Annotated in this window: 77 protein-coding genes, 4 tRNA genes, 1 pseudogene and 1 other annotated feature (1 of these 83 only partly in view); of the genes and pseudogenes, 41 read left to right on the top strand and 41 right to left on the bottom strand. The window is 63.4% G+C overall.

The annotated features are described in order from the left end of the window. Window positions 1-538 (top strand): annotated as a pseudogene (locus tag MM194_RS04910) (IS3 family transposase); the annotation flags it as partial. Between the two features lie 14 nt (window positions 539-552). Here the strand turns inward: MM194_RS04910 and MM194_RS04905 are convergent. Together MM194_RS04905 and crp are read right to left on the bottom strand one after the other, a co-directional pair. Next, entirely contained in the window at window positions 553-1353 is an 801-nt protein-coding gene (locus tag MM194_RS04905) for a putative RNA methyltransferase (RefSeq protein ID WP_033130606.1), read from the bottom strand. A gap of 144 nt (window positions 1354-1497) precedes the next feature. After that, window positions 1498-2136, bottom strand: a complete 639-nt coding sequence (crp, locus tag MM194_RS04900; protein ID WP_025328082.1) for a cAMP-activated global transcriptional regulator CRP — start codon at window positions 2134-2136, stop codon at window positions 1498-1500. A 311-nt stretch (window positions 2137-2447) separates the two neighbouring features. Between crp and MM194_RS04895 the strand changes: the two genes are divergently transcribed. Both MM194_RS04895 and MM194_RS04890 read left to right on the top strand, forming a co-directional pair. Then, complete coding sequence (locus tag MM194_RS04895; protein WP_033130607.1) at window positions 2448-2852, top strand: OsmC family protein; 405 nt, start codon at window positions 2448-2450, stop codon at window positions 2850-2852. Between the two features lie 49 nt (window positions 2853-2901). Beyond that, complete coding sequence (locus tag MM194_RS04890; RefSeq protein WP_033130608.1) at window positions 2902-3201, top strand: hypothetical protein; 300 nt, start codon at window positions 2902-2904, stop codon at window positions 3199-3201. A gap of 67 nt (window positions 3202-3268) precedes the next feature. On the opposite strand, the gene MM194_RS04885 is transcribed toward MM194_RS04890, so the two are convergent. The 3 genes from MM194_RS04885 to MM194_RS04875 all read right to left on the bottom strand — a co-directional run bounded on the left by MM194_RS04885 (window position 3269) and on the right by MM194_RS04875 (window position 5195). Then, window positions 3269-3802, bottom strand: a complete 534-nt coding sequence (locus MM194_RS04885; protein WP_241342875.1) for a DUF4136 domain-containing protein — start codon at window positions 3800-3802, stop codon at window positions 3269-3271. 15 nt (window positions 3803-3817) lie between these two features. Next, the gene (locus MM194_RS04880) at window positions 3818-4687 is read right to left on the bottom strand and encodes a phosphoribulokinase (protein WP_241342873.1); all 870 of its coding nucleotides are present in this window, start codon (window positions 4685-4687) and stop codon (window positions 3818-3820) included. A 265-nt stretch (window positions 4688-4952) separates the two neighbouring features. Continuing rightward, entirely contained in the window at window positions 4953-5195 is a 243-nt protein-coding gene (locus MM194_RS04875) for a YheU family protein (RefSeq protein ID WP_033130611.1), read from the bottom strand. Between the two features lie 89 nt (window positions 5196-5284). Between MM194_RS04875 and MM194_RS04870 the strand changes: the two genes are divergently transcribed. Beyond that, window positions 5285-6292 carry a membrane-associated sensor domain-containing protein gene (locus tag MM194_RS04870; protein WP_241342872.1) on the top strand — a complete coding sequence of 336 codons (1008 nt, stop codon included), beginning with the start codon at window positions 5285-5287 and terminating at the stop codon, window positions 6290-6292. On the opposite strand, the gene MM194_RS04865 is transcribed toward MM194_RS04870, so the two are convergent. From MM194_RS04865 to MM194_RS04855, 3 genes are all read right to left on the bottom strand, one after another. Next, window positions 6274-7257 carry a hydrolase gene (locus tag MM194_RS04865; RefSeq protein WP_241342871.1) on the bottom strand — a complete coding sequence of 328 codons (984 nt, stop codon included), beginning with the start codon at window positions 7255-7257 and terminating at the stop codon, window positions 6274-6276. The genes MM194_RS04870 and MM194_RS04865 overlap by 19 nt on opposite strands. Window positions 7258-7317: 60 nt before the next feature. Beyond that, complete coding sequence (locus tag MM194_RS04860) at window positions 7318-8217, bottom strand: chemotaxis protein CheV (RefSeq protein WP_241342869.1); 900 nt, start codon at window positions 8215-8217, stop codon at window positions 7318-7320. A 143-nt stretch (window positions 8218-8360) separates the two neighbouring features. Further along, on the bottom strand, window positions 8361-9029 hold the full coding sequence (locus MM194_RS04855; RefSeq protein ID WP_241342867.1) for a hypothetical protein: 669 nt from the start codon (window positions 9027-9029) through the stop codon (window positions 8361-8363). 39 nt (window positions 9030-9068) lie between these two features. Between MM194_RS04855 and MM194_RS04850 the strand changes: the two genes are divergently transcribed. Together MM194_RS04850 and MM194_RS04845 are read left to right on the top strand one after the other, a co-directional pair. Continuing rightward, the gene (locus MM194_RS04850) at window positions 9069-9275 is read left to right on the top strand and encodes a YheV family putative zinc ribbon protein (RefSeq protein WP_033130616.1); all 207 of its coding nucleotides are present in this window, start codon (window positions 9069-9071) and stop codon (window positions 9273-9275) included. Window positions 9276-9419: 144 nt separating this feature from the next. Further along, window positions 9420-10058 (top strand): peptidylprolyl isomerase, encoded by a 639-nt coding sequence (locus MM194_RS04845; RefSeq protein WP_033130617.1) that lies wholly within the window; start codon window positions 9420-9422, stop codon window positions 10056-10058. A 70-nt stretch (window positions 10059-10128) separates the two neighbouring features. On the opposite strand, the gene MM194_RS04840 is transcribed toward MM194_RS04845, so the two are convergent. Together MM194_RS04840 and MM194_RS04835 are read right to left on the bottom strand one after the other, a co-directional pair. Then, a complete protein-coding gene (locus tag MM194_RS04840) occupies window positions 10129-10344 on the bottom strand; it encodes a SlyX family protein (protein ID WP_025328072.1) in 216 nt (71 codons plus the stop codon). Window positions 10345-10359: 15 nt separating this feature from the next. After that, a complete protein-coding gene (locus MM194_RS04835; protein WP_241342865.1) occupies window positions 10360-11328 on the bottom strand; it encodes a hypothetical protein in 969 nt (322 codons plus the stop codon). A gap of 119 nt (window positions 11329-11447) precedes the next feature. Here MM194_RS04835 and fkpA point away from each other — a divergent pair, with 119 nt between their 5' ends. Beyond that, window positions 11448-12254, top strand: coding sequence for an FKBP-type peptidyl-prolyl cis-trans isomerase (fkpA, locus tag MM194_RS04830; protein ID WP_241342863.1), 807 nt, complete (start codon window positions 11448-11450; stop codon window positions 12252-12254). A 152-nt stretch (window positions 12255-12406) separates the two neighbouring features. Further along, window positions 12407-13813: a sigma-54 dependent transcriptional regulator gene (locus tag MM194_RS04825; protein ID WP_033130620.1), complete on the top strand. Its 1407-nt coding sequence runs from the start codon at window positions 12407-12409 to the stop codon at window positions 13811-13813. A gap of 76 nt (window positions 13814-13889) precedes the next feature. On the opposite strand, the gene MM194_RS04820 is transcribed toward MM194_RS04825, so the two are convergent. Together MM194_RS04820 and MM194_RS04815 are read right to left on the bottom strand one after the other, a co-directional pair. Further along, complete coding sequence (locus tag MM194_RS04820) at window positions 13890-14225, bottom strand: hypothetical protein (RefSeq protein ID WP_033130621.1); 336 nt, start codon at window positions 14223-14225, stop codon at window positions 13890-13892. A gap of 219 nt (window positions 14226-14444) precedes the next feature. After that, window positions 14445-14783 (bottom strand): DUF2956 domain-containing protein, encoded by a 339-nt coding sequence (locus tag MM194_RS04815; protein WP_241342862.1) that lies wholly within the window; start codon window positions 14781-14783, stop codon window positions 14445-14447. Between the two features lie 260 nt (window positions 14784-15043). Here MM194_RS04815 and ushA point away from each other — a divergent pair, with 260 nt between their 5' ends. Further along, window positions 15044-16714 (top strand): bifunctional UDP-sugar hydrolase/5'-nucleotidase UshA, encoded by a 1671-nt coding sequence (gene ushA / locus MM194_RS04810; protein WP_241342860.1) that lies wholly within the window; start codon window positions 15044-15046, stop codon window positions 16712-16714. 216 nt (window positions 16715-16930) lie between these two features. On the opposite strand, the gene MM194_RS04805 is transcribed toward ushA, so the two are convergent. Continuing rightward, window positions 16931-17785, bottom strand: coding sequence for a Tim44-like domain-containing protein (locus MM194_RS04805; RefSeq protein WP_241342859.1), 855 nt, complete (start codon window positions 17783-17785; stop codon window positions 16931-16933). A gap of 424 nt (window positions 17786-18209) precedes the next feature. Between MM194_RS04805 and dnaB the strand changes: the two genes are divergently transcribed. Next, window positions 18210-19604, top strand: a complete 1395-nt coding sequence (dnaB, locus tag MM194_RS04800) for a replicative DNA helicase (RefSeq protein ID WP_033130625.1) — start codon at window positions 18210-18212, stop codon at window positions 19602-19604. Between the two features lie 147 nt (window positions 19605-19751). Then, window positions 19752-20825: an alanine racemase gene (gene alr / locus MM194_RS04795; protein ID WP_241342857.1), complete on the top strand. Its 1074-nt coding sequence runs from the start codon at window positions 19752-19754 to the stop codon at window positions 20823-20825. Window positions 20826-20979: 154 nt separating this feature from the next. Here alr and putA read toward each other — a convergent pair whose 3' ends face one another. Next, window positions 20980-24918 carry a trifunctional transcriptional regulator/proline dehydrogenase/L-glutamate gamma-semialdehyde dehydrogenase gene (putA, locus tag MM194_RS04790; RefSeq protein WP_241342856.1) on the bottom strand — a complete coding sequence of 1313 codons (3939 nt, stop codon included), beginning with the start codon at window positions 24916-24918 and terminating at the stop codon, window positions 20980-20982. Window positions 24919-25282: 364 nt separating this feature from the next. Here putA and MM194_RS04785 point away from each other — a divergent pair, with 364 nt between their 5' ends. Further along, window positions 25283-25720 carry a VOC family protein gene (locus tag MM194_RS04785; RefSeq protein WP_241342854.1) on the top strand — a complete coding sequence of 146 codons (438 nt, stop codon included), beginning with the start codon at window positions 25283-25285 and terminating at the stop codon, window positions 25718-25720. Window positions 25721-25785: 65 nt separating this feature from the next. On the opposite strand, the gene fumC is transcribed toward MM194_RS04785, so the two are convergent. Then, window positions 25786-27177, bottom strand: a complete 1392-nt coding sequence (gene fumC / locus MM194_RS04780; RefSeq protein ID WP_241342853.1) for a class II fumarate hydratase — start codon at window positions 27175-27177, stop codon at window positions 25786-25788. A 119-nt stretch (window positions 27178-27296) separates the two neighbouring features. Between fumC and MM194_RS04775 the strand changes: the two genes are divergently transcribed. Genes MM194_RS04775 through MM194_RS04765 form a run of 3 tightly spaced genes read left to right on the top strand, consistent with a single transcriptional unit; the run spans window position 27297 to window position 30403 of the window. After that, window positions 27297-27725: a MarR family transcriptional regulator gene (locus MM194_RS04775; RefSeq protein ID WP_241342851.1), complete on the top strand. Its 429-nt coding sequence runs from the start codon at window positions 27297-27299 to the stop codon at window positions 27723-27725. A gap of 37 nt (window positions 27726-27762) precedes the next feature. Beyond that, the gene (locus MM194_RS04770) at window positions 27763-28854 is read left to right on the top strand and encodes an HlyD family secretion protein (protein ID WP_241342849.1); all 1092 of its coding nucleotides are present in this window, start codon (window positions 27763-27765) and stop codon (window positions 28852-28854) included. Between the two features lie 7 nt (window positions 28855-28861). After that, the gene (locus MM194_RS04765; protein ID WP_241342848.1) at window positions 28862-30403 is read left to right on the top strand and encodes a DHA2 family efflux MFS transporter permease subunit; all 1542 of its coding nucleotides are present in this window, start codon (window positions 28862-28864) and stop codon (window positions 30401-30403) included. Window positions 30404-30499: 96 nt separating this feature from the next. Here the strand turns inward: MM194_RS04765 and pepE are convergent, their stop codons facing one another. The 3 genes from pepE to MM194_RS04750 all read right to left on the bottom strand — a co-directional run bounded on the left by pepE (window position 30500) and on the right by MM194_RS04750 (window position 34013). After that, window positions 30500-31228: a dipeptidase PepE gene (gene pepE / locus MM194_RS04760; protein WP_241342846.1), complete on the bottom strand. Its 729-nt coding sequence runs from the start codon at window positions 31226-31228 to the stop codon at window positions 30500-30502. A gap of 300 nt (window positions 31229-31528) precedes the next feature. Next, window positions 31529-32137 carry a response regulator gene (locus MM194_RS04755; protein ID WP_241342845.1) on the bottom strand — a complete coding sequence of 203 codons (609 nt, stop codon included), beginning with the start codon at window positions 32135-32137 and terminating at the stop codon, window positions 31529-31531. 1 nt (window position 32138) lies between these two features. Beyond that, a complete protein-coding gene (locus MM194_RS04750) occupies window positions 32139-34013 on the bottom strand; it encodes a PhnD/SsuA/transferrin family substrate-binding protein (protein WP_347006494.1) in 1875 nt (624 codons plus the stop codon). Window positions 34014-34242: 229 nt separating this feature from the next. Between MM194_RS04750 and dsrO the strand changes: the two genes are divergently transcribed. The 3 genes from dsrO to MM194_RS04735 are packed head-to-tail and all read left to right on the top strand — an operon-like array spanning window position 34243 to window position 39252. Next, window positions 34243-35028, top strand: a complete 786-nt coding sequence (gene dsrO / locus MM194_RS04745) for a sulfate reduction electron transfer complex DsrMKJOP subunit DsrO (RefSeq protein ID WP_241342844.1) — start codon at window positions 34243-34245, stop codon at window positions 35026-35028. Continuing rightward, a complete protein-coding gene (nrfD, locus tag MM194_RS04740; protein ID WP_241342842.1) occupies window positions 35018-36145 on the top strand; it encodes an NrfD/PsrC family molybdoenzyme membrane anchor subunit in 1128 nt (375 codons plus the stop codon). The genes dsrO and nrfD overlap by 11 nt, the downstream gene beginning before the upstream one ends. Then, window positions 36145-39252 carry a tetrathionate reductase subunit A gene (locus MM194_RS04735; RefSeq protein ID WP_241342840.1) on the top strand — a complete coding sequence of 1036 codons (3108 nt, stop codon included), beginning with the start codon at window positions 36145-36147 and terminating at the stop codon, window positions 39250-39252. The genes nrfD and MM194_RS04735 overlap by 1 nt, the downstream gene beginning before the upstream one ends. A 61-nt stretch (window positions 39253-39313) precedes the next feature. On the opposite strand, the gene MM194_RS04730 is transcribed toward MM194_RS04735, so the two are convergent. Further along, window positions 39314-40687 carry an endonuclease/exonuclease/phosphatase family protein gene (locus tag MM194_RS04730; protein ID WP_241342836.1) on the bottom strand — a complete coding sequence of 458 codons (1374 nt, stop codon included), beginning with the start codon at window positions 40685-40687 and terminating at the stop codon, window positions 39314-39316. Between the two features lie 265 nt (window positions 40688-40952). Between MM194_RS04730 and MM194_RS04725 the strand changes: the two genes are divergently transcribed. Further along, window positions 40953-41828: a patatin family protein gene (locus MM194_RS04725; RefSeq protein WP_241342835.1), complete on the top strand. Its 876-nt coding sequence runs from the start codon at window positions 40953-40955 to the stop codon at window positions 41826-41828. Between the two features lie 3 nt (window positions 41829-41831). Here the strand turns inward: MM194_RS04725 and MM194_RS04720 are convergent, their stop codons facing one another. From MM194_RS04720 to MM194_RS04700, 5 genes are all read right to left on the bottom strand, one after another. Beyond that, entirely contained in the window at window positions 41832-42119 is a 288-nt protein-coding gene (locus MM194_RS04720) for a hypothetical protein (RefSeq protein WP_241342832.1), read from the bottom strand. 135 nt (window positions 42120-42254) lie between these two features. Further along, a tRNA-Tyr gene (locus tag MM194_RS04715) sits at window positions 42255-42339 on the bottom strand. A gap of 49 nt (window positions 42340-42388) precedes the next feature. Next, a tRNA-Tyr gene (locus tag MM194_RS04710) sits at window positions 42389-42473 on the bottom strand. Window positions 42474-42505: 32 nt separating this feature from the next. Next, window positions 42506-42590: transfer RNA gene (locus MM194_RS04705), tRNA-Tyr, on the bottom strand. A 296-nt stretch (window positions 42591-42886) separates the two neighbouring features. Next, window positions 42887-43972, bottom strand: coding sequence for a ketoacyl-ACP synthase III (locus MM194_RS04700; RefSeq protein ID WP_033130640.1), 1086 nt, complete (start codon window positions 43970-43972; stop codon window positions 42887-42889). Between the two features lie 205 nt (window positions 43973-44177). Between MM194_RS04700 and MM194_RS04695 the strand changes: the two genes are divergently transcribed. The 6 genes from MM194_RS04695 (at window position 44178) to MM194_RS04670 (ending at window position 51042) form a co-directional block, all read left to right on the top strand. Further along, entirely contained in the window at window positions 44178-45140 is a 963-nt protein-coding gene (locus MM194_RS04695) for a LysR family transcriptional regulator (RefSeq protein WP_033130665.1), read from the top strand. Window positions 45141-45288: 148 nt separating this feature from the next. Continuing rightward, on the top strand, window positions 45289-45897 hold the full coding sequence (locus MM194_RS04690; RefSeq protein ID WP_241342831.1) for a LysE family translocator: 609 nt from the start codon (window positions 45289-45291) through the stop codon (window positions 45895-45897). Window positions 45898-46251: 354 nt separating this feature from the next. Continuing rightward, complete coding sequence (locus tag MM194_RS04685) at window positions 46252-48096, top strand: U32 family peptidase (RefSeq protein WP_241342828.1); 1845 nt, start codon at window positions 46252-46254, stop codon at window positions 48094-48096. 1526 nt (window positions 48097-49622) lie between these two features. Continuing rightward, complete coding sequence (locus tag MM194_RS04680; protein ID WP_033130170.1) at window positions 49623-49952, top strand: DHCW motif cupin fold protein; 330 nt, start codon at window positions 49623-49625, stop codon at window positions 49950-49952. Between the two features lie 36 nt (window positions 49953-49988). Then, a complete protein-coding gene (locus MM194_RS04675) occupies window positions 49989-50237 on the top strand; it encodes a DUF1272 domain-containing protein (RefSeq protein ID WP_081966076.1) in 249 nt (82 codons plus the stop codon). Between the two features lie 139 nt (window positions 50238-50376). Then, complete coding sequence (locus tag MM194_RS04670; RefSeq protein WP_241342826.1) at window positions 50377-51042, top strand: class I SAM-dependent methyltransferase; 666 nt, start codon at window positions 50377-50379, stop codon at window positions 51040-51042. 100 nt (window positions 51043-51142) lie between these two features. Here MM194_RS04670 and MM194_RS04665 read toward each other — a convergent pair whose 3' ends face one another. Then, window positions 51143-51562, bottom strand: coding sequence for a cupin domain-containing protein (locus tag MM194_RS04665; protein ID WP_241342825.1), 420 nt, complete (start codon window positions 51560-51562; stop codon window positions 51143-51145). Between the two features lie 273 nt (window positions 51563-51835). Here MM194_RS04665 and MM194_RS04660 point away from each other — a divergent pair, with 273 nt between their 5' ends. After that, on the top strand, window positions 51836-52699 hold the full coding sequence (locus MM194_RS04660) for a methyltransferase domain-containing protein (protein WP_241342824.1): 864 nt from the start codon (window positions 51836-51838) through the stop codon (window positions 52697-52699). 66 nt (window positions 52700-52765) lie between these two features. On the opposite strand, the gene MM194_RS04655 is transcribed toward MM194_RS04660, so the two are convergent. From MM194_RS04655 to MM194_RS04630, 6 genes are all read right to left on the bottom strand, one after another. Further along, a complete protein-coding gene (locus MM194_RS04655) occupies window positions 52766-53242 on the bottom strand; it encodes a methylated-DNA--[protein]-cysteine S-methyltransferase (protein ID WP_033130175.1) in 477 nt (158 codons plus the stop codon). Next, window positions 53239-54759, bottom strand: a complete 1521-nt coding sequence (locus tag MM194_RS04650) for a DNA-3-methyladenine glycosylase 2 (protein WP_241342881.1) — start codon at window positions 54757-54759, stop codon at window positions 53239-53241. Before MM194_RS04650 ends, MM194_RS04655 begins: the two co-directional genes overlap by 4 nt. Window positions 54760-54930: 171 nt before the next feature. Beyond that, window positions 54931-56409 carry a carboxypeptidase M32 gene (locus MM194_RS04645; RefSeq protein ID WP_241342823.1) on the bottom strand — a complete coding sequence of 493 codons (1479 nt, stop codon included), beginning with the start codon at window positions 56407-56409 and terminating at the stop codon, window positions 54931-54933. Between the two features lie 104 nt (window positions 56410-56513). Then, entirely contained in the window at window positions 56514-57095 is a 582-nt protein-coding gene (smrA, locus tag MM194_RS04640; protein ID WP_241342822.1) for a DNA endonuclease SmrA, read from the bottom strand. A gap of 93 nt (window positions 57096-57188) precedes the next feature. Continuing rightward, the gene (locus MM194_RS04635; RefSeq protein ID WP_081966080.1) at window positions 57189-57338 is read right to left on the bottom strand and encodes a DUF3149 domain-containing protein; all 150 of its coding nucleotides are present in this window, start codon (window positions 57336-57338) and stop codon (window positions 57189-57191) included. 180 nt (window positions 57339-57518) lie between these two features. After that, window positions 57519-58406 (bottom strand): TraB/GumN family protein, encoded by an 888-nt coding sequence (locus MM194_RS04630; protein ID WP_241342820.1) that lies wholly within the window; start codon window positions 58404-58406, stop codon window positions 57519-57521. Between the two features lie 70 nt (window positions 58407-58476). Between MM194_RS04630 and MM194_RS04625 the strand changes: the two genes are divergently transcribed. After that, entirely contained in the window at window positions 58477-58809 is a 333-nt protein-coding gene (locus tag MM194_RS04625; protein WP_033130180.1) for a DUF1904 family protein, read from the top strand. Between the two features lie 76 nt (window positions 58810-58885). Here the strand turns inward: MM194_RS04625 and MM194_RS04620 are convergent, their stop codons facing one another. The 6 genes from MM194_RS04620 to MM194_RS04595 all read right to left on the bottom strand — a co-directional run bounded on the left by MM194_RS04620 (window position 58886) and on the right by MM194_RS04595 (window position 66223). Beyond that, window positions 58886-59716, bottom strand: a complete 831-nt coding sequence (locus MM194_RS04620; protein ID WP_241342818.1) for an SDR family oxidoreductase — start codon at window positions 59714-59716, stop codon at window positions 58886-58888. A 115-nt stretch (window positions 59717-59831) separates the two neighbouring features. Then, window positions 59832-61235, bottom strand: coding sequence for an OprD family outer membrane porin (locus MM194_RS04615; protein WP_033130182.1), 1404 nt, complete (start codon window positions 61233-61235; stop codon window positions 59832-59834). Between the two features lie 699 nt (window positions 61236-61934). Continuing rightward, window positions 61935-63869 carry a methyl-accepting chemotaxis protein gene (locus tag MM194_RS04610; protein WP_033130183.1) on the bottom strand — a complete coding sequence of 645 codons (1935 nt, stop codon included), beginning with the start codon at window positions 63867-63869 and terminating at the stop codon, window positions 61935-61937. Between the two features lie 60 nt (window positions 63870-63929). Next, entirely contained in the window at window positions 63930-64820 is an 891-nt protein-coding gene (locus MM194_RS04605) for a DMT family transporter (RefSeq protein WP_033130184.1), read from the bottom strand. Between the two features lie 156 nt (window positions 64821-64976). Beyond that, window positions 64977-65117, bottom strand: a complete 141-nt coding sequence (locus tag MM194_RS04600) for an entericidin A/B family lipoprotein (protein ID WP_081966086.1) — start codon at window positions 65115-65117, stop codon at window positions 64977-64979. Window positions 65118-65161: 44 nt separating this feature from the next. Next, window positions 65162-66223 carry a PQQ-dependent sugar dehydrogenase gene (locus MM194_RS04595; protein ID WP_241342817.1) on the bottom strand — a complete coding sequence of 354 codons (1062 nt, stop codon included), beginning with the start codon at window positions 66221-66223 and terminating at the stop codon, window positions 65162-65164. Window positions 66224-66554: 331 nt separating this feature from the next. On the opposite strand from MM194_RS04595, the gene MM194_RS04590 reads away from it, so the two are divergent. Beyond that, complete coding sequence (locus MM194_RS04590) at window positions 66555-68195, top strand: SulP family inorganic anion transporter (RefSeq protein ID WP_081966082.1); 1641 nt, start codon at window positions 66555-66557, stop codon at window positions 68193-68195. A gap of 26 nt (window positions 68196-68221) precedes the next feature. Here the strand turns inward: MM194_RS04590 and ppk2 are convergent, their stop codons facing one another. The 3 genes from ppk2 to MM194_RS04575 all read right to left on the bottom strand — a co-directional run bounded on the left by ppk2 (window position 68222) and on the right by MM194_RS04575 (window position 70586). Continuing rightward, entirely contained in the window at window positions 68222-69046 is an 825-nt protein-coding gene (gene ppk2, locus MM194_RS04585; protein WP_241342815.1) for a polyphosphate kinase 2, read from the bottom strand. Window positions 69047-69304: 258 nt separating this feature from the next. Continuing rightward, a tRNA-Arg gene (locus MM194_RS04580) sits at window positions 69305-69381 on the bottom strand. A 50-nt stretch (window positions 69382-69431) separates the two neighbouring features. Then, window positions 69432-70586 carry a flagellar assembly protein FlgT gene (locus tag MM194_RS04575; protein ID WP_241342813.1) on the bottom strand — a complete coding sequence of 385 codons (1155 nt, stop codon included), beginning with the start codon at window positions 70584-70586 and terminating at the stop codon, window positions 69432-69434. A gap of 351 nt (window positions 70587-70937) precedes the next feature. Between MM194_RS04575 and MM194_RS04570 the strand changes: the two genes are divergently transcribed. Together MM194_RS04570 and MM194_RS04565 are read left to right on the top strand one after the other, a co-directional pair. Then, the gene (locus MM194_RS04570) at window positions 70938-71558 is read left to right on the top strand and encodes a FlgO family outer membrane protein (protein ID WP_033130194.1); all 621 of its coding nucleotides are present in this window, start codon (window positions 70938-70940) and stop codon (window positions 71556-71558) included. 13 nt (window positions 71559-71571) lie between these two features. Beyond that, on the top strand, window positions 71572-71997 hold the full coding sequence (locus MM194_RS04565) for an LPP20 family lipoprotein (RefSeq protein ID WP_241342812.1): 426 nt from the start codon (window positions 71572-71574) through the stop codon (window positions 71995-71997). A gap of 355 nt (window positions 71998-72352) precedes the next feature. On the opposite strand, the gene pheA is transcribed toward MM194_RS04565, so the two are convergent. Continuing rightward, window positions 72353-73525: a prephenate dehydratase gene (gene pheA, locus MM194_RS04560; protein WP_033130196.1), complete on the bottom strand. Its 1173-nt coding sequence runs from the start codon at window positions 73523-73525 to the stop codon at window positions 72353-72355. A 38-nt stretch (window positions 73526-73563) separates the two neighbouring features. Further along, window positions 73564-73686 (bottom strand) — a sequence feature (Phe leader region). A gap of 149 nt (window positions 73687-73835) precedes the next feature. On the opposite strand from pheA, the gene MM194_RS04555 reads away from it, so the two are divergent. The 11 genes from MM194_RS04555 to MM194_RS04505 form a co-directional block, all read left to right on the top strand. Further along, window positions 73836-74435 carry an HAD family phosphatase gene (locus tag MM194_RS04555; protein WP_241342811.1) on the top strand — a complete coding sequence of 200 codons (600 nt, stop codon included), beginning with the start codon at window positions 73836-73838 and terminating at the stop codon, window positions 74433-74435. A 117-nt stretch (window positions 74436-74552) separates the two neighbouring features. Then, complete coding sequence (locus MM194_RS04550; RefSeq protein ID WP_241342809.1) at window positions 74553-75416, top strand: hypothetical protein; 864 nt, start codon at window positions 74553-74555, stop codon at window positions 75414-75416. Between the two features lie 101 nt (window positions 75417-75517). Next, window positions 75518-76066, top strand: coding sequence for a DUF3157 family protein (locus tag MM194_RS04545; RefSeq protein ID WP_241342808.1), 549 nt, complete (start codon window positions 75518-75520; stop codon window positions 76064-76066). A gap of 206 nt (window positions 76067-76272) precedes the next feature. Continuing rightward, on the top strand, window positions 76273-76902 hold the full coding sequence (locus MM194_RS04540) for an autotransporter (RefSeq protein WP_033130200.1): 630 nt from the start codon (window positions 76273-76275) through the stop codon (window positions 76900-76902). A 168-nt stretch (window positions 76903-77070) separates the two neighbouring features. Next, a complete protein-coding gene (locus MM194_RS04535; RefSeq protein WP_241342806.1) occupies window positions 77071-78015 on the top strand; it encodes a DUF523 and DUF1722 domain-containing protein in 945 nt (314 codons plus the stop codon). An 89-nt stretch (window positions 78016-78104) separates the two neighbouring features. Continuing rightward, window positions 78105-78959: a MerR family transcriptional regulator gene (locus MM194_RS04530; RefSeq protein ID WP_033130202.1), complete on the top strand. Its 855-nt coding sequence runs from the start codon at window positions 78105-78107 to the stop codon at window positions 78957-78959. After that, window positions 78956-80392, top strand: a complete 1437-nt coding sequence (gene phrB, locus MM194_RS04525) for a deoxyribodipyrimidine photo-lyase (protein ID WP_241342805.1) — start codon at window positions 78956-78958, stop codon at window positions 80390-80392. The genes MM194_RS04530 and phrB overlap by 4 nt, the downstream gene beginning before the upstream one ends. 1 nt (window position 80393) lies before the next feature. Next, the gene (locus MM194_RS04520) at window positions 80394-80822 is read left to right on the top strand and encodes a nuclear transport factor 2 family protein (protein WP_033130204.1); all 429 of its coding nucleotides are present in this window, start codon (window positions 80394-80396) and stop codon (window positions 80820-80822) included. Beyond that, window positions 80819-81535, top strand: coding sequence for an SDR family NAD(P)-dependent oxidoreductase (locus MM194_RS04515; protein WP_241342804.1), 717 nt, complete (start codon window positions 80819-80821; stop codon window positions 81533-81535). The genes MM194_RS04520 and MM194_RS04515 overlap by 4 nt, the downstream gene beginning before the upstream one ends. Before the next feature lie 14 nt (window positions 81536-81549). Next, window positions 81550-82800 (top strand): FAD-dependent oxidoreductase, encoded by a 1251-nt coding sequence (locus MM194_RS04510; RefSeq protein WP_241342802.1) that lies wholly within the window; start codon window positions 81550-81552, stop codon window positions 82798-82800. Further along, window positions 82797-83448, top strand: the 5' portion of a protein-coding gene (locus MM194_RS04505) for a DUF1365 domain-containing protein (protein ID WP_033130207.1). It continues 86 nt past the right edge of the window; 652 of the gene's 738 nt are visible here — the first part of the coding sequence; it begins with the start codon at window positions 82797-82799; the stop codon falls past the right edge of the window. The genes MM194_RS04510 and MM194_RS04505 overlap by 4 nt, the downstream gene beginning before the upstream one ends.

Genomic DNA, 83448 nt, shown 5'->3' with positions numbered 1-83448 from the left:
AGGTCACGCCGGTGGCACTGGAGCAAGTCTGGGTCGCCGACATCACCTATCTGCCAGCCAGGAGCGGGCCGCTGTACCTGAGCCTGGTGACGGATGCTTACTCACGCAAGATAGTGGGTCATCACGTACACGAGGGGATGCACGCCGAGTCGGTGGCGATGGCGTTCAAGAACGCACTGAAGCAACGGCGTGGCGGCGGGGAGCTTATCCATCACTCGGACCGCGGCGTGCAGTATTGCTCGGGGTTGTATCAGTCATTGCATGAACGGCACGGGGTCCGGTGCTCGATGACAGACGGATATGACTGTTACCAGAATGCGTTGGCGGAGCGGGTGAACGGGATATTGAAAGGTGAGTTGCTGTTGCAAAGCCCGCAGGACCTGGTGCAAGCGAGGGAGATGGTGCGCGAGGCGGTGGATATTTACAACCTGGAGCGACCGCATCATGCGTTGAAATACAGAACCCCCGATGCGGTACATCGGGGGGTTCTGAGTCACGTGAAGCTAGACGAAAATGTGTAAACCTATTTCAGGACTAGACAAAGGGGAGTCATCAGAGCGGCTTCTGCCACAGGCTCAGCAGCACATCCTGCTCAAGCTCGTCCGGTCCCTGGTGGGTGAAGGCGTGACGCTGCTCACCGCCGGCTCGCCAGCCGAGGCGGCTGGTTTCCAGCACGTGGCTGCGCAGCCCCTGATCCATGGTCATGGAGAACTGGCAGCGTTGCTGCTCAACCGGGTTGAGGCCGGCCAGGGTCGGCCAGCTCAGGGGGTGCTCCATGCTCACCGGGTTGAGGCTGACTCTCAGCTGCCACTGGTGACGCGGGCCCGGTTGCAGCAGGAGCAGGTAGCCGCCCGGTGCCAGCCAGCCGACCAGCTGCTCGGTCTTGATCTTGAGATCGTTGACCAGCAGCACCTGGGCCGTACCGGCTTGCAGCGGGGCCCTGGCCGGGTCGGCGATGACGAAGTGGCCTTCCGGCTGCGCCTTGTTGGCGGCGAAGATGGCATTCTTGGCCAGATCGACTCCGCCGAAGCGCCAGCCGGGCAGGCGCTCGGCCAGGGCGCGGCAGTAGTAGCCTTCGCCGCAGCCGAGGTGGATCAGCTCCTGTTCACCGAGGGGCGCCAGCAGCGCCGCCATGGCCTCGACCAGGGGCAGCTGGTGGCCCTGCTCCAGGAAGTGACGCTTGGCGCGCATCAGTAGGCGGCTGTCGCTGTCCTTGGGGTCTTTCTTGCCGGGAATGAGGTCAAGATAGCCTTCGGGGGCGGGATCGAAATGGTGCTTGTTGTCGCAATAGAGCCCACGAGAGGCTTCGTGAAGATGCAGGGCACCACGGCAAAGGGGGCATTGAAGGTGCATAGGCTTGGATACTCTCTTGGCGAAGACCGGAACGGTGAAGGGCGTTCGGGATTATAGGGGAGACGATCGAAAAAGGCTGCCGTGGCAGCCTTTTTATCAGGCGGTGGTCTTTAAACGGCTTGTGCGCGGCCGTCAGACCCCCGGTCAGCGGGTACCAAACACCACTATGGTCTTGCCGTGGGCGGAGATGAGCTCTTGCTCTTCCAGCATCTTGAGGATGCGGCCAACGGTTTCACGGGAGCAGCCGACGATCTGGCCTATCTCCTGACGGGTGATCTTGATCTGCATGCCATCCGGGTGGGTCATGGCATCCGGCTGCTTGGCCAGGTTCAGCAGGGTCTGGGCGATCCGGCCGGTCACGTCCAGGAAGGCGAGGTTACCGACCTTCTGGCTGGTGTGCTGCAGGCGCTTGGCCATCTGGCCGGAGAGACGCAGCAGTATGTCCGGGTTGACCTGGATCAGCTGGCGGAACTTCTTGTAGGAGATCTCGGCGACTTCACAGGCGCCTTTGGCTCGTACCCAGGCGGAACGTTCCGGGTTCTCGTTCTCTTCGAACATCCCCATCTCGCCCAGGAAATCCCCCTGATTCAGGTAGGAGAGGATCATCTCCTTGCCTTCGTCATCCTTGATCAGGACGGCGACGGTTCCCTTCACGATGTAGTAGAGGGTTTCTGCCTTCTCGCCGGCGTGGATCAGGGTGCTCTTGGCGGGATACTTATGAATGTGGCAATGCGACAAGAACCACTCAAGGGTGGGATCGCTTTGCGGTTTGCCAATGATCATGAGACTTCCTCTGTAGTGTCTTTTTATGGACTCGTGCGTCCGGGCAAGTTGCCAAGCCTGCCATTCCTTCGTCTTTGGTCGCAGTAGAATAAGAGCCTTTGTCTGTGCTGACAAGGCTTTGGGACTGTACCGTCCATTCTGTGCATCGATCTGCCGCGCCATCGCGGCCATTCTAGGCAAGAAGAGGTCGGAAGATGTTGATTTCGATCTATTTACGCTGGAAGTGCGCAAGATAATGGACTGTGCCACTCGGCCCCTGCTTGAGGTATGCTATGGGCGTCAGAACCGTCGTCATTTAGAGGAAATGTGAGATGAAAGCCAAGGTCAGCTGGGTGGAAGGCATGAAGTTTGTGGGCGAGAGCGAGTCCGGTCATCAAGTGATGCTGGACGGCGCCAACCCGGGCGAAGGTGCCAGCCCGATGGAGATGATCCTGCTGGCGGTCGGTGGTTGCAGCTCCATCGACGTGGTCTCCATCCTGGAGAAGGCCCGTCAGTCCGTGACTGCGTGCCACGTGGAGCTGGAAGGGGCGCGGGCCGAGTCCGTACCCCGGGTGTTTGAAAAAATCCATCTCAATTTCGTCGTGACCGGCAAGGGGCTGGCCGAGAAGCAGGTGGCCCGCGCGGTCGACCTGTCGATGGAAAAGTATTGTTCGGTTTCCCTGATGTTGGAAAAAGCGGTAGAAATTACCCATAGTTATCAAATTGTTGAAGCTTGATAGTTTGTGATTTGTCCCGTCTATAACGCCATGACATAAGGAAAGTGCGATGAAAAAGACGATAATGTTGCTTCCCCTGTTCGGACTGGCCGCCTGCAGCATGCCGCAGCCGACCCAGTATCAATACAGTCAGTATCAGTGTGGGGAAGAGATGTTGGCCATCACCTATGATGCCCAGGCCGACATGGTGCAGTTCCCTTACGCCGGGGTGTATCACAAGCTGGGCCGCATCGAGTCGGCCAAAGATACCGCCAGCTATTCCGATGGGGTGACCACCTTCTCCCATCAGGACAAGCATGCCACCCTGGTGCAAAAAGGCGTGACGCTGCTCAGCTGCGAGCTCAAATAATCGTCATGCTGTGCAACAGCGTGCATCGACAACGGCCTGCTTCGAGCAGGCCGTTGTGTTATGGGGGTTAGCGCGCGGGCAGAGCGCCCAGTAGCTGCTCGGCGAGCTGTTGGCTCAGCTGGCCACGGGTCTCGTCGTCGATGAGCACGTCGCTGGCGAGCTGGATGGCGCTGCTCCACACCGTCTGCTGAGTCTTGCGGTCGAGCAGCATGATGGCCAGGGTGCCCTTGCGGGCATCGGCGCCAGCCTGCAGCCCGGGCGTCATGCCGAGACGGGCAAAAATCTCGCCATCGCTCATGTCCTTGCTGCCTGCCACCCCGATGGCCACCCAGACGTCGGCCTCATCGAGGGGGACGCTCTGCCACCCCTTGCCATTGAGATCCCGACTGACCGCCTGCTGCACCGGCTCCAGCCAGCCTGCGGCGCTGTTGCCCGCATACTGGAACTGCTCCGCCAGCGCATAGCGCGGCGTCGCTCCATAGGTCCAATTATCCGCCGGGCGTACCACCATGGTGCCCGTCTCGACGGTGGGGGCGGCAGGGCCTGTACTGCAACCCACCAGCAGGGCCGCCAGGGTTAATGAGAGAAGTGCACCGCGCATCATAAGCTCCTTGGCTCAGGTGATCTTGCCGGTTTCTAACAGCTGCTGGATCAGGGGGCGCAGGATCAGCTCCATCGCGAAGCCCATCTTGCCCCCCGGCACCACTATGGTGTTCATCCTCGACATGAAGGCGCCGTCGATCATCGACAGCAGGTAGGGGAAGTCCACCTGTTTGATACCGCGAAACCGGATCACCAGCATACTCTCGTCCAGGCTGGGTATCACCTTGGCGCTGAAGGGGTTGGAGGTATCGACGGTCGGTACCCGCTGGAAGTTGATGTGGGTGCGGGAGAACTGCGGGGTGATGAAATTGATGTAGTCATCCATGGAGCGAACGATGGAGTCGGTGACCGCCTCGCGTGAGTGACCGCGCTCCGAGGTGTCGCGAATCAGCTTCTGGATCCACTCCAGGTTGACGATGGGCACCACCCCGATGAGAAAGTCCACGTGGCGGGCCACATTGTGCTCGTCGGTGACCACGCCGCCGTGCAGGCCCTCATAGAACAGCAGATCGGTCTCTCCCGGCAGATCCTGCCAGGGGGTGAAAGTGCCCGGCATCTGGTTGAAGGGGACCGCCTCGTCGAAGCTGTGCAGGTAGCGCCGGTACTGGCCGCTGCCGCTCTGACCATACTCCTGAAAGAAAGACTCCAGCAGGCCGAAGTCGTTGGCCTCCGGGCCGAAATAGCTGATGTGGCGCCCCTGCTCGCGCGCCTTGCGGATCGCCACGTCCATCTCGGGTCGGGTGTAGCGATGAAAACTGTCCCCCTCGACCACAGCGGCTTTGTAGCCCAGCTGATGGAACATGGAGCGGAACGCGTTGGTGGAGGTGGAGGTGCCGGCACCGGACGAACCGGTAACCGCAATGATGGGATGCTTGGCCGACATAGCGTTCTCTCTTCCTTGGGAGTTCCGTTATAAGGGCATGGCCGGAGCGCGGTCAAGTGCCCTTCGATACCCTGCCGCAGGTGCCGGCCTCCTGAGGCGGGCAACCGACGGGCCTGTGCCAATGGAGCCAGGGATTGTCGCACCCCGCGTCGGGCATGGCCCGCTCGGGCGCCAATTGGCGTATCATTTCCCGTTTGACATCGTTCATAGGCTGCCGGCGGCCATCTGTGCCCTGATGGGAGATATTGCTGATCTGGCCGCGGCGTTACCCTTGGTAGTCGTCCAGCGGTGCACCGCTCAGGGTCGCCTTGGGCACGACGTTGACACTCTCGTGCAGCTCGCTGTAGACGAGCACGGCACTACCTTGTAGTAATTGTTGTCTGACCTCATCAACCTTGTCGGCCAGGCTGACATCTTGTTCACCGTATTCGGTGCCTTCTTGCAAGACAAAATGCTCGAGCAGGTTGTTGAGGGTATCTGGATCCAGCTCTTGCCAGGGGATAATCATGGTTTCATCTTCAGTGACGCGCGTGTGGATATTGTCTGCGTCTCACCCGCAATCGCAAGGGATTTGTGTGGCCAAAAGCGGGAGTGTCTATGCTATCTGCTGAGCAGCGCCGCCTCTCCAGTCATCTCGATCAGCACCTGAACGAGGCCCGCTGGCGCGCCCTGAAAGCCGGGCTGCGCTGGTACTGGGTCATCAATCTGATCGCCATCCTGTTTTTGCTGACCCGTTTCTACATTTTTCGGGATGCTCACCTGTTGCTCGTCAACGTTCTTCCCTGGTCCTATGAGTGGCAGCTCATCACCATGGCTTGCGTATGTCTGCTGCTACCAATGGGGTGGCTATGGCTATCCCGACAACCTCATGCCGTCTGGCAACCCTCTCTGTGGGTCTGCGGCCTGTGCTGGGGTATGGCTTGGGCGTCGGTGGGGTATACCATCTCGATCGTCGACTTGAAGGGGGGCTTCAACCTTATTTTCAACATGGTCAGCCTGCTGCTGATCGTGCTGGAGACCGGGCGACGCATGCTCAACAACTGGTTCGAACTGGCGGTGTCGCGTGAGCACGAGAATCTGGTGCTGGCGCGTAAGCTGGATGCCATGGCCAGTCGGGATCCCCTGACCGGGCTCGCCAACCGTCGTCACTTCGATCAGATCTGCAAGAGCGCCATCGCACAAGGTACTACCCTGGAGACGCCGCTCACTGTGATCCTGCTCGATGTGGATTTCTTCAAGCGTTACAACGATCACTACGGTCATCAGGCCGGGGATGAGTGTCTGATCCTGGTGGCCGAGTGTCTGGAAGAGAGCGCGCGCGAGTCCGGCGATCTGGTGGCCCGTTACGGTGGAGAGGAGTTCGTGGTGTTGCTGCAAGACACGGATCTGGCGGGGGGCGAGCGGGTCGCCGAACGCATCCGCCATACCCTGGCGGCTCGCGCCCTGCCCCACGAGGGTTCAGAGGTGGCGCCTCATCTCACCCTGAGTCAGGGCATAGCCCAATGGCGTCAGGGAGAGAGCCTGGTCATGCTGCTCGAACGGGTGGATGGCGCCCTCTATCAAGCCAAGGGAGAGGGGCGCAACTGCTACCGGCTCGCAGCCTGAGTCTGTTCCCGCAGCCACAGGCTGATCCGCTCCTCCAGCCAGAAGCGGGGGCGCCAGGGAGTGCCGTGCAGGAAGCCCACGTGGCCGCCCCGTCGGCTCAGCTCGTAGCGTACCAGGGGGGAGAGTTGTTCCGGTGTCGGGATCACCGCCCGGGTCATGAAGGGATCGTCGGCCGCGTGGATCACCAGGGTCGGGATAGGGATCCGGGCCAAGAGATCGAGGCCGGAGCAGGTCCGGTAGTAGTGATCGGCACTGTCGAACCCGTGCAGCGGCGCCGTGACCTGTTCGTCAAAGTCGCGCAGGGTGGCGATACGGTCGACCTGCTCCGGTTGCCAGCGGGCCCGGGCGGCGTCCTGATGACGGATCTTGCTCTGTAAATTGCTGCGCATGGTGCGCAGCAGATAGCGCTGATAGACCCGCGAAAACCCCTGATTGACCCGATCGGCGCAACTGGCCAGTTGCAGCGGTGCCGAGATCACCACGGCGGCCTTCAATTCAGCAGGGCAGCCGCGCGCCAGCAGATTCACCAGCATATTGCCCCCCAGCGAATAGCCGATAGCCACCATGGGCTTGCCGGGATAACGGCGGCCGAGCTCGGCGATCAGCGCCTGCGCATCCTCGATGGCACCGGAGTGGTAGGCCCGCAGCAGCCGGTTCGGCTCGCCACTGCAACCACGAAAATGCATCAGCACCGCCTCATCCCCCTGCCGCTGCAGGTGGGCAAACAGCCCCTTGGCATAGTGGGAGTGGATGCTCCCCTCCAGACCGTGGAATAGTACCAGCAGAGGCCGTTCGTCCTGGCGGATGGGACCGCTCCAGGCGAGATCGACGAAATCCCCGTCCGCGAGTTCAAACCGCTCCGAGGTGAAGCTGGCTGGCGTTCGGCGCAGCCACTTCGGCAAGATGGTTTGCAGGTGGGGATTGCGGGCCCACCAGGGGGCGTGGAAGTGGCTCTCTGTCAACATGAAACGGCTCGAGGTAACGGGGCGGGTCAAGGGCGCGGCGAGCGAGGCTCGCCACATTCGTCAGGCGGGCAAGCGGTCGTGGTGTTCGGCCCCGCGCAACATGGCCTGGATCAGTTCGTTGGCCTCGAACTTGGTCAACGCCTCGTGGGCGCCGACCTGATGGGCGCGCTCCACGCTGATCTCGCTGGAGAGGGAGGTGTGCAGGATGATGTAGGCCTCCGCCAGCTTGGGATCGCTCTGCACCTCGAAGGCCAGCTCGTAGCCGTCCAGTCCCGGCATCTCGATGTCGCTCACCAGGATGTCGATGGGGCTGCCCTGGCCGACCTTGCTCTGCATCAGGCTGAGGGCATCGCGTCCGTTGGTGCACACCTCGTAGGGAATGTTGATGTAATCGAGGGCCGCCATCAGCTGGCGGCGGGCGACCGAGGAGTCGTCCACCAGCAGGATCCGCATCGGCTTGAGCCGTTCACGCTGCACGTCGGTCAGCACCGGATAGAGGTGGCTGGGATCGTCCGGATAGACCCGGGACAGGATCAGCTCCACATCCAGCAGCTGGATCAGCTGCTCACCGACCTTGGTCACCCCGGTCACGAACACGTTTTGGCCGAGGGAGGGAGGGGGCGGCTCTATGTCACGCCAGTTGCACTCGGTGATCTTGTCGATGCCACGCACCAGGAAGCCCACCAGGGTGCGGCGGCAGTCGGTGATGATGATGAAGCACTGCGCCATCTCCTCCCGGGTGATGCGCCTGTACCCCACCGCCATGGCCATGTCGATCACCGGGATGGTGGTGCCCCGCATGTTGGCGGCACCGAGCACGGTCGGGTGCGAATGGGGCAGGGCGGTGAGCTGGGTGTAGGGGACTATCTCCTTCACCTTGAGAGTACCGATGGCGAAGGATTGCCTGGCGGAGAGGTGAAACAGCAACATGCCCTGGGATTGGTTGGCCTTGCTCGTCATGGCGGATGTCCTGTTGATCTAAACGGTGGCGGTCGATTCGGTGTTCAGCATAGAAGATGATGATAGCGATGATCCGTCAGTTGTTAACGACCGGGGGCCGCAAAACTGGATCCCTTTCACCATTATTTCTTTCCTCATCAGGCTCAGGCCGAGGGGGACTGCAGCAGGGAGTCGAGGGTCAGGCCATGCCAGTGCAGGCAAGACTCGGCCAGTGCGGCCTCATCCCTGAACCCGAGTTTTGCCACCACCTGGGCCGGCTTGCTGCCACTTCTGAGCAGGCGCACCGCCTGCAGCAGTTGCCACTGGGCGCCGAGGGCCACGGGATCCAGTCCGGCGGTCATGAGGGATTGCCCAGCGGCGAGGTCGCCCGCCTGCAGCGCACGCCAGGCGCTTTGCAATGGCTGATCCGCCTGTGAGCGGATGGTGCAGCCGTGCAACTCGTCCTGGATCACCTGCAGGCGGTGGCCATAGGCTCCTTGCCAGTCGTGTTCCCGGTCCCAGCTGGCGAGGCTATCCAGCAAAGCATCCAGCAGCGGGGTGGGTTGCAACCAGCCGGCCTGGGCGGGTTGATCGACGCGCACCGAGCAGACCAGCCGATCGGTGTGGCTGCCAGCCAGGGGGGTGAAGGCGGCGAGGGCATCGGCGCAGAGCCAGAAGTGGCTGCCCGCCGTCAGCAACAGCTCATGAGCGCCGAGTCTTAGCAGCGCCGCTCCCTGGGTGACGCGCAGCAGTTGCCCCATGGGGACACGCTTGCGGGCACCGACCTGCAGATGAGGAGTGGAAAAATGCTGATATTCGATGGCGTGATGCATGGTGAAACCCTGATATGATGCTGCCTGGAGGTAACAAAAATGGAAACCAGACGTAAAAAACGCTTCATTGCCGGTGCGGTTTGTCCGGCGTGCGGCAAGATGGACACCATGATGCTGTATATGGAGCATGGAGTCGAGAAGGTGACCTGTGTCGACTGCGGGGATACCCAGGTGCAGACCCAGGCCGAGGTGGACAAGGCGACCCGCGAGGCCGAACAGGTAATCGGGGTGTTCAGGCCCGAATAGGGGTCAACCTCATAGGTCCAAAAGAAAGCCAGCCTGGTGCCGGGTTGATGAGTTTTTCGGCATATCGGAGGGGGCCCTGCCATATGCTTGGCCACCTTTTTAAGGTATTCTGGGCCCGTTTTTTCTATCCGCAGGATCCCTGACATGAAAGTAGCTCCCCTGAGCGTGGTTACGCTGGAATACACGGTCACCGACGAACACGGTGAAGTCATCGACACCACTGTCGGTAAAGAGCCTCTGGTGTATCTGCACGGTACCCGTTATCTGGTCGCCGGCCTCGAAGCCGAGCTGGAAGGTCGCAGCGTGGGCGAGGCGTTTGACGTCACCCTGGCACCGACCCAGGCCTATGGCGAATACGACGAAAGCTTGGTGCAGGAAGTGCCTGGCGAGCTGTTCGATGGCATGGAAGTGTCTGAAGGCGATACTTTCGTTGCCGAGACCGACGATGGCCACCGTCCGGTGACCGTGGTTGAAGTGTCCGAAGAGTTCATCAAGGTGGATGGCAACCATCCGCTGGCCGGTGTGACCCTGGGCTTCAAGGTCGAGATCAAGGACGTTCGCGCCGCGACCGCCGAAGAGCTGGCCCACGGCCACGTTCACGGTGCCGGTGGTTGCGGTCACGATCATGGCCACGATCATGATCACGACCACGGCCATGAGCACGGCGGTTGCTGCGGTGGTGGCGGTCACGCTCACGACCACGGCCATGACCACGGTGATGACCAGGGCCACGGCGGTTGCTGCGGTGGCGGCGGTTGCGGTGGCAAGGGTCACCAGCACTGAGTTCAGCCTCTGGCTTGATAAAAAAACCCGCGTCTATCGCGGGTTTTTTTATGGTTTTGCGTGAGCGCGCTCAGTAGTGCGGTGGCGGCGTCTCTTCGGCCATGCTGGCGATTTGGCTCGGTTGCACGCTCTGCAGCTTGTCGACCAACAGCTGGATCTGATGCTTGAGCCGGTCGAGTTCACGGCCCTGGGTGGTCACCTCCTCGTTGAGCTGCTCCACCGTGTATTCGGCATAGGCGAGACGGCTTTCCAGGGTCTCGAGACGATCGTTAAGTTGCTGACTCATGGGCCTTTTGGTCCTTTACTTGATAGTCCAGATTTCGGCCAGGCCACTGGAACTGGCGCTGACGAGGTGGCTATTGTCGCGCAAAGCCACGCCATAGACCACAGCGCTCGGCGGTTTCACGTCGGGATGGGGCGATACCTGCCAGCGTTGCAGCAGGCTGCCGTCGCTCACCTGCCACAGGGAGAGCTGACGGGAGGGGGCGCCGGTGATGAGCCAACGGCCGTCATTGGCGAAACGGGCGCTGGTATGAACCTCGAAGCGATGATCGAGCCGCAGCCGGCTCAGCACCTTGCCGGTTTTCAAGTCCCAGATGCTGGCCTGACGGCTGTCGGCGGTGAAGGCGAAGCGCCCCGCCGAGTCCAGCCTCGCCATCACCACCCGGCCGCCATGATTGAAGCGCCATATCACCTGGCCGCTGCGGGTGTCCCACAAATAGGCGCTGTAGTCGTTGCCCCCGGTGAGGGCGTAACGGCCATTGGCACTGAGATCCACCGTATTGACCTGCTCGGTATGACCGAGAAACTGCAGCCGGCGGCCGCTTCGGGTATCCACCAGCTCCGCCTTGCCATCGGCGCGGCCGATCAGCACCTGGCGACCATCGGCAGACAATGCGGCGTCCCTCAGGCTGGATTCAGGAAGCGAGTAGTAGCCTTGGGACTGGCCATCTTGCAGGCGCCAGATGGCGAAGGCGTGCTGGGTGGCCGTGATGGCGTGGCTGTCGTCTGGCGAGAAACGGGTGAGGGTCACGAAGTCGTTGTCGTCATCGGACTGACGCCAGCGCCAGCGTTCCTTGCCCTGTGCCAGATCCCACACCACCGTGCCCTGGCTCAGGCTGGAGACGATGGCTTGCTTGCCGTCGAGGCTCAGATCCGCACTCAGCAAGCCTTGTTTGGCGAGGGGGATCTGCTGGCCGGGAAGTGAGCTCTGTTTGCAGCCCATCAGCGTCAGGCAAATAGCGATGAGATAAATGGCACTTTTGATCATTTTTCCTGTCTCATGCTTTCGTTACCTGCGATCACGGCGTTAGTATAAGGCGCTTATCACGATAAACCTCTCATTTCACGAAGGAACCGAGAGCGGTATTTAGAGTTTTGGAGAAACGGATGAACAATTTTCTGAAGGTGTCCCTGCTGGCTGCGGCCGTTGCCGTTGGTCTGACTGGTTGCCAAAAAGATGAAAAACCTGCTGCCAATACCGCAGAGGTGAAGGCAGAAGCCAGCAAGCCGGCAGAGGCCCCCAAGGCTGAAGCCAAGAGCTTTGAAGAGCAGTCTGGCTACGCGATCGGCCTCTCCATGGGTCGTTATATCGCCAACACCCTGGAACGTCAGCAGGAGTTGGGTATCAAGCTGGATAACACCGTCATCCTCAAAGGGGTGACCGACGGTCTGGGCAAAGAAGCCAGCATGACCGACGAAGAGATCCAGAAGGTTCTGCAGCAGTACGACGCCAAGATCAACGAGTTGACCAAGGCCAAGGCTGACAAAGACGCCGTGGACAACCTGAAGAAGGGTGAAGAGTACCTGGCCGCCAACGCCAAGAAAGAAGGTGTGAAGAGCACCGAGTCCGGCCTGCAGTATCAGGTCGAGAAGCTGGGTGAAGGCGCCAAGCCCAAGGCCACCGACATCGTCAAGGTCCACTACACCGGTACCCTGACCGATGGCACCAAGTTCGACAGCTCCGTCGATCGTGGCGAGCCGGCCACTTTCCCGCTCAACCAGGTGATCCCGGGTTGGACCGAAGGCGTGCAACTGATGCCGGTCGGTTCCAAGTTCAAATTCTTCCTGCCGTCCAAGCTGGCCTATGGCGAGCACGGTGCAGGCTCCATCCCGGCGAACGCCGTGCTGGTCTTCGACGTCGAGCTGCTGGCCATCGAAAAGCCGGCTGCCGATGGCGACAACACCAAGAAATAAGCAGAATGCTGCACAAAAACGGCTCCTCAGGGAGCCGTTTTTACTTGGTTCGACCCGCCGTTGGCGGGAGAAGAAATAGGGTAGCCACATCTTGAGTGTGTGGCGGCTAGCCCCCAGAATAGACAACAAAATCAATCGCAAGGATGGATCCCGTGGCTGAAAGCAAACCTCGCGTCCTGTTGGTGGAAGACACCCGCAGTCTGGCGGTCGTCTATGAGCAGTACCTGGCCCAGGATGGCTATGAGGTGTTGCTGGCCGACTGTGGCCAGCAGGCGCTGGCGCAGCTGCTGACGAGCCCGCCACCGGTGGTGCTGCTGGATCTGGAGCTGCCCGACATGTCCGGCATGGACATACTGCAGCAGATCACCGAGCAACAACTGCCCTGCTCCGTGGTGGTGATCACCGCCCACGGCTCGGTGGACGTGGCGGTGGAGGCGATGCGCCACGGCGCCTTCGACTTCCTGACCAAGCCGTTCGACGGCAAGCGGCTGTGCGCCACCGCGCGCAATGCCCTGACCCACCAACAACTGAGCTCGCTGGTGGCCCAGTATCGGGAGAACTTCGAGCGCAGCTCCTTCGCCGGCTTCATTGGTGCCTCCATGCCGATGCAGGCGGTGTACCGCATCATAGAGAGCGCGGCGCCGAGCAAGGCGACCGTGTTCATCACCGGCGAGAGCGGCACCGGCAAGGAGGTGTGTGCCGAGGCCATCCATCAATGCAGTCCGCGCCGGGAGCAACCCTTCATCGCGCTCAATTGTGCCGCCATTCCCCACGACCTGATGGAGAGCGAGATCTTCGGCCACGTGAAGGGGTCGTTTACCGGTGCCCAGGGGGATCGCAAGGGGGCGGCCAGCCTGGCGGACGGCGGCACCCTGTTCCTCGACGAGATCTGCGAGATGGACTTGGATCTGCAGAGCAAGCTGCTGCGCTTCATCCAGACCGGCACCCTGCAGCGGGTCGGCAGCGGCAAGCTGGAGACGGTGGACGTGCGCTTCGTCTGCGCCACCAACCGGGATCCCCTGGTGGAGGTGAAGGCAGGGCGCTTTCGGGAGGATCTCTACTACCGCCTGCATGTGATCCCGCTCGGCCTGCCGCCCCTGCGCGAGCGCGGCGAAGACATACTGCTGCTGGCGCGGGATCTTCTGCTGCGCTATGCGAAAGAAGAGAACAAGCGTTTCAGGGATTTCGATGCCGAGACGGCGCGGGTACTGCTCGATTACCCCTGGCCCGGCAACGTGCGCGAGCTGCAGAACGTGGTGCGCAATATCGTCGTGCTCAACGACAGGGAGCTGGTGAGCCCGGACATTCTGCCGCCGCCCCTCAATGGCGCCCGCGCCGGCGCCGTGCCGGCGTCTGGGTTGGACGACGTGGATGCTGTGAGCCCCCCAGCGCGGCCCAGCGCCCCGATCCGCCCGCTCTGGCTGGTGGAGAAGGAGACCATAGAGCAGGCCATCGCCAGCTGTGATGGCAACATCCCCAAGGCCGCGGCCCTGCTGGAGATCAGTCCCTCCACAATTTACCGCAAGAAGCAGGGCTGGGAAGACGCTAGCCAGCGCTGAGAGGGCTGGAGATCAGTCCTCTTACTCTCTATCCATCTATCGCAAGAGACCGATTCGGTCCAAGGCTCCCTACGGCTTAATACACCATGGCCAGGCTCATCAGCATCAGGCCGAGGGCGGCGAAGGCCCCTTCCTTGATGGCCAGACGGGGCACCAGGGCCTTGGGCAGCGCGGGGAACAGGCTCAAGGCAAAGCCAAGCCCGGGCATCAGCCAATGAAAGCCCGGACTGCGCTGGGTGGGATCGGCGGCGCCGTTGATGACGATAAGCAGGATAAACAGGGTGAAGGCGGGCAGGATGAACCAGCGGGCGCTGCCTGAGGCGACGGCCCGCAGCGGTGAGATGCGATAGAGCACCAGGGTCACGATGAACAGCACCAGGGGGGCCAACAGATAAAGCGGGGCCGGATTCATGACGGAAGTTCTCCAGATGATGGCAGGTTGAAGGAGGCCGAGCTCATCGACCTCCTGCGGGTGACGGCAGTCAGGGCCGTCGCCGTCTGAGCGTAGATCGACCGTGGCGGGTCTCCAGACGATGGGGGGCGAGTTTACTCAGCCCGGGTGAGGGATGACCAGCCTGGTTGCCCCGGCCTGTGAAGCCGATCCCAGGGCAAAGGTTTGCCCGAGCCGGGATCAGCGCAGCCAGAACCAGGCGCCGGCAAATGCCAGCCAGCTCAGCGCCAGCAGTATCCAGGGCAGTGGGTGCTGGCGGGAGATCTCGATCATCTCGACTTCGATCTCTTCCTCCTGTTCGCCTTGCGGAAGAGACTTGGCCTTGGCTTGCAGTTTCTTCTGGCGATTGGCCTCCCGTGCCCGCGCCTTCATCTGCTTCTTGTATTCATCTACGCCCTTCTGGATCCCTTGCGCGATCAGCTGGGTCTGCTCCTTGGTCTGGCCCGGTTTCTGGTTGGCGCGGGCGATCTTCATCGCCTCTTGCTGGGTCTCGGGGGAAATCTTGTCGTACTTTGCCATTCGAGGCGCTCCTTGGCGTCGGTTGGCGGGAAGTATGCCATAACTGCTTCCCGCAGACTGCCATTTGGGCCGACGAAATAACTTGGTGTCGCACTGAAAAAGGGGCTGGATATCAGAACGCTAAATCAGGTTGCGTGGGTGATCACATTTAGCGGAATTTGTGAGTCGTCGATGAAAAATCGTCACATGTTGTTTGTTATATTACCGCCCGACCCGATGGCTTGGGTTGTCCAATAACAAAATAACAAGGTGATATGGAAATGAATTATAAATTTGTCAAAGGAAGTGTCGCACTGGCTGTACTCGCCGCGCTGAGTGGTTGTAATTCCTCCAAGAATGAAAGTGTCGCCCCCTGCAGCGAAAATGTCTGCAAACTCACCGTCCTGCACACCAACGATACCCATGGCCGTTTCTGGCACAACGACAAGGGTGAATACGGTATGGCGGCCCAAAAGACCCTGGTCGAGAGGCTGCGTGCCGAGGCCAAGGCGGCCGGCAGCGAGGTGCTGGTGCTCTCCGGTGGTGACGTGAACACCGGGGTACCCGAGTCGGATCTGCAGGATGCGGAGCCGGACTTCATGGCCATGAACAGCATTCGTTACGATGCAATGGCCGTGGGCAATCACGAATTTGACAACCCTTTGACTATCCTGGAAAAACAGCGTGAGTGGGCCAAATTCCCCATGATCTCTGCCAACATCTACGACAAGGCCAGCGGCAAGCGCTACTTCGACCCCTACAAGGTGTTCAAGCTGGAGAACGGCCTCAAGGTTGCCGTGCTGGGCCTGACCACCGAAGACACCGCCCAGCTGGTGGATCCCAACAACGTCCAGACCCTGGAGTTCCGCGATCCGACCACGGAGGCCGCCAAGCTTGGCAAGCAGATCCGCAGCGATAAAGAAGCGAATCTGGTCTTCGCCATCACCCACATGGGCCACTACGAAAATGGTCAGCACGGCAGCAATGCCCCTGGTGACGTCGAGATGGCGCGCGCGCTGCCGGCCGGCACCCTGGACGCCATCATAGGTGGTCACTCCCAGAACCCGGTCTGCATGGAGCCGGGTACCCCGGACAAATACGCCAACTTCCAGCCGGGGGACGACTGCCAGCCGGATCAGCAGAACGGCACCTGGATCATGCAGGCCCACGAGTGGGGCAAGTATGTGGGCCGTGCCCAGTTTGACTACCAGAATGGCAAACTAACCCTCACCCGCTACGACCTGATCCCGGTCAACCTGAAAGACAGCAAGGGTGCCTTCATTCAAGAAGAGATCACCAAGGATCCTGAGCTGTACAACACGTTGCTCGGCTATCAGGAGAAAGGGCAGCAGGAACTCGGCGTGGTGATCGGCTCCACCGACGGCAAGCTGGAAGGGGACAGGGCCGTGGTGCGCAGCCAGCAGACCAACCTGGGCCGCCTCATCACCACCGCCACGGCGCAGAAGCTGAACACCGACTTTGCCATCGTCAACTCCGGTGGGGTGCGTGACTCCATCGTCGCCGGCGACATCAGCTACCGCAGCGTGCTGCTGGTACACCCCTTTGGCAACACGGTGAACAAGGCCGAGATGAAGGGCAGCGAGCTGGCGACCTACCTGGGCCAGGTAGCGACCAAGACCCGCACCACGGGTGGCTATGCCCAGTTTGGCGGCATCAGCATGGCGGTGGATTGCCAGGCCAAGAGCGTGACCATCAGCACTGTCGGTGGCAAGGCCTTCGATCCGGCGGCGACCTACAGCTTCGCCATCCCGAGCTTCAGCGCGTCTGGCGGTGACGGTTATCCGAAGATCAACACCATCAATGCCGGTCTGGTGGATGCCGCCGTATTGAAAGAGTTCATCGAGTTGAAGAAGACCATCCAGGTGGCCGATTATCAGCCCAATGGCGAAGTCAGTTATTTGAATTCCCCCTCGACTGCGGGTTGCCAATAATACCCAGGCATCCTCGGTCTAATTAAAAAAAGGCAGCCATGGGCTGCCTTTTTTATTCGCGTGTTATTCATGGCGGATCATTACATTGACGAGATTGTTATTAATGACTGGCCATTGGGCGCGGTAACCTGAGCCAAGTGAAATGGCTCAGCGCCAGGGCGCAAATAAAAAGGCGACCCTGAGGTCGCCTTTTTGAGATTTACCGGATTGAGCCTATTACAGCTGCTCGATACCGGCGATGTGCCAGGGGGCATTGTCCTTGGCCAGGTTACGCTCGAGGTGCCATACCTCTTTGATGTCTTCCTCTACCTGCTCCTGACGGTCCATGTAGCGGCCGCTGAAGCGCACGCTGACCTGGGCCCAGTCGCTGCCGTAGTCGGCACGAACCAGCTGGGTGTCCACATACATCACTTCGGTATGCTGCTCGCCGGTCAGCTCGGCGCGGTCGGCCTTGAGCTGTTCGAACAGCTCCGGGCTCACGTATTCGCGAATCTTCTCCAGATCGTTCTTGTTCCAGGCTTCTTGCAGGGTGCGGTAGTGATCGCGGGCACCGGACAGGAAGCCATTCATGTCAAAGCCGGGAGGCAGGCGGAAGGGCACGTCACTGTCGGCAAAACCGGTGGCCTGGGGGGCGCTGTGGCTCTGCTCGAACTGCTGCGGTGCGGCCGATGGCGGCTGATAACCCGCATAGGCGGCCTGTGGCCGGGCCGTCGCCGCCTTGTTCTTGCGCAGGGTGCGCAGCAGGAAGACGGCACCCAGGGCCAGCATGGCGATCAGCAGCATGTCCATGCCCTGCAGACCTTCGAAGGCGCCGCTACCTAGCAGATAGGCGAACAGGCCGCCGGCCAGCAGGCCGCCGAGCAGGCCGCCCATCATGCCGCTTTTCTTGGGCGCCGCGGCCAGGGTCGGGTTCTTGCCGTTCACTGGTGCTGCGGCCGGAGCCGGTTGCGCCGGCGCCGTCTTGTAGCTCTTGCCAAAGGATTTGCCGCCACCAAATTTCTTGGCTTCGGCGATGGGTGCCCCGAGGCCAATGGCCAGGATCACGGCAAACAGGGTCAGCATCTTTTTCATTTTGACTCTTTTCACTCTCATGTGGATGGGGGCATGCTCTGCTTGTACGAGGCGCATGGCAGGCTGCCAGTCCCTTTTTGTGGTGCAGCTTGCGACTATGATTAACATGTTTGGCATGAATTATTCATGAACAGATTGTGCCCCATTCAGGGGCTTTTGCAGGAGAAGCGCTATGAAAAACAGACGACCGAGCCGGACGGTGCGCAGGCTGCGCAACAAGATGAGAAGCAAGGTGCAGGAGCCGGTGCTGGTGTGGCCCTTCCTCGTGTTGTGAGGCCGCCCCATAGTCCCGAAGCGCGATGAGCGCGGGCTGCGCCAGCAACCCCTGGGAGGAGGGTGAAGTGAATGGCGCGCATTAGCGCTCGCGGTGGCGGGGTTTCTTTTGTAAAATTCCCGTCCCCTTCCCGCTGCGGTTTTTATGTGTATGGCAGAGCAAGTGACGGCGAAAAAAGACGCCAAGACACAACAGCTGAAAGTTCCCCCCCACTCCTTTGAGGCCGAGCAGTCCGTACTGGGCGGCCTGATGCTGGACAACGAGGCCTGGGACAGGGTCGCCGAGCGGGTGATCGACAAGGATTTCTACAGCCGTCCCCACCGTCTCATCTTCCAGGCCATGACCCGTCTCTCCAACGCGGGTAACCCCATCGATCTCATCACATTGCAGGAGGAGCTGGAGCGCTCCGAGCAGTTGGAAGAGTCGGGAGGTTTTGCCTATCTGGTGGAGATCGCCAAGAACACCCCGAGCGCCGCCAACATCAACGCCTACGCCGAAATCGTGCGTGAGCGGGCCGTGGTACGGGAGATGATCTCGGTCGCCAACGAGATAGTCGAGGCGGGTTACGAGCCCCAGGGCCGTACCTCCGGCGATCTGCTGGACTTGGCCGAGAGCAAGGTGTTCCAGATTGCCGAGCAGCGCACCAGCGCCAACGAGGGCCCCCAGCCGCTCAAGCTCATCCTGGAGCAGACGGTCGACAAGATTGAAGAGCTGTTCAAGACCCCTCACAACGGGGTGACTGGCGTCTCCAGCGGTTACGGCGATCTCGACAAGATGACCGCCGGCCTGCAGCGCTCGGATCTCATCATAGTGGCGGCCCGTCCCTCCATGGGCAAGACGACGTTTGCCATGAACCTGTGCGAGCACGCGGCGCTCACCGCCGACAAACCGGTGCTGATCTTCTCCCTGGAGATGCCCTCCGAGCAGATCATCATGCGTATGCTCGCCTCGGTCGGGCGCATCGATCAGACCAAGGTGCGGACCGGCCAGCTCGACGACGAAGATTGGGCGCGCCTCTCCTCCACCATGGGGCTGCTGCTGGAGAAGGGCAAGATGTACATCGATGACGCCTCCGGCCTGACCCCGACCGACGTGCGTTCCCGTGCGCGGCGCATCGCCCGCGAGCACGGAGGCCTCAGCATGATCATGATCGACTACCTGCAGCTGATGCGGGTGCCCGCGCTGTCCGACAACCGGACCCTGGAAATCGGCGAGATCTCCCGCTCCCTCAAGGCGCTGGCGAAAGAGCTGCAGTGCCCCGTGGTGGCGCTCTCCCAGTTGAACCGAAGCCTAGAGCAGCGGGCCGACAAGCGTCCGGTCAACTCGGACCTGCGTGAATCAGGCTCCATCGAGCAGGACGCGGATCTGATCATGTTTATCTACCGTGATGAGGTTTATCACGATGACAGTCCCGACAAGGGGATTGCCGAGATCATCATCGGCAAGCAGCGTAACGGCCCCATAGGCCGGGTGCGCCTCACCTTCCAGGGTCAGTTCTCCCGGTTCGACAACTACGCCGGCCCGGCGTTTGATGATGACTACTAAGCCGGGGTCGAGATCGCCCCGGATACCAGACACAGTTTTCCCGGTTCGACAATTCTGCCGGTCCGGCCTTAGACGATGACTATTAAGGGATGACACCACTCGGTGCCTGGCGCGCGTGCGCCATCATGCCCTCGTAAGGGAAAACAGATGAAAGCGGCTATTGCCCAAATCGATACGACGGCCCTGCGCCACAACCTCGCCGTGGTCAAACGCCACGCCCCTTCCTGCAAGATCATCGCCGTGGTCAAGGCCAACGCCTATGGCCATGGCCTGCTGCCGGTCGCCCGCACCCTGGTGGACGCGGATGCCTATGCGGTGGCCCGCATCGAGGAGGCGCTGATGCTGCGCTCCTGCGCCGTGGTCAAACCCATAGTGCTGCTGGAAGGCTTCTTCTCGAGCGCAGACTTGCCCGTGCTGGCGGCCAACAACCTGCAGACCGCGGTACACACCTGGGAGCAGCTGGAAGCGCTGGAGCAGGCCGAGCTGCCGGCCCCTGTGGTGGCCTGGCTCAAGCTCGATACCGGCATGCACCGGCTTGGGGTGCGGGCCGACGAGATGCCCGCCTTTATCGAGCGCCTCGCCAAATGCAAGAACGTGGTGCAGCCGTTCAACATCATGACCCACTTCAGCCGCTCCGATGAGCTGGAGCAGGCCACCACCCGCGAGCAGATCGACTTGTTCAGCAAGTTGACAGCCCCTCTGGCGGGCGAACGTGCCATGGCGAACTCGGCGGGCATCCTGGCTTGGCCCGATTCCCATTGCGACTGGGTGCGCCCCGGCGTCATCCTCTACGGCGTCTCCCCCTTCCCGAACACGGTGGCGGCGGATTACGACCTCAAGCCGGTGATGACCCTCAAGACCCAGCTCATCGCGGTGCGCGATCACAAGGCAGGCGAGCCGGTGGGCTACGGTGCCAACTGGGTGTCGACCCGGGATACCCGGCTCGGCGTCATCGCCATCGGCTATGGTGACGGCTATCCCCGCATGGCGCCCAATGGCACCTCTGTGCTGGTGAATGGCCGCATAGTGCCCCTGGTGGGCAGGGTCTCCATGGACATGACCACCGTGGATCTCGGCCCTGGCGCCACCGACAAGGCTGGCGACGAGGCCGTGCTCTGGGGCGAAGGTTTGCCAGTGGAGCGGGTCGCCGAGGAGATAGGCACCATTCCCTACGAGCTGATCACCAAGCTCACCTCCAGAGTGTTTATGGAGTACGTTTAACCCCCCTCATCCCCGACCCTTCTCCCGCGAGGGGAGAAGGGGGAACAAGAAGGCCGCCCCGATAAGGGCGGCCTTCTTTTATGCTCGTTTATCCCATGGCCGAAAGAACAAGCCCCGCGTCTGCGGGGCCTGGCTCTCTGTCGGTGTGTGGTGCTTAGCCTATGGTCATCAGGCTGGCGTTGCCACCGGCGGCGGCGGTGTTGACCGAGAGGGCGTGCTCGATCAGCAGGCGCTCCAGCGGGATATCGGTCTCGCCACGGTGCAGGCCGTGCACACCGACGATGGCGCCAGCACGGGCGGCGGCAAGCTTGCTCACCTCGATCAGCTGATCCGAGTCACCGTGGTGCAACAGGGCATCGAAGCCGATGTCGCCGTTGGCCCAGTCCGCCACCAGCTGGATGCGGCTACGCACCTCGGCCGGCAGGCCAGATTGCAGGGTGCGGTTCTGGGCGTTGTCCTGCCACAGCACTTGCGTCCCGACCGCGAGACAGGCCGCCAGCTGGGCCAGCAGATCCGCTTTATCTTCCGCCAGACAGAGCACCCGCTCCCTGGGTAGCAGGCTGTAAGTGTTGCGCTCACCGGTGGGGCCGACCAGCACCTGGGTCAGACCGCTCTGGGCCAGCTCGCCATACTGGTCGCACAGGGCTACCAGCGCTTTCTCTTGCTTGGCTGCCCAGTTGCGCAGCGCCTGCAGGACCGGCTTGGTCGCCTCGGTGCGCTGGATTGCACCCGGCTCCTGGCGCAGATGGCTGGCCACCGCATCCTGCGGGCGGGTCGCCAGCAGGCGGTACATGTAGAGCGGACCACCGGCCTTGGGACCGGTGCCGGAGAGACCCTCGCCACCGAAGGGCTGCACCCCTACCACGGCACCCACTATGTTGCGGTTCACGTAGAGGTTGCCGACCTTGGCGGTGTTGACCACCTGGGCTATGGTCTCGTCGATCCGGGTATGCACCCCCAGGGTCAGGCCGTAGCCGCTGTCGTTGATCTGGCTGAGCAGTTCGCCGAGCTTGGCGCGCGGGTAGCGCACCAGGTGCAGCACGGGGCCGAACACCTCGCGGCCAAGTTCATCCAGGCTGTCGAGCTCGATGAGCGTCGGCAGCACGAAGGTGCCGCGGCTGTAATCGGCACCTTGCGCACGGGCAATTTGATGCACCCTGCGGCCCTTGTCGCTCATGGCCTTGATGTGTTGCTCGATGTTGGCCTTGGCCTCGGCATCGATCACCGGGCCTATGTCGGTGGAGAGGTGCTCGGGGTTGCCGACCTTGTACTCGGCCATGGCCCCCTTGAGCATGCGGATCACCCGATCCGCCACGTCTTCCTGCACGCACAGCACCCGCAGGGCGGAGCAACGCTGACCGGCGCTGTCGAACGCGGAGGAGATGACGTCCATCACCACCTGTTCGGTCAGGGCGGAGGAGTCGACGATCATGGCGTTCTGGCCACCGGTCTCGGCGATGAGGGGGATGGTGCGACCCTGGGCGTCGAGGCGACCGGCCAGGTTGCGGGAGATGATGCCCGCAACCTCGGTGGAGCCGGTGAACATGACGCCGCGCACCCGCTCGTCGGCGATAAGCGCCGCGCCCACCGTCTCACCGCGGCCCGGCAGCAGTTGCACCGCGCCCTCGGGGACCCCTGCCTCGCGCAGGATGCGCACCGCCTGGGCGGCGATGAGGGGGGTCTGCTCGGCGGGTTTCGCCAGCACCGTATTGCCGGCTGCCAGCGCGGCGCAGACCTGACCGCTGAAGATGGCCAGCGGGAAGTTCCAGGGGCTGATACAGACCACGGGGCCCAGCGGTCTGTGGCTGTCGTTGGCGAAGTGGTTGCGGGCCTGGGCGGCGTAGTAGCGCAGGAAGTCGACCGCCTCGCGCACCTCGGCGATGGCGTTGCTGAAGGTCTTGCCGGATTCGCGCACCAGCAGGCCCATCAGGGGTTGCAGCTCGGATTCCATCAGATTGGCGGCTCTGTCCAGCACGGCGGCACGCTCGGTCGGCGGGGTCGATTGCCAGATCTGGCCGCTGGCCAGGGCGCAGGCGAGTGCCTGATCGACCAGCTCCGATGTGGCTTCGCTCACCTGACCGACGATGTCACGGTGATCCGCCGGGTTGACCACAGGCTGGAACTCGGTCGATGCCGGCACCTCGGTGCCCAGCATGGGGACTGCCTGATAGCGGGTATTGGTGCTGCCGAGCAGGGCTGCGGACAGGGATCCGAGGCGATGTTCGTTCGCGAGATCCAGCCCTTCGGAGTTCGGGCGGGCCTCACCGTACAGATCACGGGGCAGGGGGATGCGCGGGTGTGGCAGGCCCAGGGTGCCTTCGCGGGCGGCCATCTGCTCGATCTGCTGCACCGGATCCTGCACCAGATCCGAGAGGGAGATGTTGTTGTCCGCGATGCGGTTGACGAAGGAGGTGTTGGCCCCGTTCTCCAGCAGGCGGCGCACTAGGTAGGCGAGCAGGGTCTCGTGGCTGCCGACCGGCGCATAGATGCGGCAGGGGCGACCGAGCTTGCCGTCGGCGACCTTGCCGACCACCTGCTCGTAGAGCGGCTCACCCATGCCGTGCAGGCACTGGAACTCGTACTGGCCCGGGTAGTAGTTCTGCCCCGCCAACTGGTAGATGGCCGACAGGGAGTGGGCGTTGTGGGTGGCAAACTGCGGGTAGATGGCTTCCGGCACCGCCAACAGCTTGCGGGCGCAGGCGAGGTAGGAGAGATCGGTATAGGGCTTGCGAGTGTAAACCGGGTAGCCTTCCAGGCCATCCTGCTGGGCGCGCTTGATCTCGCTGTCCCAGTAGGCGCCCTTCACCAGCCGGATCATCAGGCGGTGACGGCTGCGCTTGGCGAGATCGATGACGTAGTCGATCACATAGGGGCAGCGCTTCTGATAGGCCTGGATGACGAAACCGATGCCGTTCCAGTCGGCGAGGCTCGGGTCGAAGCAGAGCCTTTCCAATAGATCGAGCGAGATCTCCAAGCGGTCGGCTTCCTCGGCGTCGATGTTGATGCCGATGTCGTACTGCTTGGCGAGCTGGGTCAAGGAGAGCAGGGTGGGGTAGAGCTCCTCCATGACGCGATCATACTGGGCGCGGCTGTAGCGCGGATGCAGGGCGGAGAGCTTGATGGATATGCCCGGACCCTCGTAAATACCGCGGCCGTGGGAGGCCTTGCCGATGGCGTGGATGGCCTGCTCGTAGGAGGCCAGATAGCGCTTGGCGTCCTCCTCGGTCAGGGCCGCCTCGCCCAGCATGTCGTAGGAGTAGCGGAAGCCCTTGCTCTCGGTGCTGCCGGCGTTCGCCAGCGCCTCGGCTATGGTCTCGCCGGTGACGAACTGCTCCCCCATCAGCCGCATGGCCATGTCGACGCCCTTGCGGATCAGCGGCTCACCGCCCTTGCTGATCAAGCCCTTGAGGGAGGTATTCAGGCCCGCCTCGTTATGGGTGGCCACCAGCTTGCCGGTGATGAGCAGGCCCCAGGAGGCGGCGTTGACGAACAATGAGGTGCTGTTGCCCAGATGCTGGCTCCAGTTGCCGCCACTGATCTTGTCGCGGATGAGGGCGTCACGGGTCGCCTTGTCCGGGATGCGCAGCAGCGCCTCCGCCAGACACATCAGCGCCACCCCTTCCTGGGAGGAGAGGGAGAACTCCTGCAACAGGCCCTGCACCAGGCCCTGACGGCCGCTGGCACCCTTCTGGTTGCGCAGCTTCTCGGCAATGCTCAAGGCGAGCTTCTGGGTCGCCTCGGCCTTGTCCTTGGGCAGGCGGGCCTGCTCCAGCAGCATGGGCACGGCCTCGGTCTCGGGACGGCGATAGGCGGAGGTGATGGCGGCGCGCAGCACGGACTGCGGCAAGATGCTCTCGGCGAACTCGAGGAAGACCTGGATACCCTGCTCGGTCAGCGCCTCGACGGCTTCTTCCCCGGCGGCGGCCAGGCCGGACTGCTCGGGCGGGGTCAGGCCACGATCCAGCTGTTCCAGATAGGTGAAGATCGCCTGCTTGATCAACCAGTGGGGGGTGCGATCCAGGGTCTGCGCCGCCTGCTTGAGCCGGTCGCGGGTCGCATCATCGAGTTTAACGCCAAGAGTGGTGGTGGCCATGGGACTTCCTGTGTCGAGAAGGTAACAGTATTACCGGATGGTTAAATTTTGGCGATAATGGTGCAACCTGGTGCAACCCGCAAGTTATAAATTTTAATGCCTGCGCTACATTGCTGAATTAAGCCGTGCCATATGGGCTGGGGATAGGGCCGGACGAGGTGCCGCCACCGGTATTTTTTGCTGGGAGATGAGGGACTTGGTGGCTTGCCTCCCTTTGCCTTGGAAAAAGGTGCAACCCAGAGTGATGTGAGGTTGCTCTTTGATCGTATGACCTCCGCCATCAGGCGAGGGAGCACCCGCGGCCGATTCTTCTATGCTGATAGCTGGCCAGCGGGCCAGCCACATCAGTGACAAGGAGATCACCATGGCACGTGTCAGTACCTATCTCAATTTTCCCCGGGAGACGGAGGCGGCCTTCCTGTTCTACCGGGAGGTGTTCGGCGGCGACTTCAACGGCCCCATCCACAGATTCAAGGATTCCCCCGGCTGCCCGGGCCAGCCCGCCCTGTCCGAGGCGGACGAGGAGCTGGTGATGCATGTGGAGCTCGCCATCCTCGGCGGCCATGTGCTGATGGGAACGGATGCCCCCGCCAGCATGGGTTTCACCCTGGTGCAGGGCAACAACAGCTACCTCAACCTGGAGCCGGACAGCCGCGCCGAGACCGACAGGTTATTTGCGGCCCTGGGGGTGGGGGGCAAGGTGGAGATGGCGTTGCAGGAGATGTTCTGGGGGGACTACTTCGGATCTCTGGTCGACAAGTTTGGCACCCACTGGATGTTCAACTGCCAGAGCAAGACCTGATAGCGGGGTTATCATGAAAAAGGGCGCCATGGCGCCCTTTTTATCTATATAGCCTGCTTCTGGCCTTATTTGCTGCGCCCCACCATGTCAGCGGGCACCACCCAGGCATCGAACTGCTGCGCCGTGAGGTGGCCCGAGGCGATGGCGGCCTCCCTCAGGCTCAGCCCTTGGTGATGGGCGTGCTTGGCGATCTCGGCCGCCTTGTCGTAGCCGATGTGGGGATTGAGCGCCGTCACCAGCATCAGGGAGCTGGCCAGCAGCTCGTCGATGCGGGCCCGGTTCGGACTGATGCCGAGGGCGCAGTGCTCGTTGAAGCTCTTCATGCCGTCCGCCAGCAGCCGCACGCTCTGCAGGAAGTTGTGTGCGATCATGGGCCTGAATACATTGAGCTCGAAGTTGCCGCTGGCGCCGCCGATGTTGATGGCCACGTCGTTGCCCATCACCTGGGCGCACAGCATGGTGAGTGCCTCGCTCTGGGTCGGGTTGACCTTGCCCGGCATGATGGAGGAGCCGGGCTCGTTCTCGGGGATGATCAGCTCCCCGAGTCCGCTGCGGGGGCCGCTCGCGAGCCAGCGCACGTCGTTGGCGATCTTCATGAGGGACGCCGCCAGCGTCTTGAGGGCGCCGTGGGCATGGACCTGGGCATCGCTCGCCGCCAGCGCCTCGAACTTGTTGGGGGCGCTGACCAGTGGCAGGCCCGTCTGCTCGGCGAGGGTCTTGGCCACCGCCTCGGCGAAGCCGGGGGGGCAGTTGAGCCCTGTGCCCACCGCCGTGCCGCCGAGTGCCAGCTCATAGAGGTGGGGCAGGGCGGCGCGCAGGTGGCGCTCCCCATGTTCGAGCTGGGCGACCCAGCCGGAGATCTCCTGCCCCAGGGTGAGGGGGGTGGCATCCTGCAGGTGGGTGCGGCCAATCTTGACGATGTCGTCGAAGGCGGCGGCCTTGCTGGCGAGGGTCTCCTTGAGGGTGACCAGCGCCGGCAGCAACTGCCCCGTGATGGCGATGACGGCGGCCAGGTTCATGGCGCTCGGGAAGACGTCGTTGCTGGACTGGCTCTTGTTCACCTCATCGTTGGGGTGCACCAGCCGTGCCTCGCCCCGGGCGCCGCCGAGCAGCTCGCTGGCCCGGTTCGCCAGCACCTCGTTGAGGTTCATGTTGGTCTGGGTGCCCGAGCCGGTCTGCCACACCATCAGCGGAAACTCCTCCCCGTGCTGGCCGCACAGGATCTCGTCGGCGGCGGCCATGATGGCCTGGGCCTTGCGCGCCGGCAGCAGCCCGAGATCGTGGTTGACCCGGGCGCAGGCCGCCTTGATGCGGGCGAGGGCCAGGATGATCTCCCTGGGCTGGCGCTCCCCCGAGATGTTGAAGTGATGCAGGGAGCGCTGGGTCTGGGCGCCCCACAGTCTGTCCGCCGGGACGGCTATCTCCCCCAGGCTGTCTCTTTCCATCCTGATGTTCATCCGCGCTCTCCTGCCGATTGGGTGTTCCCTAGCATGACCATAAAGGGCGGCCGAGGCCAGTTTGCTTATTTCTGCGCCTTGCATATAATAAGTAAAGCTTATTATATAGGTTGGCTATGATGAACAAACAACCCGACTCCATCGGCTTCCTGATCGGCGACGTGCAGCGCCTGATGCGCCGTCAGTTCCAGCAGCAGCTGGAAGGCAGTTGCCTGACCCTGGCCCAGGCGCGCGCCCTGGTCCATATCGCCCGCGATGAGGGGATCCGCCAGGTGGAGTTGGCGGAGCGGCTGGATATCCAGCCCATCACCCTGGCGCGGCAGCTCGATCAGCTGGCCGAGAACGGCCTGGTGGAGCGACGCAACGATCCCAGCGATCGACGGGCCTATCAGCTCTATCTGACCGAGGCGGCGACCCCCTATCTCGCGATGATCAAGCAGGCCTCGGCGGCGGTGCATCAGCGCGCCATCGGCGAGCTGGGAGAGGAGGCGACACGCTCGCTCTGCGACTCCCTCAAGACCCTGCGCACCAATCTCTCCCACTCCTGATCCTTTCTCCTTCAAGCACCATTAGCGGAGCGTTTTTATGAATGCCACTTCTCCCTCCTCCCAGGGCCTCGTCTCACCGAGCCCCGTTGCCCCGAGCCCCGACGCCAACCGCCGCCGGACCCGCCTGCTGTTGCTGGTGGTGGTACCGGCGCTGGCCCTGCTCGGTATAGGCGCCATCTACATGCTGGGTGGCCGTTACGTCGAGACCGACAACGCCTACGTGAAGGCCGACAAGGTGCCCATCAGTACCGAGGTGCTGGGCCGGGTGGCCAAGGTCTATGTCGGCGAGAACGAGCAGGTCACATCTGGCCAGCTGATGTTCGAGCTGGATCCTGAATCCTTCCAGGTGGCGGTGACCAAGGCCGAGGCGGAGCTGGCCAAGGTGCGCACCGATCTGGTGGCGCTGCAGACCAGCTATCGCGGTCAGCAGGCGGAGATCGACGTGGCCCGCACCCGTCATGCCTATGCCCTGAAAGAGGAGCACCGTCAGGCGGATCTGGTGGCCAAGCACTTCACCTCCACCGCCAACTATGATGATGCGCGCCAGCTCACCATCCAGACCGCCCAGCAACAGGTGGCGCTGGAAGAGGGGCTCAAGCAGATAGAGGCCTCCCTGAACGGCGACGTCAACCTGCCGGTCGAGCAGCAACCCGCCTATCAGGAAGCGGCGGCCGGTCTCGCCAAGGCCAAGCTGGATCTCGCCCGCACCAAGATTTATGCCCCCGCCAACGGCATCGCCAGCCAGTTGCCCAAGCCCGGCCAATACAGCCTGGTGGGCATGACCGCCATGATGCTGGTGGAGACGGACAGCCCCTGGATAGAGGCGAACTTCACCGAGACAGAACTGACCCATGTGCAGCCAGGCCAGCAGGTGGACATCAGCGTGGATACCTATCCCGATGCCCGCTGGCACGGGGTGGTGCAGAGCCTGAGCCCGGCCACCGGCTCCGAGTTCTCGGTGATCCCGGCTCAGAACGCCACCGGCAACTGGGTCAAGATCGCCCAGCGGGTGGCGGTGCGGATCAAGCTCGATGAGGTGACGGATCAGCCCGTGTTGCGGGCGGGCCTGAGCGCCATGACCAAGATCGACACCGGCCACAAACGCAGCCTGCTGGGCTGGTCATTCTGAGGTTGATATGACAACGCAAAGCCATCAGGGGGCCGATCAAAGCTCCCAGCGTGGCTTCATCACCCTGTCGGTGATGTTGGCCACCATCATGCAGGCGCTGGACACCACCATCGCCAACGTCGCCCTGCCCCACATGCAGGGGGCCATGGGGGCCACCCAGGATCAGATCTCCTGGGTGCTGACCTCCTACATAGTGGCGGCGGCCATCTTCATGCCGCTGACCGGTTTCATCTCGGCGAGGATCGGCCGTAAAAGGCTGTTCATGTGGTCGGTGGCGGGCTTCACCGTCGCCTCCATGCTGTGTGGCGCGGCCCAGAGCCTGGATCAAATAGTGCTGTTCCGCCTGTTGCAGGGGATCTTCGGCGCCAGCCTGGTGCCCCTTTCCCAGGCGGTGCTGCTCGACACCTACCCGCCGGAGAAACACGGCTCCGCCATGGCGCTCTGGGGCATAGGTGTCATGGTGGGCCCCATCCTGGGGCCATCCCTGGGTGGCTGGCTGACCGAGTATTACAACTGGCGCTGGGTGTTCTACATCAACCTGCCGTTCGGCCTGCTGGCCTGGTTCGGCCTCGCCGCCTTCATCGAGGAGACCAGGCTCGATGCGAGCCGCCGCTTCGATCTGCTGGGTTTCGCCCTGCTCAGTCTGGGGATAGGGGCGCTGCAGATGGCGCTGGACAGAGGGGAGTCCCAGAACTGGTTCGCGAGCCCGGAGATCGTCATCGAGACCATCTTGATGGTGATGGCGTTTTACCTGTTCGTGGTGCACATCTTCACCCACAAGCACCCCTACATAGAGCCGGCCCTGTTCAAGGATCGCAACTTCAGCGTCGGGCTGGTGTTCATCTTCATCATCGGCATCATCCTGCTGGCGACCATGACCCTGCTGCCCCCCTTCATGCAGGGGTTGATGGGCTATCCGGTCATCGACGTCGGTTATCTGCTCGCCCCGCGCGGGGTCGGCACCATGTTCGCCATGATGCTGGTGGGCAGGCTGTCGGGCCGGGTGGATGTGCGTTACCTGATCCTGACCGGGTTGCTGCTCACCAGCTTCTCCATGTGGGAGATGACCCTGTTCAACACCGATATCAGCAGCTGGGACATAGTGCGCACCGGCATAGTGCAGGGGCTGGGGCTCGGCTTCATCTTCGTGCCGCTCTCCACCATCACCTTCGCGACTCTGGCGCCGCGCTATCGCAACGAGGGGACGGCGCTGTTCAGCCTGGTGCGCAACATCGGCAGCAGCATCGGCATCTCAGTGGTGATCACCTATCTGGCCCAGCGCACCCAGATGAACCACGAGGTGTTCGCCTCCTACATCACCCCCTTCAACACAGGATTGCAGCAGGGAATGGGGGCGGCGGCGCTGATGACCCCCAAGGGGCTCGCCATGCTCAACGGTGAGGTGACTCGTCAGGCCAGCCTGCTCGCCTATCTGCAGGACTTCCGCTTGATGATGTGGGTGACCCTGTGCGCCATCCCGTTGGTGGTGCTGCTCAAGACCCCCAAGGGGGGTACCGGCAAGCGCGACGAGATGGCGATCCTGGAATAGGGGGTTGCCCTGGCGTCTCGCGGTTAAACGCGGATAAAAAAGAGGGATGGCTCAGGCCATCCCTCTTTTCATCATGTGCGTGTCACGCCTACGTCGTCACACCTTGGGGGCGAAGGGGGTTAGCCTGGCCAGCGGAGTGGCGTCCATAAACTCCTGAGGCGTCTCGCCGTGCTTGAAGATCTTGAAGCCCTCGCCGCGGGCGCTCCAGTATTCGATGGTCTCGCCACTTATTTGGAGCAGGCTGGCCTCGCGCAGGGCCACCACGTGCTCGCTCGGGTTGATGGCACAGAACTCGGCGAGGCGCTCGTCCCGAGTTTCCCCCATGTGACCGCTGATGCTGGCATCCAGATAGTGGGGATTGATCTGCTGGGGGAAGAGGCCGAGGGCCGGCAGCACGGCGGCGTTGCACACCGGCATGTCGTTGGTGGTGCGAATGCTCGGGGTTGCCACGTTGCAACCGGCGCTCCAGCCCACATAGGGCACGCCGCGCTCGCGCACCGCGCGTTGGATCGGCACCACCAGGCCATATTCGTGCAGCAGCTGGTTCAGGCGCCAGGTGTTGCCCCCGCTGATGAAGATGGCATCGGCCTGATTGATAGCCTCCACCGGATCGTCGAACTGGTGGATGCTGATGGCCTCCACTCCCAGGCTCTCGCCGAGCTCATTGGCGCGGGCGTCCCAGTCACTGCGGATCACCGCGTAGGGGATGAGCAGGATGCGCTTGACCTGTTTGCGGGCGAGCAGGCTCTGCACCCGCTCACGGGCCCAGCCCAGCAGGCCAGGGTATTCGGTGGCTTTACCGTTGCTCAGAAGAAGCAGTTCCATAGTGACTCCTAGATATCGAAAGGCGCAGGGTCAACTGACCCTGATAACCTATTCACGATCTTACTGTGAGGCCGTGATCAAGGCTCATGTGCTGCTCGGCATCCTCACGTATATCTATACGCTCCGGTTCCTGCGCTGCGCTTTACCTTGCTGACGACCTCTCGTCACAGCTCGTGAACAGGTTCTGAAAAAGAGAGGGGGCACCATACCCCCATAGCGCCGCCAAGTGTGTGATCTCACCGCGTTTTGTGTCCGGCGGCCGACGGAGTGCGTGTTTTTTGGCCGGATGGCCCCCTGCCATCAGGGCGCCGAATGGACGTCTGCATAGAGCAGCATCAGCTCGGCCAGGGAGTCGACCTCGAGCCGCCGCATCAGGCTGGCGCGGCACACCTCGACGGTGCGCACCGAGATGCAGAGCCTGCTCGCGATTTGCTGGTTCTTGTGGCCCAGGGCGATGAGCTGCAACAGCTGGTGTTCGCGAGGGGTGAGGCGACGGTAGGCACGCTGGTGTTCAAGGTGGGTTGCCGCCGCTTGCGTGGCTTGCCAGGCCCGCTCGATGGCACTTAGCAGGGGGGCGAGCTGCACCGGTTTTTGCAGGAAGTCGACCGCCCCCTGTTTCAAGGATTCCACCGCCAGGGGCACGTCCCCGTGGCCGGTGAGAAAGAGGATGGCGATGGGGCTCTGGGCCTCCTTCAGCCGCTGCTGCAACTCGGGGCCCGACAGCCCCGGCATGCGGCAATCCAGGATCAGGCAGGCGGGCTGGTGGAGCGCCACCTCGGCGAGGAAGCGCTCCCCATCGTCAAAGCAGCTGAGCGCCAGATCGCAGCTCTCCAGCATGAAGCAAAGGGAGTCGAGCACGGCCCTATCGTCATCGACCAGATAGAGCGGGAGTTGGTCTGTGGTCGACATGTCAGTTCCTCGGGGGTTGGGAGGCATCGGCCTCCGGTGGCGGGACGGGGAGCTCGACCCGGGCGAGGCAGCCCCGGGGTTGGGCGTCCCTCAGGCTGAAGTGGCCGCGGTGAAACTCCACCACGTCCCGGCAGATGGCGAGGCCGAGCCCCATGCCATCGGCCTTGCTGCTGTAAAACGCCTGCCGCAGCTGGGCCTGGGAGGCCGTGAGGCCGGGGCCGTTGTCCTGCACCTCCAGCCGCAGCCGATCCGGCTCGAAGGCGATTCGCAGCTCAACCCTGGGTTCTGTCTCTTCCGTTTGCGCCGCGCTCTCGGCGCCATTCTTGACGAGGTTCACCAGCAGTTGCTCCACCCCGGTGCCATCCAGCAGGATCCGGCGTGGCTGGCCCTGCCAACGGAGGATCAGCTCGACGCCGAGCGGCGCCAGCATCTGCTCCAGCAGCGGCGTCAGCCGGGCCATCAGCGCCACCAGATCCGTGGGCTCAGGGCTGCGGGGCCGCTTCTGCCAGCGGGATCGCAGCCGCCCTATGGTCTGGCTGATGCGCTCTACCTGCTGGCCTATCTGCTCCAGGGCCAGGGTCAGGGCGGGATCCTGCGGGGCTTGTGTTTGTTTCGCGATACGCCGCAGGGCGCCCTGGCTGTAGCCGGCGATGGCTGTCAGGGGCTGGTTGATCTCGTGGGCCATGTTGGCGCCGAGCTCGCCGAGCTCCGCGAGGCGCCTGGCCTGCTCGAGCTGGCGCGCCTGCTCATCGAGCCGGTGGCGGGCTCTGAGCAGCCGCCGCTGGCTGCGGTTGAACAGATGTTGCAGCAGCAGGTGGTGGCCGCCGAGCAGTGCCAGCAGCAGCAGGGCGCCCCAGCCCCACTCTTGATGCTGACGTAGCCAGTGCCAGGCCTCCTGCCACCAGGGGCTCTGCAGGGGGTGGCGATCCAGCTCCTTGAGCAGGCGGTCGATGGCGAGGGAGCTGGTGGGCACAGTCCAGCCCGCCGAGTCGGCGGCACGGGCGGCTTCGCTGTCCGGGGGCAGGGCGAACAGGGCGCGGGTGACCGCCAACGCCAGTGTGGGGGAGACCCGCTCCGTGCTCGCGATGGACCAGTTGGGGTAGAGCCGGGTCGAGCTCTGGCAACCGAGGCTGGTGGCGGCCTGCTGGTCGAGCACCCGAAAATCCGCATAGGAAATCTTGCCCTCTTGGGCCATGCGTTCGAGCTGGCAGACCGGCACTATGGCGGCGGCCACCGCCTTGCGCTGCAGCTGGGAGATCAGTCTATCCAGCGGGAATCCGGTGAAGTTTATCGCTGAAAAGAAGTCATCTATCCGTACACCTTGCTGGTATGCCTCGAAACGGTAGGCGAGATAACCACCGAAGGCCTCCTGGGACACGGCGGCGACCGCCTCTCCCTTGAGATCCTGCCAGCCCTGGAAGGGGGCGTCGGCGCGCACCACCAGGGCGGCGCCGATGGCGAGGTTGTCACCGCCGTCCGGGCTCCTCAGGGTCGCGAGCCAGGCGAGGGGATACTGGCGTGACAGGCTGACCAGCTGGCCCGGGTTGGTGATGACAAAGTCCAGCCGCTCCCCGGCGACGGCCTCGGCCAGCCCGTCGAGCTCCAGCGGCACCAGCGTGAAGTGCTGGCTCGGTACCCTCTGCTCCAGCCAGTCCATCAGCGGTTGCCACTGCTGTCGGGCGAGGGGGAGGCCGCGAGTCGCCAGCACGCCGACTCGCACCGGCTCTGCTTGGACTGATACGGACACAGGGTGGCTCGGCTCGGGTGCGGCCAAAGCGGGCAGGGCCATCAGCCAGAGCAGCAGGCAGGACAGCAGCCAGCTCAGCCGCTGGCACCGGAACGATGGCGAGGGTTGGAGGAACAGGGGCGCGAACATAGGCGGCCAGTCTATCACCGGGAGGGGCATCAGGGGCCGGCTTGACCCCCTGTCGGGCGTGCAATGGGGGGCCCGTCACAGTTCGGCCAGAGGCCCGCCGCTTTTCTTGCGCTGGATCAAGGGGGCCCCCGCTATGTGGAAAACCACAATAGAGACGGATTTTTGTGGCGGGGACAATGGCCTCATCCCCACGCTTGCCCCCTAGGCAAGCCAGCAGAAGGAATAGTCCATGGAGCCCAGCAAGCGCCGATTGTTATCCGGCATTGCCGCCATCACCGCCGGGGCGGCCCTGATCCCCGTCGCTCAAGCCAGGAGCCCGCGCCATGCCGCCCCGGGTGCCCGCCCAGCCATAGGCCGGGGCGATCCCGGCAAGCGTTACGGCATGCTGATTGACTTGCGCCGCTGCGTCGGCTGTCAGGCTTGCACCGTCGCCTGCACCATCGAGAATCAGCCCCCCCTCGGCCAGTTCCGCACTACTGTCAGCCAGTACGAGGTGAGCGAGGTGGCGGCCCTCGAGGCCCCTGCCTCCCTCTTCATGCTGCCCAGGCTCTGCAACCACTGCGCCGAGCCCGCCTGTCTCGATGTCTGCCCCACCGGCGCCACCTTCCAGCGGGACGACGGCATCGTCGTGGTCAACAACGACTGGTGTGTCGCCTGCGGCTACTGCGTGCAGGCCTGCCCCTATGACGCCCGCTTCATCAACCATGAGACCAACACCGCCGACAAGTGCACCTTCTGCGCCCACCGGCTGGAGGCGGGGCTGTTGCCCGCCTGCGTGGAGAGCTGCGTCGGCGAAGCGCGCATCATAGGGGATCTCAACGATCCCAAGAGCCAGATCAGCCGGCTGCTGCGCGAGCACGAATCCGCCCTCAAGGTGCTCAAGCCCGAGGCCCATACCCAGCCGCGGGTCTTCTATCTGGGCATGGATGAGGCCTTTGTCAGCAAGATCGACGGCCATCCGGCGCAGCGCACCCTGCTTGGCGACGACGGCAAGGAGATAGCCCATGACCATTAACGAACTGCTGGCCCCGGATCAACCCATCACCTGGCTGCCCTGGGCGGTGCAATATTTCTTCCTCATAGGTCTCGCCTATGGGGCCCTCTGGCTCGGCGCCGCGAGCCTGTGGCGCAAGGCGCCGGATCGGCGGCTGCAGACCCTGGCCGCCGTGCTGATGATGGGGGCCGGCCTGGTGGCGCCCATAGCCCTGACCGCGGATCTGCACCAACCGGCCCGGGCCTGGCACTTCTACGTCCAGACCCGCTTCGGCTCCATCATGTGGTATGGCGCCTACCTGCTGCCGCTGTTCAGCCTGCTCAGCATGGGGCTGGGCTGGCTGCTGATAAGGCCGAACCTGGCCAGGCGTGGGGAGGAGCATGACAGGGTCGCCGCCCTGGCCCGGCTGCTCTGCCTGGGGAACTGGTCCGGCGAGCGCTGGCGCAAGCCGCTTGCCCTGATGGCGGCCTTGAGCGGGCTCAGCATAGCGCTCTACACCGGGCTCGAGACCATGGCGGTGCAGGCGCGCCCGCTCTGGCATACCCCCTGGTTGCCCTGGCTGCTGGCGCTGAGCGCCGTGCTGGCGGCCCAGAGCGCCCTGCTGCTGCTCAACCGGCTGCTGGCGGGCTGGCAGGGGCACACCGAGGCGGGGCTGCTGCGCCAGATCCGCCCGACCCTGGCCCTGCTCGCGCTCTCCCTGCTGGGCTGGGCCCTGCTCGGCGGCGCCTCGGCGGCGGAGGCGAGTGCCCTCTATCGGCTCGATCCGAGTTGGCGGCTGGCGGCCCACTGGCTGCTGCTGACCCTGGGCCTGCTCGGCCTGTTGCTGCTGGCGGGGCACAGACTCTCCCCCCGTCTGCAATCCTGGGGCGTGGCGCTGCTGGCGCTGCACCTGGTGTGGGGCCTGCGCTGGCTGGTGCTCATTCAGGGGCAGTTGGCACCGAAATATGGCGCCGGCGTCTATGTCTACCAGATCGCCTGGGGGCCGGCCGGGGTGCTCGGCATCCTCGGCACCTTCGGCCTGCTGCTGGCCCTGCTGGTGGCGCTCTCCGAACTGGTGCGCGCCCCGGCTCTGCCATCCGTCACCCAAGCATCCGCCACCCAGGCATCCACCACTCATTCCGCTCGCGAGGCAATCTGATGGATCACAGCAAACGCAAGTTTCTCAAGGGAGCCGCCATCGCCGGGGGCACGGGGCTGTTCGTGGCCGGTTACAGCGATACCCTCAAACAGGTGGTGAGCGGGGTGGCCACCGGCAGCTCGGGCAAGCCGACCCGGGATCCCATCCACGGCAACTCCCTGGCGGTGGAGTACAGGGTCGATGAGCGGGGGGAGATCCACCCCAACCCGGCCCAGCGGCTGGCCAACACCATGTGCCTCGGCTGCTGGACCCTGTGCGGGGTGCGGGCCCGCATCGACAACGAGAGCGACAAGATAGTGCGGATCCTCGGCAACCCTTATCACCCGCTCTCCGCCCTGCATCACATCGACTTCAAGACGCCGGTCAAGCAGGCGCTGATCGCTACCAGCGGCTATCAGGAAGGGGGCCTGGATGGCCGCTCCACCGCCTGCGCCCGGGGCAACGCCATGCTGGAGCAGCTCGACAGCCCGCACAGGGTCACCCGCTGCCTCAAGCGGGTCGGCCCCCGTGGCAGCGGCCGCTGGCAGAGCATTCCGTTTGAGCAGTTGGTGCAAGAGGTGGTGGAGGGGGGCGATCTGTTCGGGGAGGGCAGCGTCGAGGGGCTCAGGGCCATCCGCAACCTCGCCGAGCCGCTCGATCCCGCCAACCCGGAATATGGCCCCAGGGCCAACCAGCTGCTGGTGAGCAACGCCTCGGACGAGGGGCGAGATGCCTTCATCAAGCGCTTCACCTTCAACGGCTTCGGCACCCGCAACTTCGCGAACCACGGCGCCTACTGCGGCCTGTCGTTCCGGGTCGGGGCCGGCGCCCTGCTGGACGATCTGGAGAAGAACGCCCACCTCAAGCCCGACTGGGACGAGAGCGATTTCCTGCTGTTCATGGGCACCTCACCCCAGCAGTCCGGCAACCCCTTCAAACGCCAGTCCCGCCAGCTGGCGGCGAACCGGGCGCGGGAGGGCAAGCCGTTCTCCTACGTTGTGGTGGCGCCCAGCCTGCCCAACACGGTGAACATGCCGTCTGCCCCCGCCAACCGCTGGCTGCCCATCAGGCCCGCCACCGACTCGGCCCTGGCCCTGGCCATGCTGCGCTGGATCATCGACAACGACCGCTACGCCGAGCCCTTCCTGGCGGCACCCAACGCAGAAGCGGCCGAGCGAGCCGGCTATCGCGGTTTCAGCAACGCCAGCCATCTGGTGATAAGTGACGAGTCGCACCCCCGCTTCGGCCAGATGCTGCACGCCAGCGATCTGGGGCTGCCCCACAGCGGTGAAGCCTATGGCGAGGGGGATGCCGTGCTGGTGGTCGAAGAGGGGAGCGACGCGCTGACACCCGCAAGCCAGTGTGAGCGGGCCCGGCTCTGGGTGGCGCGCAGCATCCCGACCCCGGGCGGGGAGTTGGCGGTCAAGAGCAGCTTCCAGCTGCTGGCCGAGGCGAGCCGGGAGCACAGCCTCGAGCAATACAGCGCCGAGTGCGCCGTGCCGGTGGCCGACATCAAGGAGCTGGCGCGGGAGTTCACCAGCCACGGCACCCGGGCGGCGGTGATCACCCACGGCGGCACCATGAGTGCCAACGGCTTCTACACGGCCTGGGCCATCATGATGCTCAACGCCATGATAGGAAACCTCAACGCCAAGGGCGGCGCGGTGGCGAGCGGCGGCAAGTTCGATCCCTTCGGGAGCGGGCCGCGCTACGATCTGGAAAGCTTCCCCGGCATGGTGAAACCCGCCGGCGTCTTCCTCTCCCGCTCCAAGTTCCCCTACGAGAAGACCTCCGAATATCGTCGCAAGAAAGAGGCGGGGCAGAACCCCTATCCGGCCCACGAGCCCTGGTTCCCCATCTCGGGCCCGCTGCTCGGCGAGCACCTGACCGCGGCGGTGAGCGGTTACCCCTACCGCGCCAAGGCCTGGATCAACCACATGGGCAACCCGCTCTACGGTCAGGCGGGGTTGCACCAGGCCATAGGTGAACAGCTCAAAGACCCGAGCGTGTTGCCGCTGTTCATCAGCATCGACAGCTTCATCAACGAATCCTCGGCGCTGTCTGACTACATAGTGCCTGACACCCTGACCTACGAGTCCTGGGGCTGGGCTACCGCCTGGCACGGGGTCATGACCAAGGTCTCCACCGGCCGCTGGCCTGTGATCGAGCCTCGCGTCGTCAAGACAGCCTCGGGGGATCCGGTCTGCATGGAGTCTTTCCTCATCGCCGTGGCGAAACGCCTCGGCCTGCCGGGCTTTGGTGAGGGGGCCCTGAAAGGGGCGGATGGCAAGCTGCATGGGCTCAACAAGGCGGCGGACTTCTCCCTCTACGGGGCGGCCAACGTCGCCTACCTCGGCCAGCCGGTGCCTCCCATCGGCGCTGAAGACCTCGCTTGGTCCGGGGTGGAGCGGATCCTGCCCACCCTCAACGCCACCCTGAGCGCGGAGGAGGCGAGCCGCGCCGCCTATCTCTACGCCAGGGGCGGGCGCTTCGAGCCGGTCGCCAAGGGGCGCGACGAGGCGGGTCAGCCGAGCAAGCGCTGGCCCAAGCCCCTGATGCTGTGGAACCCGGCGGTGGGCAGCCGCCGTCACAGCCAGAGCGGCCAGTTCCTGAGCGGCACCCCGCGCTTCTTCCTGGCCCAGCTCGCCGATGGCACGCCGCTGAGCGAGGCGTTCAAGCCGGCCCAGTGGCCCCTGCTGCTCACCAGCTACAAGTCCCACACCATGAGCTCCATGAGCATAGGTTCGGATCGCCTGCGCCAGGTGAACCCCAGCAACCGGGTGCGGCTCAACTCAGAGACGGCGACGCGCTTAGGCATAGAAAGCGGGGACAGGGTGCGGGTCAGCACCCCCAATGGCAGCGTGATCGGGGTGGCCGAGTGCGTGGCCGGGGTGCAGAGGGACGCCATCGCCATCGAGCACGGCTTCGGTCACAAGGAGCTGGGGGCGCGGGCGCACTGGGTAGACGGCAAGGAGGTAGTCGCCAGCCCCTTGCGCGGGGCCGGGGTCAACCTCAACGATCTGGCGGTGCTGGATCCCAGCCGCCACGGCCGCTACCCCCTGGTGGACTGGGCCATCGGCTCCTCGGCGCGCCAGGGCCTGCCGGCCCGGGTCGACAAGCTGGTGTAGCGCCAGAAACAAAAAAGCGGGGCCATCATGGCCCCGCTTTTCATTGAGTGGATCCCTTGGATCACTTGTCCAGTTCGAAGTCCACCCACACAAGGCGGTGATCCGAGCTGACCCCCTTGGCGATGCCTAGCTTGGCGTCATACACCAGGTGGTAGCCGGGCTCGAAGCTGGCGGGCCAGAACACCCCCGAGGCCACCGCATTGAGGTTGGCTGAGGGGATCAGGTGATCGAGCTGCAGGCCACTGCTGCTGGTGATGCGCTCCGGGGTCGGCCTGTTGTTGTTACGCTTGCACTGATCCGGCTGGCTGGCGAGGCACTCGGGACCCCCCTGGCTCACCGGAATGAGGGCGCCGTTGGTGACCGCCTGGTTGACCAGCACATGGTTGTGCAAGTCCTGGATGGCGGTCAGATCCCCGTCGCCGAGTTGGGGATCGGCGTTGAGATCCCCGGCGATGACGAAGCGAGCGCCCTCGGCCAAGCCACCCGCCTTACCCGCGTCATCCACCATGTAGCTGGCGGCTTCCACATAGTCCTGCCAGAAGGCGACCTCGGCCCTGTTGTGCTTGACGTTGTGGCGCGCCGCGTTGCCGAAGATGGGCGGGGTCGGATGGGAGATGAGGAAGTGGATCACTTCTTCCCCCTTGGCGGTCTTGACCCGCACCGGCACGTCCGCGTGGTTCTTGGAGGAGAGCGGGAACTGGGCCCAGGCCGCGGCGTCATACCAGGGCTCGCCACACTGGCGGCCGGCCGGGATCGGCGCCTTGGGGTTGTTGCAGTCGTCGATGACGGGGTTGACTTCGCCGGGCATGTCCTTCCACTTGAAGTGCTGGAAGGTGCGGATCTGTTTGGTGTCGATGGGATATTTCGACATTACCGCGAAGGCGTACTGGCCGTGGTAGTTGCCAAAGCCCCAGGCATCGTCCGGCCCGCTGCTGACCTTGCCGTCCAGGTTGAGATCCTGGCCGCTCATCAGGCCGGTGTTGGTGGCAAAGTTCTGCATCACCGGGTAGCTGATGGCCTGCACCTCGGCGTGTTGCGGGTGGGCCAGGTAGTTGTCGTTGAACGCCTGCAGATCGGCGCTGCTCTCGCCCTTGCCGTCGTTGTCGAATTCGTTCAGCAGGAACACATCCGGGCGGGTACGCTGCACTATCTCGGCGATATTGCGGATCTGCTGCACGTCTTTGGCGCGGGTGATCTCGGTCTGGCTGAGGCTGCCGTCACCGGCTTGGTAGCGGGCGAGCAGGGCATCCTGGGCGGCGCGGTCCAGCGCCAGCTCGGCGCTCAACATGCCGGCAGCGGTGCGATCGAAGGAGAGGTTGAAAGTCGCGAAGCGAACCATGGGGATCGGGGTCTCTGAGTCATTTTGGCTGTTACAGCCTGCCAGCATTCCGAGGGAAATGGCAGCGGCGACCAGGGTTTTGTTGATGTTTTTCATTGTAATATTCCGTAGCATCAAGATGTTATGCCTCTGTAGGGTCAAGTGAGGCGCGGACATTATAGGGATCCAAGCCGGATCGTCGGCTCTGAATGAGCCAAACTGTGTGTCCATTCACAAAGTGCCATGAAAAACGCCATAAAAAGTGCCACTAAACCGGGCGGCCATAGTCGGAACCTGAGGCCACCCAGGGGGCGACAGTCAATCCTGCTGTGAATGAACCAGGATATGAATCTATTCACCATTGAAATGAGAGGGAGGCGGGATGAGTCGGCAGCAAACGGCCCTGGTGGTCGAGGGGGGCGCCATGCGCGGCATCTTCGCCGCCGGGGTGCTGGATGCCTTTCTGGCGAAGGGGAAGACGGCCTTCGATCACTGCATCGGGGTCTCGGCGGGGGCGGTCAACCTGGCGGCCTATCTGGCCGGTCAGCAGGGGCGCAACCATAGGGTCATCACCGATTACTCCTGTCGCCCCGAGTTCATCAGCCTGGCCAAGTTCCTGCGCGGCGGCCACTGGCTCGATCTCGACTGGCTGTGGGAGATCACTATCCGCGAGATCAGGCTGGATCTCGCGCACTTCGCCGAGAGTGCGGTGCCGCTGACCGTGGTCACCACCCGGGTCTCGGACGGCCAGGCCGCCTATCTCAGGGGGAGTGCAGAGGCGCTGGAGCAGCAGATCAAGGCCTCCTGCTCGGTGCCACTCGCCTATCGCGACTTCGTGCACATAGGGGGGGAGGCCATGACTGACGGCGGGGTGGCGGACTCCATCCCGGTGCGCCACGCCTACGAGCAGGGGGCGCGGGAGATCACTGTGGTGCTGTCCCGGCCGCTCGGCTACCGCAAGAGGGCGCCGCGCTTGCCGGCCCTGCACCGCCACCTGCTGCGCCGCACCCCGGCGCTGGCCGAGGCGAGCCTCGTGCGTCATCGCAGCTACAACGACGCTATCGACTTTATCCGCCAGCCGCCGGCGGATTGCCGCATCCGGGTCATAGTGCCCCCCGCGGGCTTTCGGGTCGGCCGCATGACCACGGACAGAGACAGGCTGGAGCAGGGCTATCAGATGGGCTGGCAGGCGGGGTTGGCCTATCTGGCCGAGAGCGGGTCGGCCAGCCAGGGCGCTGGGGCAGAGCGGGGACGCTAAGCCTCAGTTGGCCGCCCGACGCAGGGCATTATTCTTCGGGTGAATGTCGGCATCACGGACAGGCACAGCATGGATGGACTGCGCCAGCCAGTCCCAGTCCAGGGGCGGGGTGCCGGCCTTGAAGCGCTGATAGGCCCGCCCCTGTTGCACGGTCAGGAACAGGGTCGCCGGCAGGCCGAGACGATTGAGGTAGCGCACCATGACCTCACCCCGATAGGTGCAGAGGCGCTGCTGCAGTTCGGGCAGGGTCAATCCGTGTTCCTTGCCCGTTTCATCCCAGATTTCAAACATGTGAGGTCGCTCCTTGCGATGAGGAGTCCACTGTTTCGAAAAAAGCGGGGGAGGGCAATTGTCAGATCTGACAGTGCCAAATGGCATCTAGCCATAAAAGCGAAAACCCGGCGCTGGGCCGGGTTTTCTGAAGGATGGTGGAGGGAGAAGGATTCGAACCTTCGAAGGCAGAGCCGTCAGATTTACAGTCTGATCCCTTTGGCCGCTCGGGAACCCCTCCACAGGGGTACTACTTTTTTTACAGGCCTAACTCATACAGCTCAGGAAGATGGTGGAGGGAGAAGGATTCGAACCTTCGAAGGCAGAGCCGTCAGATTTACAGTCTGATCCCTTTGGCCGCTCGGGAACCCCTCCACGGGGTATTTTCCTGATTTTTCGCACTTGAATGGTGGAGGGAGAAGGATTCGAACCTTCGAAGGCAGAGCCGTCAGATTTACAGTCTGATCCCTTTGGCCGCTCGGGAACCCCTCCCCAAGTGCGAGGCCGCATACTACCAGATCCGGTAAGGTTGTGAACCCCTCAGGTCCATTCTGACGACAAAAAAATATCGTTTGGTTATTTTTTGATTTATTCAGCTCAAAATTCACGCTTTTCAATGACTTTCAGGGGGCTGTGCGCAGCCGCCGAGGCGCGGATATGGACGGGTGATTGGCGGCAGGGAAGAGGCGGCAAAGACAAAAGGAGGAGATGGAAAAGAGGAGCCAGCGATGGCTCCTCTTTTTGTTCATGCCGCAGCGTCTTGTCTATGCACGCAGTGGCGGCCTGGCTCAGGCCTCGGTGCGGGCCTGCTGGCAGCCCGCGACGGCGTGGGCGATCAGCTCCAGCGCGCTCTGCTCACAGGGTGGCAGCTCGGCATCGCAGTGTGCAATCGGGGTGACTCTGTCGCCCCACTTGATGAGGGCGGCGCCCCAGGTCAGGCCGGCCCCGAAGGCGGCGCTCAGCAGATAGGAGTTCGGCTTGACCCGGCCCTGCTCCAACGCCTCGCACAGGGCGATGGGCACGGTGGCGGCCGAGGTGTTGCCGTAGTGCTCTATGTTGACCATTACCTTGTCCATGGGGGCGTTCATGCGCTTGGCCAGGGTCTCGATGATGCGCATGTTGGCCTGGTGTGGGACGATGAGATCGACCTGTTCTGGGGTGATGCCGGCCTGAGCCAACACGGCACCGGTGGCCTCGCCCATGCCGCGTACGGCCCGCTTGAAGATCTCCTGCCCCTCGAAGTTGAAGGTAAAGAGGCCGTCGATATCGGCAAAACGCACCCGATCGGTACCAAAATTCGGCACGTGCAGGATCTCGCGGGCCTCGCTGTCGCAGCCGAGCTTGTTGGCAATCAGGCCGGACTCGTTGTCGCTCGCCTCGATCACCACGGCGCCGGCGCCGTCACCGAACAGCACGGCGGTGTCGCGTTTGGCCCAGTCCAGCAACTGGGTGAGCCGCTCGGCGCCGATCACCAGCACCTTGCTCATCATGCCGGTCTGGACCAGAGAGGTGGCGACCGAGAGGGCGTAGACGAAGCCGGTGCAGGCGGCATTGAGATCGAACACCGCCGCCCGGTGGGCACCGAGGGCTTGCTGCACCGCGGAGGCGCCGTTGGGGACCAGGGTGCCGGGAGTGGCGGTGGCCAGGATGATGCCATCGAGCTCAGCGGCGTCCAGACCGGCGCAGGCCAGGGCGCGGCGACCGGCCAGGGTGGCCAGTGCCTGGGTGCTGACGTGAGAAACCCGGCGTGCCTTGATGCCGGTGCGCGGATAGATCCACTCATCCGAGGTGTCCATGATGGTGCTGAGATCGTCGTTGGTCAGCACTGCGGGGGGCAGGCACTTGCCCCAGCCGGTGATATTGGCGTATTTCATCTTGTGGTCGCTTCTCGTTATGAGTCGCCCGTGGACGGGCAATCGGACGATTATGCCGCAGGGGTCAACCAGTGTCATCTGGTGGTCATATTACCGCAGGGGCATGAGGGGAGTGGCGAACAAGGCGGTGATTTTGCTTAAAATAGCGCCCCGCCTTGGCCTAAGATGGGGCTCAGGACCGGCTCTCTTCCCCGAGGTGATGTTAGTGCACAAAGCGAATCTCAATCTGTTGCCGACCCTCAAGATCTTGCTGGAGACCCGCAACATCAGCCGGGCGGCCGAGCTGCTGCACCTGAGCCAGCCCTCCATCAGCAAGCAGCTGACCCAGCTGCGCAGCGAATTTGGCGACGAGCTGCTGGTGCGGGAGGGGCAGCGCTGGCTGCTGACCCCGAGGGCCGAGGGCCTGGCGGCCCAGCTTGCGGATTCCCTCGGCGCGCTGGACCGGCTCTACGCGGCGCCCGGCTTCGAGCCCGGCCGCTGCGAGCGGGTGTTCCGGCTCGCCTCCTCTGACTATGTGGCCCAGCACATACTGCCGGACATCTGCGCGGCGCTGGCCAAAGCCGCGCCCCTGGCGGCCCTCGAATACAGCCTGTGGGACAAGCGCCAGCTGCCGCAGTTGTGGCAGTCCGAGCTGGATCTGGTCTCCACCATCACGGATCTGGTGCCGGATCAGATCCGCGGCCTGCATCAGGGGGAGGACAGGCTGGTGATCCTGATGGGGCGCCACCATCCGCTGTCCGGCACGGCGCCGACCCTGGAGGATTACCTCGCCTGGCCCCACCTGCAGGTGAGCGGCGGCGGCGACAAGGACAGCCCGGTGGAGCGGGTGCTGGCGCCGCAAGGCCTGAGTCGGCGCTGGTTTGCCCGGGTGCCCTTCTTCCAGGCGGCGGTGGAGGTGCTGCTGCGCACCGACTGCCTGATGACCACCCCGGCCCACATCGCCTGGCAGCTCTCCCGGGAGCACGAGCTGAGCTTCTGCGATCTGCCCTTCGCCACCCGTTCCCAGCAGTATCATCTGCTGTGGCACCAGCGCCATCATCAGGATCCGGCCCACCGCTGGTTTCGGGAGCTGGCCTATCCCTTCCTGCGGGATCACCTGCAGCGCACCGTCGACGAGAGCCGCAAGACCCTGGGGCGAAAGCCACAGGCAACAGGCCCCGGGGTCTAAATAACCCTGAACTCCGGTATCAAATAGTCGATTGTGCTGTTTCATCACCATTGGCTATGGGATCTATTCATAACTTTCACTTCTTGCATGATGTTGTCCCCCTTAACCTGAGGACCGACATCCATTTTCAGGTGAGCAAGGAACGGGTATGGAATTGACGAGTTGGCTGGCACTGGCGGCAATTTGTGTGATGGGGGCCATCAGCCCGGGGCCCAGTCTGGCGCTGATCATCCGCAATACGGTGCAGGGCGGACAGGGGCATGGGGTGGTAACGGCACTTGGCCATGGGCTCGGGGTCGGCATCTACGCGCTGATCACCGCCTTCGGCCTCTCGCTGCTGATCACCCAGACCCCGCTGCTGTTCGACATCATTCGCTACGGTGGCGCCGCTTTCCTCGCCTGGCTTGGCATCAAGGCGTTGCTGGCGAAACCCGCAAGTGGCGGGGCGGAAGAGGAGGGCCATGGACTGAAGGGTCGCCAGGGGGCGTTCGAGGGCTTTATGGTGGCCTTCTTGAACCCCCAGCTCGCCATCTTCTTCATCGCCCTGTTCAGCCAGTTCGTCCATGCGGACACCGGCTGGCGCGAGGGCATCATCATGATGCTCACCGCCGGGGGCATAGACGCTGTCTGGTACGTGCTGGTGGCCTTGGTGCTCTCCCGCGGCCCTGTGCTCGCCTGGCTCAAGGCGAAGTCCTTCGTCATCGACAAGATCAGCGGCCTGGTGCTGCTGGGGCTGGCACTGAAAGTCGTGATCTGAGGTGCTCCCACGGCCGAGCCATCGCGGTCCTGACGCAAGGCGAAACCCTTCGTCATCGATAAAGTCAGCGGTCTGATGTTGATCGACCTGGCGCTCAAGGTGGTGATCTAAACCCGCGTTTGGCGCCAGGGCAGCCCGCGCAATCTCTCTGCTCCCTTCTCCCCTCGCGGGAGAAGGGTTGGGGATGAGGGAGGGGCATATAAGCTTGCCTCGGCCCGGCGAGAGCCGCATCTTCTGCTCCGGGGTTGCCGCGGATCCAATCCTGTATCTTGCGGTGATCTTAAGCGGGATCAAGGCAGGGAGGCGCTGTCCTCGCTAGAGTGGCACCTTTGCTGCCGCCTGCGAACCAGACCTATGCACGATCAGACCCAGAATCGCCTCGAACTGCTGGCCCCGGCCAAGAACCTCGCCTACGGCATCGAAGCCATCAACCATGGCGCCGATGCCGTCTACATGGGCGGCCCCGCCTTCGGTGCCCGCAGCGCCGCCGGCAACTCCCTCGAGGATATAGAAGCGCTGGCGCGCCATGCCCACCGCTTCGGCGCCCAGGTCTTCGTCGCCTTCAACACCCTGCTGCACGACCACGAGCTGGAGCAGGCCAGGCGCCTGACCCACCAGATCTACGAGGCCGGAGCCGATGCGCTGATCGTGCAGGACATGGGGCTGCTGGCGCTGGACTTGCCCCCCATAGCGCTGCACGCCAGCACCCAGACCGACAACCGCACGCCGGAGAAGGTGAAGTTTCTGCAGGACGTGGGCTTCTCCCAGGTGGTGCTGGCCCGCGAGCTCTCCTTGGAGCAGATCCGCGCCATCAGTGCCGAGACCTCGGTGCAGCTGGAGTTCTTCATCCACGGCGCGCTCTGCGTCTCCTACAGCGGCCAGTGCAACATCAGCTATGCCCGCACCGGCCGCAGTGCGAACCGGGGGGAGTGTGCCCAGCTGTGCCGGCTGCCTTGCTCACTGCAAAAGCCGGACGGCGAGGTGCTGGTGGAGAGCGGCCACCTGCTGTCGCTCAAAGACATGGATCAGACCGACAACCTGGAGGCGCTGATCGCCGCGGGGATCCGCTCCTTCAAGATAGAGGGGCGGCTCAAGGGGCTGGACTACGTGAAGAACGTCACCGCCTGGTATCGCCAGAAGCTGGACGCCATCCTGGAGAGGCGCCCGGATCTGGTGGCTGCGTCGGCGGGTCGCTGCTCCTACGGCTTCACGCCGGATCCGAAGAAGAGCTTCAACCGGGGCAGTACCGACTACTTCCTGCACGGTCGCCAGCCGGGGATCGACTCTCCCAGAAGCCCGAAATACCTGGGCGAATCCCTCGGTCGGGTCAGCAAGATCAGCCGGGACGGCATAGAGATAGAGGGCAAGCCGGTGACCCTCAACAACGGCGACGGTCTCGGCTTCTTCAAACCGAACGACGAGCTGGTGGGGATGCGGCTGAACAAGGTGGAAGGCAAGCAGTTGCTGCTGTCGGAGCCCGTACCCGGGCTCAAGGTCGGCGCCGAAATCTACCGCAATCACGATCAGGCCTTCAGCAAGCTGCTGGAAAAACCGAGCACCGAGCGTCGCATCCGGGTCGATATGCAGCTATCCGAGTGCGACGCCGGCTTGCGGCTCGCGCTCTGCGACGAGCAGGGGGTGGAGGCCTGTGTCACCCTGGCGTGCGACAAGCGACCCGCCGACAATCCCGAGCGGGCGCTGCAGCAGGCGCGGGATCAGCTCGCCAAGCTCGGCAACAGCCTGTTCGTGGCGCGCAAGATTGAGCTGGCGTTCACTTCTCCGCTGTTTATTGCCGCCTCCCAGCTCAATGGCCTGCGCCGGGACGGCATAGCGGCGCTGGAAGCGGCCCGCCTCGCGAGCTACCGGCGACCAGAGCGGCGGGTTCCCTTGGCGGACGTCAGCTATCCCCAGCATCGGCTCTCCTACCTTGGCAACGTGCTGAACAAGGCCGCCGAGGACTTCTTCCGCGAGCACGGGGTGGAGCGCATCGCCCCTGCCTATGAGGCGAACAAGGAGGAGGGAGAGGTGATGCTGATGATCACCAAGCATTGCATCCGCTACAGCCAGAACCTTTGCCCCAAGGAGGTGCCCGGCCTCAAGCCCGAGCCGCTGGAGCTCAAGATGGGCAAGGACAGCTTCCGCCTGCGCTTCGACTGCCACCGCTGCGAGATGCAGGTGATGGGGAGTTTGAAAAAGTAATCCGTTTGCGGCCTCTCACCCTAGCTCCCTTACTAGGGGAGAGGAGATCAATCTGTATAGTGCCATCCATTACCAGCGGTGGTATCTACTCCCTTTTCCCACTTACTTTTGAAAAATGGGGGAGGGGCTGGGGATGAGGGGGCGTAAATGTGCAGTGTTCCAGGGAAGAGTGTTTTCGACTGAACTGTCTGAAAATTCTCTTTCCGAACGTCTGATTACGCCTCGCTTATCAAACCAGCGGCTCTGAGTTTATGAAATCCAATATTTACCAAGCGAGATTAAATTTGTTATTACATATCCAAATTGGCTTCAATGGTCCAGTCATTATCTATCCTGTGCGGTGTAGGACCTCGTGGCTGCATTCTCTGCGAGTGATCCTGTTTGGCGATAAAGTCAGATGAAAAATGTGGCCATTTCTATATCCAAAGGGGGAGGTAGCCAGAATCCTTACCTGTAGCGGAGGTATGCAATGATAGTACTGTTTATTCTTGTGTTGGCTATCGTCACTCCGGCCGTCATCCTGCTGGCTACCGTCAAGCTCACAGAGGCAGAGTACGCACCTCAAAGTCAGTCCATCACTTCATCGATTTTCACAACCGTAAGATACTGGGTTGCTATCGGTTATACGGGATTTCTGTTCACAGGGGCACTTGGAGGCATCTTGGTTGCGACGACGAGTGAATACGGAGGTTACAGTATCCCTGGTTGCAATTTCTACGATGCGCTTCTCTACGGTGCTCGTTGCCAAGGTTTTAATGGTGCGTGGGTAGCTTCTGCTGTTCTTAACTTCGTGCTATTGATTGTGCAGTTGTCGGCAGCCTCGCTATCCTCCCCATTCTTTTTCCCTATAGCCCTCCTGCTTTGGACACCCCCCATCTACATCATCTATTTATGCGTTAGACGATTGAGGTGTCGGAGGGAGTAGTTTCGTAGATTGTTTAAATTTATAAAGACTAAGGTTTACTAAACGATATCAATGTTTTTATTCCATATCAAAATTAATTTCGATGGCCCAGTCACTCTTTATCTATCTTGTGCGATGGATGCAGACATAACAGTGTTGGGATTAAGGGGGAAGAGTAATTGCGCCAACGCCAATCGATGGATTGTAAAATATAGCCAGCAGTCTGTCGGTGCGGGTAATGCATTGAGGGCGGTGCATTTTCCATATTGCCTCTAGAACAAGGACTGTAGGGGCTACCGTTAACGGTAAGGTCAAAAGTTTTAGGTCTCCATCACCACTTACAAAATTCAAAGTTAGAATAGCGAAGCCTGTTCGGATGTTCGAAAACCTGCCCTGATTAATCGCAAGCCAGCACTTATCTAATAACCAATTCCTTCCCGCCTTAGTAACACCAGCTTGATAGGTATGTTATGGCGCTTGGTTCGATGGCAGTATCAGGGAGGCACTATGGGGAGACTAGCTTGTCCGGGCATCCCAGCCTACAGCCGGCATGGCGGGGGGGCGACGGATGCTGATTGCCCCTGCTGCGGTGATGCCTCTTGTTTTGACAAATGGAGTTGCGATGGACATCAAGGACTTACCGTTTTGCACCACGAACTGGGCCGAGATAGCGCCCACCGAGCATAAGGGAGAAACCGGGGTGGCCTTCTGGCACACCCAGCACTTCGGGGAGTTGAGGGTGCGGCTGGTGGAGTACTCCGCTGGCTATCTGGCGGATCACTGGTGCAGCAAGGGCCACGTCCTGTTCTGCATCGAAGGGGAGCTGCACACCGAGCTGCAGGATGGCCGCGTCTTCACCCTGACGGCGGGCATGAGCTATCAGGTGGCCGACAACGCCGAGCCCCATAGATCCTCCACCCAAGCCGGTGCCCGGCTCTTTATAGTCGATTGAGCCGCGCTTTTCTTCCGTTCTCCCAAGAGGTTACCCATGCTTGAACTCAGACCCAGCTGTGAATGTTGTGACACAGACCTGCCCGCCGACACCGGCCACGCCTATATCTGCTCCTTCGAGTGCACCTTCTGCGCCGATTGCACCGAGCAACTGTTGCACCATGTCTGCCCGAACTGCGGCGGCGAGCTGGTCAGTCGCCCCCGCCGTCCCGTCGTTAAGTTGGCGGCCAATCCCGCCTCCACAAAGCGAGTCTTCAATCCTGCCCTGAGAAACAAGGCAAGATAAGCAGCCTTTCGGGTCCGAGCCGCCATGCCCGGGCCTTCCTTTCCCCGGCCCTGATCTGAACCGCACCCTTTCAGATTGTGCTTTACCTTCTCCCGGCGGTAGCCCCTATCAAGGGACTCCAACCAGAGGAGAGAGCGAGATGACGGAGCGGTTTGCAGGAGAGGGGGCGCAGGCCTATGACGAGCGCATTCCCTTGCTGGTGGCGGGTTATGAGTTGCTGCATCAGTTGAGTGCCGCCCAGCTGATGACGCGCCTCGGCCCAAGCGCGCGGGTGCTGCTGGTGGGGGTAGGCACCGGCAGCGAGCTGGTGTTGCTCGGCCGGCTCTGCCCCGACTGGCAGTTTGTCGCCCAGGACATCTCGGCGGACATGCTGGCGCTGGCGCGTCAGCGGGCCGACGAGGCGGGGATGGGAGCGCGGATCAGCTGGCTGCTGGGAGACTTACCCACTGCCTCGCTGCAATGTGACGGCGCACTCTGTCTGCTGGTGCTGCATTTCTTGGATAATGACACCAAGGCGGCGCTGCTTGCCGATATCTCCCGCCAGCTCAACGGGGGGGCCCCGCTGTTGTTGGCGGATCTGATGGTGCCAGCAGACCCGGTCGAGCGGGCCGTGATGGGGCAACAGGCCCGGCTGGCCGGTCTGCCCCGCCCGGCCAGCGAGCGCATGGTGCAGCGGCTCGCGGAGGATTTTATCCCCCTCGAGGAAGGCCAACTTCAGCAACTGTTGCAAGACTCGGGCTTCGAGGCGGGGCAGCGCTATTTTCAGGCGCTCGGCTTTCACGGCTGGTTGGCGCTGCGGCGTTGAGTCAGCCTCAATGCCACCTTCTCGGGGGAGGGAGTAGGGTCGCCCACGTCTGGGAACCCCTCCGGCGGGGCCCGCAGGCGCCCGCCGCAGATCACACCACTTATTTCTCCATCACCACATTCCAGGGGCCATCCGCCTGGATAAAGAATACCGCCGGCTCCTTGCCCTCCACCTTGGCCACATGGGGCACCTTGTCGGTCAGGGCGAAGTAGGCGCCAGGGCCGAGGTGATATGCCTTGCCTCCTACCGTCAGGGTGACCGCCCCTGATACCAGAGTCACATAGTGATCCGCATCGTGATGGTGGTTTGGCGTCACCAGTCCCACCGGATACCTCAGGAAGAACCGGCTCGGCCCGCTGGCCATGTCACCGGACACCGGGGCGGCGGCGATGCCGTTGCCCATGTCCTTCCACTTGAGATCGGCCTGGGTCATTACCTGGGCGCCAGCGGCGGCCCAGGAGGGGACGCCGACCATCAGCAGCGCCGACAGCGAGAGGACGACTGCATGCATGAATTTCATCTGCTCTCTCCTTTGCGAGTTGAAAAATGCTTCCATCTGCGGCGAGGCCATCGGCGCCTCGCCTCTTCAATCATAGAGCCTGGGGCCTGCCCGGGTCGCCGAGGGCCTGACGCGCCGCGCGTGAAGTGACGGGGATGCCGGTTGCCGGGACGAGCCGGAGCTTGTCCCCTGGCAAGGGTCGCCGACATGGACTAGAGGATCAGAAGATCAGCCATTTTGGGGTCATCGTTTTATGACGCCCAGTGGCCCGGATCCCGCCAGAGGAGGCATAAGATGGCCGAGCAACAATCCCCGTTCGATGCCGAGCAATACAAGGGCGCGCAGCGGGCGCAATGGAACAAGGACGGCGCGGCCTGGCGACGCTGGAATCCGACGCTGGACGCCTGGTATGGCGAGGCGACCCGCCAGATGCTCGAGCTGGCGCACATTGCACCCGGCCAGCGGATCCTGGACGTTGCTGCCGGCGCCGGCGAACCGGCCGTCAGTGCCGCCGCCCGGGTGGGGCCCGCTGGCTATGTGCTGGCGACCGACATTGCGGAGGGGATAGTGGAGCAGGCGCGCCAGGTCGCCGGTGCGCTTGGGCTCGGCCAGGTGGAGACGCGGGTCATGGATGGCGAGCAACTGACGCTGCCCGCCGATGCCTTCGATGCCGTCCTGTGCCGGCTCGGCCTGATGTACATGCCGCGTCCGCTGATCGCGCTGCGCGAATGGCGGCGGGTGCTGAAACCCGGTGGCCGGGTCGCCGTCCTGGTGTTCTCCACGGCGGATCGCAACGATTGGGGGGCCCTGCCCGCGTCCATCATTCGCCGCCGCGCACGGCTCCCTGCCCCGGTGGTGGGGCAACCCGGGCCCTTCAGTCTGGGGGCGCCCGGGGTGCTCGAGGGATTCTTCCGGCAGGCGGGATTCGCAAACCCAGAAGTGCACGCCCTGCCCGTGCCCCATCGCATGGGCAGCGCGGAGGAGTACGTGCGGGTCGCCCGGGAGGCCTTCGGCGGGCTCAACGCCATGATGGCGCACCTGCCCGCGCCGGAGCAGGAGTCCATCTGGAACGAAATCGCGGCCGCTATGGGCCGCTTCGAATCGCCGGGCGGGTTTGAGGTCGGGGGAGAATGCCTGCTCGTAGCGGCGACCAAGTGAGTCGGCTCGGCCGCGCATGCCGGCTGAGGACGGCTCATGGGAGCAGACCCGTCTCAGCCCTTGCATTCAGCGCTCGATGCCTTCCAGTTTCAGCAGCGCCTGCTTGATGGGGAGCCCCCCCGCGTAGCCGGTCAGGCTGCCGTCCCGGCCGATCACCCGATGGCAGGGAACGATGATCGACAGCGGATTGCGGCCGTTCGCGGCCCCCACCGCCCGCATGGCGGTCGGCTTGCCGATGGCGAGCGCTATGTCACGGTAGCTGCGGGTCTCGCCATAAGGGATGTCGCACAGCGCCTGCCACACCGCCTGCTGAAATGGCGTGCCCCGGGCCGCGAGCGGCAGGGTGAAGCGTTGCAGCTCACCCGCGAAGTAGTCCCGAAATTGCGCGAGATAGGGGGCCAGCGCCTCGCTGTCTTGCTGCCACTCAGGCTGAATGGGCAGGGTGCGCAGGCCATCCACGAAGTCCACGTGGCGCAGGCCGGTGTCGTCGATGGCGACCAGCAGCGCGCCGCAGGCGGTATCCAGAAAGTCATAACGGATCATGATGTTGTCTCCTCGTTTTCTTGTGATGTCACCGCTTCGGTCAGCAGCGCGGGTTGCTCGCTCATGGCGTGCCACAACCAGCTCGCCGCATAGGCGCGCCAGGGTTGCCAGGCGGTGCTCAATGCTTCCACCTCCTTGACCGGCAGCTTGACGCCGCCGCCGAGCGCCTTTTGCAGCACGAGATCGGAGGCGGGGAAGGCATCCGGATCCTGGCCGGTGCGCAGCCGCCAGTAGGCGATGGTCCAGGGGCCTATGCCCGGCAGCGCCAGCAGCGCCTCGTCGCTCGCCGTGGCAAGGGTGATCTCACCGCTCGCGAGCGCGGCCGCTATGCCCTGCAAAGTCCTGATCCGGCTGCCCGGCATGCCGATGCCGTCCAGATTGAGCGCGCACAGCTGTGCCGGGGTCGGCAGCGCGCTGACCCCGAACTGCTCCTGCGTGCGTGCCACCAGCCGCCCCATGATGGTGATGGCGCCCTTGACCGACACCTGCTGGCCGACGATGGCGCGCAGCATCACCTCGTACTCATCCCAGCCCCCCGGCAGCCGCACCCCGGGCCAGCAAGCCTGTATCCGCGCGAGCAGCGGATCCTGTCCGAGCCGCGCGCCGATGCGGGTCATGTCCGCGTCGAGATCCCACATGCGCCGCACGCGATACAAGAGATCCGGCAGCGCACCTGGCGGCAGATCCCGCAGCGTCAGCCTGAGGTGGTGCCCCTCGCCGGGCTCGATGCGGATCCAGCCTTCCCGCTCGCCTACCTTGTGACGCCGCTCGTAGCCGTGTTCGTCGACGCGCTCCAGCCCCGGGATGGCGCGCAGCCGGTAGAACGCCAGCATGGCCTGCACATCGAACGGCGGTCGATACGTCAGTTGCAGTGTCAGGCTCGGCTGAGTTGCCGCTGCACCGCCCTCCTGCTGATGTTGCGCGCCGTCCCGCTTGCGCAGCGCACTCGGAGCGAGACCATAGGCGTGCTGCCAGGCATCGTTGAAGCGGCGGATGCTCGCAAAGCCTGCCGCGAACGCGATGTCAGTGATGGGCAGCGCGGTCTCCGTCAGCAGCCGTTTCGCGAGCAGCAGGCGGCGCGTCTGCTCCACCTGCTTCGGCGAGGCGCCGAGGTGTTGCTCGAACTGGCGTCTCAGCGTGCGCTCCGTGATGCCGGCTTCGGTTGCAAGCACGCCGAGCGAGTGATCACCAAGCTCGCCGCGCTCGATGCGCGCCAGCACCTGGCCGACCAGGCTTGGCAGCTCGCCCCCGGACGAGGGTGCGAGCTCCGGCCGGCAGCGCAGGCAGGGCCGCAGCCCCTGTTGTTCGGCCGCCGCCGCGACGCGAAAATATTGCACGTTGTGCTCGTGGGGCGCACGCGCCGGGCAGATGGGGCGGCAGTAGATGCCGGTGGACAGCACGCCGGTGAAGAAGCGGCCGTCGAAGCGCGCATCCCGGGCGAGCCGGGCGGCGTGGCATTGCTCGCGGGTGAGGCCGGGGATGATCTCATCTGGGGTACTGGGCTGATCGATATTCATGGGGACCACTCCGGGACGCTGTTCATGCCCTGAGACTAAGCGGGGACGAGGGGGCTGACTAGCCAAAAACGGACAGGGATAGGAAAAATAGTCGGGGCAGGAAACCAGCGGGGAAAGAGGGATAAAAAACGGCGCCCTCGGTCAGGGCGCCGTTTTTGTGCCGAGGCAAGCTTACTTCAGATAGCGCTGCTCAAGGTGTTTGCGCAGCCACTGCGGATTCAACGCCTCGCCGGTCGCGTTGCGGATAAACGTGTCGGTGTCGTGCAGGCTGCCCTGGGACCAGATATGACGGCCAAGCCACGCGAAGATCTCCGGCAACCGGCCCGCCGCGATCAGGCCGCCCATCTCGCCCAAGTCTTTCTCCAGTGCGAAGCGCAGCTGCGCCGCGTACATGGCGCCGAGCGTGTAACTCGGGAAGTAACCGAACGAGCCATCCGTCCAGTGGATGTCCTGCATGCAACCGTTGCGGTAGTTGTCCTTCGTCGACAGCCCGAGCCACTGCTGCATCTTTGCATCCCACAACTCGGGAATGTCCGCGACCTCGATGCGTCCCTCGATGAGATCGCGCTCCAGCTCGTAGCGCAGGATCACGTGCGCCGGGTAAGTCACCTCGTCCGCATCGACACGGATGAAGCCGGGCTCGACGCGGTTGTACAGCTTCGCGAGGTTCGCCGGATCCAGCGCGGGCTGGGTGCCGAAGTGTGACCGGATGCGCGGCGCGAGCAGGGCCAGGAACGCCGGCGAGTGGCCAAGCTGCATCTCGCAGAACAGGCTCTGGCTCTCGTGAATGCCCATGGATCGCGCCTCGGCGACCGGCTGGCCGAGCAGATGGCGCGGCAGCCCCTGCTCGTAACGGGCGTGACCCGTCTCGTGCACTATGCCCATCAGGCTGGAGACAAACTCGTCCTCGTTGTAGCGCGTGGTGATGCGCACGTCCGTCGGCACGCCGCCGCAGAACGGGTGGCTGCTCACGTCGAGCCGGCCGTGGGCGAAATCGAAGCCGAGCAGCCCCATCACCTCCTGACCGAGCGTCTGCTGCGTTGCGATGGGGAAGGGGCCCTGCGGGAGCAGGATGGCGTCCTGCTTCTGCTGCTCGCTCACCGTCTGGATAAGGCCGGGCAGCCAGCTCGTCAGATCGCCGAAGATCTCGTCCAGTCGCGCGCTCGTCATGCCGGGCTCGTACAGCGCCAGCATGGCGTCGTAGGGGCGCACCTTGAGCGCCTCGGCGCGCAAGGCCGCGACTTCCCGCGACAGCGTCACCACCTCTTTCAGGTTCGGCGCGAAGCCCGCCCAGTCATTCTCCTTGCGCTGGCGACGCCAGGCGTGCTCGCACTTGCTGCCGGCCAGAGACAGGGCCTCCACCAGCGCCGTGGGCAGCAGGCTCGCATCCTGCCAGTGGCGCTTGATCTCGCCCAGGTTCGCGCGCTGGGTCGCATCCAGGCTCTCGCCTTCGGCCTTGGCTATCCAGTCGCCAAGTTCCGGGGCGGTGCGCTTCTCGTGAATGAGCACGCCGAGCTCGGCCATCGCCTCGGCACGCGCCTCGTTGCCGCCCTCCGGCATCATGGCGGCCTGATCCCAGCCGCAGATGGCGCTGAGGTGGCTGAGACGGTGCAGCTGTTGCTGATGTTGTTCGAGCTTCTGATATGACATGGAATTGTCCTTGTTATCGCCCTGAGAGAATCGACCCCGTACCTGGCATGATCGGGGCGCCTCGATGCTAGCACCGCCGTCAGGCGTTTTTCCACTCCCGATGCTCAACCGAGACGCTTCTGATGGCGTTCGCGGTTTTCCGCCTTCTGGCGCTCGCTCTTTCGCAGCAACACGTAGAGTGCGCCGCTGCCGCCGTGACGGCGCTCGGCACTGTGGATGGTCATGACCTCGGGCAGTTGTGGCAACCAGGCGCTGACGTGGCTCTTGAGCTGGGCGCGCGGCGTGCTGCGCTCCCCCTTGCCGTGCAGGATCAGCAGGCAGCGGATGTCTCGCTGAGCGCAATCCCGGATGAATTGCACCAGAGCGACCCGCGCCTCGCTCAGCGTCTTCTGATGCAGATCCAGGCTGGCCTGCAGCTCGTACTTGCCGAGCCGCAGCTTCTTGTAGACCCCCTCCTGTACCCCGTCGCGCTTGAAGCCGACGATGTCGTGGGGATCGAGCATCTCGATCCCTTCCATGCCGAGCGGATCAGGGGACAGTGGGTCGGCACTGGCGGCCTGGCGGCGCGCGAGTTGCGCCTCGGTCGGGGGGCTGTTGCCCGCAGGAGGGGTCAGATGGTCGCTGCGAAGGGGCCGCACACCGGCCACCTCTTGCAGGAACAGTGAGCGTTCGTCGTCATGGGACACGGCAGGCTCCCCGCATGAGAATGAGCGGGCATTATAGCGGGGCAGGGACTTGCTTAGAATGGCGGCCCGCGGTCGGCCGGTTCGCCCGTCGGCTTATTGCTCCTCGGTGGGCGGCTTTGCGTGTATCACTTTGTAGATGAAGTAGACCGCGTAGGCGCTGATCAGCAGGAAGGTGCCGATAATCACCAGCATGGACATCAGCCCCACGCTGTTGCCAAACATCAGGTTCATCCAAAATTCCATCTCGTTCACTCCTGTCGTCCTCTCGATGACAGGCATGATAAATACCTCTTTGGGAGGGATGGAATGATCCCGATCAAGTCCCGTCGTGGTTATTAAATCGGCAGCCCGTTCTGTGAGCTGCCTCGCACCCGGCACCTGGTGGAGGGAGGTGTCGGCTGATGTTGGCGGCCGTTCAGGCCGTCAATGCGTGGTCTGCGCCTTGGGTTCGGTGAGCGCAGTGATGCGCCAGCCTTGCTGTTCCAGCAGGGCGAGCAGACCCTGGTCGCCGTAAAGATGCAGCGCACCTACCACGATAAAGCTCTCGTTTGGCAGTGTCGGCCACTTCTTGACCCAATTGCGGTTGCGCTCCGCCAGCAGGGTCTGCTCCAGCCAGGCTTGCAGCTTGGGGGGCGCCATCTCCTCTTTCAACAGGTTGATCAGGGTGGCCTGATCCCCGTTCTGCCAGGCGCTCATCACCTCGCCAAAGCCCTTCTCGAGCTCGGGCAGCTCATCCAGGGTGCTCTCCAGCATCAGGGTCTGGTTGTCGCCGACGCTGGCGAGGTAGCCGAGCTGCTCGAGCAGGGTCTCCAGCCCGACGATGGGCTTGCCCCCCTCGTTTGCCCGCTTGGCGAAGTGCTGATCCACCCCGTACTCGCCGCTGTAGCCGGTGCGCTCCAGCGCCGCCTGGGTCAGGGTGATGGCTGCGAACCAGGGCCGCAGCGGGGCCAGCATGGTCTCGGTGAGGCCGTTTTGGCCAGCGGCGATCAGGGTGCGGCGGTACAGATCGAGTGGCAGGTGATCCTTGAGCGTCTTGCCATCCACCAGCCGGGTGATGGCGCCCATCTCCTGCCACTGTGCCTGGCTGATGTGGGTCATGTCGACCTCCATCACCAGGGTACGGCTCTGTTGCCAGGCGCGTTCGACGGGGTCGGGCAGGGGATAGAGGGAAGGCTTGCCCGCATGGATGGAGCCCAGCAACCAGTGTTGCTCGCTGCCTTTTTCGATGCGATAGAAGGCCGGATCGGCGATGGCCTGCAGCGGCAGCAGCAGGCACAGCAGCAGGGAGAACAGCGAGTGATGAAATCTCATGAGGTACCTTATGCGAGCGGGATGACTTCTCTATGATAAGTCCTCATTTGTCACAGCCAAGAGGTTTCCCATGCCCCACCTTCGTTTTCGGGCAGTTTCTGTCGACACCCTTCAGCGGATAAGCACCCCTCTGCTGGCGGATCTCTGTGCCCTGACCGGCGGCAAGCCGGAGTTTGTCACCCTGGAGTGCGTCGACAGCATCCGGGTGCGCGACGGCGCCATCGAGGCCGGTTTCCCCTTCGTGGAGCTGGTCTGGTTCGAGCGGCCCCAAGAACTGCAGGATGCCGCCGCCGCCCTCATCACCCGCCACCTGAAGGCGGTGCTGGGGGAGCAGACCTATGTGGTGGTGCAGGTATTGCCTATCGTCAAGAGTCACTACTACAGCAACGGTGAGCACTACTAGGGCATCTGTACGGCTGGATCTCGCAGGGGGTAATGGGTGGAACTATCGCCCCTGCGCGATCGGTGGTTGTAGCGGCTCAGGCGGACTTGATCAGCAGCCTGTCGAGCCAGCGGCTCGGCAGCAGGCGGCGCAGCGCAGTAAACAGCTTGGTCGGCAGGGTGACCGGGTAGCGATGCTTGGGACGCTTGTTCTGCAGCGCATGGAGCAGCGGCGGTATACAGGCTTCGCTTGGCAGCGTGAAGCCGCGGGCGCCCCCTTCCCGCTCGAGCCGGCTCAGGGTCTGTCCATAGGCGGCCTGATGGCGGCTCGTCTCGGGATTGATGTGGCGCAGGAAGGCGGCGCGGGCATTGGCGCGAAAACGGGTGTCGATGGGGCCGGGCTCGATCAGGCTGATGTGCACGCCGCTGCCGGCGAGCTCGAGGCGCAGGGTGTCGGTGTAGCCTTCCAGTGCGAACTTGCTGGCGTTGTAGGCGCCGCGATACTTCATGGCCACTAGGCCGAGCACAGAGCTGTTTTGCACTATGCGTCCCTCGCCAGCGGCCAGCATGGCCGGCAGCACCTGACGAATGAGGTGATGCCAGCCAAACAGGTTGGTGTTGAACTGCTCCCGCAGCGCGGCCGTGGGCAAGTCTTCCAATGCGCCGGGTTGACCGTAGGCGCCGTTGTTGAACAGGCCATAGAGACGCCCCCCCGCCAGGGCCAGCGCCTGCGCGGCGCCCTGCTCTATGCTGGCCTCGTCGGCGAGATCCAGCCGCACTGCCAGCAGCCCCTGCTGGCGCAGCAAGGTCACATCTTCCTCCTTGCGGGCGGAGGCGATCACGCTGAAGCCGTGGGCCCCGAGCGTCTTGGCGGCGGCGAGGCCGATGCCGCTGGAGCAGCCGGTGATAAGCACGAAGGGGTGGGGCATAGGGGTCATCCTGATTGGCGGCCAGCAGATGGCCGAAGCGGGCATGGTAGCCTGAGCGCCACCAAAAACAAAACCGGGCCATGTGGCCCGGTTTGCTGGCAGAACATCGTCCTGATTACAGGATGGTGAACGGCATGATGATGTGGAACTTGACGTCATGTTCGGAGCTGAACATGTTCGGGTAGTACCAGCTGCCCTTGTCGTCCTGTTCGTTGTTGTAATCGGTGTAGTGCAGCTTGAACAGAGTGCCCTTCAGCTTGCCGTCCTGCACCGTGTACATGACGTCGAAGTTGAAGGCCCACTCTTTGCCCGGCTCCAGGGTGCCATCGCCGTTGTTGGCATCCCAACCGTAGGCACCGGAGACACCGGCGGTCCAGCCTGGAGCACCGACCAGATCATCCAGCGTGCGGCTGGTGCCGAAGAACACGGCCTTCTCTTCGTTATGGTTCCAGTCTGAGCGGGAATCCCACCAGATCTCGTTCGCACCCTGGGAGTTGCCGTAGCCGCGGGTCAGACGGGGCAGGTAGTTGCCCAGATCCCCTTCGGCCTTGGTGTACAGCCCTTCCAGGCGGAAGGAGTAAGGACCGGCGCCCCAGCTGGCGGTCATGGCTTGTTGCCAGGCCAGGCCGTCATAGTCTTCGTTCTCGGTGTCGGAACCGTAGAACTGGTAGCTGGTGTTCAGGCCACCCAGTACGTCAAACTTGTGGGCCAGCTTGAAGTGGTAGCTGTCCATGTAGCCTTCGGCCTGACCGAAGGCGCCGGTGACGGCAGTGCCATTGTCGAAGGTGTAGCGGGCCGCCAGACCGTGGATGTAGTCGATCTGGTTCTCATCGGAGAAGGGGTCGCTGGCATAAGGGTTGCTCTTGGAGAAGCCGGCGGTGTTTTTGAACCAGGGCGCCTTGTATTCGTCGGCGATGGCGTAGGTCAGGTAGAGCTTGCCGAAGTTACCCTCGATCTGGCCACCACGGTAGGTACCGGGTTGATAGGACCAGTTGACGCCCAGGATCCCAGGCACATACAGCTGGGTGTAACCGCCTTTTGCAGTCACGGCGCCATCCATGAACTTGAGTTTCAGGGCGGCGGTGGAGAGGCTGAAGCCATTCTCGGGAACACCGTCACCACCTGAACCCCACTGGTCGCCCCAGAAGGAGAATTCGTTCTCTTCGTTGACCGGGTTGCTCTCGTCAACGGCCAGGTCATAGGCACCGAAACCGCCCACATCCAGACCCACCATGTCCCAGGCATAACCGGAGTTGTAGTTCAGGGCGGCTTGGGTGGTGGCATGGCTCAGGTTGGAGTGGTACTTGCCATCCTGACCGGGACCGGCCTGGACGCGATCACGCTCACGCTGGAAGTAGAACAGGCCGCCGGTCAGCTTGCCTTCATCAAGGAAGGCCTCGTAGGATTTGCCGTATTCCGGGCTCATCATGTCCTGGGCGGCCAATGCCATTCCGGGGGCGAGCAGCGCCGTAACCACAGCGGCACTCAACGCGGCGCGCTTGAAGATCACTTTTTCCATTTTGTATTGCTCCTGATTTTATGGACTTAGCTTTTTTGTCCGGCAGTCAGGCAAAGGCCCGCCGCTCGGTAATGGCATTGCAATCAAAACCCCGTAGGGCAAAAAAGAAATACTTGTCTATGTGTGCCGCCATTCCCGGGTGCCTTGGCGCCTCTCGGTGAAGGGCAGTCTGTTCTTTACAGTCTTTATTTTTTGAGTACCGACCCTTGGCGATCGGACACCACCAAGAGTACGTTCGCGGTGCGAAATATCAACGGAAAGTTCCCTCGAAGTTTCAAAAATATGACCGAGTGCAAATAATCATGATTCTTGATGTGGGCTCTCGCAGCCCGCCTGTATCGGCGATGGCAGCGTTTTCAGGTGGAATTCTTCGCCACAGCGGGCGGATCTCGCACAGGATGTGGAACTTTCGCCGTTAACCTGATGGCAACAGATAATTTTGTGTCACAAAAAAAGATAGGTGCTCCGTGGGAGAGCATGGTTTCTCGATGGTGGGACCCGATTTGACCCAGATACGCAGAGGATCCACCGGGTCGAGGGATGGATAAGCAGCGAGGGTTGCGTCGAGGGAGGATCAGAGCTGACCCGGGATACGGGGATCTGCCCGGTCAGGAGATGGATAAGCAGCGACGGTTGCGTCGAGGGAGGATCTGGTTTGACCCGGGGATCCGCCGGGTCAAAGGGGGGATGAGCAGTAGATCAGACCTGACCCAGGATACGGGGGATCTGCTGGGCCTGGTGGTGGATATGTTTTGAGACCTGGACCGAGAGCTGGCTGCCCTGATGGGCATGCTGGCTGATGCGACCGATCAGGGTGGCGAAGCTGGCCAGTCGGTGCTCCTGACTCCTCGCGTTGTCGGCTCCCTGCAGGGCGATGACGGCGGTGCTGCGGGCCATCTCCCGCACCGTCTGGGTGGTCTGGCGCAACTGTTCGGCCTGTTGGCGCTGCCCGGCGGCCTCTGCCGTGATGCGGGTCAGCACGGTGGCGAGCTGATCTCCAGCCTGGGTGAGGCTGGCGAGAATTTCGGTGATCTGGCCGAGGGATCGCTGGGTATCGGCTGACAGATGCCGCACCTCGTCGGCGACGACGGCGAAGCCACGACCCTGCTCGCCGGCCCGGGCCGCCTCGATGGCGGCATTGAGGGCCAGCAGGTTGGTCTGTTGGGCGATGTGGCCGATGACGTCGACAATGGCGGTGACATCCTCCACCGAACGTTTGAGCTGTGCCAGGGCCGTGCTGCTCTCGTCGATGGCGAGACCGGTCTGGGCGGTGGCGGCCAGCATGCCGCCCACCAGCTGCTCGCTCTGGCTCATGGAGTGCTCGTTATGCTGGGCGTGCTGGGCGATGTCGGCGGCGACCTGATGCACCTCGCTGGCCAGCTGATTCAGCTCCTGCATCATCTGATCGCTCTCATCGACCACCTGCTCGGTGGTGCGGGTGCTGTGATGGATCTCCTGCACCTGCTGCACCATCTGCTGCAGGCTCGAGGAGACGCTGGAGAGCTGGCCCGCCTTCTGTTGCTGATCCTGTTGCAGGCGGAGGATGAGGCGGTTGTAACTCGCGACTATGTCGGCGAGCTCGTTGCGCTCGGACCCTGCCGGCAACAGCTGGGCCTGACCCGTGGCATCGAGTTGTGCGAAGGCGCCGCGCAGTTGCAACAGCGGCTTGACCAGCCAACGCCGCTGCACCAGCGCAAACAGCAGGGCGACGATCACCAGACAGAGCGCCAGGGAGCCGAGAATGGTGGCGAGCTCCTTGTTCACATTCTGACGCGCGCTGGCGAGTTGTTCCCCTAGCCGCTCACTTGCCTGCAGCAATTGCGCTATGTCCTGCTGCACCATCTGTCGAGCCGCCTGCTGCTGTTGCAGCGCCTTTCGGCTGTTGTCCAGCTCCTGGGGGTAGCGTTTGAGCAAGGAGACCAGCTCGCTGCGCGGCTGCTCGCCGAGCTCCTTGCGTTCCGGTTCGCCCAGGGTGAAGTCGGCGGCGGGGGCCTCTTCAAATATCCCGAGTGCTGGCAATGCCGCCAGCTTGTCCGCCTGTTTCTGCAGGGCCGCCAGTTCGAATTGCAAACCTTCCAGCAGCTTGGGGCTGGCCTGCTCCATGTAGTTCTGGCGTAGATGGCCGAGCCCTGGCAAGGTCGCCAGCATGTCGGCGGCGCCCAGACGGTACTGATCGGCATTCACCGGATCCGTTCCCGTCGCCCCCTGCTGGCCGTAGCGCAGCAGCGCCCTGGCATGGGCGGTCAGCTCGTTCTCGGCATTTTGCAGCAACCACTGGCTGTTGCCGGAGAGCTTGCCCGCCGCCAGATAATCGCTGTCGATACGCTCACCCATCTGCTCGAGCAGGGTGCGCAGCGAGGCACTCGGTGACGCCTCCTGCTGCTCCAGCTGGTCGATAGCCTGCTTGCGGATCCCCTGTGCTTCGGCCAGACGCAGGGGATCGCCGCTGCCGAGGTAGTCGCGAAGCGCCCCCTGCAGCGGGCCGTTCAGCCGCTGTTGCAGGCGTTCGTGTTGACGCTGGGTCTGCTCCGCCTGATCCAGTTGCTGCCAGCCATGAAACAGGGCGGCGGCCTGGATACCTGCGACCAGCAGCAAAACCAGGGAGGAGAGGGCGGCATAGTGGGCAATCTTCACATCATCATTCCTGCTTGAACCACGCAATGGGCTGGAGCTTAAGCGGGAGTGATGGCGTTTTTATGACAGCGGCGGGCTCGTCTTGCGTGCCTTGGAGGGACGTACCAGCAAGCCAAGCAGGGCGCCACCCATGATGAGCGCCCCCGCCAGCAGGTGGCGCGGGGTGAGCTGCTCGCCGTTGAGCCAGACCAGCAGCAGGGTACTCAGCAGCGGGGTCAGGTAGGCGAGCGCGCCGATGCGGCGCGGATCCCCGTCCCGCAGTGCCAGATACCAGGTGACGAAGGCCGCCCCCATGGGACCGAGCGCCAGCCCCGCGATGAGGAGCCAGTCCGCCTGCGGGATCCGGGCGAGGGGCAGCGGCCCTTCCAGCCCCCAGGCGAGCAGCAGCGCCAGCAGCCCTGCGGGCAGGCAGGCGGCGGCCGTGACCACGGCGGGAGCGGGGGGCAGGCGACGGGAGAGCACCGAGTAGGCCCCCCAGATGATGGCCGCGCCCAATGCCAGCAGGTAGCCGGGCAGATAGGCCTGCTGCAATTGCAGTTCGCCGTCGACCATCACCAGCACGGATCCGGCGAGGCCCAGTGCCCCGGCCAGCAGGTGATGCAGGTGCAGCGGGTGGTTTGGCAGCAGCAGCGGGGTGAACAGAATGATGCACAGCGGCCACAGATAGTTGATGAGGTTCGCCTCCAGCACGGGGGCGTGGCGAAAGCTCATGAACAGCAGCAGGTGATAGAGCAGCAGGGCCGTGATGGTCACCAGCCAGGTGACGGGGCGGGCCCGCCACTGACGCCAGAACGGCAGGGCACCGGCACCGCAGAAGAACAGCACCAGCCCCACCAGCACCAGCGGCGAGACGCTGGTGATCCGGGAGGTGAGCGCCGCGAGCGAGGCCCACAGCAAGATGGTGAGCAGGGCCAGACCGGTGGACTTGTCCCACCAGGAAACAGCAGACATCCAACACTCCTTTGCAAGATGAACAAAAACGAGGGCCAGTCTATCAGACTGGTCCTCGTGCGGCAGTGAGTACTGGTACTTCTTTGCCCGGCGCGGGACGGGGGATGAGTGCTGTCGCTCCCCGGGAGGATTGTCCGAGCCGCCGCAGGGGGTCGACTACTTATTATCCGAAAGGTTGGTGGATTTCTGGATCACTTCCCCCGCCTTCTCCACATCCCTGCCCATGCCATGGATGGTGTTGCACCCCAGCAGCAACAGGCAGGCACCCAGCATCAACAGGTCTCGTAATCTGTTCATCATCCTTTCTCCTATGGCGGCATTGTCCATGATTCATGTTCCCGTCAGGGGGTCAGCTTGAGCAGGCGTCCGTTACCGGCATCGGTCAACAGGTAGAGGGCACCGTCCGGTCCCTCCTTGACGGTGCGGATCCGCTCTCCCTGCTCGGTCAGCAGCCGCTCCTCAGACACAATCTTGTCCCCTGCCAGCCGCAGATGCAACAGGGCCTGGCCGCGCAGGGCGCCGACGAACAGATCCCCCCGCCATGCCTTGAACAGCTGGCCCCGATAAAATGTCATGCCCGAGGGGGCGATGGAGGGCACCCAGATCCACAGCGGTGGTGTCATGCCCGGCGCCGCCGTGCCCGAGCCAATCTTGCCGCCCCCGTACTCCTCGCCGAAGGTCACCCTGGGCCAGCCGTAGTTGTGCCCTGGCAGGATGAGGTTGACCTCGTCTCCGCCCTGGGGGCCGTGCTCGTGGGCCCAGAATTGCTGGCTAACCGGGCGCAGCGCCGCCCCCTGCATGTTGCGGTGACCCAGGCTCCAGATCTCGGGCAGAGCCCCGGCGGTCCCGACGAAAGGATTGTCGGTGGGGATCCGGCCATCCTTGTGCAGGCGCACCGTCTTGCCGAGGTGGTTGTCGAGGGTCTGGGCCCGCTCCCGCTCGGTGAAGCGATCCCCCAGGGTGATGTAGAGGTAGCCGTCATCGGTCAGCAGCAGACGGGAGCCGAAGTGGGCGCCGCCGGCGACCTTGGGTTGCTGGCGAAACAGCAGTTGCCAGTCGACCAGGCTGTCTTTCTGCAGTCGGGCCCTGGCCACCGCGGTGCCGGCTACCCCGTCGCCGGGCTCGCTGTAGCTCAGGTAGATCCAGCCTTCCTTGTCCAGGGCGAGATCGAGCAGGCCGCCCTGGCCCGCGTTGGCGATGGGGGGCAGACCCGAGACCGGGTGACGCTGGCCCTTGGCATCGATGCGCAGCAGGCGGCCGGGGCGCTCGCTGATCAGTAGCTCCCCCCCGGGCAGGAAGGCCAGCCCCCAGGGGTGGGCCAGCCCGTCCACCAGCGGCACCAGGGTCAGCGCCCGTACCGGGCTCACCAGGAAGATCAGCAGCAGTGCAAGCAGTCGCAACAAGGGACTTCTCCTCTCTCGAATGGGACCTGGGTGCCGGGCGGGCCAGCGGGGATGGTCGCTGAAGTATAGGGAGGTTGCAAAGAGTCGGAGACGGATGGCCATGTCTGCTGGCGCAGCGTCCCGTGTTTCGTTGTGGCGGCTCCTGCGGCGCGCCCGTCACCTATCTCGAGGCATTCAGCCCGGCGCAAGGCGGGGCGCGTACACTTCATGGTATGACGAGACATAGTCGGCACGCCCAGGCGAGCGGCTATGGCCGTCGGTTGGCAACGGCCTCTTTGAGCGCCGGTTGCAACATCAGGGCCTGCTCAGGCCAGCGATCATGGAGGATAAGATGTCATCACCCGCGTCGGCGCCAAGGCGCTCCCTGTCCGACCTGCTGGCCGGCGTCACCGCGTCGGCGGTCGTGCTGCCCAAGGCCATGGCCTATGCCACCGTGGCCGGTCTGCCGGTGGCGATCGGTCTCTACACCGCCTTCGTTCCCATGTTGCTCTACGCCCTGTTGGGCTCCTCCCGGGTGCTCAGCGTCAGCTCCACCAGCACCCTGGCGATCCTGACCGCGACCCAGCTCGGGGTGGTGGTGCCGGATGGCGATCCCGGCCAGCTGCTCATTGTGACGGCCACCCTGACCCTGCTGGTGGGGGCCATGCTGATGCTGGCGGCGGTGCTGCGGCTCGGCTTCGTGGCGAACTTCATCTCCCTGCCGGTGCTGGTGGGGTTCAAGAGCGGCATAGGGCTGGTAATCATCCTCGATCAGCTGCCCAAGTTGTTCGGGGTGCACATCCAGAAGGAGAACTTCTTCATGGATCTCTACCACCTGGGGCAGGCGTTGCCCGAGACCTCCTGGCTGACGCTGGGGGTCGCCCTCGTCACCCTGGTGGTACTGGTGTTCATGGAGTGGCGTTTCCCGCACTCCCCGGCTCCCTTGCTGGGGGTCGGCATCGGCATCGCGCTGGTGTGGGGCTGGGGTCTGAACGAGGCAGGGGTCGCCATCGTCGGGGCCATTCCCACCGGCCTGCCCAGCCTGACGATGCCGGATCTGGAGCTGGTGCTGCAGCTGCTGCCGGGGGCGGCGGGGATCGCGCTGATGAGCTTCACCGAGACCATAGCCGCCGGCCGGGCCTTCGTGGGGGAGGGGGAGCCCGAGATCAATCCGAACCGCGAGCTGGTGGCCACCGGGCTGGCCAACCTGGGCGGCGCCTTCTGCGGCAGCATGCCGGCGGGGGGCGGCACCTCCCAGACCGCGGTGGTCCGCTCGGTCGGGGGTCTGAGCCAGTGGGCCTCCGCCGTCACGGCCGCGATGGCGCTGGCCACCATGATCTTCCTCGCCCCCCTGCTGTCCTGGTTGCCGAACGCCACCCTGGCGGTGGTGGTCATCGTCTACTCGGTGGGCCTCATTCAGCCGGGAGAGTTTCGCAAGATAGGGCAGATCCGCATGATGGAGTTCCGCTGGGCCGCCATCGCCTGCCTGGGGGTGCTGCTGTTTGGCACCCTGCAGGGGATAGTGGTGGCGATCCTGGCCTCCCTGCTGGGGCTCGCCAGCCAGACGGCGCAGCCCCAGGTCTATGTGATTGGCCGCAAGCCGGGGGAGGATGTGCTGCGCCCGCTCGCCGAGCGCCACCCCGATGACGAGACGATCCCGGGCCTGCTGATCCTGCGGCCGGAGGGGCGCCTGTTCTTCATCAATGTGCAGTATGTGGCCGCCCAGATCCGCCAACTGATCGAGACCCACCAGCCCGAGGTGGTGGTGCTGGACATGAGCCGGGTGCAGGATGTGGAGTACTCGGCGCTGATGATGCTGATGGAGGGGGAGCAGCATGCGCGTGCCAGGGGGGTCAACCTCTGGCTGGCCGGGCTCAATCCCGGGGTGCTGGAGAACGTGCGCCGCTGCGGTCTGGCCAGTCAGCTGGGTGCCAGTCGCATGCTGTTCAATGCCAGGGCGGCGATCCGTCAATATCAGCAGGGCAAGGGGTGAGCCTGGGGCTCGCCCCTTGCGGCTGATCAGAAGGGTTCAGGGATGAAGCGGAACGGATGGTCGGTGGGTTTGACCTTGCCGACCTTGCGCTTGGGCAGCTTGACCGGCTCGGCCGGCAGCTCCTCGTAGGGGATGTGGCTCAGCAGGTGGGAGATGATGTTGAGCCGCACCCGCTTCTTGTCCTCGGAGCGGGCCACGAACCAGGGGGCCCAGGTGGTGTCGGTGGCGGCAAACATGGCATCCCGCGCCTGGGTGTACTCATCCCAGCGATCGAATGACTTGATGTCCATCGGCGAGAGTTTCCAGGTCTTGCGACCATCGTCGATGCGATCCCGCAACCGGCGCTCCTGCTCCTCCGGGCTCACTTCCAGCCAGTATTTCAGCAGGATGATGCCCGAATCGACCATGGACCACTCCATCTGCGGCGCGCTGGCCAGGAACTTGTCGCTCGCCTCCGGCGTGCAGAAGCCCATGATCCGCTCCACCCCGGCCCGGTTGTACCAGCTGCGATCGAAGATGACGACCTCGCCGGCGGCGGGCAGATGGGGGACATAGCGTTGGACATAGAGCTGGCTCTTCTCCCGCTCGGTGGGGGCAGGCAGCGCTATGACCCTGAACACCCGCGGGCTGACCCGCTCGGTGATGGCCTTGATGGTGCCGCCCTTGCCGGCGCCGTCGCGTCCCTCGAAGACGATGCACACCTTGAGCCCCTTGTGCACCACCCACTGCTGCAGCTTCACCAGCTCCACGTGCAGGCGCCGTAGCTCCTTCTCGTACTCCTTGGTGCCGAGCGGCTTGTGCTCGGGCGCCTCTGTGACTTGTTCTACCTTGGCTTTCTTCTTGTTACCCATGATGTCCTTCTCTTGTCTCAAACTGGTGGAGAGCGGCCGTCACCCTTGACGGTTACTCCTAGAGTGTACATGACGACACTTTTGATAACAGTCGGAGCACAAATAGGAGAGGGAGTGGGATCACAGATTGCCGTGTGAGTCACATGAGACGAATGGATGAGGTAGGGGAAGTGCCAGAGGCTGGACTCTCTGGTGTGCCACCAGAGGTGGATAGCACAAGGGGTTGGTATCATGATGATGCCAACCCCTTGTCTTGTATGGTGTTCCCGACTGGAGTCGAACCAGTGGCCTGTCCCTTAGGAGGGGACCGCTCTATCCAACTGAGCTACGGGAACCTTGTGGCGGGCATTATACAAGAAGCCGCCGCCTTTTAAACCCTTGATTCCTATTCCAATACGGCCAGATCGCCGACTTGGACGTTAAATGGCGAATATTTGTTCTGACTGCTGATGACGGCGCCATCCTCGAATACCTGCACGACCTCGAACAGGCCATCGGCCGGGTTGCGCATCACGCGGGACTTGCCATAGGGATCGACGAAGTCGGCGCTGTGCTGAACGCGGAACTGATCCCCGAGTTTGACGCCGTTGCGCCTTCCTAAGTTGATGTGAGGGCCGCGCTCGTGCTGACCGACGATGCGGGCGGTGACCTGGGCACAGCCCAGCTCGGCGATGATATCCTGGGCCGCCTCCTGCAACTGGTAGTTCACCTCCTGGCCATAGCTCGACTGCCAGAACTGGCCGCTGTTGCTGCCCACCTGCTCCCGCTTGGAGAAGGTCCAGTTGGCGCGTCCCTGATACTCCTTGCGGCCGAGCAGGCTGCCGTTGATGCCGTCAAACAGGTAGAGCTGCATGCGAAAATTGCGGATGGGATCCCGGTACCAGCTGGTCAGCTGATTGCCCTGGGGCTCGAGGGAGAGATCGTCGATGCTGCCGAGCACCAGATACTGGCTGTCGGTGCGCAGGCTCAGGGCCTTGATCTCTTCGAGGGCGCTGCGGTCCCCCTGTTGCAGATGGAGCGGGTCGATGCGCAGGTTCTCATCCAGCCACTGGCGGGCGAGCACCCCTTGCGGCGCCTTGGCCAGGGTCTCGAACAGGCGGCGGGAGAGATCGGCCGACATGTCGTCGAGGGCGCCTGTGCTCGCCTGATCCGGGTAGCGCATCCGTAAGCGGACCAGCGTCAAATCCTTGGCGTACTGCTGGGTCTGGCAGATCTGGCGCTGCGCCAGGATGTCGGCCTGCACAGTGATGTACATGCGGCCGTTGCGTACCTCCTCCCGCTTGAGCCGATACTGGCGGATGTCGCCCCCTGAGCGGATCTGGATCTGCTCGGAGCGCAGGCTGCCGTTCTCCAGACGCTGGATGCTGGAGACGGCCGCGCCGCTCGCCAGCAGGGCCTGGCGCAGCGCATCCCGGGTCGCCTGCTCGCGGGCATAGGCCTCGTCGCCACCGAGGATGGCGGCACTGCCCTGGGCCTCGATGAGCTCGGCCCGGGCCGACAGGCTGACCAGCAGCAGGGTTAACAGCAGCGGAACTTTCATAACGGACACCTTGAATAAACAAACGTCAGCGACCGGCTGTCGAGATGACGGCCCGGGCCGGGACTGAACATGAACACTTGCCGGTTTGCACCCTTGGTGCAAATAAAAGCAAGATCCATGCCTCATTACCAGCGGTAGAGGTGCCGGGATACGGGGAGCGCCGGTGGATTCCCTGTTCGGGATGGACGGCGGCAGGATCCTGTCTCGCTGCCAGCCTTGCGCATGGCAGCCTGTCGTGCGTCGCCGCGTTGGCTACGGATGAAGGACGGCGAGATCCTCAGTGCATTCCCGCCTCAAGTGTTGGCCGTCTCGACCGATAACAAGTCAGGTGTAGATACAGGACAGGTATCCATGAACAGATTTATCACGGCGCTGGCGCTGGCGCTGGCGTTGGCTGGCTGCGGGGCCGCCGATCCCATCAACCGGGATCAAGGGGATCCTCGTCAGGCGGCGAAGGGGATGGAGCTCAACTGGCTGGTGGCGCGCATGACCGATCAGCTGATGGAGCGCAAGTCCCTCACCACCCTGGTCGAGCCCATCGCGGTGGCCTCCTTCGTCGATCTCGATACCCTCAAGGACACCAACTGGATGGGGCTGCAGATCGAGGAGAGCTTCATCTATGAGCTCAACCGGCGCGGGGAAGTGGTGGTGGACTTCAAGACCACGGGCAACATTCAGGTGACGCCGCAGGGCGACTTCGTGATGAGCCGCAACTACCGGGATCTCTCCCCCCGTTTGCCCATCTCCCGCATCCTGACCGGCACCTTCAGCCGCAACCAGCAGGGGATCCTGGTCAACGCCCGCATCATCGACTTGCGGACCAAGATGGTGGAGACCACGGCCCAGAGCCTGATCCCGCAACAATACCTGTCCGGCGCCAGCAACTCGTTTGGCCGGGCATCGGTCAATCGGGGCTACCTGATGCGGGGCGGCCAGAGCCCGTCCGGCCATCTGGTCAACCTGACCCCCTGACAAGGAGCAATAGATGAAAATCCTACTGAGTTGCCTGATGGCAATGCTATTGACTGCCTGCAGCGCAAATCGGGTCGTGAATTACGACGGTGGGGGCAAACCGGATGACTTCCCGGTGCTCAAGGCGGTCGGCTACGCGGTGATCGACATCCAGCCGGGGCCGTCCCAGTCGGAGAAGATGCTGCAGGCCATTCGTGCCTCCAAGATGGATGCCTACCGGGAACTGGCGGAGCAGCTCAACGGCCAGCAGGTGAGCGGTCGCAGCAGCTACAAGGACTTGACCCAGACCACCAACACCCTGGATGTGTCGGTGGCTGGCATGGTGCGCGGCGCCCGTGTGGTGGCGACCTATCCCCGTGGCAACACCTATGCCACCGAGCTCGAGCTCGATACCCGCAACCTCTATCACCTCAACCAGCTGATGGCCGGCCAGTTCTAGCGCCGGAAGCGGGACTCCATCCTCTATCACCATGGCTGGCAAGTTATGAGCCAGCCGACAGGGGTAACAAAAAGGCGAGCCATGGGCTCGCCTTTTTGTTGTTCGGGGGCCGGGTCTGCTGGGGGCAGGACCGGGGTTGGCGCCCCGTCAGCTTGAGTCTGGGGCCGGGTTGGCGGCCTGCATCGTATACATAGAGTGAATGATAGAGGCTTATCGTTCAGTTATTCCGAACGCTCAGTCGGGGGGACTGGGGTGGCTGATGGCGGTAAATGTGGCTGTGGCGCCTCCAGCGGGGGTTGGGAGGCAGAAAAGAGAGAGGCGAGCCTGATGCTCGCCTCTTGCCGTTCGGGGCGGCTTAGCTGCCCATCAGCACCGGCGGCACCGTGGTCGGTTTGACGTCTTCGCTCGGGTAGCAGCCCAGTACCTTGACGTAGCGGGTGATCTTGGTCAGCTCCAGCAGGGCGGCCTGCATCTGCGGGGTCTGCAGGTTGGCGGACACATCCAGATAGAACATCTCCTCCCAGGGGTTGCCCTGCACCGGCCGGGACTCCAGCTTGGTCATGTTGATGTCGTGGCTGCGCAGTACCAGCAGGGCCTCCACCAGGGAGCCGGGGCGCTGGGAGGTGGACATGATGAGGGTGGTCTTGGCCGGGATCTGCGGCGCCACGTCGATGGGCTTGCGGGCCACCACGATGAAGCGGCTGTAGTTCTCCTTCTGGTTCGCGAGCTGCTCGGCCAGCACGTCCAGTCCATAGAGCTCGCCGCCCGCGGCGCTGCCGATGGCGGCCGCCTCCGGGCTCCCCAGCTCCTTGACCTTCATCATGGCGCTGGAGGAGGAGTCGCAGATCTCGTGGCGCGCCCCTTCCAGCTTGCTCAGGTAGTGGGAGCACTGCTGGAACACCTGGGGATGGGCGTAGAAGGTCTTGATGCGGGCGAGATCGGTCGGCACCGCGGTCAGGATGCAGTGCTCTATGGGGTAGGTCAGCTCACCGACGATGGAGAGGGTGGTGTGCTGCATCACGTCGTACACCTCGTTGATGGAGCCCGAGCTGGTGTTCTCGATGGGCAGCACCCCGAAGGCGGCGCGGCCCGATTCCACCGTATCCAGCACTTCGCGGAAGTTCTGACAGTTCACCTCGATCACCTGATCCTTGTAGCGGGCCAGATACTTGCGGGCCGCCAGGCTGGAGTAGGAACCGCGCGGCCCCAGGTAGGCGACGCTGGTCATGGGCTCCTGCTGCTCGGGGTTGAGCAGGCTCTGCAGATAGGCCTGCTGGGAGAGCACGGAATCTTCGATGATGGTGTGGTAGATACGGGTGATGTACTGGGCATCCAGGGCGAGGGGGCGCCCTTTCTGGATCAGGGCGACCAGCAGGTCCTGCTCGCGCTGGGTATCGCGGATGGGGCGCGGGTTGGCCTGCTTGGCACGGGCGACCTCGATGCTGAGGGTCTTGCGCTTGGCCAGCAGGGCGAGCAGCTCCTCATCCAACTGGGTAATGTCCTGTCTGATCTCGTCGAGCGTAGCCATTGTGGTTCCCTATCCAAGTATTCTGTGGTGGTGAATGCAAAAAAAAGCCTCCGCTAGGGGAGGCTCGATTCGTCTTTGTTTTCTGTTCATGCGACGACAGGGCCTTCCCTCATGTGGGCCGGATAAACGAGAAAACGAAGAAGAATGGTGCGTACATGGGCTTGTCCTTGAGGTAACGCCATAAGCATTAAGGGATTTAGGCGTTCGATGCAAGTAAAACTTGCCCGAGGTCGGCGAACGGGGCAGGGTATGCAGCTGGGCGCGATGGATGTTCCCGGGGCATCAGAACAGTTGAGCAGGAGGCGAGACGATGGCGATTATTTTCGATCTGGGACGGGTGGTGGTGAGCTGGGATCCGGTGGCCATAGTGCGCTCCGTGATGGGCCCGGTGGATGCCGAAGCGCTGGCCGAGCGGCTGTTCAATCACCCCGACTGGCTGGAGGTGGACAGGGGCACCCTCTCCTTGCATACCATGGCGCGTCAGGCCGAGGCGCGCACCGGCCTGTCGGCCGCCGACAACCTTGCCATCTTGCAGGCGGTGCCCGCCTCGCTGTTGCCGGATCCCGCCATGCTGACGCTGATCGAGGAACTGCACGGTGCCGGTCACAGCCTCTATGCGCTCTCCAACATGGGGCATGCCAGCATCGACTGGCTGGAGCAGCATCAGCCGTTCTGGCGTTTCTTCAGCGGCAAGGTGGTGTCGGCGCGGGTGCGGATGATGAAGCCGGAGCCGGACATCTACCGCTACCTGCTGGTGTCGTTCGATCTCAAGGCGCAGGAGTGCCTGTTTATCGATGACAGCCCGGCCAACGTGGCGGCCGCACAGGCGTTGGGAATAGGGGGCCTGGTATTCACCGATGCGGCACAGTGTCGCCGGCAACTCATCGAGCAGGGATGGCTGCATGTTTGAACCCGTGCTGATCCTGGGCCGTCAGTCGAAAAGTACGAATCCCGCTCTAGTCCATTTGAATCTAAATCGGATTTTATTCCCGTTCCGTAAGCACCTATTCAGCCTGCTGAGCACAAAATGTACGCCAATTCATCATCCGGAATTGTTGTAATGGATGCCAATGTAGTAGTGCTGAATCGGGGATACGATCAGAGTTTTCAGGCCAGAGAGCAGCGGCTTATCGAGTCACTGGCCGGTTATGATGAGCTGATCGTCACCTTTTCCGGCCGGCTGGAATCCTGTTACAGCATGGATCTGTGCCGGGCCAGCGGGGTCCGGTTTCGTGCCATCACGCTGGATAACCCGACCCTCAGCCGCAAGGCGGTGGCCAGGGCCAAGCGCTACTGCCAGCATTACGGCATAGCGCACCAGGTGATCAAGACCGATGAGATGATCTTCAGCGTGCACCTCGGCCATCTCGCCGACGTCAAGGATCCGGTGCGTTACCTCTGCCAGCGGCTGGGGCAGGAGGTTCATCCTCCGATCTTGTTGTCGGCCTCTGCCGAAGAGATGCGAGAATATCTGCGTCGTTTTGACAGCCTGCCCGCCAACACGCTCTGGCTCTTTGCCGAGCAGGGTATGACCAACCGGGACTTCCGCTATGGCTTCCAAAAGCGGCAGCTGGATCTCTGGGGCAAGGGGGGAGAAAACTGCCTGAGCCGGCGCTTCTCCGATCCCCAGTCGCTGGACAGGCGTCATCTGCGCATGGTCGACATGGCCGAACAACTGCTCAGTGACATGGGACTGGATGGGGTACAGGTTTACTTCCATACCCTGGCCGACAGGGTGACTACCCTGGCGCGGGTCCGGACGCCCACGGGCCTGCGAGCCCGAGTGTTCGACATGCAGCCGACCATACTGCAGGCGCTGCTCGGTGCCCAGTTCGATATGGTGACCCTGGACATGGTGCCGGGCGAGGATCCCCAGGCCCTGGCCATCTGAGAGCCGGCAGGGAGAGCGCCGTAACGTGAGTCGGGTCATAGGCAAGGACGACCCGACTCTTTATACTGGCGCCCTCTGTCTCTCCACCGAGCCATTAGCCTATGAAGCCCCTGTCCCGACTGCTGGTTGCCCTCTGCCTCTCCCCCCTGCTGGCCCAAGCCGCCCCCCTGACCCAGGTCACCCTGCCGGATGGGCGTCAGGTGCAGCTCAACGACGACTTCAGCTGGGAATATCTGCTGATCAAGCCGGCCACCACAACCGAGGCGACGACGGGAGCCGCAGTGGCGCCGGTGCTGACCGAGCAAGCCCTGACCAACCCGGAGATGCTCTCCCAGGCGAGCAAGGATGGCATCGTGGTCAAGCTGACCCAGATCGACGGCAGTGACCCGTTGCAACTGCAATTCATGCTGAACAATAGCGGCAGCCGCAACGTGGTGCGGGTCAGCGGCAGCGTCACCCTGTTCACCGAGCAGGGCGTCCAGCTGACGAGCCAGGAGGTCAGGTTCTGGGCCGGCGAGAACCGCCTGCCCGACTCCTATCTGCGCAAGGGCGAGCAGCGCCCCTCCCGGGCCATCGAGCTGGCTCGCCCCGCGGGCCTCAACGGCAAGCCGCTGGTGCGGGTGCAGATCGACGAAGTGGAGTTCCGCTGACTCTTCGCCACACGGCCGCCATCAGCAAACAGGCTCCATTACGGAGCCTGTTTTCGTTCAATTGTTAACCCGGCAACCGCCAGCAATATTTGCTTACATCTGCAATGGTTTGGCAACAGCTTGCCGTTCGGCACAGTCCCCGCTAGCCGTCACAATGGCTCCATCCCAGCTAGGTCCTCACTAGCTCTACCTATGGAGTCAACAAAATGCAAAAAGTCGCACTGTCTGTTCTGGTTCTGGCCGGTCTCTCTTCCACCTCTGTCATGGCACAGGATGCCTTCAGCTACGCCAAGGGCGCCGCTACCTGGGCTCACACCAACTCCGACTTCGTCGGTGGCAAAGACAGCAACAACCGTGACTTTGGCGGCCTGAGCCTGGATCTGTCCAAGAGCTTCGGTTCCAACTTCTACGGTCGCTTCGGCTCCGAATACAGCTCCCGCAACAGCGGCAACGACAGCATGGCTATCTCCAATCTGGGGATGGGGGTATTCACCCCGCTCAGCACAGGTCTGAACCTGTACGGTGAAGCGGGCCTGATGGGCTACAGCATGGAACGTGAACTGGCCAACAACGTAAACGACTCCGGCTGGGACAACATCACCCGCAAGAGCAGCGGCAGTCTGTACGGCGAAGTGGGCCTGCGTTACGACCTGGGGGTGATGGAACTCTCCACCGGCTATCGCTACGCCAACATGACCGATGACATGCACGATTTCAAGGTGGGTGCCGCCTACAAGGTGAGCCAGAACCTGGCCCTCACCGCCGACTACACCTACCGCAAGTGGGACCTGCAACAGGGCTCCATCTCCAGTCTGGGTGTGAAGTACAGCTTCTAATTTTTCCATCCTGTCGTGTCTTTGCCCATGGCCCCGGTCATGGGCTTTTTCATTTTCTGGTGATCCTGTTTTCCCCCTTGTGTCGTATCGGTCCGTAATAGTTATACAACTTCCATTTCTTTGTATAACTGCTATAACTGGTTCAATGCTTATACAATGGGCGTAATCATGTACAAGATAAAGGTCGGTATCAGTGCCTGTCTGCTGGGGCAGGAAGTGCGGTTCGACGGGGGCCACAAGCGCTCCAGTTTCTGCGAACGGGATCTTGGCGCTCACTTTGACTATCACCCCGTCTGCCCCGAGATGGCCATCGGCCTCGGCGCCCCCCGCGCCGCCATCCGCCTGGTCAGACGCAAGGGGGAGATCCGTGCCGAGGCCAGCAACGGCAGCTTCGATGTGACGGAAAAGCTGATCGCCTTCAGCGAGCAGCAGGCCAGCCGCCTCGACTTTCTCTCCGGTTACATCCTCTGCGCCAAGTCCCCCAGCTGCGGCATGGAGCGGGTGCGCATCTATGGTGCCAACAACGAGGGGAGCGCCAAGGAGGGGATAGGCCTCTTTGCCAAGGGCTTGATGGCGGCCAACCCATTGCTGCCGGTGGAGGAGGATGGCCGCCTGTGCGATCCCATACTGCGGGAGAACTTCGTGCTGCGGGTGTTCGCCTATCACGACTGGCAGCAGCTCTGCGCCCGCGGGATCACCGCCGCCGCCCTCATTCGCTTTCATTCGCGCTACAAGTATCTGGTGCTCTCCCACGCCAGCACCTACTACCGCACCCTCGGCAAGCTGCTCGGCAACCTCGGCAAGGCCAACCTGCAGGAGGTTGCAGACAGCTACATCAGGGGCTTGATGGCGGCGCTGACCCTGCGCGCCAATCGCCGCAGCCACACCAATGTGCTGATGCACCTGCAGGGCTACTTCAAACGGATGCTGACTCCGTCCCAGAAGCAGGAACTGACCGAGGCCATCGACAAGTACCGCGTCGGCATCTTTCCGCTGCTGGTGCCCCTGACCCTGCTGCGGCACCACCTGCGCGAACATCCCAACCCCTATCTGGCCGAGCAGGTTTATCTTAATCCTCATCCGGAAACGCTCAGGCTCAGGTATGGCCTGTGAGCAAGGCTGAGGACGACGCTTTCCATGGCCCCGTGGTCACCGCCAAGGCGGTAAACCTGGGGCATCCTCTCTTATCAAATGGACTCGACATGCAAGAAAAGGCGATTTACCCCATCCGCGAGGTCTCACGCCTGACCGGCGTCAATGCCGTCACCCTGCGAGCCTGGCAACGACGCCATGGCTTGGTGCAACCGGCCCGTACCGAGAAGGGGCACAGGCTCTACAGCGAGCAGGATATCCGGCAGATCGGCGAGATCCTGAGCTGGCTAGAGCGGGGGGTGAGCATTGGTCAGGTCAAGGGGCTGCTGAGCGAGCCGGACCGTCCCCTTGCCAGCGATCACTGGCAGCAGAGCCTGGCGCAGTTTGGCGAGGCCATGCTCACCTTCCATCAACGCAAGGCCGAGGCCCTGCTACAGGATCTGCTCACCAGCTACCCCTTCGAGCTGGTCCGTAGCCGAGTCTTGCAACCGCTGCTGGATCAACTGCTCGGCCTGTGGCGCGAGCGGCCCGATGGAGAGCTGTTGCAGCGTTTCTGGCTGAGCTGGCTGCAGGCTCACTTCGGCCGCCACCTCATCGAGCAGGAGAAGGGGAGCCCCGTCAGCCTGGCGAGCTGGGGCCAGATCGGCCCGCTGGACCTGCTCTGGTGCGCCTATGAGCTCGTCAATCAGGGCCACGAGGTACATCTGGTCGGCCCCTGCGATCCGAGAGGGGTCACGCTGTTGGCGGGACGGATACCCGACCGCTGGCTGGTGTTGCTGGGTGCCGGGCTCGGCAAGAGAGAGCTGGCCGAACGATGGCCTGCCTCGGTCCGGCTGTTCGGGGCACTGGGTAGCCTCTATGAGCCGGCCTGGCTGGCGGAGCAAGCCTGGTCACCGACCCTGTCGGCCGCGCTGGCCGACCCGCGGCCACAGGGCACATCGGGCAGCGAGGGCAAGGGAACATGAAACTCGTCTGGTTTCGCAGCGATCTGCGTCTGGCCGACAATCCGGCCTTGCGCCACGCCTGCGCCGATCGGGAGGGCGAGAGAGGCGAGGTCGCGGCTCTGTTCGTCATCAGCCCCGCCCAGTGGCAACAGCACAAGGTGGCCCCCATCCGGCAGCGCTTCCTGCTGGCCCAGGTCGACGAGCTGGGCAAATCCCTGGCGGCGCTCGGCATCCGTTTGCACCTGCTGCGGGTGGAGCGCTTCGCCGAGGTGCCGGCCGAGATCTGCGCCCTGGCGAGCCGACTTGGCGTGCGCCAGCTCTACGCCAATCAGGCCATCGAGCTCGACGAGCAGCGCCGGGATCTGGCGGTGAGCGAGGCCTTGCAGGGGCAGGGGATCCTGAGTCACTGGTTCAACGGCTGCTGCGTGTTGCCCCCCGGCCGGGTACTGACCGGCTCCAAAGAGATGTTCAAGGTGTTTACCCCCTTCAGTCGGGCCTGGTTGAAGGCGCTGGAGGAGGATGGCTTCGTCATCCACCGCGCCCCCGCGCCGAGAGGGGCGCCGCTGCCATGGCGACCGCTCTGCGAAACGGGCCTGGTCGATCCCGATCTTTGGGATGGGAGCCCAGACTCGCGCTGGCCGGTGGGGGAGGCCGAGGCCCAGCGCCGGCTGCACGGCTTTCTGGAGCAGGGAGTACTGGACTATGGGGAGACCCGAGACTTTCCGGCCCTGGCCGGCACCTCCACCCTCTCCCCCTATCTGGCGGCGGGGATCATCAGCCCACGCCAGTGCGTGGCGGCCTTGCAACAGCGGCTCGGCTACCGGCCCCAGTCCAAGGCGCAGCCCGGCTTCGTCTGGCTCAATGAGCTCATCTGGCGCGAGTTTTATCGCCACCTGCTGATGCTGGTGCCGGCCCTCTCCATGAACCTGCCGTTCAAGGCCGAGACCCGGGCCCTGCCCTGGGGCTGGGATCCGGCGGCGCTGGCTGCCTGGTGCGAGGGGCGCACCGGTTACCCCATAGTCGACGCGGCCATGCGTTGCCTCAATGCCACCGGCTGGATGCACAACCGGCTGCGGATGATAGTGGCGAGCTTCCTGACCAAGGATCTGCACCTGCACTGGCGGCTTGGGGAGGATTACTTCATGAGCCGGCTGGTGGACGGCGATCTGGCGGCCAACAACGGCGGCTGGCAGTGGGCGGCGGGAACCGGTGCCGATGCGGCCCCTTACTTTCGGGTGTTCAACCCCACCACTCAGGGCCAGCGCTTTGATCCTGACGGCAGCTTTATCCGTATCTGGGTGACAGAGCTCAAGGATGTGCCGACCGCCCTGCTGCATCAGCCTCACGAATGGCTGGTGCAGCAGGGTAGAGGGGATTATCCGGCTCCCATGGTGGATCATGCCAAGGCACGGCTGAGTGCCATCGAGATGTTTCAGGAACTGGAGAGAAAATAGGATGAAAGAACCGCTGGCCCATTTTATCGTCCTCTACCTGCAACTGGACAGGCAGCAGTTGCACCGCCTGCCGGAGATCTACGCAGAACAGGTGGTCTTCATCGATCCGGCGCACCGGATTGAGGGGCTGGCGGCGCTCACCCGTTACTTCTCTTCCCTGTATCAGCGACTGCACTACTGCCGATTCGAGATAGTGAGCCAGCAGCAACAGGGCAACGAGGCCTGGCTCGGCTGGATCATGACCTTTGCCCATCCCAGGCTCGCCGGTGGTCAGCCGATCCGGGTCGAGGGGGCGACCCAGTTGCAGTTCGATGCCTGGGGCAAGGTGTGCCTGCACCGCGACTATTTCGATCTCGGCGCCATGCTCTACGAGCGGTTGCCCCTGCTGGGGAGCCTCATCCGCGCCATCCGCACAAGGCTGGGCACATGAGCGGGCGGGTGCTGATCACCGGGGCCAGCTCCGGCCTCGGCCGCCAGCTGGCGCTCACATACCGGCAGGCGGGCTGGCAGGTGTGGGGCTGTGGCCGCGACGGCGAGCGGTTGCAGGCATTGGCTCATGAGGGGATCACCCCCCTGCAGTTCGATGCACGGGACAGCGCTGCCATGGCAGAGGTTGCCGCCGGCCTGCCCGCACTGGATCTGCTGATCCTCAACGCCGGCAGCTGCGAATACATGGACTTGGCCCAGGGATTTGACGGTGCCCTCTTTGCCCGGGTGATCGAGACCAACCTGGTCGCCACCGGCCACGCCCTGGCCGCCTTCCTGCCGCGGCTGGCGTCCGGGTCGCGGCTCGCCATCGTCGGCTCGGCGGTGAGCTGGCTGCCCCTGCCAAGGGCCGAGGCCTATGGCGCCTCCAAGGCGGCGCTCGATTATCTGGCGGCCACCTTGCGCCTCGATCTGCAGGGCGCTGGCATAGGGGTGACCCTGATCCGGCCGGGCTTCATCGAGACCCCATTGACGGCCCGCAATCGCTTCGCCATGCCCTGCCTGCTGCCGGTCGAGACGGCGGCCCGGCTCATAGTGCGTGGCCTCGCCGCTGGTCGGTCACAGATCCATTTCCCGTTTCGTTTCATATTGTTATTACGCCTGCTTGGGGCGCTCCCCCTGGGCCTCTGGCTGCGCCTGGCCCGCCACCTCACTTAGCAAGGATGCCAAGTATGAAGAGAAGGATCGCCATCGTCGGCTCGGGGATCTCGGGACTCACGGCCGGGCACATGCTGCATCGGCACCATGACATCACCCTGTTTGAGGCCGCCTCCGTACTGGGAGGGCACACCGCCACCGTCGATATCAGCCAGGATGGCCGCAGTCACGCCATCGACACCGGCTTTATCGTGTTCAACGACAGAACCTATCCCAATTTCCTGAAATTGCTGGTAAAAATCGGGGTGGCCCGCCAACCCACCGAGATGAGCTTCTCGGTCAAGAGCGAGGGGCTGGAGTACAACGGCCACTCCCTGGGCAGCCTGTTTGCCCAGCGCAGCAACCTGCTGCGTCCCCGCTTCTACCGTTTCATCGCCGAGATCCTGCGCTTCAACCACACGGCCCGCCGCTGGCTGGCCGCACCACAGACGGGGAGCATCGAGCCGAGCCTGGGCGCCTTCCTGCAAGGGGGCGGATTCAGCGACTACTTCGCCCGCCACTACATTCTGCCCATGGGAGCAGCCATCTGGTCATCTACCCTGGCCGACATGCGCGCTTTTCCCCTCGGCTTCTTCCTGCGTTTCTTTGACCATCACGGCCTGCTCAACGTCAGCAACCGTCCCCAGTGGTACGTGATCCCCGGGGGATCGCGAGAGTACATAGCGCCGCTCACCGCCGGCTGGCAGCCGCAGATCCGCCTGGCCTGCCCGGTGCAGGAAATCCGGCGGGTGAACGGCGGCGTGGTGATCCAGAGCGCCCGAGGTGAGGAGCCGTTCGATGAGGTGATCCTGGCTTGCCATAGCGATCAGGCGCTGACCCTGCTTGCCGATGCCAATGAGCGGGAGCGGCGCATCCTGGGGGGCATCGGCTATCAGGCCAACGATGTCTGGTTGCACACCGACATCGCCAGCTTGCCCAAGAGACGCAAGGCCTGGGCCAGCTGGAACTATCAGCTCGGGGATGACGAGCAGGCCAGGCCACTGGTGACCTACAGCATGAACATCCTGCAGGGGCTTAAGGCTAGCCGCGAGTTTTGCGTCAGCCTCAACCCCGCCGGCAGGGTGGATGAGCGCAAGGTGTTGCGACGCTTCGTCTACCATCACCCCGTGTTCAACGAGGCCGCCCTGGCGGCGCAGGCATCGCGCGGCGAGATCTGCGGGCAACGGCATACCCATTTCTGCGGCGCCTACTGGTACAACGGCTTTCATGAGGACGGGGTGCGCAGCGCCCTGGATGTGACCCGTCGCTTCGGGGCCGAGCTATGAGCGCTGCCCTCATCAGCGGCATCTGGCAAGGGGCGGTACGCCATCGCCGCTTCGCACCCAGGCCCCATGCTTTCTCCTACCCTCTGTTCATGCTGGGGCTGGATCTGGACGAGTTGGCCGACTTGCAGCTGAGCCCCTGGTTCGGGGTCGAGCGCGCCGGCCTGCTCTCGTTTCGTCGCAGCGATTACCTGCGCGGGACGCAGGGGCCGCTCAAGCAGGCGGTATGGAACAAGGTGGACGAGCTGGGTGGGGCGGCCCAAGGCGGCAGGATATTGCTGCTGGGCAATGTGCGTTGCCTGGGGTTTTACTTCAGCCCGGTCAACTTTTACTTCTGCTATCAGGGGAGCGATGCCCGCTATCTGCTGGCCGAGGTCTCCAACACCCCCTGGAACGAGCGCCACTACTACCTGCTGGATCTGGCGGCGCTGGTGCCCCACGACAAGGATTTTCACGTCTCCCCCTTCATGGCGCTGGCCATGCGCTATCACTGGCGTGTTCGCCCGCCCAGAGAGGAGACCCTGATCCACATCGAGAGTCATCCCCAAAGCGGCGATCCCAAGTTGTTCGATGCCACCCTGGCCTTGGCCCGCGAGCCACTGTCCAAACGGGGGCTCGGCATGCTGTTGCTGCGCTGGCCCTGGATGACCA

The sequence above is a fragment of the Aeromonas sp. MR16 genome, assembly GCF_022549315.1.
GTDB classification, from domain to species: Bacteria; Pseudomonadota; Gammaproteobacteria; order Enterobacterales; family Aeromonadaceae; genus Aeromonas; species Aeromonas aquatica.
The sequence above is the reverse complement of the archived record's forward strand: the minus strand, read 5'-3'. Positions and strand labels throughout refer to the sequence as shown.

Coding starts and splice junctions, on each gene's coding strand:
- MM194_RS04905 (WP_033130606.1), bottom strand. CDS start 1,353: ATGCACCTTCAATGCCCCCTTTGCCGTGGTGCCCTGCATCTTCACGAA.
- crp (WP_025328082.1), bottom strand. CDS start 2,136: ATGATCATTGGCAAACCGCAAAGCGATCCCACCCTTGAGTGGTTCTTG.
- MM194_RS04895 (WP_033130607.1), top strand. CDS start 2,448: ATGAAAGCCAAGGTCAGCTGGGTGGAAGGCATGAAGTTTGTGGGCGAG.
- MM194_RS04890 (WP_033130608.1), top strand. CDS start 2,902: ATGAAAAAGACGATAATGTTGCTTCCCCTGTTCGGACTGGCCGCCTGC.
- MM194_RS04885 (WP_241342875.1), bottom strand. CDS start 3,802: ATGCGCGGTGCACTTCTCTCATTAACCCTGGCGGCCCTGCTGGTGGGT.
- MM194_RS04880 (WP_241342873.1), bottom strand. CDS start 4,687: ATGTCGGCCAAGCATCCCATCATTGCGGTTACCGGTTCGTCCGGTGCC.
- MM194_RS04875 (WP_033130611.1), bottom strand. CDS start 5,195: ATGATTATCCCCTGGCAAGAGCTGGATCCAGATACCCTCAACAACCTG.
- MM194_RS04870 (WP_241342872.1), top strand. CDS start 5,285: ATGCTATCTGCTGAGCAGCGCCGCCTCTCCAGTCATCTCGATCAGCAC.
- MM194_RS04865 (WP_241342871.1), bottom strand. CDS start 7,257: ATGTTGACAGAGAGCCACTTCCACGCCCCCTGGTGGGCCCGCAATCCC.
- MM194_RS04860 (WP_241342869.1), bottom strand. CDS start 8,217: ATGACGAGCAAGGCCAACCAATCCCAGGGCATGTTGCTGTTTCACCTC.
- MM194_RS04855 (WP_241342867.1), bottom strand. CDS start 9,029: ATGCATCACGCCATCGAATATCAGCATTTTTCCACTCCTCATCTGCAG.
- MM194_RS04850 (WP_033130616.1), top strand. CDS start 9,069: ATGGAAACCAGACGTAAAAAACGCTTCATTGCCGGTGCGGTTTGTCCG.
- MM194_RS04845 (WP_033130617.1), top strand. CDS start 9,420: ATGAAAGTAGCTCCCCTGAGCGTGGTTACGCTGGAATACACGGTCACC.
- MM194_RS04840 (WP_025328072.1), bottom strand. CDS start 10,344: ATGAGTCAGCAACTTAACGATCGTCTCGAGACCCTGGAAAGCCGTCTC.
- MM194_RS04835 (WP_241342865.1), bottom strand. CDS start 11,328: ATGATCAAAAGTGCCATTTATCTCATCGCTATTTGCCTGACGCTGATG.
- fkpA (WP_241342863.1), top strand. CDS start 11,448: ATGAACAATTTTCTGAAGGTGTCCCTGCTGGCTGCGGCCGTTGCCGTT.
- MM194_RS04820 (WP_033130621.1), bottom strand. CDS start 14,225: ATGAATCCGGCCCCGCTTTATCTGTTGGCCCCCCTGGTGCTGTTCATC.
- MM194_RS04815 (WP_241342862.1), bottom strand. CDS start 14,783: ATGGCAAAGTACGACAAGATTTCCCCCGAGACCCAGCAAGAGGCGATG.
- ushA (WP_241342860.1), top strand. CDS start 15,044: ATGAATTATAAATTTGTCAAAGGAAGTGTCGCACTGGCTGTACTCGCC.
- MM194_RS04805 (WP_241342859.1), bottom strand. CDS start 17,785: ATGAAAAAGATGCTGACCCTGTTTGCCGTGATCCTGGCCATTGGCCTC.
- dnaB (WP_033130625.1), top strand. CDS start 18,210: ATGGCAGAGCAAGTGACGGCGAAAAAAGACGCCAAGACACAACAGCTG.
- alr (WP_241342857.1), top strand. CDS start 19,752: ATGAAAGCGGCTATTGCCCAAATCGATACGACGGCCCTGCGCCACAAC.
- putA (WP_241342856.1), bottom strand. CDS start 24,918: ATGGCCACCACCACTCTTGGCGTTAAACTCGATGATGCGACCCGCGAC.
- MM194_RS04785 (WP_241342854.1), top strand. CDS start 25,283: ATGGCACGTGTCAGTACCTATCTCAATTTTCCCCGGGAGACGGAGGCG.
- fumC (WP_241342853.1), bottom strand. CDS start 27,177: ATGAACATCAGGATGGAAAGAGACAGCCTGGGGGAGATAGCCGTCCCG.
- MM194_RS04775 (WP_241342851.1), top strand. CDS start 27,297: ATGAACAAACAACCCGACTCCATCGGCTTCCTGATCGGCGACGTGCAG.
- MM194_RS04770 (WP_241342849.1), top strand. CDS start 27,763: ATGAATGCCACTTCTCCCTCCTCCCAGGGCCTCGTCTCACCGAGCCCC.
- MM194_RS04765 (WP_241342848.1), top strand. CDS start 28,862: ATGACAACGCAAAGCCATCAGGGGGCCGATCAAAGCTCCCAGCGTGGC.
- pepE (WP_241342846.1), bottom strand. CDS start 31,228: ATGGAACTGCTTCTTCTGAGCAACGGTAAAGCCACCGAATACCCTGGC.
- MM194_RS04755 (WP_241342845.1), bottom strand. CDS start 32,137: ATGTCGACCACAGACCAACTCCCGCTCTATCTGGTCGATGACGATAGG.
- MM194_RS04750 (WP_347006494.1), bottom strand. CDS start 34,013: ATGTTCGCGCCCCTGTTCCTCCAACCCTCGCCATCGTTCCGGTGCCAG.
- dsrO (WP_241342844.1), top strand. CDS start 34,243: ATGGAGCCCAGCAAGCGCCGATTGTTATCCGGCATTGCCGCCATCACC.
- nrfD (WP_241342842.1), top strand. CDS start 35,018: ATGACCATTAACGAACTGCTGGCCCCGGATCAACCCATCACCTGGCTG.
- MM194_RS04735 (WP_241342840.1), top strand. CDS start 36,145: ATGGATCACAGCAAACGCAAGTTTCTCAAGGGAGCCGCCATCGCCGGG.
- MM194_RS04730 (WP_241342836.1), bottom strand. CDS start 40,687: ATGAAAAACATCAACAAAACCCTGGTCGCCGCTGCCATTTCCCTCGGA.
- MM194_RS04725 (WP_241342835.1), top strand. CDS start 40,953: ATGAGTCGGCAGCAAACGGCCCTGGTGGTCGAGGGGGGCGCCATGCGC.
- MM194_RS04720 (WP_241342832.1), bottom strand. CDS start 42,119: ATGTTTGAAATCTGGGATGAAACGGGCAAGGAACACGGATTGACCCTG.
- MM194_RS04700 (WP_033130640.1), bottom strand. CDS start 43,972: ATGAAATACGCCAATATCACCGGCTGGGGCAAGTGCCTGCCCCCCGCA.
- MM194_RS04690 (WP_241342831.1), top strand. CDS start 45,289: ATGGAATTGACGAGTTGGCTGGCACTGGCGGCAATTTGTGTGATGGGG.
- MM194_RS04685 (WP_241342828.1), top strand. CDS start 46,252: ATGCACGATCAGACCCAGAATCGCCTCGAACTGCTGGCCCCGGCCAAG.
- MM194_RS04680 (WP_033130170.1), top strand. CDS start 49,623: ATGGACATCAAGGACTTACCGTTTTGCACCACGAACTGGGCCGAGATA.
- MM194_RS04675 (WP_081966076.1), top strand. CDS start 49,989: ATGCTTGAACTCAGACCCAGCTGTGAATGTTGTGACACAGACCTGCCC.
- MM194_RS04670 (WP_241342826.1), top strand. CDS start 50,377: ATGACGGAGCGGTTTGCAGGAGAGGGGGCGCAGGCCTATGACGAGCGC.
- MM194_RS04665 (WP_241342825.1), bottom strand. CDS start 51,562: ATGAAATTCATGCATGCAGTCGTCCTCTCGCTGTCGGCGCTGCTGATG.
- MM194_RS04660 (WP_241342824.1), top strand. CDS start 51,836: ATGGCCGAGCAACAATCCCCGTTCGATGCCGAGCAATACAAGGGCGCG.
- MM194_RS04655 (WP_033130175.1), bottom strand. CDS start 53,242: ATGATCCGTTATGACTTTCTGGATACCGCCTGCGGCGCGCTGCTGGTC.
- MM194_RS04650 (WP_241342881.1), bottom strand. CDS start 54,759: ATGAATATCGATCAGCCCAGTACCCCAGATGAGATCATCCCCGGCCTC.
- MM194_RS04645 (WP_241342823.1), bottom strand. CDS start 56,409: ATGTCATATCAGAAGCTCGAACAACATCAGCAACAGCTGCACCGTCTC.
- MM194_RS04635 (WP_081966080.1), bottom strand. CDS start 57,338: ATGGAATTTTGGATGAACCTGATGTTTGGCAACAGCGTGGGGCTGATG.
- MM194_RS04630 (WP_241342820.1), bottom strand. CDS start 58,406: ATGAGATTTCATCACTCGCTGTTCTCCCTGCTGCTGTGCCTGCTGCTG.
- MM194_RS04625 (WP_033130180.1), top strand. CDS start 58,477: ATGCCCCACCTTCGTTTTCGGGCAGTTTCTGTCGACACCCTTCAGCGG.
- MM194_RS04620 (WP_241342818.1), bottom strand. CDS start 59,716: ATGCCCCACCCCTTCGTGCTTATCACCGGCTGCTCCAGCGGCATCGGC.
- MM194_RS04615 (WP_033130182.1), bottom strand. CDS start 61,235: ATGGAAAAAGTGATCTTCAAGCGCGCCGCGTTGAGTGCCGCTGTGGTT.
- MM194_RS04605 (WP_033130184.1), bottom strand. CDS start 64,820: ATGTCTGCTGTTTCCTGGTGGGACAAGTCCACCGGTCTGGCCCTGCTC.
- MM194_RS04600 (WP_081966086.1), bottom strand. CDS start 65,117: ATGAACAGATTACGAGACCTGTTGATGCTGGGTGCCTGCCTGTTGCTG.
- MM194_RS04590 (WP_081966082.1), top strand. CDS start 66,555: ATGTCATCACCCGCGTCGGCGCCAAGGCGCTCCCTGTCCGACCTGCTG.
- ppk2 (WP_241342815.1), bottom strand. CDS start 69,046: ATGGGTAACAAGAAGAAAGCCAAGGTAGAACAAGTCACAGAGGCGCCC.
- MM194_RS04575 (WP_241342813.1), bottom strand. CDS start 70,586: ATGAAAGTTCCGCTGCTGTTAACCCTGCTGCTGGTCAGCCTGTCGGCC.
- MM194_RS04570 (WP_033130194.1), top strand. CDS start 70,938: ATGAACAGATTTATCACGGCGCTGGCGCTGGCGCTGGCGTTGGCTGGC.
- MM194_RS04565 (WP_241342812.1), top strand. CDS start 71,572: ATGAAAATCCTACTGAGTTGCCTGATGGCAATGCTATTGACTGCCTGC.
- pheA (WP_033130196.1), bottom strand. CDS start 73,525: ATGGCTACGCTCGACGAGATCAGACAGGACATTACCCAGTTGGATGAG.
- MM194_RS04555 (WP_241342811.1), top strand. CDS start 73,836: ATGGCGATTATTTTCGATCTGGGACGGGTGGTGGTGAGCTGGGATCCG.
- MM194_RS04550 (WP_241342809.1), top strand. CDS start 74,553: ATGTACGCCAATTCATCATCCGGAATTGTTGTAATGGATGCCAATGTA.
- MM194_RS04545 (WP_241342808.1), top strand. CDS start 75,518: ATGAAGCCCCTGTCCCGACTGCTGGTTGCCCTCTGCCTCTCCCCCCTG.
- MM194_RS04540 (WP_033130200.1), top strand. CDS start 76,273: ATGCAAAAAGTCGCACTGTCTGTTCTGGTTCTGGCCGGTCTCTCTTCC.
- MM194_RS04535 (WP_241342806.1), top strand. CDS start 77,071: ATGTACAAGATAAAGGTCGGTATCAGTGCCTGTCTGCTGGGGCAGGAA.
- MM194_RS04530 (WP_033130202.1), top strand. CDS start 78,105: ATGCAAGAAAAGGCGATTTACCCCATCCGCGAGGTCTCACGCCTGACC.
- phrB (WP_241342805.1), top strand. CDS start 78,956: ATGAAACTCGTCTGGTTTCGCAGCGATCTGCGTCTGGCCGACAATCCG.
- MM194_RS04520 (WP_033130204.1), top strand. CDS start 80,394: ATGAAAGAACCGCTGGCCCATTTTATCGTCCTCTACCTGCAACTGGAC.
- MM194_RS04515 (WP_241342804.1), top strand. CDS start 80,819: ATGAGCGGGCGGGTGCTGATCACCGGGGCCAGCTCCGGCCTCGGCCGC.
- MM194_RS04510 (WP_241342802.1), top strand. CDS start 81,550: ATGAAGAGAAGGATCGCCATCGTCGGCTCGGGGATCTCGGGACTCACG.